Here is a 115343-nt window from a genome sequence, read left to right as displayed (position 1 = left end):
CAAGAGTTCATATCGACGGGGGAGTTTGGCACCTCGATGTCGGCTCATCACATCCTGGGGCTGTAGCCGGTCCCAAGGGTATGGCTGTTCGCCATTTAAAGTGGTACGTGAGCTGGGTTTAAAACGTCGTGAGACAGTTTGGTCCCTATCTGCCGTGGGCGTTGGAAGTTTGAGTGGACCTGCTCCTAGTACGAGAGGACCGGAGTGGACGCACCTCTGGTGTACCGGTTATGACGCCAGTCGTATCGCCGGGTAGCTAAGTGCGGAAGAGATAACCGCTGAAAGCATCTAAGCGGGAAACTCGCCTCAAGATGAGACTTCCCGGGGGTTAAACCTCCCTAAAGGTTCGTCGAAGACCACGACGTTGATAGGTCGGGTGTGGAAGCGCAGTAATGTGTTAAGCTAACCGATACTAATTGACCGTGCGGCTTGATCCTATAACCTTAAGAAAGACATATCAGGTGTTTGCCCTGATGCAATCTTCCCAATTTACTTCTTCCAGAATGTGGCTCGCGATGAGACAACAAGATTCATTGCTCTCCCGCTTGCCATAATAAAGTTACGCTTGGCGGTCATAGCGCTTTGGACCCACCCCTTCCCATCCCGAACAGGGCCGTGAAACGAGGTCGCGCCGATGATAGTGTGTATTCACATGCGAAAGTAGGTCACTGCCAGGCACCTATAATAAAAAAGCCCCAGCTCTTATGAGCTGGGGCTTTTTTATTGATGCATAACTTAAATCGGAAAATACGGAATTGAGTATGACGGCTATTCGGATTCAGCCTAAAATCCGGTAGTTGAAAGTGCGCAATCCGCGCCGTCGCGGGCTCGCTCAAGAGAGGTAAGAATTAAATAATAATGAGTTCTTCATGAATCATAACCCTAGACTGCAAATGAGCAATCAACCGCTGCACTTAGATTCAGTGCACTTGGTTGGGAAATAAATCAAAGCGGGAAGGTTTAATGAAGACTCGATCGCCCCGAACCAACTGTAATTCGCGAAAACGCTCCTTGCTGATCTCTACCTGGATCAGCTCCTTATCTTCGCTGTCATCCCGGATAAGTTCAAGACGGACCACCGGTCCCACTGAAAGGATATGGAAAACCCGCGCAGGAAGCGCGCCCCCATCGTGAATCACCCGGTCAACATGGATATCATGCGGACGTACATATGCGACAGCAGCCAGTTCCTCAGCTTCGGTATGCTCAGGCGCATCGACTTCGATACCCCCTATCCAGGCGCGTCCATGGTGCAGCCGACCATGAAATAGGTTTACCTTGCCAAGAAACTCGTAGACAAACGGACTCGCCGGCTGCTCGTAGACTTCGTCCGGCGTGCCGATCTGCTCAATGCGGCCTTCATTCATTACGACTACCCGGTCCGCCACTTCCAGCGCTTCTTCCTGATCATGGGTGACGAACACGCTGGTGATATGCATTTCGTCATGAAGCCTGCGTAACCAGGAACGCAGCTCTTTGCGCACCTTTGCATCAAGCGCCCCGAAGGGTTCGTCCAGTAGCAACACTTTGGGTTCCACCGCCAGCGCTCGCGCCAGTGCAACGCGCTGACGCTGGCCCCCGGAAAGTTGATGCGGATGCCGGTCAGCCAGCCAATCCAGTTGTACCAGTTTCAGCAAGTTGTGGACCCGATTGCGAATCTCCGCATCCGCAGGGCGGCTGTCCTTTGGACGTACACGCAACCCAAACGCGACGTTCTCGAATATTGTCATATTGCGGAACAGCGCATAGTGCTGAAATACAAAACCTACCTGCCGCTCCCGCACATGTTGCTGGGTCGCATCTTCACCTTGGAACAATATTTGGCCGGCATCCGCTGCCTCGAGACCCGCGATCACCCGCAGCAAGGTGGTTTTTCCGGAACCCGAAGGACCCAGCAACGCCAGCAGCTCACCCGAATGCACTTCCAGACTGACATCGCGCAGTGCGGCGAAAGTCCCGAATTGTTTGGAAAGACCACGTACCTCAATGCTCATTAGGATTCTCCCTGTCCCTATTCTGCCCATTTCTGGATTCAACGAACGTTTTCAGTGCAAGCGTTACCAGTGCAAGCAATGCCAGCAGCGATGCAACCGCAAATGCAGCGGCGAAGTTGTATTCGTTATAAAGGATTTCGACGTGAAGCGGCAAGGTATTGGTACTGCCGCGGATATGGCCCGAGACAACGGATACCGCTCCGAATTCGCCCATTGCCCGTGCATTGCAAAGAATGGTGCCGTACAATAGACCCCACTTGACGTTAGGGAGCGTGACGCGGAAAAAGGTCTGCCAGCCGCTGGCGCCCAGCACCACGGCGGCTTCCTCTTCCTCGGTACCCTGTGCCTGCATCAGCGGGATCAGCTCACGGGCGATAAACGGAACCGTCACGAAGATCGTGGCCAGAACGATGCCCGGCACTGCGAATATGATCTTGATATCGTTTTCCGCCAGCCACGGCCCAAACCAACCCTGCAAGCCGAAGATGAGCACGTAGATCAGCCCTGAAACCACGGGCGATACCGAGAATGGCAGATCAATCAACGTAATCAACAGGTTCTTGCCGCGGAATTCGAACTTTGCGATAGCCCATGCAGCCGCTAGGCCGAATATCAGATTGAGGGGGACCGCGATCGCCGCAGCGGTCAGGGTAAGCTTGATCGCCGCCACTGCGTCCGGCTCTGTAATGGCAGCAAAGTAGACATCCACGCCTTTCTTTAGCGCTTCGTAGAAGACCGAGATAAGAGGTACGAAGAGGAATAGTGTCAGAAACGTTAGCGCCAGTCCGATCAACGTCCTGCGTACCCACGCGGGTTCATCTGTCGCTGCTCTACGGTGTATCCCGGCGGGTGTCGGCAATGCAATAGTGCTCATCGATAGAATCTCATGCGGCCATACTCCGGCGGCTCCACCACTGCAGCAGATTGATGATCAGCAGCATCACAAACGAAATCACCAGCATGACTACCGCCAGCGCGGTGGCGCCCGCGTAATCATACTGCTCAAGCTTGGTGATGATCAGAAGCGGAGTAATCTCCGAAATCATGGGCATATTGCCGGCAATGAAAATGACCGAGCCGTACTCACCAATCGCGCGTGCAAACGCAAGCGCGAAACCTGTCATCAATGCCGGAAAAAGTGTGGGGAAAATAACCCGCGTGAAAGTCTGCAGCCGAGTCGCACCCAGCGTTGCCGCGGCTTCTTCCAATTCCGACTCGATATCCTCGAGCACCGGCTGAACCGTACGTACCACGAATGGCAAGCCAATAAAGGTCAACGCAACAAAAATGCCGATCGGTGTGAAAGCGATTTTGATGCCGAGAGGCTCGAAAAATTGACCAATCCAGCCGTTACCTGCGTAAAGCGCGGTCAGCGCAATACCGGCCACCGCTGTTGGCAGCGCAAAGGGAAGATCCACCAGCGCATCCACAATCTTCTTGCCTGGAAAGCGATAGCGTACCAATACCCACGCCACCAGAAGACCGAATATGGCGTTGACCACCGCAGCTGCAAATGAAGCCCCGAAAGTCAGCCGGTAGGAGGCCACCACACGGGGTGTCGTCACTACAGCCAGGAATTCCGGCCATGTGAACGCGGACGTGCGGATAAATGCCGCTGACAGCGGGATCAGTACGATAAGACTCAGATAAAGCAGGGTAAACCCGAGCGCCAGATTGAATCCTGGCAGAACGCTGTATTGCTTGAATGTGCCCAATTCAAAACTCCTATTGATCCATTTGCTTAACCGCTTACATTTCCTGCCCGCGCTGCATGACCCTCACCCCGCAGCTGCCCGAAGCTCCTTGCTTCAATCGTGCGGGCCGGTTCTCCCAGAAAACGGCCCTGCAAGAAATCGGCACCTGCTCGAATTGCAGCCGCTAGCTGCTGGCTGGTTTCGATATCTCGCACCAACAGAGCGGCCCCGAAACGATGAACGGTGTCCAGCAGCGAATCCGGGCCATTGTGCTGCAATAGGGTTGAAGCGTCCTGTCGGACGATATCGGGATATAGGCTTCCCAGTTCCGCCATCCAGTTGTTGCCTACACCGCTGTGATTCGCCGCGATCCGATAACCGCGTGAACGATAGTTGCCGATCACGTGCCTGAGCAGCCGCCAGTCCCGATTCACCTCGGCCGGAATTTCAATAACCACGCGAGAGGCAGCCACCCCGATGAGATCGAGGACCTCGGCGAACGCGCGGCCATGATCGTCCTTGACGCTTTCCAGCAGGCGTGGCTGCACGCTGACGAAAAGATCGCCCGGCCCCAAAGCGATACTGAAATAATTGATCGCATGCAATGTCCGGCACAGGCGATCCAGCTTGACCAGTAGCGTATCCTCCGCCGCCAACGCAAAAATGCCCCATGGAGGTACCACATTCTTATGGTCGGGTTCGCAACGCACGTAAGCGGCATGCCCAACAACCTGGCGGTTATGTGCATCAACAACCGGCTGAAAGACGCTTGACAAACGATTATTGGAGAAATGCCCGATTACCCAGCCATCATCTTCCGAGGGATGCAGCAGATAATCGGTGGTCGCCTGAACCCGCCTCAATTCATCATGCGCATTCCTTGTTTTCATACCGGTGCTCTTTCCTTCGTTCAGGCAATAAGATAATCGAAGCTGCCAGGCAGCCCCATTGTTCAACGATGAGTATTATCGATTGGATAGCGTCGCCGCGGCGACAGGGAACCTCGCTTAATTCCATACTTTCCAGCTTTCTCCGCAACTCATGCGTTGAGTTTCTGCAGAACACCAGGGGTACGCCACTTTTATTCGCCTGCTGCTTCAAAGCATTCGATACGCTGTGGCTGACATAATCGTACAGTATCACCACCAGTCTGGCGCTGCCGGGAATTGTACGCTTGGTAATTCTCGACTGTCGACCATCCCAGTGTTCGACATCGGTCAGGCCGTGCGCGAGGAGTTCCCGCTTCAAGGTTTGTATGTAGTCCCCACCCACGATCAATGCAGTCATGCTGACTCCTGAATTATATGGTGGCGCTTCCGCGCCGCAGGATGCTTATTTCTGATAAATTTGATCGAACGTCCCACCATCCGCAAAATGAACCTTGTATGCATTCTTCCAGCCGCCAAACGCATCATCGATCTTGAACAGTTTGATGGCAGGAAATCGATCAGCATATTTTGCGGCAACCTTGGTGTCGGTAGGACGGTAGAAATTCTTTGCGGCGATCTCCTGACCTTCCTCCGAGTATAAATACTGTAGATAGGCTTCGGCGAGATCGCGCGTACCCTTCTTGTCCACCACTTTGTCTACTATCGCGACCGGCGGTTCGGCGAGTATGCTGAGTGACGGCACCACGATTTCAAACTTGGTGGGACCGTACTCCTTGATCGCGAGGAAGGCTTCGTTCTCCCAGGAGATGAATACGTCGCCGACACCGCGCTCGACGAAAGTCGTGGTTGAGCCGCGCGCGCCGGAATCAAGCACTGGAACATTCTTGTAGATATCCGCGACAAATTCTTTTGCTCTGGCCTCACCAAAGTTTCGCTTCCCAAATTCCCATGCTGCCAGATAATTCCACTGCGCGCCGCCAGAGGTTTTTGGATTGGGTGTAATCACAGCCACACCAGGTCTGGCCAGATCGTTCCAGTCCTTAATCCCCTTGGGGTTGCCTTTGCGCACCAGAAAAATAATGGTCGAGGTATAAGGCGTGCTGTTGCGCAAAAGGCGCTTCTGCCAGTCTTCAGGCAGCAATTTGGCTTTTTCCGCGATGGCGTTGATGTCGTTGGCCAAGGCGAGCGTCACCACATCCGCCTCGAGACCGTCGATCACTGAGCGCGCTTGTTTGCCGGAACCGCCGTGGGATTGCTTCACGGCCACTTTCTCCTTGGTCTTTGCCTGCCACTGTTTTATGAATGACTCATTGAACTCCTGGTAAAGCTCACGCGTTGGATCATAGGAGACATTAAGTAAAGTCCTGTCCGCGAAAGCGTTGCCGTTGATTAACAAACTCGCTAGCAAGGCTGCTGTCAGCCATGTTTTAATTTTCATTTTTCCTCTGATGTGATAATTAAATAAATCTAATCAGGCTCCGATTAAAAAGCACTGATTACTACTTCAACATAAAAAAAGTCGGAGCCTCTCGGGCTTCTGCCCAACGCAGCCATTTGCCTGTTACGTGTGAAGTTGCCGCTGACGAAGTGCGAATAGCCCACCGTAGTGTCGATATTGGGTGTGAGTTTATAGCGCGCGCGAATATCCAAAGCATGTCCGATAAAATCACCACTCCTTCCAGTCGGATCACGATTGAAACCCGGATTCCGAATCGCACTGTTATTGCCATCGAGCAAGTTGTTAAAGCGGTCAGTGCTGCTGGCGAGCCAGAACCAGCTATAGCCGCCATCTATACGCAAATCTTTGGCTGGCTGGAGCTCAAGCTTGATTTTAGGCGCTTTAATATTTTCAAAAACAATGTAGTCGTCCGCGGACCATGGCCGCGCGAAACCGAAGAAGCGTTCAAACCGGTTATTGACGTTGTCATTAGGGTTGCGATCTCCGCTTGCGTAGCCATAAAAGGCGCTGATACGCGGTTTCCAGTCGTGTTTGAAGGTATATCCCGTCTCGAGCGTATAACCGTGTGCGTCATGCTGCTCCGACCCGTTTCTGCCGAATTGATAGATCAGGTTGAAATCATAATCCAGATTGGTATTGCCTATCTTCCCATAGCCACGCAGGGCGGGCGCGTGGATTTCACGGTCAATTTGCCCGGGCATTTTGCTGCCGTCCTGTGCAAGGCCCATATAATAGGGCTGGAGCGTAATAATATCCGACCATTTGCGCCAGTGACCGATAACCCCGTAAAACCACTGATTTTCGACACGCTGATCGAAAGCGGCCAGTACCCGCTTAACGGGTTGATAGGCCCATAAATCAACTTCCCAGTCATTCGCTTCCTGGCCCAGATTAATGCGAAAGCCTTCGAAAGTATTGGTGGTGTTGCGCCATTCGTTACGCCCGATCAAACGCCGGTCCAGCGCCTCATAAGCCATACGGCCTACCCGAAACCTGATTGGACGGTCCTGTTTCCGATCGTCTTGACCCAACGCGCGCTTGAAATACAGTTCGCCATACCCCTGAATCAGGTCGTAGTCGTTAAAATCACGGTCATCATGCGGGAATTTGCCGTTGTAGCGTCGGGAATCCTGAAATTCAATTGCGCCGCGAAACGGATCCAGAATTTCCCTTATTCCAACATAGGCGCGTGAACGTAGTAAAAAAGGCTGGTCAAGTGTAAGGTCGGTGCGTCGTATATCGTTACTCCGAAATTCGTACCGGGTACGGTGATCCAGGCCTACATCCAGCCAGGTGATATCTTTGAAGGCCTCGATACCGGTTTTGCTCAGATTCTTTACATATCTTGGCGGATCAGACTCCGGTTGTGTGGAATAGCTGCTGGCAGGTTTAAAATAGCTGGCGGACTTTTTGCTGGCTTCCGGTGTGGCAGCAAGCGGGGCAGCCGATTTATTCGATGCGGCGGGGTTGCCCGATGACGGTATCGCCCATTTGTAGTCGCCATCCGATAATGGGATTGCCCATTTATAATTATCATCCGATGATTTTATCAACTGTTTATCTGAATCAAATATCCCGGCCTGAGCCAGTTGCTGCGCCCCCTGCTGGGTTCTCACCGAAGATTCTCCCGCTGGCTTATGGCTTTCCCCCGCTTGTAGCAAGCTTACGGGTGATGTGCTGATTGCGGATGCAAGCGCGATTTGCCAATAGTATTTCACTGCTCTCTCCGTAAGTTTATCTGGCCGCTGCTCTGAATAATGAGAAGGCATCGCCGAAGGGCAGATGCCTTTTACTTAAAGCAGAAGATTGTCGACAGAGTAGAAGTTACCAGCCCCCCCTTATATGAGGAACTAATAAGATTAGATTTGTTTATCTCTTTTTATCATATAGAAAGTTGTGAACGCCTGATTTCGAAGGAAATGGCAAATAATGTATATGTGGGATGACTTAAAAGGCGCTCATTAACACTTCAACGTAGAAAAAGTCGGTGTTGCCTGAGCGCTGTACGATATCGTCAGGATGCGCCTCTATCCTGTTTTTTACGAACTCGCCGGCGGTGAAATGAGTGTAGCCGAACGTGGTGTTGATCCGCGATGCGAGTTGATAGCGCAAGCGCAGTTCCACTGCGCCTCCGACATAGTCGCCGCTCCTTCCGGTTCTATCCCGATTAAAACCGGGGTCTCTGACCACGCTGATGTTGCCGTCGAAGGTATCGAAAAGACGATCCGTGCTGCTGGCCAGCCAGAACCAGCTATAGCCGGCTTCTAATCCCAGCTTTTGGGTCGGCTGAAGGTCAAACCTGATCTTGGGCGCCTTGATATTCTCATAAATAACGTAATGATCCGCTGACCAGGGGCGCGCAAAACCAAAGAAACGGTCAAAACGATTATTCACATTGTCGTTGGGATTCCGGTCACCGGTGGCGTAACCATAAAAAGCACTCACACGCGGTTTCCATGCGTAATTGAAGTTATGCCCTACTTCGGCGGTGTAACCATACGCATCATGCCGCTCGGTTCCATGAGTACCGAACTGATAGCTGAAATTGACATCGTAATCCAGCCAATTTCCAATCTTGCCGTAGCCACGCAGCGACGGCATGTGAAGTTCCCGATCGAGCCGGTTTGTTGCGGTATGGCCATTGGGGTCAGCCGTTTGTTTCTGACCCATGTAATATGGTTGCAGCGTGATAATGTCGGACCACTTGCGCCAGTGGCCAATCACGCCATAAAACCACAGGTGATCGTTGCGCCGGTCAAAATCATTTTGCAGACGTTTGACCGGTTGATACCCCCACATATCGATTTCCCAGTCATTGGCTTCCCGGCCTAAATTTAGACGAAACCCCTCAAAGGTGTTGGTGGTATTGCGCCATTCGTTGCGGGCGATAAAACGCCGGTCCAGCGTTTCGTAGGCCATGCGCCCCACCCTGAACCTGAGTGGCCGGTTCTGTTTGCGATCATCTTCGCCCAGCGCATTCTTGAAATACAATTCGCCATACCCCTGGATCAGGTCATAAGGGTTGTACTCCTGGTCAGTGGTCGGAAACCTGTTATTGTAGACTCGCGAATCCTGAAACTCGATAGCGCCCCGGAACGGATCAAGAATTTCCCTGATGCCCAGGTAGGCGCGGGAACGCAGAAAGAATGGGTTATCGAATCCGCCTTCAACCCGGCGTACGTCGTTGTGCCGCATTTCGTAACGGGTGCGGAACTCAAAGCCGATATCCAGCCAAGTAATGTCCTTGAACGCCTCGATGCCGATGTCGCTCAACCGGCGCACATATCTGGGTGGATCGGTGTCGGGATTAGTGGCATAGCTGTTGGAGCGCCGGTGATAGCTTGTGGGTTTGGAGGTTGCTTCCGCTTTGGCGGCGGATTGCTCCCACCAGTCGTACTCGCGATCCGTATTCATGGCCGGTCTGGGAGGAGACGGTTCAGCAGGCCGATGCCCCGGTTTGATCGCCCATTTGAAATTTCCGTCTGTTGATTTGACTGCCTTTTTATCTGCGGCTGATGCTTCCGCCTGGCCTATTTGCTGCTGTGTTCTTTGTTGGATTACCGAGGATCTGCCCGGCGGTGTGCCGGGTTCCTCCGCCTGAATCGGACTTACAGGTAATGCACTGAGCGCGGATGCAAGCGCGATTTGACAATAGTATTTCATTGATTTTTTCCAAAATGACTCTCCCGCTATTCCGGGCAGGTCGCCTGCGCAGTTGTTGCGCGTGTGCTGCGCCATCGGCAGCAAGCCGACAACCCATATTAAAAACATGCTTTCTTGTAATCTTGCTGGCTACTACTCGGGATAAGAAAAGGCACTGTTTGGTGACAGGTCCTTGAACTAAACCGGAGAAGCATTGGAATGGAAGTTATCAGTGTCCCGTTATGCAAGGAACTAATAAGACTTGATTTGTTTATCTCTTTTTTTCATATGGGGGGTTTGCATAGCCATCGTGCTCTGCTATGCGGTTGACGCCGGTCGCTTTCACTGAGCGGTCTTCACGACCCGGATCGGCCGCCTAATAGGATTATCCGAAAGGATTATCCGAATTTAATACGGGGTTCCGCGAAGTACGCAAGCAAGCCCCACAGGATTCGCCGTGTTCGCCATGGTTACTTCACGTAATAGATTTGATCGAACAGGCCGCCGTCGTCGAAATGAGCAGCCTGGGCCGCTTTCCAGCTACCGAATATTTCGCCGATGGTAAATAGATTCAATTTCTGGAATGCCGCCTGATGACGTGCCAGGATCCTGGCATCACGCGGACGGAAGTAATGCCTGGCGGCAAGCTCCTGCCCCTCTTCTGAATAAAGATATTCCAGATATGCTACCGCGAGTTTGCGAGTGCCGCGCTTTTCGACCACTTTGTCTACGATGCTGACCGGGTTCTCTGCCAGAATACTTATCGATGGATAGACCACGTCAAATTTATCGTCACCGAGTTCTTTTCGGGTCAGGAATGCCTCGTTTTCAAAGGTCAGCAGGACGTCGCCGATGCCGCGTTGGACGAATGTCGTCGACGCTGCCCGGCCTCCACCGTCCAGCACGGGCACATTCCTGAATAACCTGGCAACGAAGTCTTTCGCACCCTGCTCGTTGCCGCCCCTCTTGATCACATACCCCCACGCAGCGAGATAGCTGTAACGGCCATTGCCGGAAAGCTTCGGGTTGGGAATCACCACGGCCACACCCGGCTTGACCAGATCATCCCAATCATGAATGTTCCCGGGATTACCCTTGCGAACAAGAAATACGGTAGTGGATGTATAAGGGGCGCTGTTGCGCGGGAAGCGCTTCTCCCAATCCCGTGGAATCAATCCTCCTCGTTCCGCAAGCAGATCGATGTCGTTGGCCTGGTTCATGGTGATGACGTCGGCCTCCAGACCATCCAGGACTGCGCGAGCCTGTTTGCTCGATCCACCATGGGATTGATTGATGGTCACCGTCTCGCCGGTCCTTTGCTTCCAGAAAGCGGCGAAGGCCGGATTGTAATCTTTGTAGAACTCGCGGGTAACGTCGTAGGAAACATTCAGCAGCGAGATTTCTCGAGATTCCGCTTGTGCGGCGCCGATTAGCAGCATTCCGGCAATCAGTATTCGAAACATGCTTCCTCCGTGGCCTTGCTTGGCTTACGCCCTGGGATTAATGGGCAGCACCGCCGGATGGCGGGTACCTTGAATTAGGGGAAAAGAGTATCGACGGAACAGAAGTTACCAGCCCCTCTTTATACGAGGAACCAATAAGATCCGATTTACTTATTTCTTTTTATCATGAGAGAGGGGTTGTGCTGACGGTAGCGTTACCGACCGCAGTCACCCACCGCGCCTAATTACGCAAGCAGGCCCGGTGAGCGTCGGATGCGGCGGCAAAGCAGGCATGGCAGCTCGGCCCGGTCAAATCTCCACAACTTTCCCGGCATTGCGCATTTTCGATGGTGAGCTGACTTCCGCACAATGCGAAGCGGTTGCTTGGTTTCGTCGGTGCGGCAGGGCCGGAAGGGCCGCCTGGGCTGGGTCGCGCAGTCCCTGACGGAGCCGTTCCAGGGTTCGCCGGCGGAGTTGCCGCTCCAGCGGATAAGGCTGCCGCATTTTGCGTGTAGATAAAACGCCAATCCGTATATTCTTCCGCGTTGGTAAAGTCGTTAAATTCACGGGGAAATCCGTCCCGCTTGAAGGGCTTGGCGGTGGATAGACTGTGTATCCCGGTAATGCGCCCCTGTTCCCTTACCAATCCCCATTGAACTGCTCCGGTAATCGGGTCACGGTAGATTCTGCGCAAATGGTGTCGCGTTTTGACAAAACGCTTATCCTCCAGCAGTTCTTGCAGCGTGAGCGGATAGTGCTTGACCCCTCCCGGGGTGTTTTCATAATAGCTTCCTATGGCTTTGCGAAACTGTTCGCCGATAAACAGGAGTTCCCGTTCTTTTTCCCGCTGCGCTTCGGCATGCCAGACTTGGCCGGTAGAGGCGAGGGCAATGCCGGAGATGATAATAAACATCAGTAGCCCGAGATAAGTGAATCCTTGCTGATGCCCGGCGAGTGTATGCCTACCAGTCACCATAGCTTGATCCATCCATTGCGAGACCGGCGGCGCCGCTATGCAGATCGTATACGCCGCCCGGGGTATCGTCCGACGGTGTAACGATAATCCAGGTTTTTGCGCTTTCAGTCATGGGATCCACCGGTATGCTGCGTATATATTTACGCTCCGCCAATTCTTCCAGGGTGTAGGGATAGCGTGCCTGATCACCATAAAACTTGTCCACGGCTTCACGCATCACAGTAAGATTCTGCTTCAGTGCGGCTTCTTTCGCACGATCCACTCCGCTGAAATAGCGGGGCGCGGCTACCGTCAGCAGGAGCATCAGAATGGCCAATACCACCAGCAATTCGATCAGAGTGAAACCGGGAGATGTGCGGCCCATGCCATTACCATTCGTTGTAGGGGATACCGTTCAGTCCGATTTCCCGGCTGAGGGAATAGACGTCGAACACGTCGTCTCCGGCCTGGGGAGAATCCTGGCCGCTTTCGTAGCTGCGCTTGCCCCATGTTTCCTGCGAACCGGCCTCCGTGTCAGGATTCATCGGGTCGCGGGGCACGCGGCGTAGAAAGCGTACAAGCCGCTTCTTCGGATCGCGTGCATCCGGTATGCCTTGCGCAAGCGCATTCAATGAAGCCGGATAGCCCGAAGTCTCCGCCGCCTTCTCTACGCGGCCTTCGTCAGCCGCTTTTTTGTAAGCATCCAGCGCGGTCCGGATGTCGCGCAGCGCGGCGCGCAATTCCGCTTCCTTCATGCGCTTGACGCTTAACTGGCCGAGGGGCAGCAACGCCATGGCAAGGATACCGACGATGGTCACCGTTACCACCAGCTCGATCAGGGTAAAGCCTTTCATCGGGCATTCACCGGAGTACCGAATGGATCGGTGAGAGGCTGAGATTGCCCCCCGCCGACGGGGCTTGAAGTATCCGTGGCCGGATTTGGGGCCGGGGAGGGCACCGGTGATGGAGTTTGCGGCTGGTCTTGAGTTTCATCCTGGGGCACAGGTTGTTCTAAGGGGAGGGGAAGTTGGCGTTGAGGCAGGTTGCGTCCGGTGCCGCCTCCCCCGATACCCGGAACAACGATCTGCGGCCGGTCGTTAATGCTCAATTCTGTCCCGGACCAATATTCCGAAAGTTCCGATTCCGGACGGCGAATGTTATTGAGAATGCGTGGCGTGATGGCGAGAACAATCTCCGTCTTGTCTTTTTTGTCCTCCTGATTGGCGAATAATCGTCCCAGTACTGGAAGATCGCCCAGTCCCGGTATCCTGCTCGCATTCATGCGTTCGTCATCCGAGATAAGACCGGCCAGTACCTGGGTTTCGCCATCTTTAAGGCGCAAGAGGGTGGTGGCGTTGCGGGTGCCAATCTGGAAAACCTGGGAACCGTTTCTTAAGGTTGTGGCTATCCCCAGCGAACTGACTTCCAGCGCCACCTTGATGTGGACATGATTATCCAGGGCGATGCGCGGCTCTACTTCAAGCTTGAGTCCCACATCGATATACTGAACGCTTTCGGAGGACGTGCCGGTAGTGCCTGCCACATTGGTAGTTATCAGCGGCACCTTGTTGCCCACCTGCACCCTGGCTTTCTCGTTGTTGCGCACGCGGACACGGGGGTTGGACAGCAGGTTGATATTGCCTATGGTTTTTTTGAAGTTTGCGACGGGGTTACTGTTGATATTCAGAAATTCGAGTGGAGCTGAACCGAGATTGGCGGTCAATGCGCTCAAGGTAAGTCCCGCGCTGCTGCTCAACGTAGTGGGATACTTGATTCCCAGTTCTTGCAGGCGGCTACGGCTTATTTCCAGCACGTCCATTTCCAGCATGACCTCAGGGTCGGCCATGTCGTTGGCAGCCACCAATTTTTCGGCAATGCGGATCACCTCCGGAGTATCGCGAATCACCAGCATGTTGAGGCGCTCGTCGATATGAACATCCTTGCTTTTGAGCATGGTCTTGAGCAGCACCGCTATCTGCTTGGCGCTGGCATTGGTGAGAAAGAAACTGCGAATCATCAAATCCTGATAATCCTTGAGTTTCTGCAGCGTATTGGGAAATACCAATGCGGTAGTTTCGGATAAGGCTTTTTTCTGCAAGCCATTGGTCGCCAGTACCATTTCTATGGCATCCTCAATGCGGGCATGCGAAACAAATACCGTTGCCTTGGCATCCTGCTTGATGTCCTTGTCCAGAATGAAGTTGATCCCCGTGGTACGTGAAAGCGCTTCGAATACCATCTTGATATTGGCGTCGCGCAGTTCCAGTGAAACGGGCTGGTCGAATGGCGACTTGAGCCGGGGGGGCTCATTACGTACAAACTCCTGTTTGCGGCGAATCTCACCCTGTAATTCAAGTGCCCCGGTATGGGATGGCATTTCAAGCAATACTGCTCGCACCTGTGCCTGCGCCGCATCCGGATTGTCCGCATTGAACAGGCGGCGGGCCTCTTCCACCTGAACGTCATATTTTCGTTCACTCGTTATCGCAAGCTGGCCTGCCAGGGCACGCGCATTGGCAGGGTCCACCAATAGCACGCGTGCAAACAACGCCTCCGCGTCAGCGGTTCGTCCTTCGTGCACTGCCCGGTCGGCCTCCTGCAGCAATTCATAGACAGCCCGTTCATGCGTGACATGAAGATCCTTGCGAGTGGGCATATCCTCCGGTTTTACCCGTTGGGCGGCTTCTGCATTGGCAATCCGTTCTTCCGGTGTGTCGCCCGGCACGCCATCTTTTTGCCAGGGTGCAAAGGCGCAGGCGGACATCATCAGCACCGATACGCAGGCGAGGCAGGCAGCCAGGCTGGGAACCCCGAAGGTGATGTTCATCAAAAAGCTCCTTGATGACCATCTTCGGCGGATACGGCGGGCCTGGCGGTTTTAAGAAGTGTCTGAGGCTGCCCCAAGGGGAGATAGGTAAGATTCAAGGAAGTGGCATCTTCCGTGTCAAGCCGCCAGACGTTGTCAATGTTCTGGCCGGCTACGACTGAATGTACCTTATTGTTTTCGGACAGGAAATATGTCGTTCCCGCCGGGCTGTCCGCCAGTTTTCCCAGATAGGAAAACGGGGGGTCCGGGACAACCGGCGTGGGGGGCGGCGCAGGCGCCTCAGATGGTTTGGACGCCACAACCCAGTCATGTGACTTGAATAAATCCGCAGACTGGCTGTCCTGTTCCGGTGTAAGGCGTGTCCGGCCGCTCAGCGCGCTCCAGTTCAATGCAGCGGATAACTCCGGGGATGCCGCTCCGTCCCCGGTATTGGAGGGACCAGGTGTCCGCTGGGTTGAATGCGCAAGCTGGATGACTCCTTCCTCTTCCCGGTCATCAACCTGAATGGCCAGCCATGCAGTGATGGCCAAGCCCGCCGCCATGGCTGTCCGGCGCCTGATGGACACCGACCTCATGCACGCTTTCTCACAAAAAATACAAACCGCAGAATGACTGCGGCCTGTCCTTCCCCCACCTTCCCCCGTTCGAGCGCAATATCGGCCAGCGCCGTTGAGGGGAGTTTTTCCAGCACTTCCAGAATAAGGCCGTGAATCTGTGAATAAGTCCCTGTTACCGGCAGCGTGACCTCGAAGCGTCGCAAGGCTCCCGCCGTCTTTTCCACCAGCGCGTATTCCCCCTTATTCAATTCCAGTCCGTTGTCCCGGGCCAATATAAATAGCGCATCCAAGCCATCGGAAAGCTCATCCACGGTAGGAAACCGCGCCTGAAAGAGCGCGAGTTCCTTCGCCAGAATCTGATCTGGCGGCAAGATAGGCACAACCGGGAGGGGTTGCAGGGGACGCTCGGCCAACTCCATGCGCAGGCTATCGATCTCGCCGCGTAGGGGAAGTACGCCAGCCAGCAGGAAAACCAATGTAGCCGCAAGGAGCACGATCCCGCTCAGTCCCGCCGGGCCGAGGCGGCGCGCCAGACGCCTTATCTTCGATGTCATCGCGTCCATATCAGCCCGCCCAGCGCGCGCTCAGGGCAAAACGGACGGGTCTTTGCTGATCCGAAGCGACCACTTCGTGTTCTTCGAGAACCACATCGGTCATTTGCCCGGTCGCCGCCAGTTTGCGCACATAGTCCAGCGCATCTGCGAGCTGGCGCGCTTCGCCCGCGATACGCAAACGTCCTTTGGCAGCGTCAGGGCGTATGGCCAGCAGCGCGATCTCCGGCCGAGCGATTTTTTCCAGCATCGAGAACAGCGCCGGCCATGGACGGCCCAATTCGCTCAGCACAGCGTTGGCCTGGCGGATCTGGTCCTGCATTGCTTTCTGAATTTCAGGAGAAGGCGGTGCATTCAAGGTGCGACTCGCGTGGGAATTGTTTCGCACCCGCGATTGCAGGTTTGCGCGTTCGCTTTCCAGCCGGAGGTATTCCCAACCGACGGCGGAAAAGAGCAGCAAGGCCGACAGCAATAGCCCCCACGCCCAGAATGGTGCGGCATGCGGAGTCCTGGCGTAATCAAGATGGATTTTCATGGAAACCATCTCAGGACAGCGCCAGCATGGCACCTGCAAAGATCCGGTCCTGGATGGGCGTCAATCCTGGAGGCCATGCGGGCACTGCCATTTCAACTTTCCAGTCATTCGCCGCGGATACGCAGTCAACGGATTCTCCACCGGCCAGTTCCGGTGCGCACAGCCGCAGCGAATAATGGTCATGCAGTCCGGCGGTAATAGTCAATCGATCCACTATGCCGTATAGGCTGCCGACCCAATCATCCGTCGCATGAACCTGTTGCACCCCGCACCAGCCCGCCTGCTTCCATGCCAGGAGACTTAGCCGTTCCGGCTCCGCCAGCACAAATATTCCATCCGGGGTCCGCAGGGCGCGATCCAGCCGGTTGAATGCCGCCATCAGGTAAGGTTGAATCGAAGTCAGCCGGGCTCCCGATGTGGCAACCGTATTGCGCAGGGCGACAATGAGTTCGCGATCTACGGCGCAGGCCAGAGCGGGATGGCCCGGTGCGGCGTCACTCAACCTGATATCCCAACCGGCGACTGCATCGCCGTGCGCACGCTCAAAGGCATGACGTGTGAGCTTATCCAGTTCTTCCCGGCTGCGTGCGCTATCCGGATTGGGAACAATCGCATACCGCAGCAGGCGATTGGAAAGCATTGCCGTAACCCGCATTCTGTCGGTCCGCACCGCATGCAAGATATCAGGTAGCAGGGAGAATGCGCCGCGCCAGGATGAGGCTTTGTCCACGGCGCACGAAACCATATCCTTGGCGATGACGCGCGGATGCAGGCTCCCGGTCGCATGCAGCCATGCCACGTGATCCGGATAGATCGCCAGAACGAGCCTGTCACGCCACAAACGTGACACGATTGATCTCCTCGAGAGTGGTTTTACCGCTGGCCACGGTTGCCAACGCTGCTTCGCGCAAATTTCTCATGCCGCGCGCGCGGCCCGCTTCCTTAAGTTTTCTTAGTGGTTCGCGAGCGATTATCATTTCCCTGAGTTCATCATCCAGCGCCAGCAATTCCGCCACCGCTTTGCGGCCTCGATACCCGCTGCCGCGGCAGTGTCCGCAACCGCGCCCCCGGCGGAAACGGAAGTTTTTTGCGGCTTCCGGCGATAAGCGGGACGCTGCCAGCAGCTGTGTGGAAGGCTCATAGTCTTCAATGCAGTGCGGGCAGACCAAACGTACCAGGCGCTGGGCCATGACGCCGTTGAGTGCCGCCACCAGGCTGTAGGGCTCCACATTCATATGCAGGAAGCGGCTGATCACGTCAAACACGTTGTTGGCATGGAGCGTGGTGAAGACCAGGTGTCCGGTCAGTGCCGACTGCACGGCGATCTGGGCGGTTTCAGCGTCACGGATTTCACCCACCATGATTTTGTCCGGGTCATGCCGCAGGATGGAGCGCAAGCCTCGCGCAAAGGTCAGCCCCTTCTTTTCGTTGACGGGGATTTGCAGCACGCCGGGCAACTGATATTCGACCGGGTCCTCGATGGTGATGATTTTGTCATGACCGTGATTGACCTCGCTGATCGCTGCATACAGTGAGGTAGTTTTACCGGAACCGGTGGGGCCGGTGACCAGCACCATGCCGTAGGGTTCGCTTACGAGTTGGCGGAAACCCTCGATAATGTAGTCATCAAAACCCAGTTGTGTCAGGGACAGGCCGGCGGCCTGGTCCGACAGCGATTTACGGTCGAGTACCCGCAATACGGCATCTTCCCCAAAAATACTGGGCATGACCGAAACCCGGAAATCCACGTCACGCCCCTGCATCATCACTTTGAAGCGGCCATCCTGGGGTACGCGGCGCTCGGCGATATCCAGTTCCGACAAGACTTTCACACGAGATACCGCCTGCTCGGCCATCTCCGTACCCTGAATGGCGCCAACCTGCGCGAGGACGCCATCAATACGGTATTTGATGACCAGTCCCAAGGCTGCGCTTTCCATATGAATATCACTTGCGCCGCTTTTTAGCGCATCATATAACGTTGAGTTGACCAGCCGGATGATCGGACTGGCATCCGCATTAATACTCTGCAACGAGAGATGTTCTATATCGCCGGCGGGAGCTTTCCCGGTTTCCGCAGAAGACAGCATTGCCCCGTCCATCGCGTGCAGGCTCTCTTCGTGACGCGCCAGATATGCCAGAATATCGGCGCGATGGGCCAGGTAGAGATCAAAAGGTTCGTGTACGCATTCCATTGCCCAGTCGAAAAATTCGATATGAAATGGATCGGCTACAACCAGGCGCAATCGTTTCTCCGGAGTGCGCAATGGAAGGCATTCATGCCGGCTTGCCAGCGTGAAACTCATGACGTCGAAAGCCGGACTTGACGCATACAGGGCCGCCATATCCATTGCCTGCAACCGCGCCACGCGCGCCAGTTCGGCGACAAAGTGGACGGTATCCAGCTCAGAGTTGGCTTCCAGCACATCTACCACGGAACGGCCGCTGCGCTGCGCCAGCAAACGGGCTTCGGCAATTCCCCGAGGGGAGAAAAGTGTCGTCGCGGCTGGCGTCGAGCTCATTGCAGGCTACCTGCCAATTCAAAAATAGGCATGTACAGCATGAGTACCACAATGCCTATCACAAGCCCGATAACGATCATCAGCAGCGGCTCGAACAAACGTGTAAACCATTCCAGCCAGCGTGCGATTGCTTCATCGTGCAGCGTGGCGATATGCTCCAGCATGGGGCCCATTTCACCACTTTTTTCTCCGACCCGGAGCATGCGCAATGACACTGGCGTGACCAGGCCGGCGGCTTCCATCGCCTCGGAAATGGCGCGGCCTTCACGGATGAGCGTACTGGCGCGCGTAAGGCTGAGGTGGAAGGAGACGGCCAGCAATCCACGTGCCATTTCCAATGCTTGCGATACCGTGATACCGCTCACCAGCAGCATGCTTAAGGTGCGGTAGAAACGTGCCAACTGGAAAATCCGCATTTGTTCACCAATCATGGGGAGACGCCATAGCAATCCCACGAGATAGCTGCGCACTTGCCGCACAGACAGTGCGTAGCCCAGGGCGATAATAAAGATAAGCGTGGTTATCAGAATGGCGTTTCCATGCCGGTCGATCAATCCCGCCCACGCGAGCACCACTTGCAACATCCAGGATTGCGAGGTTCCGGCATCTGTATAGATCTGAGAGAACCGTGGCACCACGTAGCCAAGCAGAAACAGGATCACCAGGCTGCCGACCGTTATCAGGAGAAATGGATAGATCGAGGCGGCAACCAGTTTTTTCTTGAGTACTTCCACCTGCTGCTCATAGCCGATATAGCGCATGAGTGCCTCCGGCAGATCGCCGGTTCTTTCGCTGGCACGTATCATGGCGGAATAGAGAAGCGGAAACTCTTTAGGATGGCTCGTCAGCGCGGCGGAGAATGTTTGTCCGGCATAAAGGGCATCGAGTATGCCTTGCAACGTGACGCGTACTTCCGGACGGTGCTCCTTTTCGGCAATACCTTCCAGTGATTCGATCAGGCCGAGCCCGGCCTTCATCAACGCAAACAGTTCCCGGCTGAACAGCAGCAATGGAAATCGCCCGCGCCTTCTCATGCGCAGCTTATCGGGCCGTGTTTCCATCGAGATGACTTCGTATCCCTGGCTTCGCGCTTGCCTGGCGGCATCTTCTTCATGCGGCGCGTCAAGGTCCAGCGATATCAACTGACCGGCGGATAGGGCGCGAACGATATATCGCATCTTACCAATTGACGATATCCACGTTATCTTCATCGCCCCCCGGCTGGCCATCCTTGCCTTGAGAAGACAAGTCGTACTCGCCGTGTTCGCCGGGCGCCTTATAGAGATAAGGCCGTCCCCATGGATCATTGGGGACGGCTTTCTGCAGATAGGGCCCCGACCATTTTGCTTCGGCCGCCGGTCGAACATTCAACGCCGCCAATCCCTGCTCACCGGTAGGGTAGCGTCCAACATCGAGGCGATACTGGTCCAGCGCCTTCTCCAAGGCATTGATCTGCGCACGGGCGGTCTTTACTTCCGATTTTCCCAGCTGGGCGAAATACTTGGGTGCGACATACCCGACGAGCATGCCAAGAATGACGAGAACGACCAGCAGTTCCAGCAGGGTAAATCCGGACTGGCTCCCGCGTTCCGAAGTATATCGGCGTTCAAACATATATTTTTTGTCTTAAAGTGGATTCAGTTAAATCCGGTGCCAATCTCTCAATGAAATCATAGGCAAATCCGCGCAGGTAGTGTCCACGGCGCACGGCGATGCGGGCAAAGTTGGATCCAAACAAATGCCCCGCGGGAATAAGGGCCAGTGACACATCTCGCTCGGCGCTGAACGCCAGAGATGAGACCACCCCTATTCCCAACCCAAGCCCTACATAGGTCTTGATAACATCGGCATCCATCGCCGTTATAACAATATCCGGTTCAAGATTTACTTTACGGAATGCGTGATCCACATGAGATCGGCCCGTAAATGAAGGATGATAGGTAATCACGGGGAATTTGCTTAAATCTTCAAGCGTCACCTTATCCAACGCCAACAGCGGATGATCTTTCGGAACGATCACCCCATGCTCCCATTCGTAGCAGGGGAAGCTGATCAAATCCGGGATCTGGGCGAGTGTTTCTGTGGCGATACCGATGTCGGCGTCACCGCTGAGCAGCAGTTCCGCGATTTCCTTGGGACTTCCCTGGTGCAAGGAGAGATGGACTTCGGGTACATCCAGCATGAAGCGTTTAATGACATCCGGGAGAACATAGCGAGCCTGCGTATGAGTGGTTGCCACCGTTAAATTTCCCTTCTTGCGCCCTGAGAACTGCGAGGCCACGCGCTTGATATTTTCGGCGTCGAGCAGTATGCGGTTCACGACTTTCAGAAGATCGCCGCCCGCCTCGGTTAATCCGACCAGTCGTTTACCAAAACGAGAAAAAATCTCGACACCAAGCTCGTCCTCCAATTCTTTCAACCCCTTGGAAATACCCGATTGAGAAGTAAACAGCGCCTTTCCCGTCTCGGTCAGATTGAAATTCTGCCGGACTGTTTCGCGGACAATTCTTAATTGCTGAAAATTCATAAGCGGGAATTTACGTGGTTATTGAAGAGATATAAAGTTATAAAAAAATGTTTCCATATGAATTTTTGTGCTAAGAAAGGCATGCAAAATCGTTGCCCATAAATTCGCCAATGGACCTTGCCGCCGAAGCTGCGGAGGTGGTGGTAAGTCCATCGGCGCGGGCTTTGATCACTATCATTTGGGGTTCACGGAATGCGCACTGAGGGGTTTCAAGCGGTTTTGATCGAGACTGTCGCGGTAATCCTGGAAAATGTTTTCGAGTTCCACGCGTTTAATCTGAGTGAAGGGCTCAGCGCGTAAAATACTGGTAAAGGCTTCCGGTCTCTCAACATGATTGATCAGCTCGCGTCCGAACTGATATAGCTGTTCGTTTTTACCGGAACAACTTGCCAGGGTATCGTCCAGCGCCGTTTTCTCCACAGTCATTGTCTTGAGGTGACGCTGCATTTCCAGCTGCGCTGCGCTGATGTCTGCCAGCTCGGCTCGCGCCTGCCCCAAATTATTTTCGGCCTCCTTCAGCCTGGCTTCCAGATCGATAGCTTTAGCTTGCTCCTTTGCGTAATCATCCGCCAGGCGCTTGTTTTTTCGTGAAAACCCATCCAGATTTTGTTGCGCTTCATTTGCACGCTGCTCCTGTTCCTTTAGCTTTCTGCCCAGATTGGCATTGGCCTGTTCCAGTTCCGCCGTTCTCGATTGCGCCTGCTTGATGGCTTGCTGCGTGCGGCGCTGAGCCTCCCGTTGCCGTGTTTCTTTTTTATCGGCGGACCATGCTGGCATCATCAGGCTCACCGGAAGTATGAATAAAGCCATTATCCATGTGATATTCAGGAGCAAAGGAAATCGCAATAGCGGGGTGAACACGTTAGAACCTCGCGGTGAGATCAATCTGAAGGACATCGATACCCAGTTTTGGTCCGATGATTTGATTGGCAGTGAGCCAGCGGCCGGTGAACCAGACATTATCGGCAACCGCGTAAGCAGCACCTCCGATCCAGCCTTGTGCGTTCGTGCCTCCCATATAAAATTCGGAATCGGTAAAACCATCGAGCAGCGAATCGGATTCCATGCGTTTGAATGCGCCGAACAGGAGCCAGTCATGACGTCTTGCCGCCAGCAGTTGGCCCATGTCCTGGAGCATGGTCGTGCCGATATCGAGACGCACCTGGTAGGCTGTGTTGCCTTCCCTTCCGTTCAGGTTCGCACCGCGCTGCCGCATCTTGGCGGGATCGAAAGCGAGATTCCGCGCGTAGTCCCCCATCAGGCGGATGCGCACGGGATTAAATGTGGCCAGATCTATCCCTCCTGTCAGGTTCAGCTCACGAAATTCGGATGCCAACCCATAGACACCTCCGCCATCCAGTCCGGCAACGGGTGGATTATTCAGTTGTATCAAGGAATTGCCTTTCTGACGCCACTGCACCGCACTGGTATTCAGTCTGATATCCCCATTCAAGTCGCTGATTCGTCCTGACATGTTTTCATAGTGATAATAGGCTGCTGCCAGCGTGATCTTGGACTGACTGGTTAAATTCCATTCCAAGCCAGCCTGTCCTCCAAATAACCATTTATCATTTTTTGCCAAGTCGACTTCCTGGATGGGAAAAACGCCCCCAGTCCCGAACACCAGCAAACGGTCATTGACCTTTGGCCTCGCTGAAAACATGATCCCGTCGAAGTTCAGATCGGGATCCCACACCATATCGGTACGGTAAAAAGGATTGGCGACCTTCCCGCCACTAAGAAGCAGCCAGTCGTTCGGCCTGTAATTGATATAAAGCCTGTCGAAAAAGGCGGCAAACGAGCGATTGCTATCGCCGAGCGTTTGATTAGCCGCAACCGGATTTTCACTTGCTCCATTCGTTGCCAAGCGAACTCCAGCCGTGAAGTGATCCGTAAGTTTCACATCCACTGCGATTCTGGCTCTTGCGCGCCAACGCAACCGATCCACGGTGGTATTTTCTACATCGACGCCAGCCAGCCGGAATACTCCTGGTGGCGCATTCGCTTCGGAAAATGAAGTGCTGTCATGGCGCAGTCGAACATCCCCGCTCCAGGTAAACCGATCCAGCCATGAGGGGAGGGGCTTGCGGTCTCCCCAATGTTCGTTTTTCGCGTGTGCCAGCACGTCCTGTTTGATTTCCTCGCGCATTTCCTGCTTCACAAACTCGGGCACGTATTGCATGCGGATGACTTTGCCTTTGCCATCGGTTTCAACTGCTTTGCCTTCGGCAGTGGTTTTTGGCTGGGCATCACTGGTTTTGGAAGAAACTTCCTCCGCTACCTGCTTAAGTAGAAGATCCGCTTTCTCTTTGGACAGAATCCCTTCCTGCACCAGGAGGTTCACAAGCTTGACCGTACTCGCGTCAGCCATCACCATGCCTGAAGACAGCAGACTGAATATGCCCAGGATTATGTGTGGTAAAAATCTGATTTTCATAGTATCTCTTGCATCGTCATCCATCAGCCCGCCGATCGGGAGGTGATTCTCAATTTCACGGGTTGTGGCATGCTCTCCGGAGGCGGCTCCGACAGCGATGCGATATTATTCAGCGCTGCCTTGATCAACCCGTCTATCTGCGTGTTTCCACTGCTTCCTTCCAATTCGAAGCGCTCGATCTTTCCATTCCCGGTAATCCAGACCTTGACTACAAGCCGATAATCCCCCTTGGCGAGATCCTTGTCTTTGGCCAGGGCGCTTTCGATCCGATCTTTGAGCAGCCCGGTAAACCAGGCAAACCGGTCTTTACCGCCGATCGTGGTGCCCCCCTGGTATTCGTTGGTGACCGTACCCGCCTGAAACGGACTTGGACCATCGCCTGCCGCGCCTTCCATCTTTAGAGATTCAGCCGGCGGTTGGGGTGCTTCCTGTGGCTTGGGTTGTTCCACCTTCATTTCCTTTGGTTGCTCCTTGGGCGGTTCTTTCGGCGGCGGCGGAGGGGGCGGAGGTGGCGTGTCAGGCAGGATCTTTATGGTGGTCGGTGTTTTCTTGGGACTGGTATTTCCCATCATCAGATTCTTCAAAACCAGACCGATACCTGCCAGAGCCAGTAACAATCCCAATCCGAGCGCAATGTGTTGCAGCCGGAACCTGCCGCCCGCTGTTCTTTTCGTCGTCCTTTTCGCTGTGGGCATCGATGTGCCTTGAAGCAAGCTGTCCATCAGCTTCCTATTTTCGCCGTCACCAAACCGACATTCTCAATTTCCAGGCGTGTCACCAGATCCACGACGGCAATCACTCCCGCGTAGGGCGCTTTGGCATCGCCCTTGATCATCACGGCAAACTTGGGGTCGCGCGCTTTGGTTGCACTGAGATGGGTTTCGAGTTCGGCGAGGCTCACTCCCACGCCGTTCATCAGCATGCCGCCGCTTTCCTGTATCTGCACGATCTTCACCTCGTGCTGCTCCGTGCTAGGCTTGCTGGAGGGCTTCGGCAGATTCATGGTGAGCCCCTGCACGCCCGCAGTTGTCATGAGAATGAAGATGACCAGCAACACATATGCCAAATCCAGCATGGGCGTGATGTTGATGGTGTCGTAGGGTTGCGATTCGTTCTGTATCTGCATAATCCTGAATCCGGTAGCTGACCGCTTCTTTAATAGAGCAGCGTTATGATTAAAAAATATTTCCTAATATTTGACTTCACCCCGTCCAACTACCGGATTCAGGATTATTCAGCGCTCTTCTTGGTGACCAGGCCAATCTCCGTAATGCCCAGCTTCTTGCAGATCTCCAGCACTCCGGAAATCTTGTCGTAGTGCGCCGCCGCATCGCCCTTGAGTACCACCGGCAGAGAAGGGTTGTTACCTTTGAATTCACTCAGGCGCTGTTCCAGCATCACCATATCCACAGGGTACGCATCCAGATAAACCGCTCCATCCAGCGTAACGGTGATTGCGCGAGTCTGCGGTTGAGCCAAGCTTGCGGTGTTACGCGTGTGCGGCAGTTCAACCTTGACTCCCTGCACTGAGGCCGTGGTCATAATGATGAATATCACCAGCAGCACATAGGCGAGATCCAGCATTGGCGTGATGTTGATCTCGTCGTAAGGCTGGTTGTCTTCCTTGACATCCCCTGACATGGCTCAATCCCTCTCAGCGTCCATACAACTCGGCGACCCGTGTCACGAATTCATCCACGAAAATCTGCATATCGGTAGTGATGTTTTTGATGCGGCTGGCCAGGTAGTTGTAGCCAAACAGTGCGGGGATCGCCACGGCCAATCCGGCGACGGTGGCTAGCAGGGCCGCGGCGATACCGGGAGCAATGGCGTTGACATTCACGTCGCCCGCCGCAGCGATCGCGGCAAAGGTAATCATCACGCCGACCACCGTACCCAGCAGGCCTAGGAATGGCCCGCCAGAAATGGCAATGGTGAGCAGCACCATGTTGGCGTTCAGTTTCTTGTTCTCGCGGATGAGATTGGCATCGATCGAGGCCTTGATGGCGTCAATCGATGCGCCCGTCAGCGCAAGCTCGTTGCCATTGGTGTAGCGTTTGCGGATTTCCTTCAATCCTGCCCCATAAAGATGGAACAGGGTGGAATCGGGGTAGCTTTCGTCTCTGTCGAGTGCCAGCAGGTCGTTGCTGCCAGCATTGCCGAAGCGTTCCAGAAACAGACGGTTGCCGCGGTCCGTGCGAGCAATCAGCTTGCCTTTCACAACCATCACGGCCAGGCTGATCGCGAACATGACGGCGAGAATAATGATCACCACCCATGCATCCACGGTGAGGTTCTGGAAGAGAATGCCGAAGTAAGAGACGCTTTCCTCTTCTTCCTCGCCGTCAGTGGAAGGCTTGCCTATTTTCAGCAGTTGGCTGTCCATTCCCTGACCTGCCGCCGCCAGTTTGATCCAGTCCTCGCTCCGCGCCATATTGGCGATTTGCACTTCATCCAGTTCGCCGGTATAGCCTGCGCCGATCTCCACGTTGCCTTGCGCATCGGGCAGCGCCAGATCGCCCGTGCCCACCGGTATGCCATTCACATATAGCGTGGCCTTGCCTGCGGCTGCCGTGACTGCCACATGCTGCCATGCGGCGGCCTTGATTTCCCCGCCAGAAATGGCACTCGCGCCGGACGCCAGTACCAGCTTCTGGCCATCGATCTTGATGGAAAGCGATTCCTGACGGTACAGCATGGCCTGCTGAGGCAGCGCACCCGGCTTGATCCAGACCGAGTACGAAAAATTATCTCCCGCACTCAGCTTGAGCGCGGCCGCTGGCCCGATGCGCAGCGGCTGGCCGTTAAATACGGCCGCCGCGCCGAGCAGGGCAGCTTTTTGCACGGTTATTTCACCCGTTGCCGCCCATCCATTCGCAGAGTCATCCTGCAACAGCGATTTTTCACTGAAATGGAAGACAGCCGCGGTCCCGGAGTCCCAACTACTCCTATTGTCAGCGGTACTGGCAGCCGCGCCGTTACCATAGTAAAGCCAGAAATGCGCCGATTTGTCCGCCGGATTAATCTGGGGAAGCAGTACCCAGATCACCGCCAATTCGTTGATGGAATCGAATTTCTCGATATGAAACTTGAGTTCGGTTTTGTCATCCGCCGAGATAAATCGTAGGTCGGCTCCATCCGCGTCCGCATCCAGAAAATTAAAGTTGCCCGAATGCAGACGTACCGCCACCGGCACTTGATCCACTGTCCCCACGCCCTGTGGGTTCAACGTGATTTTTGCTCTGGCGGTCCATGCCTCATCCCAGTAAGCTCCGGCAACCTGGGAAAATGAGATGAGATGCAAAGTCAGCAATAAAAAAAATACTTTATTCATCAGGCTATCTATCCTCGATAATTCAAGCTTTACCGGCATGCGCTACATTTCGAGCAGTAACTTGAAATGCATACGCATGTCGCCGGTTTGTATGTTGGTGGTGCTATTCCGGAAATTTCGTAGAGGCCAGGCAAAGTCAAGCGCGCCGCTAAAACCACTCAGGCCTCTCAGACTCCTCAAGCTCTCGGGTGACTTGATCCTCATGCCTATCCCCGTGCTCAGGATGCTGTATGACAAGTCGGTGTTCAGGCGCTGGTAGTTGTTGGTATACGCGCCGTCGACGAATACAAGCAGCCGCCAGTCGATCAGATCCCCCGGCAGACGGGGTGTTTGCAATCCCACCGAGCCTTGAAAGCCGTTGTCGCCCAGCAGCTGGGATTCCGGATAGCCGCGCACAGTCTCGACTCCTCCAGCGCTAAACTGCTCATTATTGACGAGCGGTTGATTGGCAATCTGTGCGGACACTCTTCCCGACAGGAGAAAATCCCGCGGTAAGGTTTGCTGACGTTGGAGATCGGATCGAAGATAGATGAAATCGGCTTGCGCGCCATGTCGTTTGCATTCGAATTGATCTTCAAAAAATCCTGGCAGGCACTCTATCTTGCGTTCACTCAAGGGACGCGCGGAGAAGTGCACACCCAATCCAAGCTGGGTGGTGCCGCTGGCATCCTGCTGGGTGCCGCTGTATTGAAGGCTGATGGGGAAATAACGTATCGGCGTTACGAGCCTGTTCGTCCCCAGCTGCACCGCCTGATCGAAGTTTTTATAGTCGAAGCCAAGTGCCAGGCTGTGATAATAGTTATCCAAACCGGTTAACGGCAGAACGAGCCGGGTGCCGATAATATCGCCCTTGCCGATCACGTTTGTGTTACCCAGTACCGCGACATTGCTATCCGCATGGACGCCATAAACGGCGAGCATGATGCCGCTGTTTCCCAAACCCATCAGGTAGGTTCCCGAAAAGACCTGAACCTGGTCAAGATTCTCGGGCGAAGTCTGGTATTGCATACTCAGGCTGTGCCGCCGCTGCCAGAGATTGTCATAGCGGAGGGTGCCAATCAGCCGTAATCGGCTGGTATTGGGGCTAAAGCGATCATTCAGCTCCACGCTCGCGTAAAGTGGCGATCGATCCTTGACATTCAGATCTACGTCCACGGTACCCGGTGTTACACCCGCGCGCAGTACCGGGGACACGCGCAGGCCTGCGGAGCGATTCAGCAAGGCCATTTCCTTCTGAACCACTGGAAAATTGGGAACGCTTCCTTCGGCCAGGGAAGGCACCGCTTCACGAATACGGCCCAGCGAGTAGTAACGCGAGTCTTTGATACGTAAGCGCCCCACCTTTCCTTCGGTGACGCTTAATCGAACGACACCATCCTTGACATCCTGCTCGGGAATATCCACAAAAACCGTGACGAAACCACTCTCCTTGTATTTCTGCTCCAATGCCTTGCGCGCGGCTTCCAGATCGTCAATCGTTTTGTGTTCTCCCATAAAAGGATAGATGATCCTTTCCACGACCATCTGGGGTAATACGGTGTTTCCTTCAATCTGAATATCGAGAATATCGAAAAGTAATTTCTTCTCGGCTTCCGCAATCTCGGTGTTTGCTTCGCGGGCAGGCTGAGGCGTTTCCGCTGATACGGAAACGCTTGGCCAGAACCCGAATTCGGCGATTAGTGCGAACAAGCAAAATATCCTGAAATTATGAAACACTCGGTGACCCAGTATTGTTTGCTGCCTCATCAAAACAGTAACGGACTGACGTGTAGACGCGCATGCTTCATGCTTTATGCATATAATCATGAATTGCGCGAGCATTACGCTCGAATCTCGAGCCAGAGCACCGTCCCTTCTTGCAAACCTCATTCGATTGTTGAATACGCTGTTAAAAAGAAGCGATCAAATCGTTCACATTCTCACCTGCTTCGCATATATCGCCATGGGCCGATAGTTCGTGGAGATACGAGAAAAACTCATTCTGCATGAGCATTCGTTAAATCAACCAAAAGTCATATCATGCGGATATTCGTTCATTAAGCATTCAGACGGGATAGAAATATACGATTGAAGCGGATTTAAATGAACCTATAAAAAATGGTTACCATATGAGTTTTTATGCTAAGGGAATCCATGCGTTCTTCGCCAAAGGAGGCCAAAACCTTTTGGGTGAGTTCCGCTAACAAATGCAGGATGATGGGAATGAGCGACGTGTGCCGAGCCGGATTCCGGGAGGTGGATGGGAATGATCGGGTGGCGGCGGCTACCCGCGAGAGATCAGGGTGGAGTTCAATTATATGAATATCATATAGCCGGCATCCGGGGAGACCGTATGCCATGCAAATGAATCCTGGACTATCTGCCTGCCGAACTTAAGGAGGAATATGAATTCTAGGTGTGGCGTCGACTACGGAATTATTCACCCAGGCCCAGCACTTCGACGCGAATAAATGAAGGCAGGAGCTGACGTGTGTTCGAGAAACCGGAATTATTGTTGCTTGCCGCACCACGTCCGAATTCATCGACGGTTCTTGTGACTGACGCGCCAACACTGGATCCGGCAGCCGCAGCGCCGGCCAGCGCGCCGCTATCCGAAACAGGGGTCCCCGTTGCCACGCCGCCAACGCGAATATTGTCCGCACCCACTACCTGCACCGCGGCAACATTCAGGTTACCGGCTACACGGATGCCCGCATCACCCGCATCGACGATACCCCTGGGGGCCAGCAGATCGACGGAACCAACGGTGGTCGTGGTGCCTGTCAGCAACTGACCGATACCGCTGCCAGAAACCGCGCCGCTGGGATTGACAAATATGTTGCCATTGGCATCCGTTTGTATCACCGGCGGCGGTGCTGCGGAAGCAGTTTTTGCACCCCTGCCGGCATCGATATTTCCGTCGGAAGACCACAACAGGATATCTCCACCTTGCAGGGTAAGGATACGTGAACGATTGACGGTGAAATGTTGCTTCGCAAAAGCGCGGATAGCCCCCTCGCCAAACGCCATGATGCCGAGATTGGCCGCCGCCGGAATATTGGGTCTGACAGACTCGTCGATTTTCAGCGCGGCCAGTTCAGCCGGGGGATTGGTCAGCCCCACCACTACCGAGCCGCCGGGCGCCAGCAGCGAGATATCGCCGCCCTGCTCGGTTTTGATCTGGCTGAAAAAGAGATTGATATCGCCGGCATAATCGACTGCCGGGAACAAGGTCTGGATGGCGTCGTAGCCGCGGTCATAAGTGGCGCCGCTGAGATTATGCTCCAGGCCGGTGATCCTCAATTCGCTGTATAGAACCTGAGAGACGAAAGGCAGCTTCTGTTGATCGGGCAGGGCGCGGAATGCTGCGAGCGCTTGCGTATCCGTCAGGTCGCCCTGGCTGGCAAGTTGCCTCATATAGGCGGTCAGCGCCGCCGAGTGCGTGCCTGACCGTTCGGCACCTGCTACCAGATACCGGTCTATGAAGGAGGTGTAGTTGGGGGTACGCAGCCCCCCGGTCGCTTCGCTACCCAGGCCCGCTGCTGCAACGATGCTGGCGCCCCCCGCTGGCAGGCGCGCGTCATCGGTGCTGCCGCGGGTGGTTACCCCCGCGCTGTTACCCAAGTCGAGGTTGCGGCCTGCCAGTATCTCCAGCAAACCCGGCCCTCCCACGCGGATACGGTCATAATTGCCAAGCAGCTTATTGCTGTTCGGATCCTGTCTGATATCGAAAATAATATCGCGTCCGGCTTGAAGCAGCGTTAAATCGTCCACATTTAAATTTTTGCTGTCCAGATTGAGATTACTGATATCTTTGCCGGCAATGAATTGCGCTTGCTTGGGCAGGATGATCAGTTGGCTGTCACCTAAAATACTACCCGTCTCGGCAATAACACGGACTGGCTGCGTATTATTTCTATACAAGGGAAGGATGGGCAAAGCAGCAGTATCCAAATGAATGTCTGCACTTAAACCCGGGATTGTGGAAGTGCCGACGGCATTCAAAAATGGAGCCGGCCTGAGCGGGTTGGCAACGCGACCGGGATCGGCTTCGTATATGCGTGTCATGCCACCAAAGGTGATGTTGCCATTGGCCAGCAGATTCAAACCACCACTGGGAGAAGGAAATAGGCGGGTCTCATTGACCTGCATATTGCCCGACAACGCTACGGCCTCAAGACCTGCAGGATAGACCTGCAAGTTTGGGTTTTTGAAGCCCGCCTTGGTTAACCCATTAGCGGGCAAGCTGTCCAGGATCGCGCCAACGTTGTTATTGAGCGTCAGATTGCCCGCAACACTGGCAAGCTCAAGCTTGCTTGTCGCGGAGTAGGTATAGAAAAACGTGGGCGTATTATTTAGATTGTTTCCGAGAGTATTAGCGCGAGCAGCAGGCAATGTCGTAGCGTTCAACACCCCTTCCAGTATGGCATCCTTGCGCACCCGAACATCGATTTTGCCGTCGCCCATCACCAGCAGCGTATAAACAGGGGAGGTATCAGAGGAAGATCCGTCAGCGGTATCCTGTACGGCACGTGCGGAGCCAAGGGATCCGCCGGCGCTGATCAGTGCATGGCCGCGATCAACCTGAAACATGCCGCTGTTGACATTCCCGCCGGCCAGCAGCGTCAGGTCGCCGCCGCCCTGTATCACCAGGTCGGCGGGATCAGGGACGGAACCGGCCGCGCCTGCGAGCCGCCCGTTGGTTGGAATCACGGCGGAGAGGTTATTGATATTGTTGCCGGCTTTTACCGCGATATCGCCGCCACCCAGTGCACCGACCCCTTGTTGGAAGCTGGCAAAATTGACCCACCAGGTCGTGTTCTGGTTTGCGGCTATGGTACCATCGGTGTTGACTTTGCCGCGGCGCCACAGCCAGTCGGCGACCAGTTGCTTGCTGGGCGCGCTGGTTATGTCCTGTCCCGCCTGGAGACTGATATCCCCGCCACCCACGGTGTAGTTTGCGCCCAGCGATACATTCAGGCGATTGACAGGCGCCTTGAACAGATCCGGATCGATTGCTATGCCCGCTGTTCCGGCCGTATAGATCACCGAAGCGGAAGCATTGGGTTGGGTAAAGCTGTCCGTGGCTTGGTCGTAGCCAATCCGTATATCACCCGCGGCTGCGACATCGATATCACCGGTGCCGGTGCGTATCAGCTTGCCGGGTGCAAGAATGAAATGGCCATCCGGCATGGCGGTAACACTCAATGAGTCCGCGCCGGATAAGTCTGCGCCCCCAACCAGCCGGTAGGACCACGAGGGGCCTATCCCCAATGCGGCGCCCGGCGCAGCCGTGGCAAAGCCATCGCTGATGCTGCCTTTGACGATGAGATCGCCCCCTGCGCGCAGGGTAAGCACGCCCGGTTCGTCTCCGGAACGGCTGGCTGAATAGAGATTCCAGTCGCTGTCGACCGTCAGGTTGCCGGAGGATAGAACTTCCACTCCGGGCCGGATGTGGAAGGCGCTGTCGCCGCCTCTGCCCAATGTAGTCAGGATCGTATTCTTGTGAGCCATGAAGCTCGCAATATCGGCATCGATCTGGTCGAAGCCCAGCGTGGCGCCGTTCGTGCCGCTCGCGGTCAACGTATCCACGTTACGGTAAACTTGGACTGCTTCCAGCACTGTGGTGGAAGTGCCCTGGATAGCCGAATTCAGGCCGCTCACTGCCACGCCATCGCCTGCGCCGCCGCCGGTACGCGGTGCGCGCAGCAGCACTTCGCCGCCCACACCCCCTGTCCCGGCACCGACATCGATCTGGCTGTCGGTTTGAAGGTCGAGCGAGCCCGCTGCCGTGCCCAGCACGACTTTTCCGCCTCGCTCACCGGTTGCCGTGGCATCGGCGCGCAAGGTCGCACTCTGGGTCAGCGTCACGTCGTTGTTTGCATGAAGCTCGATCCGCCCACCGGTGGCGCCGCCGGCGTCGATGGTGCCCGCTACGGTAATGGCACCCTGATCGGCGCTGAGCTTGTACTGGTGGGCATGAAGGGTATCGGAGGCCGTTATCAGAACGTTGCCGGTGCGAATACGGGCGTCGACCGATTGGGTAAAGCCGCCGGCGGCCAGCGACCGGTTCAATGCGGAGTAGTTGCCCAGGCCCAAATTTTTGACGTCGAGCTCGAACGCACCCTGGCGCTTACCGGCAGCAGTGGTGCCGGCCCGCAGGTCGCCTTCTAGAAACAGGGAGCCGAGCTCCGCCTTGATGGATAAAGTCCCGGCATCGCTGCCATTGCCACCCACGCTGCCGTCGGCCGCATCTGTCGCGCCAGCGAGATCAACCACGGCGGCGGATAGCGTCCCGGCCGCTGCTTTGATATCGACGTTACCGTGGGCGGACTGGAGGCTCACTTTGCCTGCGGGGGCATAAGCGCTTATTCCCCCCAGCTTCTTGTCGACGCCTGAAGCGTCGATACGCGAGCCCGCCTGCAAGATAACGTTATCCTCGGATTGAGCGCCGGTGGCTTGCAGCGTCAGTTCCCCGGCACGTACCGAGATCAAGCCGCCCTGGCTGATTTGCGTGCCGCTGATTGCAAGTTTTCCGCCTATGCCGGCTTCCGCCAGTGCACCGGCACCCAGCCCTACTGGATCGATATTTACCTTTCCGTCCGCGTTGGTGATACTTTGGTCCGCGCCGGTCGACGTGCCCAGCCTCGCAGATTGCAATTGCAGATCGCCCGCATTCGCCAGATCGAGCTTGCCATCACCGGCTGCTGCAATATCCTTCCGCGCCTGGAGATGTACGGAGGAGAAGCCATCGATGTGTTTTTCGCCTTCACCAATGAACAGACGGCCGGAGTTGGGCGCATCACTATTGAGCGCAAGAACGGTCAGGCTGCCTGTGCCGTCGCCCGCGCACGCCGTGGCACAAGCCGCCTGATTGAGGTTGGTCAGATTGATGGAAGCCGCCTGCAATAATTTGTTACCGGCGCCATGACCCACCAGCCCCCAGCCATCGAGATGAAGACTGTCGAGACGCGGCTTGCCATTCACATCGATATTTCCCAGGACCAGGGAGCCATGCAAATCAATGGTGCTGTAGCTGCGCACGGTCAATTCAGTGAGTTCGCTAAGGCTAGCCAGCAGTGAGGAGGTGAGGTTGAGACCAGTCACCGGCGTACCGGCGGGCGCATCGCCCATACTAACCCTGCTCGACGAGAGCGAGATGGCGTGGGCGTCGATGCGGGCGGAAGGCGCAATCCGGCTATCCGCCGCGGCATCCAGGATAACGCTGCCGGTACTCGCGATTCTTGCCTGATCCTCCATGATCAAAGTGCCCAGCAAGTTTGTTGAGGGATCTGCGATCGCACGGTTGAAGTTGGGCTGAGGCGCCTCCGCGACGCGGAGCAGGGCACCATCTCCGTTCACCTGTAGCGCGCTGGCGCTGTTATCCAGTGCTCCCTGGCTGCGAATGGAGCTGCCGGACCTTGCGACGACTTGCTGCTTTGCCGCCAGAATGATTTCCGGCGCAAGCAGGGTAGCCGCTGCGCTATTTCGCAGTTCGACCCGCTCGGCGCCCACTGTGAGCTGATCGCCTGAAGAAGAGGCTGTGCGTCTCCCGCCTATGAGCAGACTCTGGGCGCCCAGGCTGTTGAGTCCCGAAGTCTTCAACTGCAACGTGCCGTCGTCCGGACCCAGACTATCGACCAGACTGATGGAGGGGGCTTCCACCGATACTTCGCCACCCCGGCCATCGCGCACAATGGCGTTACCCTTTGCATCCTTGCCAACGACGAAGGTGGCCGCGTTGAAACCGATGGCGCCATTCAGTAATAGTGCATCGGTGGCCGCAAGCTGGAGCTGTCCGGCGTCTGCAGCGATTTTCGGAATGGCCGTTCCGCCGGAAACCGCCGTTTCAGAGAAAAACTGGTTCGAGAAACTGTCATTATATTGCGATTGAGTTCGTACCACGTTGCCGGGCGTGACGTGAAACAGGGAGGTGCGGCTGTCGGCAATATCCGTGCCCGCAACAGCGGTGCGCCCGGCCACGATGCTGGAACTATCTATCTGTGCGAATACGGTGCCCAGGGGAAGATCCTGATACCCGAGCGCGGCGGTAAGCGCAGGGAGCGGCATATCCCGTATCCCCTTGGCGGCGGAAATCGCGTACGCGCCCGGCAGCAGGGCGTAGCGGGCCGGAAGCAGCACATAATAGCCTGCTGCCAGGCCGGGCACGCCGCTCAGATAGACCGTGTCACCGACGTTCACCCCGGAGCCGATCTGATACTGATGGTCGAGCGGGGCAAATACCGATGGTGATTTGGTTGAACTGAAGGCGGGGAGAATGGCCGCGGTATAACGGCCATCCAGCACGTCCTGCGAACCGCCCGGTCCCGCCACGAATTCGTACGCATACAGGTCACCACCGCCGGAAAGATCAGCCCTTGCGCCACTTGCGATTGTCACGGCGGGCGCATTCAAGGATATTTGCTTCGCTAACGGTGATGAAATGAGGTTCGATGTGGCCGGATCGACCTGGTACACCCAGGATTTTCCATTCTGCACGCTGCCGAAAGGGATTAGCTTGCCATCGCCGGAGACCGAGGTGACGCTGCCGTCCTGCAGCGTGACGCCGCCGGTTGCATTGAAAGCGATCTGCCCCAGCGGTGCGCGCACTACCCCGGCCTGGTTGATGGTGGTGGCGTTGACCGTAAGCTTGCCGCCCGCTGACAGTGGCGTGTCTGCCAGGCTGCCACCGTTGGATAAGAAGGTTACCGCACCGGGCGCATAAGCGCCCTCCGGATTGAGGGTGAAGTCCGCGCGGGTTACGGGGTAAAGCTGAGCCGCCTGAAACATCAGGTCACCGGCGGTTTTGAGCGAACCTGTAAAATTGGTGGTTGCATCGGTCACACTGTAGGAAAACCGGATATCACCATTGCTGTGATAGCGTGCGGTGGAAAATCCGTCGAGTATGCTTTTGCCGCGGATATCCACCAGTTTGGCGCTGACCGTCAGGGTCGCATTGCCGATTGCCGGGTCGCGCACCGGCAATGTATCTGCCGCTCCAGGCTGGTTTTTACCATTGACATTTCCCAATGCCACATATGCCGCGTGCAGATTGGCGGATGCGCCCGGGTTACCCCTCAGCACAGGCGCATCCAGCACCAGGCCGCGCCTCGCACCGAGATCCACACTGCCATCCACTGCGATCACATCCGTGCTTCTAAGTTCGATCTGATCGAAGCCGCCGGCCTGGAGTTGCTGTGCACTGATCCGGGCGGTCCCATTGGCTGGGGAGGCCGGCAGGCTTGCGGCCGAATCCGAGGTAAGGGTCAGGATCCGGTCTTGCGTCGGATAAATTCCCGCCCCCCCGCCAAGCGATACATTCGGATTGACGGTTCGGTCATACGAATCCAGTCCGATGGACAATCTGCCTGCGGCAGCGCCCGGGACAGATGCTGCTCTACCAAGCAAACCACCGTTGATGGCTATGCCCTCTCGTGCCTGCAGGCTGATTTCGCCTCCCGTCCCGGCAATGGCGATGGTTTGCACGCCCGTGGTGGTGAACTGATCTATCTCGCCCCTGGCTCCGGAAACATCGATCAATGATCCGGACTCCAGAATCAGATCGCCTTTATTCGCGCTCAACACCACGCTGCCTGCATCCAGCATCCTGCCCTTGCGCAGGCCGTCCGCGCTATCCCTGCGGATCTGTGCCACGCTGCTTGCCTGCAATCTTGCGCTACTGCCTATCCGTAGATGCTGATTGCTTACGAAGCCTTCCGTATTGTCGTCATCGCTGCCGATAATCAGCCCACGTGCGACACTCAGGTCGATATGGCCCGCCGGCGCATCGATGGTGCCGAGAACCTGCAGGTTCTCGCGTGCGGAGAGCGATACCGACGCACCCGGGTCGGTGATAATGTAGGCTCCCGCCCCCATGGTCAGGTTGCCCAGTCCCAGTCGGCTCAGGGCGCTGGTCGATGCCAATGTCAGGCTTACCGGGCTGCGGAACAACTCGTCCAGCATACCAATGCGGCTGAAAGCTGAAATATCGGTTCCGGTGGGCCTGATCAGGTAGCTTGCGTCCGGTATCCAGTTCTGCATTTGCGGGCGGATCTGCGTGCCGGCTACAATCTCCAGGTGGTTGACTCCAGTCAGGCTGTACGACGCAAAGCCGCCTTGGCGGAAGGCGGCCGGATCGACCCAGTATTCCCCGCTATTGCCTGAAGGCGCTCCGCCTATCCTGACCGTGAGGGCAGTGACGGCGAGCGTGTCGCCATCGAACAATCCATAGCCCAGCAGTCTTCCCCGCATTTCAACCGTGCCCAGCATATTGCCGGCATTATCAACGCTTGTCGAATTCAACTGGATGCTTCCGCCCTTTCCTGCAGTCAGCTTGTTATTGCTATCCACCCATCCGCCGCCGGACACATCGATCTGGCTGTCGGCGCCGACCACTACATTCTTAAGGGCGGTCAAAGCCACCTTTCCGCCGTCGAGCAAGAGGGGCGCATTATCGGCGGTGGCATAGATAAGCGGAGAATTGTTGATCCAACCGCCGCGCACATCGATTTGCGTGCCGGCTGCGAGTTGAATGCTGCCTTCCCGGCTTTTCAGACTGACTTCGCCTGAAAGGATATTGATGTTGCCGGCTACATTAATGTCCGAGGTTGCCAGCGCAGAAAAGGCTCCGCCGGGCGAAAGCCGCAAATCCGTGGCAGCAGGGAGTGTGATCGTGTCGTTGCTGAACAAATGCAGGCTGGAGAAACCGCCCTGTTTTATCAAATCAGCCGATAGCTGCAGACTTTGCCGGGATTCCGGTGGCGCCGGGGTACCGGAATCGAATCCCTGCGGCAGGCCGGGAGCCGACTGGCTTAGTACAATGTTCCTGGCGCGGAAATCCGGGGTTTCCCCTCCGTTTACTTCCTGGCTGGCTTCGCCAATCACCAGCGTGCCACCCTTGGGCAGGTCGGCCTCCATTCGCTGCAACAGGCCTGGGGTTGCATGCGCCCGCAACGCTCCTTGCAGCGCCGCCCAGGGCGTGCTTACGGAGATCGTCCCCGCAGATTGTCCTTCCGCATATCCCTGCAATACCGGGCGGGGCGTCGCCACGATCGTGGTGGTGCCCCACTTGCCCGACGTGAGGGTATATCCGTCGGCAAAGCCGATGTAGTTGATGTCGAGGGGCGCGTCGGCGATATTGTAGATCCTCCCATCGCTACCCAGCAGGGTCGTGGTGCGATCAAGTCCCTGTTGATACTGGATGGTTCCGCCGGAGATATCGAGGATGGAGCCGCTTCTGGTGATCACGTCACCGCCCGAATCCAGCGAGATACTGCCGGCCTGCGTCAGTTTCTCGGAAATCCCGCGCCCCAGATTATTACGGAACGGAGTGATATCCGCCAGCGGGGTGCCTTTGCGCAGATCGACCGTGACCGTTTTGCCTTTCAGGAAGCCGTTGCGTTGCAAAGGGGCATCCTGCAACTCGTTCGAGCGCAACTCCACTTGAACCAGATTGCGTTCGGCGGAGAGCTGCACGCCTTGCAATCCGGAAGCATCAATGCGGCTGGCCGTGTCGAGGTAGATGCGGCTGCCGTCGGGCTCGATGGGCACCGGCTTGGCGTTATTGCGATCGCGTACTCGGTCGTAAGGATTATCTGCCGCCAATGCGCTTATATTGCCACCCGGCGCGATAATGGAGGCGTTCCCCTGCAAGGCTATCTTTTTGCCGACTAATGACACTGCTGAGGATAGGAAAACCTGAGTATCGTTGACGGTTTTTGTGTCAGTGGCATCGGCGATGATCTCGGTGACGCTGCCATGGGACAAGGTTAAAGTGCCACCCTGATTGGGCAATAGTTTGTTGCTGCCATTTTCCGCGACATTGACAAATCCGGCGGAAAGACTGTTATCTAGAGGATTTCGCCGCGAAACGTCTCCGGCGGACAGTTGGATGGACCCATTGGCATTCACTGAAGTCGTCGCGGTCAGGCGGCCGGATTGATTTACCAGCAGCCCCGCCAAGGTGATGTTGCCGCGTTCCGCCGTAATTGTTCCCTGGTTGCTGGCGGTTGAATGGGTGAGCCCGCCCGCATCTACCTCGATGAGCAGCCCACGCAGCGCCGGGTCGCTGCTGGCGGCCAGATAGACGGTTTTTCCAGCGCCTAATATGGCCTGCCCGTCCGGCGTCGTGATCTTTCCCTGATTGGTGACCGTGGGTGCCAGCAGCATGATGCGCCCGCCGTTGGCGGTAGCAAGAACGGCGCCCGGCTTGATTTCGACATTGCCGGTGAAACCGGTTCCGCTTTCAAATACCGCCGGGAATGTATTATCTATTACACCTGTGTTGCCCGTGAGCAATCCTCCAAGATAAGTTGCATCCTTGATATTGAGGGTTGACGCGACCAAACCGCCGACATCGACCTGCGCCCCGTCGGCAAAGAGAACGCCGTTCTGGTTGATCAGGTAAACCTGACCATTTGCTCTTAGTTGTCCGGCAATCGTACTTACATCTGGCCCCCACACGCGGTTAAGGGTAGACGCGGTGACGCCGGGCTGGTCAAAAACCACCGCCTTGCCGGCGCCAATATTAAAATCCTTCCAGTTGAGAATGGCCTGTTCGCTTAACTGGTGCACTGTCATGGTGTTGCCATTGATATCGGGCATGCCGCCATGCCCTATCTGCCCGTGGCCCACGAAAGGCAGATCACCGCCTGCGCCGCATGCACCACCCGCGCAGGGCGTCGGCAATGAAGCCGGATCGATGGCGTAAGCCACGTTCGACCATGCCTGCATCACCGCGCTGGCTGCCCACAGCAATCTGAAGCTGTTATTCAATCCCTGGCGCAAGCGCTTGGGACGGCAACGTTTGGCTGAATTATGTACCGATGGTTTCACGCTATGAAAGCCTTAATCTTTATTAGGATTCCAGTGCTGGACTATCACAAATAAAATAAAAAATTTCTCCAAAAGATCCTTCCTAAACCTGTTGCTCGTCAGGCAGGTGAATGTATTCGGCAGGAATCATCTACCTGATCAAAAACTAATGAGTCCCCACAGGATGTGGGGACTCAAACCAAGACCCCACAGGACGCAGGGCTCCAACCAGAACCCCGCAGGACACGGAGCCCGGTGGCGACCTCCTTACTCCACCAGTTGCAGTGGAGCAGTCGAGTTGCCGAAGCGGGTGCCTTTGGCGCGGAAGGCATCCAGTGCGGCATTCCCCGTTTCAGGGAACGTGATGGGATCAAGGATCGTGCCGGGAACGGTGGTGATCACGGTCGGATCCAGCGCCTTGTTGATGAAGGCGGTGATTACGCTGCCCCAGGGAGTGCCATTTTGGTGATAACGCTGACCATTCACCGCGTTCTTGCGCGTATTGACGGAAGCCTGGTAGAAGTAGTCGTACCGCCCGCTGATTGCCTGTGCCTTGTTGAAGGTGGTGGTGCCAACGCTTGCGCCATCAATGCTGGTGAATTGCCAATTACTGGCTCCGGTCGGAATATTTTCCAGGCCGAGGATGCCGATTGCGCGTTTGCCCTTGGCGAATACGCCGTCCAGAACGCTGGGTACGTTGCCCGCGCTGGGTTCGGTGCGCACGGTGTATTCGTTATAATTCACCGGATCGCCCAAGTCGCCCGACAGGTTGATGGGATCGACTGTTCCTCCAAATGCAAGGCCGCCGGGGTTATTCAGGAAATACTGGTTGGCGGCGGCTTTGGCACCGGAACCGAAGTTCCGGTCGATCACCACCACGGGACCCGCTGGCAGGTTCCCGGTATCCGCCGCATTCCTCAACTGGCTCCAATCCTGGATACCGCCCGAGAGAATAGCGGCGATTTCGGCCTTGCTGAAACCATTCGGGCGCTGCGCCGCCAGATTGTTGGTGACGGCAATGCCGTTTACCACGGCATAAAGCGGCTGGGACGTAACATGGCTCAATTCAGCTGCAGTCACCGGTGCGACACCCGAAGGCAGGTTCAATCCGGTGAAAAGCGCCAGCTCTTCGTTCGCCAGACCGATATCCGGCGCCTTGGGATCCGTCAGGCCGGTATTGGTAATCCGGTAGGAAGGATTGCCGCCCGCGCTGATAAGCGTGGCGTTGCCGATAACCCGGAAGTAAGGCAGGGTCTGGCCGCGAACCAGCGGGCCGATACCATTGGCAAACACGCCTCCCAGCGAGCGGTAGACGATCAGTACGTTCGAACCGGCCGGGAGGGAACCCGCGGCGGCGGCAAGCTTGCCGTATACTGCGCGGAACGACCTGCCCTTGGAGTTGTCCGCCTGATCAGTGTAGTAGTCTATGGTGCCCGGAGTGAACAACGACTTGGCGATGGTTTCAAACACATTGTTTTGTTCCGCGCCGCCGCCTGTGTAGAGAATTAGATCCGGCGTGACGGTGGGCCCCACCGCATATGCCTGACCGGCAAAAGCCAGTGCGAGCGAAGAAGCAAAAAGCTTCAGTTTCTGTTTCATTTCCAGTATCCTTTTAAAATAAGTTAATGCCGAATATTTTGTGGGTATTCAGGCAAAAAGCCGCTCCCAGCCCGGCAAAAGTGTGCCGGAGCTTTGTACAAAAAACCGGGAGTGAGTTTTTAAATACAGCAGCCCATCGGACTCGAAGAATTGAAGAGGCAGTGTTTCTTTAAGTCCGACAGGCCGCTACGATAGAGCGTTGGAACGGCGTCGGGCGACAGTGCCGACTAGAGCCAGACCGGCCAGAAGCATCGCCCAGGTTTCAGCTTCCGGGACTGGAGAAACGGTAAGTTCCCCGGCGCTGCTCAGTGTCACCGTACCCAGCAACGCTGCATTCACGATAGCGGTATTGGAGGTGCCGTTTTTTGTGATTTCATAAAAACTCAGGGTCTGTCCTAATCCCGCAGTCGTATCGAATGTAGCCTTGGTATTCCAATTGGGACCATGCGCAATCTCATAGGATGCATAGTCGGCGGAGCCGTCTTTCAGATGCAGGTAAGTATCTCCCCCCACAAACCCGGGAGCGTCTATGGCGCCTTGGCCTCCGTTCGCGCCTATCGCGCTTGCGGCGGTTATATACGAATTTACATTGCCAACCCAGGAATTCAGTTGGGCATTGCGCGTGCCGTTGGGAACGCCGTCAGCGGGTCCCGTCGTCAGGAAGCTGATGGGATCCCCGTCTATCGAACCGGAATTGGTATCCGCCGCTATCAGATTCCATTTGATATCCGCCACATGGGATGCGCCCACAACGGAGAGAAAGTTGTTCCAATTTGCGTCGGCGGCCAGGTTGTGAGAGATTCCCGCGAAGGATGAATTGATATCATCCTTGCGCAAACCGGTATCCCATGCAAAGGTATAGCCGCTCACGGATTCGTACGCATTGAACAATACCGAGCTATTCCCCGTTGTACCCGTATATGCGGCAAAAGCGGAACCTGAAGTGGCTAGCGCCACCACGGCCGCGAGATATTTGATCTTGTTGGATTTCATTAAAACACTCCTTGATTTTCAATTGACGAAGTAACCGAACTGCACTCGCATCCTAGGGGGAAATTTTTATAAATGAAAACAACATATTCGCATGAGGAAATGAGTTGATTTCATAACCTGAATATTTATTGGCGAAACGATTCGCATAATTCCTGTTCAGAGGATAAACACGAATAAAGAAATCCACAAAGAACAAAAAAATGTAACGTATCGACTTTTAGTCATGTCGTCGCCAGCACAGATATTTCACCGGCTCGAAAGTGATCATAAGCGGCATGAATAATGGCGTTTGATGAATAGCGCTGAACCCGGTTTGTACACCAGCCTTCGCGGGTGCCGGCGGGCTTTTGCGCCCTGCTCCGCGTCAATAGGCTCTGCTAACGGCTTGGCGCAGGATGAGCAAACAAACTGTTGCTATCCCGGGGATTTTCCTTAAAATCTAGCGGCGGGTGGGTTCAGAAAGTAGCGTGCCACTGGCTGTCCGGGCCTTACGGCATCTACTCTGTTCGGCAAATCACTGTTTTTAGAGCAATGGAAAAAAATGGAAATTGTGTCCAGAAAAGAACAACATAATATTAATAAGCTGCATAAGCGGCTGAGGCGCCTTGTCGGCGCGGCCATCGCCGATTTCAATATGATCGAGGCGGGAGACCGGGTGATGGTGTGCCTTTCGGGTGGCAAGGACAGCTACGCATTGCTCGATATCCTGCGCAGCTTACAAGCCCATGCGCCGTTGCCATTCGAATTGATTGCGGTGAATCTGGACCAGAAGCAGCCCGGTTTCCCCGAGCATGTATTGCCGGGATACCTTACCAGCATTGATATGCCTTTCCGGATCGTCGAACAGGATACCTATAGCGTGGTGAAACGTGTCATTGCCGAGGGTAAAACAACTTGCAGTCTGTGCTCGCGTTTGCGTCGGGGGGTGTTGTACCGCGTCGCCGGCGAACTGGGTGCGACGAAAATCGCACTGGGGCATCATCGCGACGATATTCTGGAGACCCTGTTTCTCAATCTCTTTTACGGTGGCAAGTTGAAGACCATGCCGCCGAAGCTGGTGAGTGACGATGGGCGGCATATCGTGATTCGTCCGCTCGCCTACTGCAAGGAGAAAGACCTGGAAGCCTACGCCGAGGTTGCGGATTTCCCGATCATTCCTTGTAATCTGTGCGGTTCTCAAAAAAATCTTCAGCGGCAGGCGGTGAAAGAAATGATGCAACAATGGGATAAGAAATTTCCTGGCAGGCTGGAGACGATGTTTACAGCGTTACAGAACGTGCAGCCTTCGCATCTGGCCGATCCGGCGCTCTATGACTTTCGCGGACTCAAAACGGGAAACGAACCTCTCGCCGATGGCGATAAGGCGTTCGACCCGGAAACATTCGAGCCAACGGTGGCAGAAATCCTGAGTTTGAATAAAGACCGAGGTTCCAACACTTCAACTTGACTGACCGAAATCTCCCGGCATATCGATGAAAATGTCGTTCAGATCTGTTTTCTTTCCAACGGTTTTCCTTGCCCTCCTAACGATGGCGTCGCCTGCCTGCCCGGCCCTGCCGTTCGACAACAAGAGCGGCATTCCTTCGCTCGCTCCACTGCTTCAGGACGTGACTCCGGCGGTGGTCAACATATCGGTCCAGACCCGTTCCGCCATTGAAGACAATCCATTGTTCCGCGATCCGTTTTTTCGCCGTTTTTTTGAACTTCCCGATCAGGCGGCCCGTCCTGAACGCAGCGCCGGATCGGGGGTGATCGTGGATGCGGCCAAAGGGTATGTCATTACCAATTTTCATGTGGTCAAGGACGCTCAGCACGTTCTTGTCACGCTCAAGGACAGGCGACAGTTTCAGGCGAAGCTGGTGGGAACGGATCCCGGCACCGATATTGCCTTACTTAAAATTGAAGCAAAGAATTTGCGGGCTTTGAGCCTCGGTGATTCCGATTTGCTTAATGTAGGGGATTTTGTAGTTGCTATCGGCAATCCGTTCGGTCTGGGGCAGACCGTCACCTCCGGCATCGTCAGCGCATTGGGCAGAAGCGGGCTTGATATCGAAGGGTACGAAGATTTTATACAAACCGATGCATCCATCAATCCGGGTAACTCCGGCGGTGCATTGGTAAATCTCAAAGGAGAGTTGATTGGTATCAACACCGCCATTATCGGCCCCTCCGGCGCCAATGTCGGCATCGGTTTCGCGGTGCCAAGCGCGATGGTCAAATCGGTGCTGGATCAGATCGTACGCTTTGGTGAAGTGCGCCGCGGCCGGCTGGGCGCGAACGGCGAAGATATCACCTACGATCTTGCATCATCTCTGGGATTGGCATCCACCGAAGGCGCCATCATCAGCTCGATTGACTCCGGCTCGCCTGCGGAAAAGGGAGGATTGAGGCCGCGTGACGTTGTAACGGCGATCAACGGGCGCGCGGTGCGCAATGCCATCGATTTGCGCAACAAAGTAGGAATGATGCCGATTGGAGAAACCGTAGACCTCAAGTTGATAAGAGATGGCAAGCCTCTGACCGCAAAGGTAAAGATCGCCAAGCCACTCGATGTTCCCGGTACCGAGGCGGAAACCGTGCCTCAGCTCGCAGGCGCAACGGTGGCGAATCTCAAGGGAGGGGCGTCACCTCGCGGGAAAATGGAAGGCGTGCTGGTGACCAAAGTGGACGCAAACAGTCCCGCATGGCTGCATGGGTTAAGGCCCGGCGACATCATCGTCGGCGTGAATCGCAGGAAAGTACGCTCGGTACAGGAATTTCTTGCGACTCTGCAGGCGAGCGAAGATGTCCTCGTTCTCAACCTGCTGCGAGGCGATTTCAGATTAACTATCGTAATTCGCTAAAGGCGGAACTGTTCCCGGTAAGCGAAGCATCGCGGATTCCGTTCGCGGTATAATCCGGGCTTTATGACAGGGAAGCCGGTTTATGCAGGAAAAATACCATCCCCAGGAAATCGAATCGGAAGCCCAGCGGCATTGGAGAGACAGCGCCGCGTTCAAGGCCGCTGAAATACCTGGCAAGCCGAAATATTATTGCCTGTCGATGTTTCCGTATCCGTCCGGCAAGCTGCACATGGGACACGTGCGCAACTACACTATTGGCGATGTGCTGTCGCGCTATCGCCGCATGCAAGGTTACAACGTCTTGCAGCCCATGGGATGGGATGCCTTCGGTCTGCCCGCGGAGAACGCGGCGATACAAAACAACGTGCCCCCCGCGCAGTGGACGTACGACAATATCGCTTACATGCGCAAGCAGTTGCAGAGTTTGGGGCTGGCTATAGACTGGAGCCGCGAACTTGCCACCTGCGCGCCTGAGTACTATCGCTGGAATCAGTGGCTTTTTCTGCGGATGCTGGAAAAGGGACTGGCTTATAGAACGACCGGTACTGTCAACTGGGACCCCATCGATCAGACGGTGCTTGCCAACGAGCAGGTGATAGACGGGCGCGGCTGGCGCACCGGGGCGCTGGTGGAAAAGCGCGAGATCCCGATGTATTACATGAAGATCACGGCCTATGCCGACGAACTGCTGGAAACATTGAATGTTTTGCCTGGCTGGCCCGAGCGGGTCAAGACCATGCAAGCCAACTGGATCGGAAAGAGTTTTGGGGTCGACGTTATCTTTCCCCCGGACCCCCTTTCCGGCATGCCGCAGGCGCTGAAAGTTTTTACTACCCGTGCCGATACGCTGCTTGGCGCAACTTACGTTGCCGTGGCGGCGGAGCATCCCGTTGCGCTATACGCGGCAAAATGCAATCCAAATCTTGCCGAATTCATCGAAGCATGCAAGCACGGCGCTACGATGGAAGCTGAAGTTGCCATTCAGGAAAAGAAAGGGATGAACACCGGATTATTTGTCGTTCACCCGTTAACCGAGGCAAAGCTGCCGGTATGGATCGCTAATTATGTGCTCATGGGTTACGGCGAAGGGGCGGTAATGGCTGTTCCGGCCCATGATGAACGCGACTTCGAGTTTGCAACAAAATATTCGCTGCCAATCAAGCCGGTAATCAAACCGAGAGACGCCAGTCTGGCAATCCCCCTCACACAGGCGTATGTGGAGCATGGTGTCACTTTTAATTCAGGTGAATTTTCCGGCCTTGAATTCCAGGCGGCGGTGGACGCACTAGCGGCAGCGTTGGAACAAAAGGGATTGGGCGAGAAGCGTGTGCACTATCGCCTGCGCGACTGGGGCATTTCACGCCAACGTTACTGGGGTTGCCCCATTCCTCTGATTTATTGTGACGTATGCGGCGTGATACCGGTTCCGGATGACCAGCTCCCTGTGGTACTTCCGGAGGATCTGGTGCCGGATGGCGCCGGCAATCCGCTGGCAAGAACACCGTCATTTTATGAGTGCTCCTGCCCTCAATGCGGCAAGCCCGCAAGGCGGGAAACGGATACCATGGATACTTTCGTGGATTCCTCCTGGTATTACATCCGCTACGCCTGTGCCGGCCAGGAGACCATGACTGATGCAAGCGTGAACTACTGGCTACCCGTGGATCAATATATCGGTGGCATCGAACACGCTATTTTGCATCTCCTCTACTCCCGCTTCTGGAGCAAAGTCATGCGTGATCTCGGCCTGATAAAGTTCGATGAGCCATTTGCCAACTTGCTGACACAAGGCATGGTACTGAATGAAATCATGTTTCGCAAAACAGAAACCGGACGCCTCACCTATTTCAATCCGGCGGACGTGGATATTCAGACCGATGAGCAAGGCAGGCGCATCGGTGCGCGGCTGCGTGTGGATGGCCAACCGGTTGAGTCGGGCGGTATCGGTACCATGTCGAAATCCAGGAACAATGGTGTTGATCCGCAAAAACTGGTGGAACAATATGGCGCCGATACCGCCCGGTTGTTCATGATGTTCGCCAGTCCCCCGGAACAGACGCTGGAATGGGCGGATACCGGGATGGATGGCGCATTCCGCTTTCTAAAACGATTATGGAAACAAGTGTATGAGCATCTGCGGCAAGATGCGCCGGCGGCCGATCCAATGCAAGCTGGCGAGGTTGACGGAGAACTCAAGGCCTTGCGTTTCCAGTTGCACCAGACCATCGCGAAGGTGGGCGACGACCTGGGCAGGCGCCACACTTTCAATACCGCCATCGCGGCGGTGATGGAATTAATGAACGCTCTCGGCAAGCTGGAAGATTCCAGCCCGGCGGCGCGCAATTTGATGCGGGAATCGCTGGAAAAAATCGTATTGTTGCTGTCGCCCATCGTTCCTCATATCTGTCATGCGCTGTGGCGAGAACTCAAACCCGGAACCGAACTCCTCGATCAACCATGGCCGCAAGCGGATAGCACGGCGCTTGTGCGAGATGAAGTTGAGCTAGTGGTGCAAGTCAACGGTAAACTGCGTGGCCAAATATGCATTAACAGAGATACAAAGCGTGAAGAGATAGAGCGTATCGTTCTGGAAAATAGTCAAGTGCAGAAGTTTATCGCCGGGAAGCCAGTAAAGAAAGTGATACTGGTGCCGGGCAGGCTTGTCAATATCGTTGTGTGAGAAGTCCCACACTTGGAGGTTCAGCCATGAAGAATATTTTGTTGGCCATATTATGTTTCATGCTTTCGGCATGTGGTTTTCAGCTACGCGGCCAAGCCTCTCTACCGTTTCAGACGATTTATATTTCCTTTCCTGTGGGGCATCCCATTGGCATCGATGTCAAGCGCCTTATCCAGGCCGGTACCACTACGCGTGTGGTTGAGAAGGCAAAAGACGCGCAAGCTACGCTGGATATTATCAGTGTAGTGAATGACAAACAAATCATGTCAGTATCGGGAGGCGGAAGGGTGCGCGAGTTCGAATTGCGTTACCGGGTTTCTTTTCGCCTCTACGACGCCAAAGGAGTAGACCTGATTCCCACCAATGAAATTGCCCTGCGTCGCATCATCCCCTTCACGGACGCGCAGGTCGTGGCGAAAGAGGGAGAGGAGGCGATGCTCGTAAGAGAAATGCAAAGTGACTCCGCGGAGCAAATCCTGCGGCGGCTGGAAGCGGTAAAAACGGTACCCGCCAAGTCATCTTGAATCGGGCGCCGCGGTTCAATCATCAGCCACGGATCTAGGATAATAGCTTAAGTCATGCGTATTGGTTCCGAGCAGCTTTCCCGGCATCTTCAGAAACAGCTTGCGCCGCTCTACACGGTATTCGGCGACGAGTTGCTGCTGGCCATCGAGGCGGCCGATTTAATTCGCGCCAGCGCGCGTCAGGCTGGCTATAGCCAGCGGGAGGTTTTCACGGTAGACCATCACTTCAATTGGGCTGAAGTGCGGCAGAGCAGCAGTAATCTTTCACTGTTCGGGGAACGACGTATAATAGAAATACGTATTCCATCCGGTAAACCAGGAATGCAGGGCGGCGGGGCGATAGAAGCGTATTGCCGGTTACTCCCGCCTGATACCATCACGCTTGTCACCTTACCCAAAATTGACAAGCAGGGTTCGGCGGCTAAATGGTTTCAGGCGCTCGAAAAAGCGAGCGTGATGATTCCGGTTTTTCCGGTGGAGCGTAGCCGTTTGCCCGCATGGATTGGTCAGCGGCTTGAAATGCAGGAGCAAAGTGCCGCACCCGAGACATTGCAATTTCTCGCAGACAAAGTGGAGGGCAACCTGCTTGCCGCCCACCAAGAGCTCAAGAAGCTTGCGCTGCTCTACCCGACTGGAATATTGTCTTTCGATCAGGTGAAGGATGCAGTGCTGGACGTGGCGCGTTACGACGTTTTCAAACTGTCAAATGCGATGATGGCGGCAGATACCGTCCGGTATACCCGGATATTGGAAGGCTTGCAGGGCGAGGGTACGGCATTGCCGTTTGTTGTCGCTACACTCGCCGGACAGATCCGCTCGCTGATAACCATTCGTAAAGGGCGGGATTCAGGCAAACCACTCATGCAACTGATGAATCAAGCCAGGGTATGGGGAGATCAACAGAGGGTGGTGGAAAGCGCGATCAACCGCATCAGTGCGGAGCAGTTGGTACAGGCCTTGTTGCATACCGCGAAAATAGACCGGATCAGTAAAGGCGTTGCGCAAGGCGATGCGTGGGATGAGTTGCTGCAACTGGGGTTACGTTTCTTGGCCGGCAAGCGGCACAGCGTTCATTAATTATGCCGGCCTAGATAAGTCACGACTGACTTAATTCATTGTCTAATGGGAAACGGGATATGGATATCATAGACATAAAAACTTATATGCAATCAATAGGGCGCGAAGCCCGTAGCGCATCGCGCCTGATTGCCAGGGCTGAGACAGCGACCAAAAACCGGGCGCTCACCATGATGGCGGGGGCCATCAAACGCGATGAACAACGATTGCTGGCCGCGAACGCCGAGGATGTGGAAAGCGCGAAAGTCAGAGGGCTGGATGCGGCCCTGATTGACCGCCTGACACTCACCCCGAAAGGTATTGCCGGCATGGCGGAAGGGTTGTTGCAAATCGCCGCCCTGGCCGACCCGATCGGGGAAATCAGCGATCTGAGTTTTCGCCCCGCCGGCATACAGGTAGGGAAAATGCGCGTACCCCTTGGGGTGGTTGGCATCATTTACGAAGCGCGTCCTAATGTGACGGCCGACGCCGCGGGCTTATGCCTCAAGGCGGGTAACGCGGCCATACTGCGCGGCGGATCGGAAGCGATTCATAGTAACCAGGCCATCGCGGCATGCGTAAGGGAAGGATTGGAAGCTGCCGGGCTGCCCCAGACCGCCATCCAGGTGATCGAAACCACCGACCGGGCCGCCGTGGGAGAACTCATCACCATGAAAGAGTTCGTCGACGTGATTGTGCCCCGTGGCGGCAAGGGGTTGATCGAGCGTATTTCGGATGAAGCGCGCGTTCCGGTCATCAAGCATCTGCACGGTGTATGCCACGTTTATATAGACGACGGAGCCGATCTGGATAAGGCGATTCGTGTTGCCGACAATGCCAAGACGCAGCGCTACGGCACCTGCAACACCATGGAGACGCTGCTGGTGCATGAAGCCATCGCCAGGGAGGTGCTTCCTCCTTTGTGCAAAATCTATCTGGACAAGGGTGTGGAGCTGCGCGGCGATGCGGCTGCGCGCGCCATCGTCGCGCAAATGAATGAAGCAGTGGAAGAAGATTGGCATACAGAGTATCTCGCGCCGATTCTGAGCGTGCGAGTGGTAAGCGGCCTGGATCAGGCCATGGAGCACATTGCCGTTTACGGCTCGCAGCATACCGATTCAATCATTACCGAGGATTACAGCCGTGCCCGCCGTTTCCTGCGTGAAGTGGATTCCAGTTCGGTGATGGTGAACGCATCCACCCGCTTCGCCGACGGGTTCGAGTATGGTCTCGGTGCGGAAATCGGTATCTCCACCGACAAGATTCATGCACGGGGTCCGGTGGGACTGGAAGGATTGACCAGTCAGAAGTTCATTGTGCTGGGTGACGGACACATCAGGCAATAAACAGATCAGGCATAAATATTTCCAACAAAGAGCGCTACGAGAGACTAAGAAAGCTCGGTTCCTTTTATAAAGTTTGTCATGACTCAGTTGATCGAAATCAAAATCCCCGATATCGGAGACTTCACGGATGTTCCCGTTATCGAACTGCTGGTGAAGCCGGGCGATACGGTGGAAAAGGAAATGTCGCTTATCACGCTGGAAACCGACAAGGCGACGATGGAAATTCCGGCACCTCAAGCGGGCGTTGTGAAGGAAATGAAGGTCAAGATCGGCGATAAGGTTTCGGAGGGGACGACCATAGTGGTGCTGGAAACGGCAACTGAATCGGCTAAAACGGCTGAGCCAGCTTCGCCGGCCAAGCCAATTGAAGCGCCCGTTTCGTCGTCTGCATCGGTTCATGATTCGCCTGCCGGGGTGGCTTCCGCACCTGTGCCCGCCAAGCCGTCTCCCGATATTCCACAGGGCGATATTCATGCCGATGTAGTGGTACTGGGCGCGGGGCCGGGCGGCTACACCGCTGCGTTCCGCGCCGCCGATCTCGGCAGGAAAGTTATTTTGATCGAGCGCTATCCCGCACTCGGCGGTGTATGCCTCAATGTCGGCTGCATTCCCTCCAAGGCACTCCTGCACGTGGCGAAGGTCATCACCGAGGCGGAAGAAACGGAGCGCCAGGGGATCGCTTTCGGCAAGCCCGCCATAGAACTCAATAAGCTGCGGACCTGGAAAGAATCTGTTGTTGGCAAACTTACCAAAGGGCTGACTGGATTGGCGAAGCAGCGCAAGGTGCGAGTAGTACAAGGAACGGGAAAGCTCATCTCGCCGAATATGATTGAGGTGGAGACATCCGATGGCCGGAAAACCGTATCTTTCGAGCATTGCATCATCGCTGCCGGCTCAAGCGTGGCACGCATTCAAGGCTTTCCCTATGATGACCTCCGCCTCATGGATTCGACCGGTGCGCTGAAACTGGAAGATATTCCCAAGCGCATGCTCATTATTGGCGGGGGTATCATCGGCCTGGAAATGGCGACAGTTTATGACGCGCTGGGTAGCAAAATCAGCGTGGTGGAGTTGATGGATCAATTGATCCCCGGCGCGGATGCGGATCTTGTCAAGCCGCTGCACCGGCGCATACAGAAGCGCTACGAAGCCATTTACCTGAAAACCCAGGTCACACGGATCGAGGCGCAAGAGAATGGTTTGAGAGTTACATTTGAAAGTGCATCGGATACCAACCCGGCACCCGAACCGCAAATCTACGATCGCATTCTGATGGCAGTGGGGCGCCGCCCCAACGGCCGCGATATTGGCGCGGGAAGTGCCGGGGTTACTGTGGATGAACGCGGCTATATCCCGGTAAACAAGCAGTTGCGCACCAACGTGCCGCATATTTTCGCTATCGGCGATATTTGCGGCGAGCCCATGCTGGCGCACAAAGCATCGCATGAGGGCAAGCTCGCAGCGGAAATCATTGCGGGCGGGGAACACACCAAGGAAGCGGTATTCGATGCTCGCGCGATTCCATCAGTCGCCTACACCGACCCGGAAATCGCCTGGATGGGCCTCACCGAAACCGAAGCCGGCAAGCAAGGCGTCGAATACGAAAGGGCGGTGTTTCCCTGGGCGGCGAGCGGCCGCGCGATCGCCATGGCGCGCGACGAAGGGTTGACTAAACTGCTGTTGGACAAAAAGACTCGCCGCATTCTCGGTGCGGGCATTGTTGGCGTGAATGCCGGCGAACTGATTGCCGAAACGGTGCTTGGCCTGGAAATGGGGACGGATATGGAAGATATTGGACTTACCATCCACCCGCATCCGACCTTATCCGAAACCGTGTTTTTTGCCGCAGAAATTGCGGAAGGGTCGATTACTGATCTGTATATGCCGAAGAAATGAGGCTAATCCCGAGCGATGGGCTCCCTGAGCCGTAAACCTTTATTCCCGGTTATTCGCTGGCCAAAGCCGGCTATCCTTGATTGCTTCTCGCAGCCTCGCCGTTAATTTCCCGTACTTTAGATTCCTCGCCGTACGGGAGGCACCTTCAGACTGACCTGATATTTGCGGTAGAGATCCAGTACTTTCGGTACATACATCCGGGTTTCTTGAAACGGCGGAATCTGATTTCCATATTTGACGACATTGTTCTCCCCCGCATTGTAAGCAGCCAGCGCCAAGCTTACATTGCCGTTGAACATTTTCAGCAAGTCGCTCAGATATCGGCTACCGGCGTGAAGATTCTGCACCGGATCAAAACTGTCGGTGGCGCCATATCGCCGCGCAGTATCCGGCATGAGTTGCATCAGACCTGCCGCACCTTTTTTCGACACTGCCGTGGCATTGTAAGCCGATTCCGCGGAAACCACGGCATGCACCAGCGCACTTTCCAATGCGTAAGTCCTGGCGATCTGCTCGATGATGGCGCCATATTGAACCCTGGCCAGCTTGCCGGACCGCCTGTCACGGGTGCCGGGAATTGTTTTCCTGGCCACGGCGTCGTGAGCCGCCGCAAATGGAACATAGCGTTTATCCGTGGGTACATTGCTGAAATGCGCGACCCCGTTCTCGTCGGTAAACCAGTAGATAGTGGCGTTGGCCGGCTGGGCGGCCAGACCATATGCCAGTAAGGCCGTCATTATGAATGAGCGTGGCGAAAAAAAATTCATGATCCTGCCTGGTGGAAAGAGGATTTCGTTCTCTTGCTTTTTCTCATTTGATTCAGGGAAATTATACCTATCGTCGCGGAGCGGCCAAACTGACTATTTATGAGATTGTATTGACTTAACGGCAGAAACTGCTGTTTGCTCAAGTGATCCGCAATTATCGTCCCGCGTCGCCAGTCGTTTTCCTGCCCGAAGGTTCCGCTCCATTGATACGAGCGCCAACGGCCCAGCCTTCGATGTTTGATGAAAATTTCTGCCGGATTCAAGTATGGGGTAATATTGTTTCAATTTGAGTATGAGACCCTATTATTTCAACGGTTAGTAAAAAATCCAGGCCGCGTCAGGAGGCCATTGCACATTCATTTACGGATAAGAGAGGCTAACATCATGCTGCACAGGGTACTGGTAACCTTTATTTATGCCTGGGCGCTGCTTATGATGTCGGGATGCTCTGTCTTTATGGCGGCTAACCAGCCAGCCAGCAAGAACCTGGAGCTGTTCTCGGTAGGAACACCCAGAGATATGCTCCTGGCCGAGTATGGTCTGCCATCCGTAAGCGAAACGAAGGACGGCAAAAGACGCGAGATCTTTACGTTCAAGCAAGGTTACAGTACGGCAGCAAAAACCGGCAGGGCTGTTTTTCATGGTGTTGCCGACTTTTTTACGCTTGGTTTGTGGGAAGTGGTGGGTACGCCTACCGAATTGGTTTTTCAAGGAGAGGAGATGGCATTCGACGTTAGTTATGACGAGAATGATCGAGTCGACAAGGTAACCGTATTGAAGAAAAAATGAGATACGGCTGCCCTCGGCTTTCCGTAAGCCGGAACCTGTATCATGGAGGAAGCTGCTGCTCACCTAAGTAATCCGCAATCGTGGCAAACTGCGCCACCGACAAGTTCTCCGCCCGCTTGCCCGGGTCGATTTCCAGCGCCGTATAGTCCTCCGGTTTGAGATACCCGTGCAATGTATTGCGCAGGGTCTTACGCCGTTGCGAGAATGCGGCGGAGACGATTCCGGCAAATACATTCTCCTTGTCTGCCTCAATTAACGGTTGCCTGCGCGGAATCATGCGCACAATCGCCGACTCCACTTTTGGCGCAGGCCGGAAACAATCCGGCGAGACCACGAAGAGCCGTTCCATTTCAAAGCGGTATTGCAGCATGACCGAAAGCCGCCCGTAATCCGAAGTGGAAGGTTGAGCTACCATACGTGCCACCACCTCCTTTTGCAGCATGAAATGCATATCCCGGATACTGTCCGCAAATTGAGCCAAATGGAACAGGATGGGTGTGGAAATATTGTAGGGCAGGTTACCTACCACCCGAAGATTTTTTCCTAGTGCCTGAAAATCGAATTCCAGGGCATCGGCCGAATGTATTGTCAGGTACCGTTCCGAAAATTCGCGATGCAAGCGTTCGACAATATTACGATCGATTTCCACCGCATGCAGGTGATCGAGCGATTGCAGCAAGGGTCGCGTCAGAGCCCCCAGACCGGGCCCGATTTCCACCAGAAGGTCGTCCCTGCCCGGATGAATGGCGTCAACGATATCCGCTACGATCTTGGAATCAATCAGAAAATTCTGGCCGAAACGCTTACGGGGAATGTGTTGCATGAGTCCAATCCGTCAACCGGTGTCGCGGAAATCCGGTGAGTTAATTTGTGGTAAGGCGCCAATCTTTTTTGAACTATTTCCGGTGGCAGGCCAGTGTCGCCGCTATGTCGATTGCCGCCAGCAAACTGCCGGGATCGGCTCGGCCGGTTGCCGCCAAATCCAGGGCGGTGCCATGATCCACCGATGTACGAATAATAGGCAATCCCAATGTAATGTTCACGCCTGCGCCAAAACTGGCATGTTTCAGCACAGGCAGTCCCTGATCATGATACATGGCAAAAATACAGTCGTAATGCTTCAGGCATGAGGGATTGAACAGGGTATCGGCGGGCAGCGGGCCAATTAGATCGATGCCTTCGCCGCGCAGTTTTTCCAGCGAAGGGATGATGATATCTATTTCTTCCCTGCCGAGATGGCCGGATTCTCCGGCATGGGGATTTAATCCCGCCACGGCGATGCGGGGACGCGCGATGGCGAAGCGCGCAATCAGGTCGTGATGAATAATCCGCAGCTTCTGCTCCAGCATTTCGCGGGTGATAGCCGCCGCAACATCTTTCAGCGGTAGATGGGTGGTGGCAAGCGTTACCCGCATTCCGCCGCCGACCAGCATCATGACTACCGGACTGTTTGTGAGTTGGGACAGGAATTCCGTATGACCGGTAAAGATGATGCCGGCGTCGTTAATGATGCCTTTATGAACCGGTGCGGTGACCATGGCATCGAATTCACGCTTCATGCATCCATCAACAGCGCGTTCCAGCGTGTGCAGAACATAGCGCGCATTGGCTGGATCAAGCTTCCCCGGAATAGCCGATTCGGCCAGCGGCACATGCAGTACATGCAAGCTGCCGGTATTATGTTCGATCTCAGCAACTGGGGAGTAGTCCGCTATTTCGAGCGGAAGCCGTAATAATCGCGCTCGTTCCCGCAGCAATTCACGGTCGGCGATGACAACCAGCCTCCATGGCAGATCCTGCTGAGCGATCTGCACGCACAAATCAGGGCCGATCCCGGCAGGTTCGCCTGCGGTGACGGCCAATATCGGGATTGCAGGGAATCCAGGAGAAGTCATGAGGCCACCGGAAGAAAGCCGCTTCTTGCATTCGCGATGTCGCGCGAGACCGATCGCAGCGTCTCGATACTAACCTTCCTCCAGCCGGTATTCGACGTAAGCCCGATCACGCAATCGTTGCACCCAGTCCTGGAAGGCCGCGTCAGCTTTACGTGCACGGATCGCCTGGCGGGCCGTTTGCCGTTGCCGTTCCTTGCTCATGTCCTGGGAACGGCGTTCCATTACCTGAATCAGGTGCCAGCCGAATGGGGACTGTATCGGTCCGCTGATTTCGCCATCCTTAAGTGCGCTCATGGCGTGCTCGAATTCCGGCACGGTATCGCCGGGCGAAACCCAGCCCAGATCACCTCCTGATGCGGCACTGGCATCTTCAGAGTGCAGTTTTGCCAGTTCGTCAAATTTGCCACCGTTGTCCAGACGTTCTTTCAAGTCGGTTATGCGGCGCCGGGCATCGCCTTCAGACGTAAGTTCATTGATTTTTATCAGAATATGGCGGGCATGAGTCTGATCCACCATTGTTACGGCTTCGTTTTGATTGCGCCGGCCGACCAGCTTGAGGATATGAAAGCCGTTGGGGCTTTGAATGATGGAAGATAACTCGCCGGGTTTCATTGGCGTGATGTATTCGGCGAACCTCTTTGTCAGCTGGCCGGCGGGACGCCAGTCCAGCAAGCCACCTTGCGCGGCGTCGGCGGCATCGGAGAATTCGGCCGCAACCTTGGCAAACTCGGCACCATTTTTTAATTGAGTCATGGCAGCATCTGCTCGCTGCCGCATGGCCTCGATTTTTATGGCATCCGGCTGTTCCGGCAATTGGATCAGAATGTGTGCAATCTGGTATTCGTAGTTGCCATCCCCCGAGTTTTCCTGCGTATGCAAGAAATTATCCACCTCGCCTTCAGTTACACTTATCCGGTTGTTTACCTCGCGTTCTTTCAGCCGTACCAAGATAATTTCGTCACGAATCTCGTCACGGAATTTGTTGAAGCTGATCCCATCCTGCTCGAGCGCGCTGTGGAACTCCGACAAAGACAATTTATTCTCCTGGGCGATGCGGCGGATAGTCTGGTCGAGTTCGGTATCGCTGACGGTCAGGCCCGTTTCTTTCGCAAGTTGTAGCTGTACGCGATTGACGATGATGCGCTCCAGCATCTGCTTCTCCATTACCGCTGGCGAGGGTGCCTGCATCCCCTGTTTTTGCATTTGTTTAACGGCGACTTTAAGCATCTCATCCAGTTCGTGACGTGTAATAACATTCTCGTTCACAACCGCGACGATATGGTCTATAGTTTGAATACCGCTGGAATGGGCGGGCTGTTGAGCAATAGCGATTCCGGCTGCGAGCATAGCCAGCAAAACAGGGGGACGTAACAAAAATTTCGTGCCCATGCGAATAAGCATATCAACCAAAATCTGGTGGTTGTAGCGTACTCACCATGAAGGTGAAGGTCAAGTGGCGCAAGAAGCCTTTGTAGATCATAGCGCTAAACTGGAGATAAGCAGCCCACTGCCGGATTTAGGTTCACTGATTGCAGAGCGGGGAAATCCTGGCGATCCCGCAAGCCTTCGCAATTTATAATACGGACCTATGGACCCTCCACTGTGCCGCTCCCCTGGCTGCCGGTCCTGGTGTATCCAGGGATACTACGCTGCAATACCTGTAGCGGGTTTGATCCGATCTGCATCAGGCCATTCAACTCAAGTTGCAAGAATGCCGCAGTGGTTGTTCTCTGTGTGGCAAGAGTCAGATGCTGGACCACGAACCGCAACGACCAGCAGCAGGCATTATACTCAAGTCCCGCCAGCCCTTCCAGAATCTTCTGATCTTCTAACGAGTAATTCAGCCGTGCCACAGTCTGCCATCTTTCCGACCATCGCCACTGCGACGACGCATCGACCTGGTGCAACACATCGCGAGTGAACCGGTAGCCAAAATTTATCACCCTGCCGGGCTCGGGGCGGTAGCTCAAACCTGAGCGCACCACATCAGCCATCAGTCGGGTGTGGTCAAATTGCACGCTGGTATCGGTGCTTATCGTGGGTGTGATAAATCCCGTGATCGCGGCGATAAAATCCGGTCTTCTGTTGATTGTCGAGGGCGCATCCAGAGTGATGCGGCGATCTATAAAGCTTACTTGATGACCCACGGCGAGCCGCAAACGCTCTTTACCGGTATCCGCCTCTATCAGACGGGATGTGAGCGCGAAGGTCAGCTGATTTGCGTCGTTGATACGGTCGCTGCCACTAAAGCGATTTTCGGTTAAGATCTGGGCAAAACTGAAATCCGTCTTGGCGGAGTCGAAGTTGGGCAGAAAATTTTGGTCACGGAACGGCACATAAACATAAAAGAGCCGTGGCTCAAGGGTCTGAGTGAACCGCTCTCCACGCAGCTCCGTTTTGCGATCAAACACAACGCTGCTATCCACGCTGAACAGGGGCAGGGTACGAGAGAGATTTGTATCCTGTGGTCCCGAGGGTGAGACAGGGGACTCCAGATTATACGTCGTGTGGTGGAGGCCAACCTTTGGCGTGATATAGCCAAATGCGCTGCGCATAGGGTAGCTTACGCTGGGAAAGAAGGTGGCACGTTGGCCGCTTACCAGAGTAGGATGCGAAAAATTCGTCCAGCTGCTGACAAGATTGAAATCCAAGCCGAGAACATCGGCTTTATTGGCGGTAAGCGTGACCTGCGGTAGTCGCTTGTAAGGAGCCACAACCGGATTCAACGGATCCTGGATAGTCTGAAATTGCTGTACGAGTGAAGTGACATTCAGGGTGCCGTTGTCTCCCAGATTGCGATTGTAGGCGACCAGACCCTGCTGCAACAGATTGGTTCGGGAAGTCAGGTTCATGGTATTACCGAGATCGCGGAAGTAAGTGTCGTCGGATACCCGGTTGTAGTCCAGGCGGCTGAACCAATGTTTACCAAAGGTCTGATTATGCCCAAACGCCACCCGATAGCGGGTTTCCTTGGTGTCCAGGTCGCTTGGCAATACCTCGGCAATCAGGTTGCCATTTAAATTGGTTCCCAGATAGCGGAACTCGCTGTTCAACGCGACACCACGCCGCGACATCGCACGTGTAGAAATCGTTGCATCAACGTTGGGTGCGATGTTCCAGTAAAACGGGACCGTAAGTTCTATACCAGTCCGGACATTGTAACCATACAGGGGGGCCAGAAGCCCCGTCTTGCGCTTGCCGCTGAATGAGAAGTTCATCCAGGGCGTATACAGGATTGGGGTATCCTTGAATGTCAGCTTCACTTTTCGGGCGGTGCCCTCTTTCTTTGCGTTGTCGATTTCAGCGTCGTCGACTTGCAGATACCAATCATCATCTCCAGCCGGACATGTTGTATAAGTCGCCTGCCGAAGCCGATATTGGTTCTCACCTTCAAACAGCAGCATATTGGCCTTGCCTCGGCTGCTCGCATCTTTTAAACGATAACTGGGTTCACTCAGTTGCCCGGTTTTGTCCGCCAGATTGAATTTGAGTTGCGAACCCTCCAATATATCTCCCCGTTGTTCCACACGCACACCGCCCTGCGCCTCCGCTATATCCGTATCCTGGTGGTATTTCATTCGATCCGCCGAGATAAACTGGTCTCCGTTAAACAGTTCGGCCCTTCCAATTGCATCCATCTCCTTTCCAGTGTGGCCCTCCAGGCGATCCGCCGAGACAAACACAGGCCGGGCTTTTTTCTGTTCCGGCTTGGTGGTTGGGACAGGTAATTTATCTCCATCTTTCAGCGTCACCAATCGCGGCTCATCGCCCGGCGCCACCGCGCCGCCGAGACGCAGCCGGGTATCGCCTTCCTGTTCAAGATGTCCCCAGATTTGCTCAGTTCCGATGATTATGGGTTTATTTTTACTTGGTTCCACTCCTATGCCCGGCATTGCCAGCCTGTTTTCATCCTTCAATGGAGGTGCCGGCGTGGATGGGAAGGTAGGTGCAGCTCCGGTTTGGCTGCCTTGGGCACCACTCCGCAGCTGGGCCTCGCCCTCCCGTTCAAGATGCCCCGGCAGGTGCTCGATTCCGGCCAATACAGGCGTGTCGTCCTTGTTTTCCGCTGCGGTGACAGGCAGTCCCGAAGTGGGCCCGTCCTTTGTAACCGGCGATAGTGTATAGTTCTGCTGCGGCTTCAATGGTGCGCTGTCTGGTGCACTGCCGGGCTGTTTGACGGGGACATTATTTTGATCGGCTGAGACGACAGGGCCGCGGCGCAACTCAGTCTCGCCCCTCGCTTCGATTTCATATTCATGATGACCTTGTATGCGCTCCGCATCGATGAATACGGGTTTGTTATCCTTCTCCGCCTGGGCGGCAGGGTCCGCTTGCTTGCTCTTGTCTTTCGATACGGATGACGGCGTGTCGGCAAGTGCATTGAATACAAGGCAGAATAAACAGGCAGACCAGCGGATGGAGCGGGAAAAACGCGATTTCATGTGTGAATGTTCATCCTGAAATGGCATCTTGACACGGATGAGTTACCATTTCCGGATTTATAAATCTCGCATCATAGTATGAGGGGCGCGACAACACGCTGCCTAGTGAGGTCGGGATCGGGTTATGAGAATCGAGGAAGCTTCGCATTAGGCCCCATTGCTTAGCTGGCCTTGATGATGCATGAACGCAGGGCGGCAAAAACCGTAAGTGTAACAAAAAATGGAGCACAACCTATCGCATGCTTGCGTATAGGCGCCAGGGAATCTCTGAGCAGGTTCGTTTCCCGCATCGCGCTCCAATTTGGCCCACTGGCCGGTTCCGGTGCAATAGTTGGTAAAAACCGCAATTTAGCTTGGCGCCATAGCTGCCATAATTCATTCATATTCGGGAGTTGAGCTTTGCATATCCATATTCTCGGCATCTGCGGCACGTTCATGGGCGGGATCGCGGCGATCGCACGCGAAGCGGGTCACAAGGTGAGCGGCTGCGACGAAGGCGTTTATCCACCCATGAGTACGCAATTGGAGTCTCAGGGGATAGCGCTGATAGAAGGATTCTCTCCGGAACAAACCAGGCTGAATCCCGATTTGTTCGTCATCGGTAATGTGGTAGCCCGCGGCAACCCACTCATTGAGGAAATCCTCAACCGCAGCCTTCCCTATATTTCCGGCCCCCAATGGTTATCTGAAAATATATTGCGCGACAAATGGGTTCTGGCAGTAGCAGGGACCCATGGCAAGACTACGACCAGTTCGATGCTGGCTTGGATACTCGAATATGCCGGGATGGAGCCAGGATTCCTGATTGGAGGCATACCGCGGAACTTTGGGTTGTCGGCCAGACTTGGCGGTTCGCCTTTCTTTGTCATCGAAGCGGATGAATATGACACCGCCTTTTTCGACAAGCGTTCCAAGTTTGTTCACTTCCGCCCCAGAACCGCGATTCTCAATAACTTGGAGTTCGATCACGCCGATATATTTGCGGACCTTGCAGCAATCGAGCAACAGTTTCACCATTTCGTACGCGTAATTCCCGGTAATGGCCTTATCGTCAGCAACGGGAAGGAGAACAGTCTGGAGCGTGTATTGACCAAGGGATGCTGGACGCCGGTAGAACGGTTAGGCGTGGCCGATGGCTGGCAGGCGGGGATGCTGGTCGACGGCGGGGTTGCGATTCATTTCATGGGTGAGGCTCAGGGGACATTGTATTGGGAGTTGCTGGGGGAACATAACCGCATGAATGCATTGGCTGCGCTGGCCGCAGCTCGTCATGCCGGCGTGCCGGTAAACATGGCTATCGCCGCACTGACACAGTTCAAAAATGTGAAACGCCGCATGGAAGTACGTGGTGAAATCAATGGCATTACGGTATATGACGATTTTGCCCATCATCCTACCGCCATCCGGACCACCCTTGAGGGCCTACGCGACACGGTACGTGGAACACGCATCATCGCCGTGCTTGAGCCCCGTTCCAACACCATGAAAATGGGCATATGGAAAGACAGCCTCGCGGATAGCCTTGCGGTGGCTGATCTGGTGTTTTGCTATACCGCCAACCTGGGATGGAACGCGCAAGCGGCACTGAGCGGCATGGGCAACCGGGCGGTAAGCCATGACAATCTGGAGCGGCTAATCGCAGCCGTCGCGGGTGCAGTTCATTCCGGCGACCATGTTCTCATCATGAGTAACGGCGGTTTCGGCGGTATCCATGAAAAGTTGCTCAAGGCGATAGGTGAAACCATCAAGAATCAACAGCGATGATGTCTTGGCGGTATGGCAAGGGGGCGCGAAGTGACAGTTACGGATAGAAATCATCGTGATGGCTTCACTGTTTCGCAGCTTGCATTGATCCATCGGCCGCTTGTATCCGCGTGCTCATTGACGGGACGATCTTGTACGGTACCCTTGAATATTGTCCATCCGGAGAAACTTTCGGGAGTCGTAAATGTGCCCTCGGCTCTCCCACTGCCTTTTAATTGAGGATTTGTGCAGACGAGATCCATCGTGTAGCTGTTTTCTGTCCGGATCGCGTTTTTAACACTGCATCCCATTTGATTTTGATGAAAGTAGGATGGAATTTTCTCATCCGCCATTTGTTGGGTGATGCAAACCCTGGACGTTGCGGCTCCATTTTGGACCTGGGGCATCTCCAATCCGTATTGCTTGGCCAGATTTGTCAATTGTTGCATTTGGTCAGGCGGAATCTGAGGCACCAGAGCCAGCAACATCGACGTTGTCGTGACCTCCCACAATCCCGGACGTATGTTGTTTTCGGCTGCGCCTCCCGTTGCGGGAGCTACGGACAGCAGGAATAGCGGTAAAAGCATTTTTCGCATCGAATCTCCTGAAAACGGCAGCAAATAACTTTCAAAGTGAATGGATCAGAGAAGTCTCGCGCGGGATTTCCCCGCTTTGGGCTCACAAAAAGCTGTAGCCAATGGAGCAACTACAACTATTGGTCTTTATCGTCGGAATTTGTCTTAACCAGTCAATTTCTCGCTTCGATTCGTCAAGTCCGGCAGACTTTTGCGTATTACCGCTTGAACTTAAGTTTTGATCAACGTAATCTGAGATGGTTCGCGTTAAAAGCGGCGTATTTACATATGTATACGTGCGGGAACCGCGACGAAATTAACGCAGTTGCCATTTTTATTAGAACCGGGATCGATTATGTTATGGAAAGGAGAATTGAAATGATCGCGTTGCGGAAATATAGGCATATTTTAAGCATGCTCTTATTCTGCACCTCAGCGAGCACATGGGCAAGCATGGGCGATAGCGAGCTCGTCACTGCCGCTGAAAAGGGTAATCTTTCCCGTGTCAAGGCGCTGCTTGCGGCTAAAGCCGATGTGAACGCCAAGGCGGATAATGGCGCTACCGCATTGATAGTAGCATCGCAGAATGGTTACGAAGAAGTGGTGCAAGTGTTGATAGAAGCCAGGGCGGACATAAACGCGAAGACAAGCAACGGCACCACCGCATTGATGCAGGCGGTGCAGAAAGGGCACAGGGAGGTCGCGCGGGAGTTGCTTGTTGCTAAAGCTGATGTGAATGTAAGGAGGGGCGATGGCGTCACGGTGTTGATGCAGGCTTCGCAGGAGGGACAGCGTCAGATAGTACAAATGCTGCTTGCCGCCGGGGCTGATGTGAATGCCCGGCTGGACAATGGCGCAACCGCGTTGATGCTGGCCTCGCAAATGGGCCATGCGGGAGTGATACAGGCACTGCTCGCCGCCAAGGCAGATGTGAATGCCAAAGCAGGAAATGGTGTTACAGCGCTGATGCTGGCGTCGAAGTATCGTCGCGAGGACGTAGTAAAACTTCTTCAGGAGGCGGGTGCCAAATAACAACGCACACAATACTCGGGGGGAGCCCTGAAGAGCTCTCCAATTTTTCCGATGAATTCCATGGAAAGCTTATTCAGGGAGTAACTTTATTGCAAACTCCAGGAAAGGTCGTACTGCTCCGGGAAAGGACCGGACTTGTAATCGATAGGGGCATTTGCCTTGATACTCTGCCGGGTCAAGACCTGGCGCACCATCTCTGGGATCATGACCATTCCGACATAGCGTCCCAGGCATTCATGGCTGCCGAAACCAAAATGGAAATAATTGTACCAATTGCGTTGAGGAATAAATTCATCCGGCGATTCGAACGCGCGTTCATCGAACATCGCCGATAAGGTAACCGGCAAAACATGAGTGCCCGCACGCAGAACAGTGGCATGACCGGTACCCTTCGCCGCGGTGTAGTCACTTGCGGTCGTACGAAACAAATAGGGGGTGATCGGCACAAAGCGCAGAGCCTCCCAAACGATGCCATCGAACTCGGTGGGAGTGTCCTTTAGCGCAGCGGTCTTGGCCTTCGCAAGCCATTCCGGCCGTTCCATCAGATACTGGATGATCTGGGCAACCGCTTGTGCGGTAGTTTCGATTGCGCCAATCAAAAGACCGCCGGCATTCAGTCCCAGCCGTTTGATGTCGAAATCCAGTTGTTTGGGGTAATCCGTGCGCAACATTCTGGTCACGATATCATCGTCCAGCCGCACGAGGGTTGAGAGGGTTATTTCCTCCGCTTTTACCTGCAGCAGGCGGCGGGCGATAAGTTCAACGATGAACATGCCGAGCGCTTTGGAAGTTTCATTATGGCGATCAATAATCTGCTGGGATTTTTCCGGAGGCAGCAGATCGAAAGGCTGATTGTGGAAGGTGTCCCATTGGTTCCAGTAAGACCACTCGATCAAATCACGCCTTTTCGCTCCGGTTAGCCCAAAATATTCCCGCACCAGCGTGGCTGGCACCATACGGCAATAATTGTTGACCAGCTCAATGTTGCCATTGGCGGTGTCGAGTATTTCCTTGGAAACATTCGCCACCATTTCGCGCACGGCGGGTAGATCGTCGCGATTCAACATGCATTGCATCAGCGATTTCTCGCGCGTATGCAGGGCATCATCGTCATGCATCATCAGGTAATCGGCCATTTTCGGGACATAGGGCTTAACCGTGAATACCTTCGGCATGCTCAGTACTTCCCTGACATCATCGAAACGTGTGACCAGGGTGAATTTGGGCGTTATCAGGATAGGTCGTTTTTCACGCAGCTCTTTGAAAAACGGCAACGGCTCGGTATCGATCCAGCGGCGCGCCAATGGGGCTTTGTCTGCATCGGCAGCTGCATCATACTGCTCCAGGTAGTTTGTACTCATCGGTAGCTCCCTTGCGGTTTGTAGGTGATGGATATCAAAAATTGTGCTGATCAGGAGTCGCGGAGTCGATCATAGCGTCTTCAGGTATTCGAGCAAATCGAGGCGCTCTTCTTTGGACATGGGATAAAGGCAATTACCTCTGATGGATTTATCCACAAGTTCATCTTTGATTGTCTCATCCATGCACTGGTCCTTGATCTTCTGATCCACAGGCCCATCAGACTCGTCCACCGTGCGTCTGACGCCGTAATCGTGTCCGGCGTTGCTATTTCCCCTGATGTCCGTCTTGAAAATGAAACCACCATATCCACTGCTTTTTAAGCCTACCTTAACGGGGTCGAATTCGCGTGAGCCGACTTCAAACTCGTCAGGCCGATATTCTCCGTCTTGCGGATCTCCAGGACGTCTTTTGGGTAACAATAAATCATAGAGTGTTGGCACGGAGCCATTATGCAGATAAGGCGCGGTTGCCCAGATACCGTTGAGCGGCCGCGCCTTATAGGATTTTAAAGATGCGACTGGATCGGCCGTGGTGTCTGGATCGTAATCACCGTGTTTGATCGATGGTTTGATCTCATTATGGCGGAATCCTGCTGCCAAATTGGAAATCCAGTCGATCCAGCGAGGTAAAAACCATTTGTCCTGATCGGGAGTGGCGACAACCCCAATAGTCGCTCGGGTCAGCAAGGCCGCAACCGGTGCCCGCCGATCCAGCAAGACATCACCCACACTCATGCCGACATACTGATTCCGCAGAATGCCTGAGAAGCCTTGGTAACTTACGCTATTTTTGGCCATCTGGGTGTCCGTACCCACATCGCTCGCCCTCGACATATGCGCCACCACGCGGCGATCAGGATCGTCGCGCTGGATTCTTGCATGGCAGCTCACGCAATGCTTATTGAACAGGGATCTCCCATTCGCAAGGCGGGTCTCGTCAATGGGTGGAAGGATATCCTCCGGCCATAGTGGAGATTGAAGACTCAATAGACGCGCTTCGATAAGGCGCAGATTCTGGACATTAACGGAAGAATAATAGCTGATATGACGACCATACAAACCTTGTCCATTGATGAAGGCGGATAGCGAGAATCCTTTATTTTCCGTCCAGTCAAGTGTGCCGAATACGCCTATCGCTTCCCCTGTATTGCGTGCAATTGCCTTAAGTCCTGCATTTTCCGTGAGGCCATTCCATTGAACATAGTCATGCTGAGGAGTGTCCCATAAGAATGGGTAGCTTACCGGTGCGTCAGGTGGGTTAAACAGTTTCTTGCGTAAACGCCCGAGTGCTTCCCAGCCATTGTTCTCGTTTAAAGTCCTCACGATATTTTCGACGATATTGTCTCTTTCAGCGCCGCTCAGGACATTCCCTGTATCATTTGTTATCGATCTTATCTGTTCGTCTGTCATCGCGTGGCTTCCCATTATCCTGGGGTCACGCAATAATTCCTGGAGCTCCTTGACATTGATGACATGCTCCAGAACTCTGTTGTAAATGCGCCCGAACGCATCCAGTCGCGCGTAGCCGTAATGGAGACTGCTGTAGTTGATCGTAATATAGCTGGCGAGCCGCTCGCGATATTTTTTTAGGTCTGCGAGTACCTCCGCCTCAGTCTTGTAATTACCGCGGGACAGTACATTTTTCACAAACCGGCTGCGAACTTCCTCCTTTTCGAGGGTTGCTATCAAGGCACGTACAATGTCGGCCATGAAAGTTTCCATATCGGCGCTTGCCGGGCCACCATCGATTCGTATCCCCTTACCCTTATAGTTTATCTGTCCGGTATGGCAGGCGGAGCAAGTCAAACCAAGATACTCTTTACCCTTATAGTCATCCTTGACAAATCCGACCGGCAACCCATCCGGGTTACTGGAAGTGGCTTTCTGCGGCAGATAGCGATAGCGATTCATGTTCTCGTTAGCGCGAAACGGCTCGGGTTTGCCAACCTGCTCCAGCGCCAGGAAGAAGTCGTAGGGCATCATGTCGGATCCCTGCGTAATGGTGTAGAACCAAAGACTATCGGCGGGCGCCCATCCTTGATCGAGATACTTTATCGCTGTAAAGCTGTCTCCAAAAACATCCTGTTTTACTGTTGTTGCGCCTCTGTCCGGATCAGTGTCAAGTGCCGCGCAGGCTGGCAGGAGGGCGATCACAAGAATTAATCCAGGAATAGAAAACGTACGTCGTTTTTCTAACGCGATGGAAAATTGGTCCACAGTGTTTCCCCTTTATGGCGAGAATGCAGTTACTTATGAAAATATTATAGTCGATTCCTGAAAAATATCTCTATGGATGAGCTTAACAGATAATTCGGGGCACCCCGAATCTACGCATACGGGTGGTCAGTTTACGGCCTTCTCGCCGCTTGCCTGGAGCTATAGACTAACTCGACCAAAACCGTCTCGCCACCCCCCTCGCCATCATCTCGCGCCCCAAGGATGATCTGGATTGAATTGAGTGCAACGCTTGGGTGAAAAGGTTTTTCTACGGATGCATCTACCTGGGCGCTAACATTAATGTGCGGGATCACCGTAAGAAAACCGCGCATAATGCCGTGTTCTGCGATAGTGGATTAAGCAATCAGAATTGGGGCGGACACGTCTGTTGGCTGGTCTCGTTGCAAGCGCGTTTCAGGTTATAATTCAATAATTAATCCTCCGCCAAGAACCATTTTATGAATGTTTTTTACGAAGAGGAAGGTACCTTTAAAGTAGGCACAGTCCTTGCTGATAATACGACTTCGCTTCAAGTGGAGGCGCCTCACGGCAAGCGTGCAAAAATAAAGGCGGCTTCGGTGTTGCTGCGATTTGACGTACCCTCTCTGTCTGAATTCATGGATCTCGCGCAAAAAACAGCGGAGGATCTCGATCCCAATTTTCTCTGGGAGTGCTGCGAGAGCGAGGCCGAGTTCGCCAGCGATGCCCTCGCCGCGGATTATTTCGGTCACTTAGCCAGCCCCGAGGAAGCAGCGGCGGTGCTGATCCGGCTGCACAGTGCACCGATGTATTTTTACAAAAAAGGCCGGGGACGCTATAAAGCGGCACCATCGAAAGCGCTTGAGGCCGCGCTTGCCAGCCAAGAAAAAAAGCGCCTGCAAGCGGAACAGCAGGCCCGTTATGTGCAGTTGCTGAATACATTTATCCTGCCGGAAGAATTTAGACCGTCGCTGTTCAATCTCCTCTACCGCCCTGATAAGAATACCGTTGAATGGAAAGCGCTTGATGTCGTTTGCGCCGAGACGAAGCTAAGCATTCCCAAGTTGCTGGAAAAATGTGGCGCGATACCCTCCACGCATGACTATCATGTTAACCGGTTCCTGCTGGAGCATTTTCCTGAAGGCACAGGCTTCGGTGGGCTTGGGGCAGGCGGCGAATTTCACGATCCGCAGGATTTACCCATAGCGGATGCGGCTGCTTTCAGCATAGATGATGCAGCCACTACAGAAATTGACGATGCCTTTTCGGTCACGCCGCTGACTCTGGGCAGCTTCCGCATCGGCATCCATATTGCCGCTCCCACATTGGGCATAGCGCCAGGCTCCCCGCTGGATACAGCGGCGGCACAGCGTCTTTCTACCGTTTATCTTCCGGGCAGCAAAATTACCATGTTGCCGGAAGCGGTGATTCACCACTATACATTGGGCGAAGAACGATTATGCCCAGCGCTTTCAATGTATATTGATGTGGCGGACGATTTCACCGTCATCGCCATAAACAGCCGCATCGAGCGCGTAAGGATTGCCGCCAATCTCAGACACGACGCGCTGGAAGAGCATTTTAACGAACACACGCTTGCGGCGGGAAGTCTTGATCATCCTTTTGGCGTGGCGTTGCTGACGCTATGGAAATTTGCCTGCAAGATGGAGGCGGTTCGGGGTAAGGCCAGCGACAGTAACAATGAGAAAATCGATTACAGCTTCAATGTTACGGATGATCGCATCACTATCAGCGAGCGCCGGCGGGGTTCGCCTATCGATAAGGTGGTGTCTGAGCTGATGATTTATGTTAATACGGAGTGGGGCAAACAACTCGCCGATAGCGGCGTCACTGGCATCTATCGCAGCCAGAGTGGCGGCAAGGTCAGGATAAGTACATCTCCTGCGCCACATCAGGGGTTAGGCGTTTCGCAGTATGCCTGGATCAGTTCGCCGATGCGCCGTTATGTGGATTTCATCAATCAACGGCAACTGGTGGCACTGCTGAGGAAGGAGACGCCGCCTTATACCCGGGACAATGAAAGTCTGCGGATATCCATGCGGGATTTCGAAGCCGCCTATGAAGTCTACGGAGATTTTCAGCGGAGAATGGAGCGCTACTGGTGTTTGCGCTGGCTATTGCAGGAGAATGTCAGTACAACGGGAGCGCAGGTACTTAAGGAGAATCTGGTGAAAATGGATCATCTCCCTTTGGTAGCACGGATACCCTCCTTACCGGAAGTGCCGCCGGAGACGGCTATTGAAGTGGAGGTTTCCCAGATTGATTTGCTCGAACTCACTTTCCACGCAAGATTCCTGCGTAAATTGGATGCATAGATCGAGCGTGAACGCATATGACGCGTATCTCATTGTTGTTTTACAATGGATACCGTCCCTTGAATATATATCGGTAATTTTTTACGCATTACTAAACTTAAATCCGGTAGCGGGTTTGCCCCAGAGGTGAGAATTAAGTGGCAAAAAATCTTTTATGAATCAGATTACTATACTGAAGAATGAGCGATCAATTACCGGGTTCTGGTTAAATTGAGCGTCACTCCAAATATATCGGATTTTAATTCAGCCTCATTCCACGGTTGGCTGTTAAGGTCTTCGTCACGCCTGAATGTGACGATATTGATCTCGGTGATTTTGCATGCGATTGTTTTATTCGGGATTAGCTTCAAGCTCCCTTATCCGGAGATCGGCAAGACCGCTGCGCCGCTGGAAGTGGTGTTGGTCAACGGCAAATCCGTATCGAAACCGCGTAATGAGAGTACTCTGGCGCGGGCTAACCTGAACAGTGGAGGTAACGCCGGCAACAGCCGCCACGCCAAATCGCCGCCTCCCTTATCGCCGGAACATAACGACGCTACGGATACCGCCACGGCTTCGGAAAACATGGAACAACTTGAACAGGAAACGGAAAAACCGACGGAGGGCAATCATGATCAGGACGCGTATCAAGCAGATCTTCCTTCGGAACAGTCTGAACAAAATCGCTCGGGGCTCGCCGGTCTGAAGGGTAGCGACCTGGTTCAACGTAGTCTCGAGATCGCGCGCCTGGAGGCCCAGACCGCCCGGGATTACGAAGCCTATCAGCGTCGCCCAAAACGCAGATTTGTCGGTGCTCGCACGCAGGAATACCGCTTTGCCCGTTACATCGAAGATTGGCGTCTCAAGGTGGAGCGGATTGGCAACATGAATTATCCTGAAGCGGCAAGGCGGGAAAAACTCTATGGAAACTTGCAACTCACTGTTGGTATCAAGTCGGACGGCAGTCTGGAGTCGCTTGAAATAAATCGCTCGTCGGGAGAGAAAATTCTGGACGAGGCGGCAATACGCATTGTCAAGCTGGCGGGTCAGAATGGATTTGCCCCTTTCCCGCCCGACGTCAGCCGGGATACGGATATCCTGCATATTACCCGTATCTGGTCATTTACCCGTTCGGATGGATTGACAAGTCAATAAGATCCGAAGCCGTTCCACTGTTCGGCATCGTTGCGCTATCTCTTAAATCCAGCAGGCGAATAAAGTGCAATTTGCCCCCTGGCGGTCTCATAAATGTGAGATTGCGTAATAATAAATATTTATTATTAATCATGGCATTGATCTATTAAGGCAACCCCGATTCAGGACTCATGACTGATTCTTATGCCGTCATCGGCAGTCCCATTGCTCATAGCAAATCGCCCTGGATTCATGCCGAATTTGCACGGCAGACGGGGCAGGACATGCGATATGAAGCGATACTTGCACCCGTGGATGCGTTCGCCGCAACGGTTGCGGCTTTCCGGGAACGCGGCGGTAAAGGCATGAACGTGACGGTTCCATTTAAACTGGAGGCCTGCGAGATTTCCAGCCGTTTGACTGAACGGGCGGGTGCCGCACAGGCAGTAAACACCTTCGTATTCAGCTCGGACGAGATTCTTGGCGACAACACTGACGGCGCTGGGTTGGTACGCGACATCAGAACCAATCTGGGGTTTTCCCTTACCGGTAAGCGCATGCTGCTGATGGGCGCCGGCGGCGCGGCCCGGGGTGTAATGCTGCCGCTACTGGAACACAAACCAAGCATTCTGACAATCATCAATCGGACTAAACAAAAAGCGCATGCGTTACAGCAACAATTTTCTCGGTACGAAAATATCGTATCCGGCGACTATGCGGATATTCGCGGAGAAAAATTTGATCTCGTCATTAATGCCACTTCCGCCAGCCTGCAGGGCAACCTGCCGCCGCTGCCTCCTGGCATCTTCGCTGCCGAATCGCTGGCCTATGACATGATGTATGGCGATGGATGCATTCCTTTTCTGCAATTTGCGAAGCAACAAGGCGCATCAAGTCTGGCGGATGGTATCGGTATGCTGGTGGAGCAAGCGGCAGAATCATTTTTCCTATGGCGTGGGGTAAGGCCAAAAACAGATCAGGTAATTAGAGGGCTAAGGAATCTCTAAATAATTTCTTCATTGAGCCTATTGCTGGCAAGGCGGGGGAATCATTCGGCTTTCCCCCAAGATCATATGCCTGAAAATTTAACAGTATCATAGCCAGCGCATGCGAAAATTTATCAAGCGTTGTTTCTGGCGTGCTTTCCTGCTGCTTGTCGGCGTGGTGCTTGCCTATCAATTATGGATTCTCGGCCATGTTGTTTATTGGAACTCCTACAATCCTTCCACCAGCGCGTTCATGCGGAATCAATTGGATGCATTGCGTCATAAGGGTGTCACACCGGCATTACACACTCAATGGATGCCTTACGAGCGAATTTCCCCTCATCTCAAGCGTGCGATTATCGCCGCCGAGGATGGCAAATTCCTGGAGCATGAGGGTTTTGATTTTGAAGCCATCCAGAAGGCTTATGAAAAGAACCTGAAGACCGGCAGGTGGGCTGCGGGTGGCTCTACTATTAGTCAGCAGCTTGCGAAAAATCTATTTCTTTCCAGCGAAAAAACGCCATGGCGCAAGCTTCAGGAAGCTGTCATTACGCTGATGCTGGAAAACGTGATGTCCAAGCGGCGTATCCTCGAGATTTACTTGAATGTCATTGAATGGGGAAATGGCGTATTCGGTGCGGAGGCCGCGATCCGTTACTATTACGGTATTTCAGCTTCCTCTGTCACCGCGGAACAAGCCGCTCGCCTCGCCGCCATGATTCCTAATCCACGTTTCTACGATCGGAATCGCAATACGCCGTGGTTGTCGAGAAAAACGGATATCATCCTTAGCCGTATGGCATCCACGCAAATTCCCTGATGATTTCTTACCCCGAGATGAGCCATCCTACATCCGGCGGAGGTAAGGTATGCGGTTTTTTAGAGGCAAGGCAAGGCGCAATGGTGCGGAATGGTTGTTCCGCTCCTCATCCGGAGGGTAAGCGTCAAATAATATGAAATATTGTTATTAAGCATAACACTGATCTATTAAATGAACGCTCCACCACCGGATTTAGGATCATACTTTGCGTTCACTCTCCTCCCTGTCATAATATCCGCCCCGCGTCTTCTGATTTTTCCTACAAACAGATCATCCCGTCATGCCAATCGTGTAGCGTGTCAGAAAAACGGGTAGATGATAGCTTCAACCTGAATTCAGTCTTCCGTGAACCTCAGCATAAAAGGGAAGAGTTGTTTTTATAAATAGAATCATAGTGTTAAACTGAAGAATGGTCAGTTTTATCGCCGGATTCGGATTTAGAGCAGGATAAGAACGTTAAATTGCAGCGATGTTCCCATCGCGCCACCAGAGTGACCACCCATGTCCAAGGCAAACAATCTCAGGGAGACCGAAGATCTGCAAGAGAACTTGCGGCGCCTGACGCATTTATTGCGCAAACATAAGCTGGTGGAAGGTCTCGTACATACACAGCAAATGCCGCGTCAGGAACTGGTCGAAGCCCTGGTGCATAAACAGAATCTGGCGGAACTGCAAAACCTGCTTGACAGGCTCCACCCCGCGGACGTCGCGCATATTCTGGAAGCCATGCCGCTTGAAGATCGTTTGATGATCTGGGAGCTGGTCAAGGCGGAGCGCGATGGCGAAATTCTTCTGGAAGTTTCGGACGCGGTTCGCGAAACGCTCATTGCCACGATGGACAGCGATGAAATGCTGGCGGCGACAGGACAGCTGGATGCCGACGAGATCGCCGACCTTGCCCCGGATTTGCCCCGCGATGTTTTGGAAGATGTGTTTCAGTCGTTGCCGATGGAGGAACGTGAGCAGTTACGCGCTGCCATGTCCTATCCGGAAGATGCGGTGGGCGCACTGATGGATTTCGACGTGGTGACTATCCGGGAGGATGTCACCATGGAAGTCGTGCTGCGCTATCTGCGCCGTTTGGACGAGCTGCCTGATCATACCGACCAATTGTTCGTGGTGGACCGGAACGAACATCTTAAAGGCGTATTGCCGGTCAACCGGTTGCTGGTCAGTGATCCCGATACCACGGTGGGGGCGGTGATGACCACAGAGATGGTGAAGCTCCACCCTAACGACGATGCACATCACGCGGCACAAGCCTTCGAGCGCTATGATCTTGTTTCCGCTTCGGTGGTCAATGCGGAAAACAAGCTGGTGGGGCGTGTTACCGTTAACGCAGTGATGGATTTTATTCGTGAACAGGCGGAAAGCGAAGCGCTGAATGTGGCGGGTTTGCGGGAAGAAGAGGATTTGTTCGCACCCGTATGGAAAAGCGTGAAGAATCGCTGGACTTGGCTGGCTGTCAATCTGATTACCGCATTTGTTGCATCGCGCGTGATTGGCGTGTTTGAAGATTCAATCGAGAAATTGGTGGCACTGGCTGCTCTGATGCCAATTATTGCCGGTGTTGGCGGTAATTCCGGCAATCAGACAATTACGATGATCGTGCGCGCACTCGCTTTGGGCCAACTCAATGCCGGTAGTGCACGTAACCTGTTTGTCAAGGAAATTGGCGTGAGTGCGGTGAACGGCCTGGTATGGGGTAGCGTAGTCGGATTATTCGCATTTTTTATCTACGGCAGCGTCTCTCTGGGTCTGGTGATGACGCTGGCGATGATGTTGAATCTGCTGTTGGCGGCGCTACTGGGTGTGCTGATTCCATTGACTCTACATAGAATGGGCCGTGACCCGGCAGCGGGCTCCAGCGTGATGATTACCGCCGTCACCGACAGCGGGGGTTTTTTTATTTTCCTCGGTCTCGCAACTCTTTTTCTGGTTTAGCCGGAATCCACCGCAGAAGTTTCACTCAGGGCAGAATTTTCTCGCCAGCGATCAGCTGTTCCAAGGATTCGCGTTGGCGGATAAGATGAATACGGCCGCCGTCCACCATGACCTCGGCGGCGCGGGGACGGGTATTGTAATTTGAACTCATGCTCATGCCATAAGCGCCGGCGGACATGATGGCGAGCAGGTCGCCCTGCGTCAATGCCAGCTTCCGGTCATGCCCCAGAAAATCGCCAGTTTCACAAACGGGGCCGACCACCTGATAAATCTTGTCGCCGCCGCCATTTGCAATAACCGGCAGGATCTCATGGTAGGCGTCGTACAGTGCCGGGCGCATCAGATCATTCATGGCCGCATCCACGATCGCGAAATCCCGGTGGGGGGTATGCTTGAGATACTCGACACGTGTAAGCAATACACCCGCATTTCCTACCAGCGCGCGGCCGGGCTCAATCAGGATACGCTGGCTGCGCCGGCCGATTGCGCTGCATAATGCAGTGATATAATCCTGCGCCGCTGGCGGATTTTCTCCCGAATAACGAATTCCCAAACCACCGCCCAAGTCCAGATGATCGATAGTCAGTCCCTGGGTTTCGAGGCGAGTCAACAAGTCAAGTATTTTCCCGCACGCTTCGACAAAGGGATCGAGTTCGGTCAATTGTGAGCCGATATGGCAGTCCAGTCCGCTGATGCGCAAGTGGGCAAATTTTCTTGCGGAGGCATAAAGCTTTTCCGCTTCGTCGAAGGGCACGCCAAACTTGTTTTCCTTGAGGCCGGTGGAAATATAAGGGTGGGTCCTGGCGTCCACATCGGGGTTGACCCGCAGGCTTACCGGCGCGGTTTTATTCAATGTACCCGCCACCTGGTTCAGTACGGTCAACTCCGCTTCCGACTCCACGTTGAAACAGAGTATTCCGGCGGTAAGCGCCGCACGCATTTCGTCCGGCTGTTTACCCACTCCCGAAAACACCACTTTTTGCGGATCACCGCCCGCTTTCAGCACCCGCTGGAGTTCGCCCCCGGAGACAATATCGAAGCCGCTGCCGAGACGGGCAAATAAATTGAGAATGGCCAGATTGGAATTGGCCTTGACCGCGTAGCACACCAAGTGGTCGCGTCCCGCAAAAGCGGCGTCGAATTTCTTGTAAGCGGCAACGAGCGCCGCGCGCGAATACACATAACAGGGTGTACCGAATTCCTGGGCAATGTGACTCAGTTGAACCGATTCGCCGTACAGCTCGCCATCGCGATAATCAAATGAAGGGAAACCACTCACTTCTTTTTCACTTCGTCCTGGGATTGCTGCGATGATCGCGGAGGTTGTTCTTGCGGAAGATAGAGATCCCCCTTCAGGCCGCAGCCATTGAGCAGCAGGAGCAGCAGTGAAGCGATGCAGAATTTATGCATGGAACGATACCGGAATGATGGATACGAAATACTAACATAAAGGTTAAGAATCTCTGAATAAGTCTCCATAAGTCAGCCGGCCATCACAGAGAGAATTTTATTCAAATGATTGACAGCGTCATTGCGCGCCGCAATGGCTTCATTTACCTTGCACTGAGAAGTGTTTTCCTCCATGGCATGCGCTTAATAGCTCATGCATATAAATCGTGGCAAAGTATTTTCTGTCATTTGCCCACGTTAAGCTTCCGACGTACCGTAAAGCCACACCCGCTGTGAGCCGGGGCCGGAAAATCCAGGATCTGCCAAAGCCGCAAGGCCTGAAGCCCATCTGCACGCAGATAGCCGGAATGCCAGTACATCATTTATTAAAAAAATGGAAAATTAACTTATTTTATTAGAGGATTTATTAAAATGAATCATATGAAAGTATCATTATTGGGACTCATGCTGGCGGGGTATATAAGCTCTGCATCCGCCGTGGGGCCGGGTTACTTGGGAAATTTGAGCGGTCAAACGTACACCATCGGTAACACCTTCTCGGCGATAGCCTACGGCTCGTCATTTGTTGACACGTATGTTTTTGATATAGCGCCTCAGTCTGTTACGGTCGGTACGGCTGTCACGATCAATCTGGATATCCCGCTCTTTCCCGGACCCGAGTTTGAACTATCAAATATGTCAATCAAGTTTACCGATGCAACCGGTGTTACGACTTTTGATATTGATAACCAGACTAACCCTGCGGACAACACGCTTTCTGTTTTCGCCACCTTGCCTGCCGCCCTGGGTTACAAATTTATCGTGGCAGGCGATGTTACGGGTAGCTTTGGCGGCAGCTACGGCGGTGTTCTCCAGGCTATGCCGGTACCTGAACCTGAAACCTACACCATGTTCATGGCCGGCTTGGGGCTGATGGGCTTCATGGCGCGTCGTCGCAAGATTTCTTAAACGGGCCTTACCTTAAGCTACAGAGAGGCGGATGCTCCTCTGTAGCTTTTCGTTTTTGTGCTCGAGAGTTTTTTCCTGGCACTTGGTTACCCACTGGATTGAGATCAGCCGCTTCTATCGGGCAGCACCAACTTCTGTTTTCGATACAAAGCAGTCTAGCGATACCGCTTACGTTTGTATGGTCAAGAGCATAGGTCTTGTTTATTTACTGCGTCTCCAATACCTCCTCTCTCAAGCCTGCCGGATCGACCCCAAAAATATTTCGTCCTGTACTCGGTAGAATCCAGGCATGCACCTAAAAGCTCATGCTTATGAATTCTAAAGAAGTACCTGCTGTCATTTTCCCCCGTTAAGCTTTTGACGTACCGTAAAGCCACACCTGTCATGAGCCGGGGCCGGAAAATCCAGGATCTGTTGCAGCGCAAGGACTGCTGAAGCCCGTGTGTGCGCAGATAGCCAGAATGCTGGTACGCATTTCTTTACAACATAAATCTTCGAATCCAAATTCTTGGGAGGGTCATTCATGAGTTACTTAAGACCATTGCCGGGCTTGCTGTTTGCCCTCGCAATATCGGTTTATCAGCCACTCGGATACGCGGCGGCATCGACATCTTATAGTTTTGCAAATATCACCCATAACAACACGGGAGCCGAGGTGGATGGGGAAGCAAACCTGAAGGTTGAAGTGATAGATCTTGGCAGCAGTCAGGTAAGATTCAATTTTACCAATAATTCCACTTCTTCCCTGACCGATGTCTACTTCGACGACGGTACGCTTCTAGGGATTGCATCCATTACATATTCATCGGGAGTGAATTTCTCGCAAGGGGCCAGTCCGCCTAATCTTCCCGGCGGCGACTCCATCAGCCCCGCATTTGTGACAACCGCCGGCTTTCTGGCGGATTCCAATGCACCCGTCTCGCACAACGGTGTTAGCCAGGATGAATGGCTTGCCATTGATTTCAACTTAATGGGCGGTCAGACATACAGCGATGTTATCAGCGCGCTCGCACTTCCAAACAATGGCGAAACCGGCGACTTGCGCATCGGTTTGCATGTACAACAGTTCGCGACTGGTGGCGGCAGTGAGAGTTTTATCAATATATCTTCTCCTGTCCCCGAACCTGGAACCTATGCCATGCTCATGGCTGGCTTGGGTTTGATGGGCTTTATGGCACGCCGTCGCAAGGTCCTTGTATAGAACCGGTCCTGAGACACAGAGGGGCGAGCTGCCCCTCTGTATTTTTTAGTGCCTGGAAGTCTGCGTCGCCAAACTCCTTGAACAGTTGAACCTAACGAAGCGAACCTAATGAAGTAGTTTCTGGATCTTGTTGTCCGTCACTTTTTTTTATCGAGCGGTATCCACGAATCATACCTGTACAAGATGAGCAGCATATCGGATGCTGCTCATCCAAGCCTCTTCAATTCCTTTCGCGCCGCGCCATAATCCGGATAGATACGTCCCACCGTTTGCCAGAAGGCGGACGAGTGATTCATTTCGATGAGGTGCGACAATTCATGTGCAACCACATAATCCACCAGCTTGAGCGGCATTTGTATCAATCGCCAGTTGAGATGGATAACTCCACGTGCGTTGCAACTGCCCCACTGGGTTCGGGCGCGAGACAGGCGCAGCTGCGGTAGCGCAACACCGAGCTTATCCGCATATAGCGCGATTCGTTCGCTGAAGCAGGTCAGTGCGTTATGGTGATACCAGTCCATCACAATTTTTTCAATTTGACGGGAGGTCAGTACGGATGGCAGCGGCAATTGCATCTGCCTATCTTCGACTCCAGTCCTTACCTTTGCCCGAGTCATTTGTGCAATTCCGGTAGTTGTCGTCGACAACTGCCAGGGTTCGCCCAGCAACGGGAAAATGGCCCCTTCCTCCCATACCGGTTCGCTCGACTCTCTTGTTTTCCATTCGTCGAGTTTCTCCACTACCCAGTCAGCCTTGTTTTGCAATACCGATTCGATCCAATGCAATGACTCTCTCGACGGAGCACGAACAGTTAGACCCCGGCTATCTATTTTCATACCGATCGTTCTACGTTTGCAGCGCTTGAGCGTATAAGCGACTTCCTTGCCGTTCAGGCTGACACGGCGGATTTCTCCCGCGAACGCCGCTTGCTTATCCTTCGGAGACCGGGATAACTTTGCTTTCGTCATATACTTCCTGATTCCGGTCGCCGATATGAATCATCTCCGCTTCGATCCAGGTTTCCACTATGGCATTGAGATCGCCGGGTTCCATGCCTGTGGGATCTATCGGCACGCCGATGCTCACTGTAATCATGCCAGGATGCTTGATAAAAGCATTCCTGCCCCAGAATTCTCCCGCATTGTGCGCGACTGGAACGACCGGTGCGCTGGTATGGGTGGCGAGCCATGCGCCGCCAATGTGGTATTTGCCTTTTTTCCCCGGCGCAATGCGCGTGCCCTCAGGGAAAACCACGATCCAGAAACCTTGCTTCAACCGGTCCTTCCCTTGCTCGACGATTTGTTTCAGCGCCGCCTTTCCCGAACTGCGATCGATTGCGATGGGACTGTTCATTGCCAATCCCCACCCGAAAAATGGAACGCGCAGCAGTTCTTTTTTAAGGACCCACACCTGGGGCGGAAAGATCTGCTGAAACGCGAGGGTTTCCCATGCCGATTGATGTTTGGACAGGATGATGCTGGGTGTTTGCGGAATATGCTCCGCACCGATAACGCGATACCGTATGCCACAGACGATGCGCAGCAGAAACAGCATCAGATGCGCCCAGCCGGAAGTGATGCGATAGCGGCTGATGGGCGATAGCGGAAAGGCGGCGAATACAATCAGGAAATAAAATGGAGTAATGACGATCTGCAATAGACTATATAGCATTGAACGCAGCATCGGCAGGATCATATTCATTCCGTCAGCGCGTCGACAGCTGCCGCGAGGTCAGGAAATATCCGCGTGTTTTTCGGCAGTCCGCCTCCCGCTTTCGTTTTCTTTCCTTTACCGGTCAGCACCAGAACCGGAATCGCACCGATCGCCGCCGCAGCTTGCAAATCACGCAATGAATCACCTATGGCGGGCACATCATTCAACTCCAGACCGAAACGCTGCGAAATTTCCTTGAACATTCCGGTCGCGGGCTTGCGGCAATCGCAATTATCCGCGGTAGCATGGGGGCAGAAGAACATCGCATCAATGCGTCCGCCCGCTTGGTTTGCAGCTTTCCACATTTTGTCATTGATCGCGTTGAGTGCCGCCATGTCCAGCAGCCCCCGGCCGATGCCGGCCTGGTTGGTGGCGACCACGACCCGATAGCCTGCCTGGGTGAGGCGTGCAATCGCTTCCAGGCTGCCGGGAATCGGCTTCCATTCGTCCGGCGTTTTGATGAAGGCGTCGCTGTCATAATTGATGACGCCGTCGCGATCGAGAATGACCAGTTTCACGATAGGTGGCCCATATCAAGTCGCCAGCCTGGAAATATCGGCTACACGATTCATTTCCTGTTGCAACCGGGCCAGCAGGGCAAGACGATTGGCGCGCAAGACGGTATCCTCCGTATTGACCATCACGTTGTCGAAGAAGGTATCCACCGGTGTTCTCAACACCGCAAGCTCTTGCAAAGCCAGGCTGAATTCTCCCAGCCTGAAAGCACTATCCGCTTTTGGCATTACCGCATTGAGTACGGCATGCAATGCCTGCTCGGCAGGCTCTCGCAACAGATCGACATTTATCGTATCGCTCACTTCGCCTTCTACTTTCTTCAAAATATTGCTCACCCGTTTATTCGCAGCCGCGAGGCTTCCAGCTTCGGGCAAAGCGGAAAAAGCACGCACGGCGGCAAGGCGCTGGTGAATATCGTTCAAAAACTGTGGCCGTTTGGCCATAACCGCTTCAATCTGTTGCGATGAATACCCGTGTTCGCGCAGTTGGCCGGACATTCTTTCATAAATGAAATTATGCAGCTGATAAGATTCGGCATCGCCGAAATTAATCCGGTTAGAGAACACTTCGCTTGAAATGTCTATTATTTCTTCCAGAGAGATTTCGAGCTTCTTTTCCATCAGCATGCGAGTCACGCCCAAGGCGTGACGGCGTAACGCAAAGGGGTCCTTTTCCCCGGTCGGAATCTGTCCAATGCCAAACATGCCAACCAGCGTTTCCAGCTTATCCGCCAATGCCACGCAGAGTCCGGTCATATTACGTGGCAATTCATCGCCTGCAAATCGTGGCTTGTAATGGTCTTCGATAGCGAATGCGATATCATCCGCCAACCCGTCGTGCTGGGCATAATAGCGGCCCATGATACCTTGCAGCTCGGGAAACTCGCCTACCATATCCGTGAGCAAGTCCGCCTTGGACAAATTCGCTGCCTCGCCCGCTTGCGCCGCCAGCTCGTTACCGCCCAATCGCAGACCAATCGCCTGTGCGATTGCCCAAATCCGCTCCACGCGTTCCGCCTGCGTACCGAGCTTGTTGTGATAAACCACTTTGCTTAACCCAGCAACACGCGAATACAATGTCTTTTTTTTATCCTGGTCGAAAAAGAATTTTGCATCGGCCAGTCGTGAGCGCAGCACGCGCTCGTTGCCGGCGACTACCTGACTGGTGTCAACAGGACGGATGTTCGAAACGATCAGGAATTGGTGGGAGAGCCTTCCGTTTGCATTCAGAAGCGGGAAATATTTCTGATTCGCTTTCATGGTCAGAATCAGGCACTCTTGCGGTATTTCCAGGAATGCCGGGTCAAATTTTCCCGCCAGAACATTTGGCCATTCGACCAGCGCAGTTACTTCATCCAGGAGGGCCTCGTCTTCGACTGGTTGCAGGCCTGTCTCAGCCGAGATGGCCTTAAGCTGCCTAATGATTTCGTCACGCCGCACCGGAAAACTGGCGATAACCGCACCTTCGTTTGTCAGTTGCACCTCATAATTATCGGCATCCTTCAGGATTATCGTCTTGACCTTCGCTTCAAAGCGATGTCCCTGTGTCTCTCGTCCTGCGGTTAAACCAAGAACGCTGACGGGTATGATATCCGTGCCGTGCAGAGCGACCAAACCGTGCGCGGGGCGCACAAAATTCACGCTGCTCCAGCCGTCGGCCAGTTGATAGGTCATCATTTTGGTAATTGGCAACTTGAGGAGGGTTTCATCAAGTGCCTGCTGTAAGCCCTCCACCAGCGTCACGCCCTTTACTATGCTGTCGAAGAACAGGCTTTCCACCTTGCCGTCCAACGCTCGTTTAAGCTGGGGTATCGGCGTATGCGCCGCATCGCCGCAGAGACCCCTTATTTTCTTGAGTAGTGCGGGTGTGGCCTGCCCGTTAACGTCCAGGCCCACTGAGACCGGCATCAATTTTAGTGAAGCGGATTTGTCAGGCGCCTGCGCAGCCACGTTTTTAATGTGTACCGCGAATCGACGCGGCGAGGCGAAAGCCGTAATGGCAATATCATTCCCCGCTAAGCCCCGGGCTTTAAGGCTTGCAGTCATCGCCTCCGCAAAGCTGTCACCCAGTCTCTTGAGTGATTTGGGTGGTAGTTCCTCAACGAGCAACTCAATCAGCAGATTTCTGGTTGCGTTACTCAAGCGGTCTTCTCCGTCATATGCTCGACCCACTCGCGGGGCGCCATGGGAAAACCCAACCGTTTGCGGCTCTCGTAATAGGCTTGCGCGACGCTACGCGCGAGATCGCGAATTCGCCCGATATAGGCTGCACGTTCCGTAACGGAAATGGTACCGCGTGCATCCAGGAGATTGAAGGTATGCGCGGTTTTCAGCACCTGTTCATACGCTGGCAGCGCCAGCCCATGTTCCACCAGATACCGGGCTTGCGTTTCGTGGCAGGCAAAGGCATTCAGCAAAAAATCTATATTGCTATGCTCGAAATTGTAGGTCGATTGCTCGACTTCATTCTGATGGTATACGTCGCGGTAGGACAGACCCGTCGTCCATGTCAGATCGAACACGTTTTCCACACCTTGCAAGTACATGGCGAGCCGTTCCAGGCCATACGTGATCTCGCCCGTAATCGGCTTGCAGTTCAATCCGCCGACTTGCTGAAAATAGGTAAACTGCGTTACCTCCATTCCGTTCAACCATACTTCCCATCCCAAACCCCATGCACCGAGCGTTGGATTTTCCCAATCATCCTCGACAAAGCGAATGTCATTTTGCTTCAAATCAAAACCGAGTTCTTCCAGCGAACCAAGGTATAGTTCCAGAATATCAGGGGGTGCGGGTTTCAACACGGCCTGGAACTGGTAGTAATGCTGCAGACGATTTGGATTTTCGCCATAACGCCCATCCTTGGGCCGGCGTGCAGGTTGCACATAGGCGGCTTTCCAGGGTTCCGGGCCGAGGGCGCGCAGAAAGGTGGCGGTGTGCGAAGTGCCGGCGCCGACCTCCATGTCATAGGGCTGGAGCAGGGCGCAACCCTGTTTGTCCCAATAATGCTGCAGAGTGAGAATGATTTCCTGGAATGTGAGCATGAGGACGCTTGAGCAAATTGCGGCGATGACTAATGTCTATCAACGCCGGGATTTTACAGGTTTTTGTGTCCGCCGCGAAAAATCGGCAACAAACTGGCAGTCAGCAACACACCGGCGAGGACGAATAACAGATGATTGCCGAACCGGATATAAGGCGTCGCACCCGTGTATCCTTGCGCCATGCCGTGCAGAGCGGTTGTGGTGAATACTTCCGCTTCCTGCAATACGATGCCGCGTTCGTTGATAATGGCGGTAACGCCGGTATTGGTGGCGCGCAGCATGTAACGTCCCGTTTCCATTGCACGCATTTGCGAAATCTGAAGGTGTTGCCGCGGGCCGATGGACCGGCCAAACCAGGCGTCATTGCTGACGTTGGCGAGGAGGGTGGCTTGAGGCAATTGCTTGATTATTTCCTCCCCAAAGACATCTTCGTAGCAAATATTCACGGCAACCCGCTGCCCGGCTAGATTCATGGGCTGCTGGTCAAGCCCTCCGCGCGAAAAATCTGATAACGGGATTTTCAGCACATCGATGACCCAGCCAAATACAGATTTCAATGGAATGAATTCGCCAAACGGTACCAGATGGTATTTGCGGTAGCTCTGATCGGGGGATGTGCCAAAGCTGAACATGGTGTTGTAGTATTCGCTGCGTCCGCCGGGGGCCTCGACCATGCCGACAAGAACATCGCCATTATTCTGTTTGGCATGGGTAGCGAGTTGCGCCAGATAACTCGACGGTACCTCGTCGCGGTATAGCGGTACCGAAATTTCAGGCGTGATAATCAAGCGGCTGCTGCTTTCCAGCACGAGTCTGGCGTAGGTGTCCATCGAAGTAATGAGTTGGTCCTCTCGCCATTTCAAATCTTGCGAGATATTTCCCTGCAGCAGACTCACTGTGACCGGTTCGCCTTGCGGTTCAGTCCAGCGGATCTGCTGCAAGCCGGCACCGATGATCCAGATTGCCAGAAGAGGCAGCAGATAACGCCATTCCCGGAATCGCTTTTCAAGAAATAGACATGCCAGCGCCGCGCTTAGAACGAGTATCAGCGATACGCCGTAGACGCCTATCACCGGGGCATAGCCTCCCAACGGGCTGGCCGGTGCTTGCGAATAGCCCAGCGTCAGCCATGGAAAACCCGTGAACAATACGCTGCGCAGCCAGTCGGAGAGTCCCCATAACGCACCTGCGCTCAACGACCAGACGATGGGCGCGCTAATGCGTAACTTCCTCAATATCCAGCCTGTCAATGCCGGGAATAAGGCGAGATAGGCGCACAGAACGACCAGCGCAAGCACCGCGGCCGGCATTGGCATTGCACCGAAATCATGCAGGCTGACATAAATCCAGGTTACACCCGCGCTGAACAAGCCCATACCGAAGGTGAAGCCCAGCAAGGCCGAGCGCAGGGGTGTTGTGCTTAAGCGCCAGAAATGGCATAGCAGTGCGAGCGTGAAAACCGGAACTGGAAAAAGATAAAACGGCGCAAAACCGAGAACAGTCATTGCGCCGAGTAGAAAAGAGAGGGCTAATTGCGAGCGGAGCGTATTTTTTGACACTTCAATCAATCATGTTGTCAGATTCTATGGGAACGAAGGGGCGCAATTCACTCAAGGTGGGCAGGAGAACCCATTTTGGGCCTTAATTGTTGATTCTTGTCAGGGTAAGCTTATGGCTTAACGATGGTCAAACAAGAGCGAAACGAGCGAACCAGCTGCGTGGGGTGGTCGAAATGGTAAGACAACGTTGGCTTCACGGTTTATTGACCTGACTCACGCTTTGATGCTGATCCTTCCTTCTTGGGGAGCATTAACCGGAACGTGGAACCAGCCCCGAGCTCGGATTCGATTTCCAGTTTCCCGCCCAAAAGCCGGGTCGCTTCCGAGGCGATGGCGAGTCCCAAGCCTATGCCTGGCTGACCATACGTGTCACCCCGGCGGAAGGCATCAAACAAATGACTCAGGTTTTCCGGTGCAATTCCCGGCCCCTGATCACTAACGCTCAGTACCCAATCGATGTCTTCCTTATCCGAGTTATTTCGGGCCAACACTTTTACTCTGCCTCCTGAACTATATTTCACCGCATTACCCAGCAGATTCTGCAATACAAGCGTCAGCAGCCCCTCGTCACTGATGACCTGCGCTCCATCGGGCACGTCCAAATCCAGCTCTATTCCTTTGGATTTGGTTTCATACGCAAACTGGCTGGCAACTTCAGAGAGCAGCGAATTCAAATCCACGGTTTCCGCCGTATGATGGACAGGTTCTCTCCGCAACTGCTCCGACTGTAGAAGCCGATCCATCCCGGCGGTCGTCTGGAGTATCGCGCGCTTGACGGATTCCAGATCCGCGACGCTATCCGCGAGCTCCGGCACTTGAGTAAGCCTGCCAGCGAGCAACTGCACATGAAGCATCGCGTGGTGAAGGTGGTTCCGGAGATCATGCGAAAGAAATGAAAGATACTTGGCCTGAACCTCGGTGGTGGTTCTATTTTGCTGTTGCAGGTGCTCGATAAACCTGACGACTCCGCTTTGCAGTGCAGTGTCCACGGCCATGTTCAGCGCAATATTACTGCGCATATCCAGCAATTCATCCATTGCTTCGGTGACTTGCTCGATGATGATCCGGCGCAGCAGCCGGTACTCGACGACCAGCTCATGCATATTGTAATTTCCTTGAAAACGGGACTCACCATGCATTTTGCTGCCTTCTATGAGCTCACGCGTGGTGAGCGGCTCTTCCGAAGCGAATGCGTCTGCAATCTCTTGCAGAATCAAAGGTACCGAGTTGCGAAGGTTCTGAAGAGTGAGCGCATCGGCGGCAGGAAGTGTCTGGACCACGGCGGCTTCCCATGCCTGAAGGACGGCATCCTTCCGCGACCTTAGGGCGGATGCCAGAAGCGGGAAGGCGTGGTACGCCAAAAGATCAAGCGTCAAGTCTTCCGTGGACATCAAGCGCTCTCCTTGAGGGCAATAAAACGTTCAGAGAGACTAAATGGTTTGTATTGCTGAACCAGCGAGACAGAGTCCGAAGAGTCTGATTTATGCCGAAAGGGCGAATATTCGCGACGTATTCCCGCCTTTCGGCACCCATGCTCGGCCCGGCTGCAAGCAAGCAGATCATCTTCTCTCCCGTATGTGACATATTGACCCTACCGTCGATATAGGAAGCAATTTTTATGTTAAACTTCACACTCTCAAAAGTGAGGCAAGCATGCCGGGCAACGAAACCAACATTTTAGCGCATAAACCGCTTACTCTGACAAAAAAACGACTACGCTGGCTAATTCTGTTATCCAGTTTTCCGTTATTTGGAATGGTGGCTGCCTTTGGTATTGCGCCAGATACCTCGCCGGAGGATCTCCCGGTCGAGGAAGTAATCCGTGGTCTCGAGCTCCCCGAAATCCCCGAAATCCTTCCGCCTGCCGATGTAAATATGACGTTCTGGCGTCAGGAACGGATCCAGGCCGGCGACACAATCGCGACCCTGCTGTCTCGACTCGAAGTGAATAATCAGGATGCAGCCGGCTTCCTTCGCGATTCGAGGAATATCAAAGCCACGCATCAATTGGTACCCGGCAAAATCATCCATGTGCAGACTACTGCGGCGGGTGAATTGCTGCTACTGCGCTATTTTCCCGGTGGCAGCGAGCAATTGGTAATGGAAAAGATTGATGGCGCTTTCAAGGTAAGTGAACAGCCGGTTAAACTGGAGACACACATTCAGATGAAATCCGGTGTGATAAACAGTTCATTGTTCGCAGCCGTCGATGGCGCGGGTGTGCCTGAAAGCGTTGCTACGCAGATTGTCGATATTCTGGCATCTGACATTGATTTTCATCGGGATTTGCGTAAGGGCGATCGCTTTACAGTAGTTTACGACTCCCTTTATGGTAATGGCGAACCCGCCAGGCCCGGGCGGGTACTGTCGGTGGAGTTCATTAATCAGGGGACGCCTCATCGGGCAGTCTATTTCCAGGCGGATAACGGTGAAAGTGGTTATTACACACCCGATGGAAAAAATCTGCGAAAAGCCTTCTTGCGTTCGCCACTGGAGTTTTCCCGCATCAGCTCGGGATTTTCCAGCGCACGTTTCCACCCTATCCTGAAGACATGGCGCGCTCATAGCGGCATTGACTACGCCGCACCCACCGGAACGAGAGTGAAGGCTGCCGCGGATGGGACGGTGCTGTTTGCCGGCTGGCAGGGCGGTTATGGTAATGTCGTTATCCTGCAACACCATGGGCAGTACTCGACCGTTTACGGTCATCTATCGACCTTTGCCAAAGGCTTGCGCTCGGGACAGCGTGTCACCCAGGGTGATGTCATTGGTCATGTGGGTGCAACCGGGATGGCTACCGGCCCTCATTTGCATTATGAATTTCGCTTCAACGGCGTTCAACGTGATCCCACACGAATAGCCATGCCCACCGCTAATCCCGTCTCACCCAGGCATATGCCGGCATTCTATGAATACACGAAGCCGCTGATGGCTCGATTGGATATGCTGCGCGGCACCAGCCTGGCCTTTCTGGACTAGCCAACCCTTTATTTCTCACCTACTTCTACCCTCTCCCTGAGGCAGAAGATAACAGGGTGCGCAGGCGAACGGATTTGGAAACCACTTACTATATCGGCATTATGTCCGGCACCAGTCTGGACGGCGTTGATGCGGTGCTCGCTGATTTTGGTCCCTCCCCCCCCTCTCTGCTATATACGTTTTATCTCGCTTACGGCGAAGATCTTCGCAGCCGTTTGCTGGATCTGAATCATTCGGATTATGATGAGCTGCATCGCGCGGCCATGCTTGGCAATGAACTGGCCCGTCATTATGCAGGGGCTGTGGCCGGCTTGCTGGATAAATGCGGCATAAAGCCTCAGGAGGTAGCTGCCATCGGCTGCCATGGCCAGACCGTGCGTCACAGTCCTGAATCGGGCAGGGGCTACACCATTCAGCTATGCAACGCCGCCTTGCTGGTTGAACTCACGGGTATCACTGTAGTGGCCGATTTCAGGAGTCGTGACATCGCGGCGGGGGGGCAGGGCGCTCCTCTGGTTCCGGCATTTCACCAAGTCTTGTTCAAAGATCCACGAGTTCACCGTGTCATTGCCAATATCGGTGGAATATCCAATTTGACCAGCCTTGTGCCGACCGGCGAGGTTGCCGGATTCGATTGCGGTCCCGGCAATATAATGATGGATGCGTGGTGCTTGCGTCATACCGGCCGATCATATGATGAAAACGGAGCATGGGCTGGATCCGGCAAAATAATCCCGCAGTTGCTTGAGAAGCTCCTGGCACTTCCGTTTTTCTCCATTCCCCCGCCAAAAAGCACCGGTAGGGAAGTATTCAATCTAGACTGGCTGGAAAGCTGCTTATCGGGAGCTGAGGAGCCGGTGGACGTACAGTCAACTTTACTACAACTGACTGTGGCTGGAATTGCCGACGCGGTGCTTACTCACTTTCCAAAGGCTGAGGAAATCTATTTATGTGGCGGTGGCGCGCGTAATGCCCAGCTTGTTGCACGATTACGAACAGCGTTGCCAGGCAGGAAGGTGGAATTGACGGACAGGTTTGGCATTGATGCCGACTGGCTGGAAGCCTTTGCTTTTGCCTGGCTGGCGCGGCAAGTTCTCCTGGGCGTTCCCGCCAGCCTTCCCTCAGTTACCGGCGCTCGGGGCGCCCGGTTGCTGGGTGCGATCTATCCATGTTGAACGCATGTTTTATTTCCGCGACGTCATCGGTATTTTTCCTGCAAATAAAAAGCGGAAGCCATGGCTCCCGCTTTTTAAATAAAACCATACAACCCATCCAAACTGCCGGATTCGGGTTAGACGGAAAATGAAGATCCGCAACCGCATGTGCTCGAAGCGCCGGGATTCTTGATGACAAATTGGGCGCCCTCGGCATTTTCCTGATAGTCGATTTCCGACCCGGCCAGGTACTGAAAGCTCATAGCGTCAACCAGCAGCTTTACGCCGTTCTTTTCCATTACCGTATCGTCTTCACTTATCAGTTCGTCAAAAGTGAAGCCGTATTTAAAACCGGAGCAACCTCCACCCGCAACAAATACCCTGAGGTTGAGATCATTATTCCCTTCTTCTTCAATCAACTCTCTGACTTTTCTTGCCGCGCTATCGGTAAAGATCAATGAGGCTTGCATTTCAGAGGCTAAATTTTCCGCGGTTGCAGCATTCATATTGAATTTCCCGCATATAAATTTATTAGGGGGACAAAATTATGCTCTGCTGTCGAATAAACGTCAATCAGCATGGGCAGCGGGTATCAACGCCACTACGTTATTGTCGGGTTGCGTTTTATCCAGATGATGAAGCATGCCGTCAACCGCTGCGCCAAGCTGTATCTCCATGCTTTTATAGTGTACATCGCCAAAGATCCTGGCTTTAGGCTGCAATTCCACATACTCGCTTCCGTATATGGCACCAGTTACGGTGCCATTAATAACCGCGTGAGAAACCTGAATTTTCCCCTCAATGATCGCCTGATCGCTCAGCACGAGAGTGCTGGGCCTGTCGCCAGTCGCGGTAATGTTGCCCGTTATATGACCGTCTACGCGCAGCCCTCCGCTGAAATTGACATTGCCCTCGATATGGGTTCCTGCACCAATAAGCGAGTCAATCTGATTTTGGGGCGCGGATGTTTTCTTTCCAAACATTTTTTCTCCTTTACAAGGATAGGTTAACGGTCTGCGTTAGCCTCGCCTGCGTCACGCCTTTTTCAAATACCTTTACCTGCATGCTCTCCACTAAGGCATCTGGCGGCAGGCGGAAGCTTCTCTCCACTCGCTGGTAGAACTTGAAGTTAACGTCAAATGTATTTGATGGACTTTCGCTGGCAAGAGGTGTGACCATTTTTTCACCATTCTGCCGGAAATTGACAACAAATTCCAGACTACCCTGAAAATCTTTGGAGCGCTGCCCGCCCTGGACCAGTAGTAGGCTGTAACGATATTCTCCGGGCAACTGGCCGCGCGCCAGCTTTAAATGACTAATCGAAACGCGTTGTTCGGTTTTTCCGGTGACCGACCCAAGATTCTGGAAAAATGCGACATCTTCCTTCAAGCGAATATTTTCATCTTCCAGGGCTTTAACATGCTTGGTAATGTCTTCACGCGCGGCGGTGTCCATCTGCAATTGGTGCTCAAGTCCGGCCACCTTCATGCGTAGCTCGTCATTATCCTGTTGCAAGCGATTGTTTAACCGAGATAACCGATCCAACTCATGGCCTGGCTCATTTTTATCAGAGCCCGTAAACTGATGCCCCGCCTCGTACATACCCCAGGCTAGAGCCAATGCGAGCGCGGTAAGGAGTCCGATAGCCAGCCAGCGCAGGTATTCCGGCCTTTGCGGACGTATCGCTACGCGCGGCGCAAAAATGCCAGACCTTCTTTTAGGCGTTTTGATCATGGCCTTCAGTTTACGCTGTTATGATAGCGAGACACTGAGGTTTGGAAGAATATCGGCAGCCTGCGGGTCTTGAAGGAAATGGATTGCGAAAGCATCCAGCCTGCCAATATTTCGTCAATTTCTCGATCAATAGAATAACGATTGCTGGCCTTAAGAAACGTCAGAACTTGCTTTCCCCCGGCCATTTTTCTGCTCCGGCCCTGCAAGCCGATGAGGCGGCTAAGGCAGCAACGGGGCATAATCGATACCAAGGGTTTCCGGAAAACCGAGCATCAGGTTCATGTTCTGTACAGCCTGTCCCGCAGCGCCCTTGACGAGATTATCCGTTACCGAGAGTATCACCGCGGTATTACCCCCCTGTGGACGATGGACGGCGATACGACAGTAATTGGAGCCGCGCACTGAACGGGTTTCGGGATGCGCGCCTGCCGGAAGCACATCGACAAATGGTTCATCGGCATAGCGTTTTTCGTATATAGCCTGTAAATCGGCATCCTTGTTAAGTCTGCCATATAGCGTAGCGTGAATGCCCCGGATCATGGGAGTGAGGTGCGGGACGAATGTCAATCCTACCGGTCTTCCCGCCACATGAGACAATCCTTGTTTGATTTCAGGCAGGTGCCGGTGTCCGGGCACACCATAGGCTTTGAAATTGTCAGAGGCTTCGGCAAATAATGTGTGTATTTCCGCATTGCGTCCCGCGCCGGAGACGCCGGACTTGGCATCGGCAACAAGGTGCTCCAAGTCTACAATACCAGCCTCGATCAAGGGCAGAAATCCGAGCTGCACCGCAGTGGGATAACAGCCAGGATTTGCTATGAGCCGCGCGCTTCTGATTCGCTCACGATTGATTTCGGGTAGGCCATAAACCGCTTCCTCCACCAGATCAGGACAAGCATGCGTCATCCCATACCATTTTTCCCATACCGTTATGTCCTTGATACGAAAATCAGCGGCGAGATCTATCACCCGTACCCCCGCATCAAGTAGCGACCTGACCTGTTGCATGGCAATGCCGTTTGGCGTCGCAAAGAACACAACCGCGCATTTATCCAGCTCCGCTTCGGCAGGATCACAAAATTTTAGCGGTATCCGTCCACGCAGGCTTGTAAACAACTCGGCGACGGCCATCCCGGCCTCTTTGCGCGAGGTGATGGCCTGTATGCTTACCTCGGGGTGTTGCGACAAAATTCGCAGCAACTCCACGCCGGTATAACCGGTCCCGCCTACAATACCAACTTTAAGCATAAAATCTCCAGGTTTTTATGCGTAGAACAGGACTCTCCATCCGAGTCTCCACAAATGCCAATGCGATGTTGCATATCCAGCTTTCCATATCAACAATCCTGCCCATGCCCCCGGTTATGGATTGAACAAGAGGACTTGTCCCAGATCTTGCATTTTTTAGAGGTGTCATTGTTTAATTGGTTCGATTAGCCGAGTACTTAGAAACACAACCGGTAGATCAACGATCCTATCTGTTCCTTGGCGACCTGCCAATCCAACTACGGATTTAGGCTGGCCCGGAAATGCACATTGGGTGCCCTCCGAGCCTACGTGGGTGCTGGCGGTCAGTTTGCAACCCACGGATTCAGAATTATAAGCAACAAGTAAAAAAGCCGCCAGAAACAAGGCGGCTTTTTAGGATGGGATATGTAAAAAAACTTATCGTTTGGAAAATTGTTTACGCCGACGCGCTTTACGCAGCCCCACTTTCTTCCGTTCCACTTCACGCGCGTCGCGCGTTACCAGACCAGCATTGCTCAATATGGGCTTGAGTGTGGCGTCAAAGTCAATCAAGGCGCGGGTAATGCCATGACGCACCGCGCCAGCCTGCCCTGATTCGCCGCCCCCATGGATGTTGACCACGATGTCGAAGCTCGTAAGATTCCCGGTTAACTCGAGCGGCTGACGAACCACCATGCGGCCCGTTTCACGGGAAAAGAATTCATCGACCGGTCTGTCATTGACCGTGATCAATCCCCTGCCAGGTTTGATGAATACCCGCGCCACCGCACTTTTGCGACGACCGGTCCCATAGTTATACGTTGTGCCCATAATCTCAAGCCCTGATTTCGAGTTGTCGCGGTTGCTGCGCCGCGTGCGGATGCGTGGCACCGGCATAGATTTTAAGTTTCTTTAACATGGCATAACCGAGCGGACCCTTTGGCAGCATACCTTTGACCGCTTTTTCCAGAGGCCGTCCGGGGAATCGCGCATGCATTTTAGCGAAACTGGTTTCGTAAATACCGCCGGGGTAGCCGGTATGACGATAATAAGTTTTGTCTTCCATCTTGTTTCCGGTGATGCGCAGCTTATCGACATTGATCACTACGATAAAATCGCCGGTATCCACATGAGGCGTGAAGATGGGCTTATGCTTGCCCCGCAGACGACGGGCAATTTCTGCAGCGAGGCGGCCCAGCACCTTGTCCGCCGCGTCGATCACGAACCAGTCGTGGATTACTTCATGGGGTTTGGCCGAAAAGGTTTTCACAACATCCGCCTTTGCTTATTTCAATAAAGCCGCGAATTCTATGTCAGACCAGGTCGAATGTCAAACCGGCCTTCGGCAAGCGGGTTCAGAAATAAAATAAGCTATGCCGGATCGAGTCTGGTCGCGCGGCGATTCGATCTTGTATCCGCAGTACTCATTGCGGAACGTGGCACATTTTATCTGGAATCCCGAGTCATCAGCCCAGACACTTTTTCTGTGAGCGTATACATCAGTGCCCACCATTACAGCGATTCGAAGGCGCGAATCTTTATCTATTCCCACCAAAATTTTTAGGAAAACAGGTATCATGTTAACCCGAATATTTCATAAATCCACGCGTCCTCACCGATCTTTTGTTTCGTATGGAAATTGTGTTCAGCCGGACGTTGAATAACTACGCCGCTCTTTCACAAAACTCCCCTATAAAACAAAATCCTGTGCAATCATCGCGCGAATTTATGAAACCTCCGGGGTTAAAAGAACAATGCCGTAAAAACGTTTGCTGATGTCCGCAAATTACCGGCGTGAAGAATACCGTAACATCCTATTATCTTATTGTCTGAGGAGAGCGTTTGTATGTCACAAAAACACCCTGTTATCGCTGTTACGGGATCGTCAGGTGCCGGTACATCGACAGTCAAGAATAGTTTCGAGCATATTTTTCGCCGCGAGAAACTGACTGCTGCGGTGGTAGAGGGCGACAGTTTTCATCGTTATGATCGTGATGCGATGAGGGAAGCCGTCGCGGAATCGGAGAAAGACGGTGGTCATCCCATCAGTCATTTCGGTCCCGAGGCCAATGAGTTCGAGAAACTGGAAGCGCTATTCAAGGAATATGGCGAGAGCGGAGGTGGCAAGACACGCCTGTATTTGCACAATGACGAAGAGGCCGCGCCCTATCAGCAGAAGGCCGGCACATTTACCCCCTGGAAGGCGATACAGCCTGGTTCCGATATGCTGTTTTATGAAGGCTTGCATGGGGGAGTCAAGAGCGATACCGCCGATGCGGCAAAGTATGTGGATTTACTGGTGGGTGTCGTGCCTATCGTCAATCTGGAATGGATCCAGAAAATCCATCGTGACATGAACGCGCGTGGCTATTCGGCGGAGGCGGTGACCCATACCATTCTCCGCCGCATGCACGATTATGTGCATTACATCACGCCGCAGTTTTCGCGTACCCATATCAATTTTCAGCGAGTACCGACGGTTGATACGTCCAACCCTTTTATCGCACGTGATATTCCGACCCTGGATGAAAGCTTTGTCGTGATTCGCTTCCGTGATCCCAAGCACGTCGACTTTCCTTACCTTCTTGCCATGATCAATAACTCGTTCATGTCGCGTCCCAATACCATCGTCGTGCCGGGAGGAAAAATGGGACTGTCCATAGAATTGATATTAACGCCACTGATTCTGGATCTCGTCGCGAAAAGCCGGAGCATATAGCCGGATAGGCGCTGCCAAAAGGTACTTTTTGAATTTGAATTAGCGGGTAATCTGCAATGCGGATTGCCCGTTCAACTATTTTCTCCTCGTCCAAATAATTCCGGCGATACTTCCCGGAAACAGTTTTCTCCTCATGTCTTCCCTACTGTCGGAACTGAATCCCGAACAACTTGAAGCCGTTACCCTGCCACATCAGTCAGCGCTAGTGCTGGCAGGCGCGGGCAGTGGCAAGACGCGGGTACTCACCACACGTATTGCGTATTTGATCCAGTCCGGTCTAGTCAGTCCCCATGGCCTGTTGGCTGTTACCTTCACAAATAAGGCAGCCAAGGAAATGCTTTCCCGGATCTCCTCCATGCTGCCGGTCAATACGCGTGGCATGTGGGTGGGTACCTTTCACGGTCTATGCAACCGCATGCTGCGTGCCCACCATCAGGATGCGGGGTTGCCGCAGGCCTTCCAGATTCTGGATTCCGCCGATCAGTTGGCGGTGATCAAACGTATGTTGAAGGCTCTCGGCGCGGACGACGAAAAATTCCCGTCACGCCAGGTGCAATGGTTCATCAATAACGCGAAGGAAGAAGGGATTCGAGCATCACAGGTCGAAATCCGTGACGATTTCACGCGCAAGATGACTGAGTTTTACCTGTATTACGAGCAGCAGTGCAACAAGGAAGGCGTGGTGGATTTTGCTGAGCTACTGTTTCGAAGTTATGAGTTGCTGACTCGCAGCGAACATCTGCGCGAGCACTATCGTGGCCGCTTTACCCATATCCTGGTGGATGAATTTCAGGATACCAATCGCTTGCAGTATCGATGGCTAAAACTGCTCGCCGGCAACCGGGCCGCGGTGTTTGCGGTTGGCGACGATGATCAGAGCATTTATGCGTTCCGTGGTGCGAACACCGGCAATATGAAGGATTTCGAGAGAGATTTTCACATCTCTAAAATCATCAAGCTGGAGCAGAACTATCGCTCTCACGGCAATATTCTAAATGCGGCCAATACGCTGATACGCAACAATAGCAGTCGTCTTGGCAAGAATCTGTGGACTTCGGAAGGCCATGGCGAACCGCTGCGCGTGTATAACGCCCCGACCGATTTCGATGAGGCTTCTTTCATCGTGGACGAAGTAAAATCGCTTCGTGCCGAGGGCGTGGCACTGTCCCAAATAGCATTGCTTTATCGTTCCAACGCACAATCGCGCGTACTGGAGCACGCCTTGTTCAATGCTTCATTGGCTTACCGGGTATATGGCGGCATGCGTTTCTTCGAACGTCAGGAAATCAAGCATGCCTTGGCATATTTGCGCCTGATAGCAAATCCCGAAGACGACAACGCGTTGCTCAGGGTCATCAACTTCCCCGTGCGAGGTATTGGTATGCGCAGCCTGGAGCAGTTGCAGGACGAGGCCAAGCGGCAGGGAGGAAGTTTATGGGCGGCAATGCTGTCAAAATACAGAAGTGGAGCAGTTTCCGTCCCAGCCACGGGCAGGCTTGACGGCAATCCATGGTTGGATAAGCCAAAGAAGGGGGTCGAGGGGTTTGCCGTATTGATCGAATCGATGCATCAAGTTTGCGAAAAATTGCCGTTACCGGAAGTCGTCGAACATATGCTGGAGCGTAGCGGACTAGTGGCGCATTATCGTGCTGAACGCGAGGGGGCGGATCGCCTGGAAAACCTGAATGAATTGATCAATGCCGCCACCAGCTTTGTGCATGAAGCCGAAGATGATAGTCTCACGGCATTTCTAAGCCATGCATCGCTGGAAGCGGGTGAGCATCAGGCCGGTGGCGGCCAGGATGCGCTGCAGTTGATGACGGTGCATTCAGCCAAGGGATTGGAATTTCACAGCGTTTTTCTGAGCGGACTGGAGGAGGGTTTATTTCCCCACGACAACAGTCGCAACGAAGCAGGAGGCGTGGAAGAGGAAAGACGTTTAATGTATGTAGCGTTGACCCGGGCCCGACGGCGGTTGTATCTGAGTTTTGCTCAAAGCCGCATGTTGCATGGCCAGACCCGCTACAATATTCCCTCACGTTTCCTGCACGAAGTTCCGGATAGCTTGCTCAAGTGGCTTCAGCCAGTGCAGAAGACATCGCTCATGAACGAGGAATGGGGGACAAGGAGGCAAGGTCCAGGCCGGGTTATCCAGGAAACTGATTATGGTGCTCAAGCTCGCGCATCGAATATTCGGGATACCGCGGCATCCCAATGGCGCATAGGACAGAACGTGATTCACGCCAAGTTCGGCACGGGGGTGATAGTCAATTGTGAAGGTCACGGAGCGGACGCCCGCGTTGAGGTCAGATTCGGCCGTACCGGCACGAAGTGGTTATTGCTGGAATATGCCAAGCTGACCCCTGCGTAATTCACCGCTCAAGCTGATTCGGCTGATTCGGCTGTATCCACGAAGATATCCCTGTAGCTTGCGTAAATCGAGGCAAACAGGGTCGGCACCAATACGAATAATCCCAGACCATAGGGTATCGAGGCGAGTATCGTCAGCGCCACTAGCGTAATGCCATAAATCTGGAACGCTATAATGTTTTTCAGGCAAGCAAAAAAGCTTAGCCGCATCGCATCCACCGCGGGCATGCCATTGAATATCACCAGCAGAGGCGCAAACCAGGTAGCCATCATCAGCGGGATGGAAAGCGATAGCCCGACCAGCGAGGCGGACAACATATCGCCGGAGACATTTTTCAATTCATTCTCGTCGACCCGCTTTCCTTCTATCAACAGGTCCATCAGTACGTCACCCCCGACAAGCATGAATATGCCAAGGATTAATACTTGTCCTACCAGATAAATTCCTCCTATCGTGATCAGAGGTCCAGAGGTGTTCCTGAAACCTGCAAGCAAGTGAGCGATCTCCAGTTTTTCGCCTTGTTCGAGCGCCCTGCATCCTATCATCAGTCCCGCTAAAAATACCGGTGAAAGAAGCGTAAAAATGAATTGCCCTGCCATTGGGATAAGCGACAACGTGGCAGCGATGAGAAGCAAGGTGGTGCACAGTAATATCCACATCACCGGAATCTGACGGAATATGAAGAAGCCCGTCATAATCCATTGCCACCCTTGTTTTGCATCGACTTGCCTGACTTCCATTTTTTGTATCTCCGATAGAGTAGCGCCTGCTATCCAATCTTGGCGTGCGGTTACAGCTCATACCCAAACTTGTGCCAGCCTTGTGTGGAAAGCCGCATGGTTTTTTAAGGTGCGCATAAAGTGAGCAGGATTCTTGGCATGGGTAAGTTCTCCCATGCGCGGCAAGTGATAATCATGCAACCGCGACAACCAGAAACGCAAAGCCCCGGCTCGCAGCAGCACTGGCCAGGCACCGTGTTCGACAGGGGTGAGCGGTCGGATGCGGTGATAGGCTTCGAGTAACGACAGCACACGGTTTACATCCAGTTCGCCATTTTCATTCAGACACCAGTCATTGGCCGTAATGGCGAGATCGTACAGCAACACATCGTTGCAGGCGAAATAGAAATCGATGACCCCTCCTATCGTGTCGTCGATGAACAGTACGTTGTCGCGAAACAAGTCCGCATGGATCACGCCACGCGGCAGATCTTCGAAACGATACAACGACTGGAAATGCAACTCTTCTTCGAGAATCGCTCTTTCCTCCCTGGTAAGAAATGGTATGACGAAGGGTGCCGTGGCTTTACACCATTCGGGACCCCGCGGGTTTTCCATTTTTTCAGGATAGGCAAGGCCCGCCAAGTGCATATTCGCCAGGAGCGCACCCACTTCGGCACAATGTGCGAGGGTAGGATGTTCCTGTGATTTGCCGGGCAAACAGGTAACGATGCTTGCCGGCTTACCGTTTAGTTCACCAAGAAGTCTCTGGTTGAGATTGGCGACCGGACAAGGACAAGGGATGCCGCAGCGCGACAAATATGCCATCAGATTCAGGTAGTAAGGCAGCTCGGACGAGGTTAGTTTCTCAAACAAGGTGAGAACATACCTACCTTGACTGGTGGTAACAAAATAATTCGTATTTTCGATGCCGGAGGAGATGCCCTGCAGATCAATCAGTGTGCCCAGCGAATAGTTTTTCAGCCATGCGGAAAGCTGAGGCTGAGTAACGGTAGTGAAGACAGACATGAGCGAGAGAAAAAGAAGGGGGAGGAGAAGATGGATAAGATGCGCGATCTTCTTATTCTTTACGGATATTTTAACCTAAATCCGGAGGTCGACTGCTCATTTTTCAATTCATTTGTCAATTGGCCGCCATGAGCCGCACAGATTCTCCGCAAACCTTCATCCTGTCCAACCACAGGAATCAAGTTAAACATGGATAATCCCATTAGGCGGCGCCGCGAGCGTGCCCGAGTGCCAGTGGTCGGTTTGCGGCCATTCTCGCTGCTTGCCCGGTGTCCATAGACCCGCTATGGACTTTCTTTCAACCGGCAAACTGTCTCGCAACCCGCCTCGCCATCACACGCGTCCCGACGGATTAGCTGGTTAAAACTGGCGTAATATCCACATGGGTGGTCGGATATTCTGATCGAGGCCGCCAGAGCCGCCAGCGGAAAACGTCCCGTCTCCCTGGTTGTCAATCAGATAATACGGCAGACCAATGCGGGGAGTTACTTTAATCATATAGAGACGTCCATTGATACGGTATTCTTCGATCTTATCCTCTCCGCGTTTGGTGATGGTAACCTGTGGTTCAAGCGCGGCATCATCCTGGTCACTGCCCGGCGATGGCAAGGCGATTTCTGGTGGTTCTGGTACTTCCGGTATGGGCTGCAGGTCTTTGGGCCTACTGGGCTTGGATTGCGCCGCTGCTGGCAGTGCGGCGCTCAATAACAAAATCAGAATTATTAGACGCATGACTGCTCCTGGCAGGGTCAACGCACCCATTCTATCTGAAAGAACCCGGATTTTATAGATTGAGTTGAACTTCCCGTTCCGCCGCGGAGGGTTCGAAACCGCTCGTTTCATAATACTGGAAGATTGCCTTGACTACCTCACGGGGTTCATCGATCACCTGAATCAAATCCATATCCTCTGGCGCGATCATGCCCTCGGTTACGAGGGTATGCTGCAACCAGTCGAGCATGCCGCGCCAGAAGTCCGAGCAAACCAGAATAATCGGCATTTTCCGGGTCTTGCCGGTTTGAACCAGCGTGAGTGCTTCCATCAGTTCGTCCAGCGTGCCGAATCCGCCCGGTAACACGACATAAGCGGTGGCGAATTTCACGAACATGTATTTGCGCGCAAAGAAATGACGAAATGTCTGGCTGACGTCCTGGTAAATATTGCGATGTTGTTCGTGTGGAAGCTGAATATTCAGGCCGATACTCGGCGACGTGCCAAAATAGGCGCCTTTATTAGCCGCTTCCATGATACCTGGACCGCCTCCCGAAATTACCGAAAAGCCGGCATCGGACAATTGCCGGGCGATCTGTTCGGTTAATATATAGTTGGGATGATCAGGAAGCGTACGTGCACTGCCGAAAATACTCACTGCTGGCCGAATCGAATTCAAGCGTTCCGTAGCTTCCACAAATTCTGCCATAATGCCGAACACGCGCCACGATTCCCTCGCCGACCAGGTTTTTTCCCGGAAATCATTCGTCATGGTACGCGCCAATTTGTCTTGCGTGCTCATTGGAAACCTTTGGAAGTTAAATGAAAACATTGCTGCTGGTTGATGGTTCGTCCTATCTGTATCGTGCTTTCCACGCGCTGCCGGATTTGCGCAATCGCAATAATGAACCGACCGGTGCGATCTATGGCGTCCTCAACATGCTGCGCCGTTTGCACAAGGATTACCAGGCTCATTATAGCGCGTGCGTATTTGATGCAAAAGGCAAGACTTTTCGCGACGACCTCTATGCGGAATATAAATCGCATCGTCCTCCCATGCCTGACGATCTGGCGGCGCAGATCGCGCCGCTGCATGAGTGCATAAACGCGCTGGGTTGGCCCATGCTGATCGTGGAAGGCGTAGAGGCGGATGATGTGATTGGTACACTGGTTAAACAGGCCGTGCGCGAAAACATGCGTTGCATTATTTCCACCGGTGACAAGGACATCGCGCAACTGGTGGATCCGCAAGTGACGCTGATCAATACCATGAGCAACGAGATGCTCGATGAAGCGGCGGTGCTTGCCAAATTTGGCGTGCCACCCGCACGCATGCTTGATTATCTGGCATTGGTGGGCGACACGGTGGACAACATTCCGGGCGTGGAAAAGGTCGGTCCCAAAACCGCGGTGAAATGGCTCACCCAATATGGCACGTTGGATAATCTTGTTATTCATGCCAGTGAGATTGGCGGGGTGGTGGGGGAAAATTTGCGCGCGGCGCTCGATTGGCTAAGCCGGTCGCGCGAATTACTGGCTATCAAGTGTGACGTGGTGTTACCTGTCGGTCTACACGATCTTGGGCTGCAGCCGCGGAATACCATAAAACTGGCCGAGCTGTATGAGCGGCTGGATTTTAAAACCTGGTTGCGGGAATTGCGGGAGACCGGTCCAGGGGCGATTGACAATACGTCCTCAGCCATCATATCTCAGAAAGCGGATGCGGATACGATGCCGGCGGCGGACTACCAGACTATTCTCACGCAAGGCCAACTGGATGAATGGATCGCACGCATCCATGCCGCTCCTTTGGTTTCGTTGGATACGGAAACCACCGGGCTGGATCCGATGCAGGCGCAACTCGTCGGAATTTCGTTTTCCGTTGAACCTCATCAGGCGGCTTACCTGCCGCTGACGCACCGGTATGCAGGCGCTCCCCAGCAACTGCCGGTCGATCGCGTGATCGATAAACTCAAACCCTGGCTGGAAGATGCGGGCAAAGCCAAAGCAGGCCAGAATCTCAAGTATGATAAACACATTTTTGCCAACCATGGCATTACCTTGAACGGTATTGCCCACGATACGCTATTGCAATCCTACGTACTGGAGTCGCACCGTCCGCATGACATGGATAATCTTGCGCTGAGGCACCTTGGAGCCAAGACCATTGCCTATGACGAAATCACCGGCAAGGGGGCGGGGCGTATAAGTTTTGATCAGGTGGATATCGAACGCGCGGCGCAATATGCGGCAGAGGATGCCGATATCACGCTGCAACTGCATCAACACCTCTATCCCGAAATAGCGAAGGAGGTAAAGCTCGATTATATCTATCGCGCACTTGAAATGCCTGTATTGAATATACTATTTGAAATGGAGCGTAACGGTGTATTGCTGGACTTGAAGTTGCTGGAAATCCAAAGCCGTGAACTGGGGGAGAAAATGCTGGCGCTGGAAAACCAGGCACACGCAATCGCCGGGCAACCATTCAATCTGAATTCACCCAGGCAAATTCAGGAGATACTGTTCAATCAGCTCAAGCTCCCGGTTATCAAGAAAACACCGGGCGGCACACCGTCCACCGATGAAGACGTGCTGCAACAACTTGCGCGGGATTATCCCTTGGCAAAAATCCTGCTCGATTACCGGGGGCTTGCCAAGCTCAAGTCGACTTACACGGACAAGCTGCCGCGCATGGTAGATGCCGCCACCGGACGCGTGCACACCAATTACGCGCAGGCGGTAGCAGTGACCGGGCGGCTCGCCAGCAACGAGCCCAACCTGCAAAACATCCCGGTGCGCACTGCCGAAGGGCGCCGTATCCGCGAAGCGTTTATCGCATCGCCGGGGCATCACATTATCTCCGCCGACTATTCGCAGATCGAGCTACGCATCATGGCGCACATATCACAGGACGCGGGATTACTCAAAGCATTCGCCGCAGGCGAGGACATCCATCGCGCCACTGCAGCGGAGGTGTTTGGCGCCGCACTGGAGGCGGTAAACAATGAGCAGCGCCGCTACGCCAAAATCATCAACTTCGGGCTGATTTACGGCATGTCTGAATTTGGTCTCGCCTCGCAGCTCGGTATTGAACGCTCTGCTGCCCGTGCGTACATGGAGCGGTACTTCACCCGCTATCCGGGAGTCGCGAATTACATGCAACGCACCCGGGAAAACGCCAGAAAAACCGGCTATGTCGAAACCGTATTCGGACGCAGACTATGGTTGCCGGAGATCAATAGTTCCAATGGCAATCGCAGGCAGGGTGCGGAACGCGCTGCAATCAACGCGCCCATGCAAGGCACCGCCGCCGATATCATCAAGCTCGCCATGATCGCGGTGCATGGCTGGTTAGCGAGGGTGAATTTGCGTAGCAAGCTTATCATGCAGGTCCATGACGAGTTGGTACTGGAAGTACCGGATGATGAAATCGAAACGATAAAAGCTGAGTTGCCGCTGCTGATGGGTGGCGCAGCGAAACTCGATGTGCCACTGTTGGTGGAGGTGGGCGTGGGGCCGAATTGGGAACAGGCACACTAACAGCTTGCCGGACTTGGAGGAAACCGGTTGCAAAAGTGACTGGCCGATCCATATGAAGCAACTGTTGGCCCTTGAGATCGTCAAATCTGTCTCGTCCAGTTTTTTCCGCCTGCGATTCTTCAAGTCCAGCAGGCTGCCGGAAATCGCGCGACAAATCTTCCGTGGAGCGTGCCTTCTTCCGGCGGCAGTTTTTTATACTGCCAGCAACATGATATAACTTGCTAACAGGGTAAAAATTACCGTAAAATCACACCCTTTTCGGTTTCGGACCCATACAGGCATATATATGGTCATTATTCGATTGGCGCGCAGCGGTGCCAAGAAACGCCCGTTTTTCAATATGGTAGTAGCGGATTCCCGCGATGCCCGTGATGGCAAATTCATTGAGCGCATTGGTTTTTATAACCCCAGGGGGGTTGAAAGCGAAGAAACATTGCGTGTTCAATTGGATCGCGTCACTCATTGGCAGTCACAAGGCGCACGGTTATCCGACACCGTCACAAGACTGATCAGACAGTTTGGTGCAAAACAAAAAGCCGCGGGAAGCAGTTAATTCGGGCATAGAAATCGAGCCAATGGTAGTGATGGGGCGCGTTGCCGGCCCCTTTGGTGTATTAGGCTGGATCAAGGTTTTTCCCTATACTGAATCTGTGGATGGATTGCTTGACTACCCCATCTGGTGGCTGGGCAGAGGCAATGGGGAATGGCGTGAGGTAAAAGTTACCGGCTGCGAAGTTCACGGGAGCTTATTGACGGCCGCACTTGAACCATATGCCGATCGTACTGCGGCAATGCGGTTGAAAGGTATGCAGATTGCGGTGCCTCGCAGCCAGTTACCGGATTTGTCAAAAAGTGGTAAAGATGGCTACTACTGGTCGGATCTGATCGGCCTTGACGTCATCAATCTGCGGAATGAAGAATTGGGGAAAGTAACCGGATTATTGGAAACCGGCGCCAACGATGTGCTTCAAGTACAAAGCCCGATAGAAGGAGAAAGGGAACGCTTGATCCCCTTTGTCAGTCAGGTGATCGTTAAGGTGGACTTAAAGGCTTATCGGATAACGGTGGACTGGGGTATGGACTACTAGTCGTGACTTTTGAGTTCGACGTCATTACGCTGTTCCCCGAAATGTTCGACGCCATCACCCGATACGGGATAACCGGCCGGGCGAAGGAAAACGGGATTTACCGGTTGCATACCTGGAATCCGCGCGATTTTACTGAGGATAATCATCGTACGGTGGATGATCGTCCTTATGGCGGCGGCCCTGGAATGTTGATGCTGGCGCAGCCGCTGGAAAAAGCCGTCAACGCAGCCAGGATCCGGCAGACGGGCAATGGCGTTGATGGGGCAAAAGTAATCTATCTTTCCCCACAGGGACGCTTGCTAGACCATGATCTGGTAATGAAACTGTGTGAACTGCCATCATTGGTGCTGCTTGCCGGTCGTTATGAAGGTGTGGATGAGCGCTTGATTGGGCGTATGGTGGATGACGAAATTTCCATCGGCGATTATGTGCTCTCGGGCGGAGAGCTGGCGGCAATGGTGTTGATAGATAGTATGGTGCGGCAGATGCCAGGGGTGTTGGGAGATGCGGATTCAGCCAGCCAGGATTCGTTTGTGAGCGGGCTGCTTGATTTTCCCCAATATACACGACCGGAAGTCTATGAGGGTGAGCCCGTGCCGGAAGTTCTCATGTCCGGCAATCACGCCAGAATCAGGCGCTGGCGTCTGCAGCAATCGCTGGGCAGGACATGGCTGAGGAGGCCGGATTTACTGGCGTTGAAAATCGAACGTGGCCTGACCGGAGAAGAAAGGGAGTTGCTCGAAGCGTTCAAGCACGCTTATGAATCGAATTGAAGCAATAGAAACCAAGCGAAATAAAAGTAAGGAGTAGCAAATGAATCTGATCGAACAACTTGAAAACGAAGAAATCAGCCGTCTGAGCAAAACAATTCCGGATTTCGCCCCGGGCGATACCGTCATCGTTAACGTCAAAGTGGTTGAAGGCGACCGTAAACGCGTACAAGCTTATGAAGGCGTTGTTATCGCCAAGCGTAATCGTGGTCTCAATTCGGCCTTTACCGTGCGTAAGGTGTCCAGCGGCGAGGGCGTGGAACGGACTTTTCAGACCTATTCACCGCTCATTGCCAGCGTAGAGATCAAACGTCGTGGCGATGTCCGCCGCGCCAAGCTTTATTATCTGCGGGATCGTTCCGGTAAATCGGCGCGCATTCGCGAGAAGCTTCCCGCCCGTGCCGCGGTAAAGAAAGCAGCGCCGAAGGTAGAGCCGGCCTAAGTTTTCATTGTGATGCCCGCGATCCGGAACGGAATTAATGGGACAAAGTCAGTGATGGCTATTTAGCAGTAGATAGCCAATTGATTGGCTTGATATCCCAACCCTTGGGGCACTTACCCGCTTTAAGCCGATATCGCAGTCTTTCTTATTAAGCTAATTATCGCCCGTGGGATAATATGCTTATGGAATCGCAGATCCCACCTGGGTGGATTCCACTCCATTCAACTTTAGCAACATCTTCTCGGTTTTGGGGACGAGTACCTTTCTGCCCATGTTGCCGGTGCAACTTCTGGTACAGCGGCTGCTCTACGAGTGGATCAGCCGACCGCCGGATAGAAGCCGGAAGCAGATTTCCGCTTAATTCCGCTTAATAGTAATAAAAATTTAACTTTACTCGTGTATTTTTTAAGTATGGTGCGCCCATACTTATTTTATGGAGTCCACTTGTGGGCACTAGTTCTGGTAGTTGTAGTTACCAAAATAATGTTTTGGCCCTGTCGCGGTAAGATCACGCAAGATTCCCTTGCCATCATCTTGCCGTAGGCGGATGGTGGTATCTCAATGTTAGTGGCCCCTGTCGTTAACATTCTGGTTACCCCAAAAATATACCTATTGATTGTTGAATCTTCGGTTTAGTACGCGAGGCTTCTGCATGATTTCGGTCTGATGCCATGTGGGTATTGCCTGCGCGGAAGTGATGCGTATTCGCCACCGTCACTGTGCCGGGCTATCCAAGCATATACCTACGAATGGTTTTAATAAATCTCAATCAGTCTGCGCATTCGGGCTCCACCACTGATGCCGTTTGATAGCTACATCGAGCAGAATGATTAAAATTCAAAACTCCCCGTCTGGAGTGATAAGCCAGTGGCATCCTTTCAAAAAATTGTCCACGCCAATTGCCGGTCAAATTCCAAATTGCTTGGGACAAAACGCCGGGGTTCAGAAAATATCAGAGCAATGGCGCTTGTAAGGATACTTTTTCTTTGTTCCATGTTGCTTACCGTAGTGTCGGTTCAGGCACAGACCGAGCCGGATCCACGCGCTACAGATGCATTCGATTTCATGAATTTGTTGGCAAAAAAGGGGTGGCATGATCTGAAGGACGAACGTTGGAACGCCTATGGCCAGTTCACCTATATTTCCAGTTGGAAAGGCGCATTCCCGGCCTTGTATACCAATCTGAATGGAAGCCCCAACTCTCTGTTGCCGGAAAGCGAAAGAAGCTTTAGCGGAACCGCTACGCTGTATCTGGGATTCAAGACCTGGAACGGTGGTGAAATTTATTATGCGCCGGACATGATTTCCACGCGGCCTTTATCCGATTTGAAGGGTCTGGGGGGAGCGATACATAACTTCGAGCTGCAAAAGGGCGGCTCTGAAGTTCCTGTCTATTTTACATCCAGATTATTTTTCAAGCAGACTTGGGGGTTTGGTGGAGACCGCATACAACTTGACTCCGATCCAATGCAACTTGGCACAACCGTGGACAGCAGGCGCCTCGTTGTCAGGGTTGGCAAATTCAGTGTCCTCGATTTCTTCGACAAGAATTCGTACTCCGGCGATTTGCGCCGGCAATTTTTTAACATGGGCTTCATGACGTATGCTGCCTTCGATTTTGCCGCAGATGCGAAGGGATATACCTGGGGTGCTGTAGGCGAATACATTCATGACAATTGGGCGGTGCGCTTCGGTCATGCAGCCGTTCCCATCGATCCCAACCAACTTGCCATCGACACGAGAATATTTACCTATTATGGACAGCAAGTTGAGTTTGAGCATAAGCATCTGTTGAATGGCCAGCCTGGCGCCGTAAGGGTGCTGGCTTACAGGAATCATGAAAACATGGGTAAATTCAGTGATGCCATTGCCGCCTTCCAATCCGACCCTAATAGAAATGCCACAACCTGCACGAGTTTCAATTATGGATCCGCAAACGCGGGAGCCCCAGATTTATGCTGGGCACGTAGACCCAACGAGAAAATGGGCATAGGGATCAATCTCGAGCAGCAGGTGTTGGGCGATATCGGATTGTTCTTCCGGGGAATGTACAGCGACGGCAAAACCGAAGTGTATACCTATACGTCAACTGACAGATCAATCTCCTTAGGTGCTCTGGCCCGCGGTTCCCGGTGGGGGCGTAAAAGGGATTCGCTTGGAATCGGATTTGCCGCAGGCTGGATTTCGGACGAGCATGCCAGGTATCTGGGTATGGGCGGTATTGATGGATTCGTCGGCGACGGCCGGATTAAAAGGGGTCCTGAAAACGTCGTGGATATTTTTTATAGCCTCAGTCTACTGAGCTCGCTATGGGTGACGGCCGATTATCAGCATATTACCAACCCGGGCTTCAACGCTGATCGTGGCCCCATAAATGTTTTCGGGATGAGAGTCCATGCCGAGTTTTAGTTTCCAGCCCGATTCCGCAAGGGAATTCTTGATGTTTTCCGGGATATAAAACCACAGAGCAGAAAGACAAGTGCGTTTGGCTTTGCGATAGCGTATTGTCTTAAGATGGAGCCCGCATGTTATGTTTGCCCATGCCGACGCCTATCTTTAGTCCGGTTCCCGATAACTTGAGGCCAAGCACTCGATTCTCCCGCCATTACGGCGGGCAGCGAGGTACATTATGGAAGCAATCGAAAATATCAACTTGCTCTCTCTGGCCGACACCTCGTTGAGTCTCGCCACCGCATTTATCATGGGAGGGCTCATCGGCCTGGAGCGTCAATTCCGGCAACGCACGGCAGGGCTCAGAACCAACGTGCTAGTAGCCGTCGGTGCAGCGTTATTTGTGGACATGGCGAATCGTCTGCAGGGTCACGAAGGGGGCTGTTCATGTTATCGCCTACGTAGTCTCCGGCATTGGCTTCCTCGGTGCCGGGGTGATCATGCGCGAGGAAGGTAATGTCCGGGGAATCAACACCGCTGTTACACTGTGAGGTTCGGCGGCGGTGGGGGCCGCGGCCGGGGCCGATCTGATCCTGGAAGCGCTACTCGGCACGATCTTCGTGCTCACGGCCAACACACTTTTGCGGCCGGTGGTGAATCGCATCAACCGCCAGCCCAACTACACGCCAGGCGTGGAGATGACCAACACAGTCTATGTGATTGCCAAACGTGAGTATCAGAAGGATGCGCTCGCATTGTTGGAGCAGAGCCTTGAAGAGGCCAACTACCCGACAAGCGATCTTGTAGTGCATCCCTTCGGGGCGAACGAAGTGGAGATCGAGGCCGTACTGCTGGCTGCCTCGGTCGACGGTGAGGAACTTGACCGTCTTATCGCGCGGCTGGCGCTCGAAGCTTACATCAGCCAAGCCTTCTGGAGTCCCAGCAGTTCAGAATGAGCCGCTGTTTCACCTGGCGAAATCTACAGGAAACTATAGTAGGCGCTCAATTTTTCTTCGGTTCCGGCTTATTCTCTATTTCCTTATACCAGATATCGTAAACTTCATCTGGCCATAGTGATTTGATCCAGACAATCACGTCATCGATTTGCTGGTTTGTCAACTTGCCATCCCACGCTGGCATGCCTCCGATATCAGCCGGACTGCCTACCCGGATCATTCTTTCCAGTGTCTCGGTTGAGTGATGCCAGGCGTGGGCGCTGCCGTCCAGTGGCGGCGGCGGGTACCTGCCGTCAGCGCCGGGAGTGCGCCAGCCTGGCGTGGCTTCCCCATTGGGTCCATGACAATTGGCACAATTTGCGCGATAAACCGCTTCGCCCCGCTTGATTTTCTCTGGATCCAGCTTACGCGCCGCTAGGTTTTTTGGTTCCGCCGCCGGCGGGGCAGAGGGTGCCGGTTTGGCAACGGAAGGGGCTGAGTCGATAGAGGGCGCGGCCGGCGCGGCAGCGGTAGGCGCGGGCGCAACAACGGGTGGTGCCGGCGCAGCGGCAGGAGGCTTCGATTCACCGCAACCGGCGACAAAGACAGCTACGCTTGCCAGAAAGAAGTAATGCAGGTTCATGATACCTTTTGTATTCATCCGCACGAATGCGGCGGTTAAAGATTTTCTTTTCTGGTTCCCAGGGACAGTGACAGTAAGAGGAGATTTCATGCCCCTCACTTCAGTCTCATCAGGGATTCTTTTGAATCAGAGGGAAGATGGCGGCTGTACACGGTAGTATCGCCTTGCTTGTTGATTAGAAGGACATCGTAAGGATCGCTGCGCGCGCCTTCCATACCGGGAGAGCCGTGGGGCATTCCCGGAGCGGTCAAGCCGATAGCGCGGGGACGTTCTTTGAGAAACCGCTTGATATCCTGGGCAGGCACGTGACCTTCAATCGCGTAACCGTCAACCAGGGCGGTATGGCATGAACCAAGCGTGGTGGAGATTCCCGCACGCTCGCGTACTTCCTTGTTGCCCACATCGTGGGTGTTGACGGTAAAGCCATTTGCGCGCATATGGTCGACCCATTTTGCGCAGCATTTACAGGTTGGGCTCTTGTAGACGTCGACCGTTGTCGCACCGGCGCCCATAGCGACACCCCATAAGGCCCCGGCCAGAATAGATCCAGCTAAAAATTTGTGAGTCAGTTTGTTCATTTGGTCTCCACTTCGATTATTCCTTTCATACCTTTGAAGTTCATGCCTTTGAAGTGGCCTGGCAACGGGCAGGCGAAGTCGACCACGCCCGCTTCAGTGAAATGCCACACCAATTCTCCAGTCTTGCCCGGGTTGACCGAGATCATATTCGGTTCATCGGGATGTTCCTTGCCGGGGAATTTTTTCATCATCTTGCCATGCTGATCAATTTCCTCCGGGGTACCTATCATTATCTCATGCTTTTTCTTGCCAGCGTTCTGGAGTACAAACTTTACCGTTTCCCCCTGCTTCACCTTTATTTCAGAAGGCTTGAAACGGTTTTCGACCATTGTTATTTCAATGGTACGCGACACGTTGGCCGGGTCGCCCGGGCTGCCGACGGATGCAGCTCTCTCTTTGTTGTCGTAATCCTGAGTAAGGGCGCTGGTCGAGATCAAGCCCAAGGTTAACGCAGATGCGATCAATATCTTTTTCATTTGATCCTCCGTTATATAGAAATCCCGAATCACAGTCTTTCGAGCGTTGCTCTTGTCATCATGATTGCCTCCATGTCAATATAGCAAAGAACATGTCCAGCCGCCCAATTTAACCCAAAATGTCAGATGCGATCAGCGCATCCTAGTTGCTAACCTCATGCGGCAATAGACCGAAAAAGCGGCGTTGGAGTTCCTGTTCTTTAATGCCGGCAACATTTTCAGCGGATTTCAGGGTTTATACCTGCGACTCCGGCTATCAGGCAAAGATCATGGGACAGCTTAATTTCTTTGGGGGGAGATTTACCGTAGTGACCCAAGGACCCGGGGGTGAGGTTATGGCGGGTCTCAAGTAGCGTTCAGCAGGTTTCAGCTCTATATCTTCAGTTCCAGTTTAACTGGATGGGACTGTCGGCTCGACGAAGGTCATTCACGACAGTGGTTTTCAATGGGTGTTCGTATCGTGACTCTCGAACTTTGGTAGGGGTTCTGGCAGGCCCATTGAATAACTCGTCATCATAATTCTTCATGCCGGGGCGATAGACACTCCGTAACGGCCAAAGTACAATATCCGCGCTATTGGCTCATGAATCATTACGCTACGTCGGCCTAAAGCCCTGAGTTAGCCACTTGGACTGTCATTATGGCGGTGGCAATCCGAAGCTCATTCCTGATCAGTTTCGATGAAGCCGAAACCCGTATTGCTCACCTGGGGCCAGTGAACGTTTTGAGTTCGAAGAACTGCCCAAAACGTTTTTGACCAATACTCCGATGAAAATAGGCACATGAAAGCCCTTCAGCTTCGATCCGTATTAGGCACGCTGGTATGTCTTGCGTCCTTTCTCGCGCTCTCCGGCTGTGTATCGCCTATTGCTCTACACCGCGCCGTGGGGGCCTATGATGAAGCCATTACTAATGCTGCGTCCAAACAACTGCTGATGAATATCGCCCGCGCACATCATCATCAACCGATTCATTTTACTGGCGTTTCGAACGTTGCTGCCACTTTTGATTTTCGTTTCAGCGCAGGGGCTACCCCCGCACTGGGGGGGCTTGCCGGGCAAGTTCTGATGCCGATATTCGGCGGCAGCGTTGCTGAAAATCCCACTATCAGCATTGTTCCGGTTGAAGGGGAGGAGTTCACAAAGCGGCTCCTTACACCGTTTCAGCAAGGTAAGTTCACTCTGTTGCTCCGCCAGCGCTTCGATATTGATCTGTTGCTGAGGCTGATGGCGCAGGAGGTACGCATTCAGGGCCCCGCAAAACAGATGTCATATCGCAATAGACCCTCCGATGCATCGGGTTATGAAATGTTCCGTCGCGTGGTACTTCATCTTTCAGCCATTCAAGACCAGAACCAGCTTCATGCCGAACCGTTAAATCTGGAACGCACCTGGATCATTCCCGCCGGTTCAGTTTCAGCAGAAGGCTTCCAGGCTCTGGAGAAAGAGTTTTTTGTGCAGTATAACAAGCAGGACAATACCTATACGCTTCGTAAACACGTCCCGGGACCGATTCTCATCACCAACTACGATCCCGAAACGCTATCCCCGGAGGAACGCGCGCAGCTGAACGACGAGGCGGGGGTCTGGAACGCCAACGATGTTGCCTTTGACATCCGTCCTAATCATTTGGGTGGAGACTGGCCTATGAGGGGAGTTTTCCGGCTTCGAAGTTTCCATGCAGTTATCAGTTTTCTGGGCCGCTCTATTGGCGACGAGCCGGAGCATCATGTTGAGAAGGACCCAAGAACTCCACCCATCAAGGATGATGAAAATCCCATCACCACAATGGAACTCGTCGTATCGGACTCGGTCCTTCCGGAAGAGGATTTATCGATTCGTTCATATAACCGGTACTATGCGGTGAATACAAAGGGACCTCTTGCCCGTTGGAACCGGAGTGCCTTCCAGATGGTGTACCTTCTGTTTCAAATGACTGTAACCGATTTGCCCCGTACCGGTGTGCCGAGCATTACCATTGCCAAATAAGCCGTATCCTCGAAAGTCTCAAGAGGTGCTGAGGATGTTTCGTTGTGGGAAAGTGAAGGGATTAAGCACGCAACTGCCGGGCCCGCTGTGGCGCTGCTGAATGCTGCAATCAACGGGATTGTTTTATTGGGGGCCTGCGTATTTTGAGAAGCGCCATTCTCCCGGCGCAAGGCCATGCAGGGAATATGCGCCGATAGCATGGCGGATCAATCGCAGCGTAGGGAAAGATACAGCCGCCGTCATGCGCCTCACCTGGCGGTTTTTGCCTTCCGTGAGCGTCAATTCAATCCATGAAGCAGGAATATTTTTCCGGAAGCGAATAGGCGGTATGCGCGGCCAGAGATTTGCCGGATCATCCATCAGGCGTGCTTGCGCGGGCATTGTCTTGAAATACCCCAACACCACACCCCGGCGTAGCGTGTCCAGTGCAACTTCCCCGGGGATACCCTCTACCTGCACCCAGTAAGTTTTCGATAGCTTGTGCTCGGGACTGCTGATTCTGTTTTGCAATTTGCCATCATCGGTGAGAAGCACCAGGCCTTCGCTATCGACATCGAGTCGCCCGGCGGGATAAAAACCCGGCAATGGTATAAAGTCCTTAAGAGATTTGTGCCCCGCCTCAGGCGTGAACTGGCAAATGACTCCGTAGGGCTTATTGAAGAGAATCAGACGAGACATGGTTCTTTATCTATACGGCTAATGAAACTTCAGTGATGGACCGCGCGGCTCTCGCCGAAGAAATGAAACAGACCTTAGTCCGTGTCGAAATCGGGTGCTTTACATAATACGTCCGGCCCCAGCACTGTTCGCCGGATTTCAACCACCTTGCGCCGGGATTTGATTCCGTGTTTAAGCGTCACCTGACGTAGCGGTACATCAAAAGTCGCAGCGAGAAACTCCAGCAGTGCGGTGTTGGCTGCCCCCTCCACGGGTGGCGCGGCCAGTCTGACTTTCAGTGCGTCGCCATGCAGCCCAACGGCCTCGGTGCGTTTTGCGCCAGGTTGTATGTGAAGCGTAAGGACAAGCCGCTGGCCTCCATCATCGCTGCGGTACCAAGTCTGATCGGGCATCATAGGCGGCGGCACATGAATCTCCCGTGACGTATCAATCAATCACTAAGCATTAGAACAGAAGAGAGATTTCCTTTGCTGTTCCCGCCACAACGAACAGCAATAATTGAATGATCACCAGCACAAACAAGGGCGACAAGTCGACATTGCCGATCGGCGGAATACGCCGGCGGATAATTCCCAGGAATGGCCGTGTGAAGCTGTCGAGCGTCGGGGCCAGCGGAGTATGAGGGTTGAACCAAGAGAGCACTGCCTGCATGATTACTGCCACCAAGATGATATAGAGCGTCATTTTGATGATTTCCATCAACCCCAGCAGCGCCAGCCCCGTGATCGCGATACCGATATTCGATCTGAATTCGTACCCTTGAAGCATAAGCATGCCGGTCAGCAGCATGCATTGCGCAAGCCACGCCAGTAATAGCGTGGAAAGATCTATTCCGCTGTATCCGGGAATTATCCGGCGTGCGGGCCGTACGATAAAATCGGTGAGTGCCACGAGAAATTGTGAGAGTGGGTTACGGTAGGGCGCGCGTAGCAGTTGCATATAGAAGCGTAGCAGCAGCGCCAGAGAAAACAAACCCAGCAGAGTATCCAGCAGAAATATCAGTATCTGGTTGAGCATATACGTCCTGGAAAACAGTGGCCCATGCGGTAAATTTTAAGTCCGGCCAAACTCGTCGCCCAATTCATGCGAGCGCTGATTCGCCATATGGATCGCATGTACGACCGCATGCTTGACGTTGTCATTCTCGAGGGCTTGGATCGCACGCTCCGTGGTGCCGCCTTGGGAAGTTACGCGGGCACGTAGCGTGGCGACGTTTTCATTACTTTGAATTGCAAGCCGGGCAGCGCCGATAAAGGTTTCCAGGCTTAATTGCCGTGCCTGGCTTGCATCCAATCCCAGTTCCTGTGCTGCCTTCTGCATGGCCTCGATGAAATAAAATACGTAAGCCGGACCGCTGCCCGATATGGCCGTAACCGCATCCAGCAGTTCTTCGCGATCGCACCATAGCACGGAACCCACCGCCGCAAGTATGGCCTCTGCGTTGCGCTTATCCTCCGCACTAACGCCAGCCAGGGCATATAGTCCCGTGACGGCTGCGCGAATCAACGCGGGTGTGTTGGGCATGGCCCGTACCACACGTGCATAACCTTCCATCCAGCGGCTTATATCCGTTGCGCGTATACCGGCCGCGATAGATATAATCAAATGATTGTTGAGCAATGCCGCAAGCTCCCGCGCCACGGCTGAAAGCTGTTGCGGCTTTACGGCCAGCACAATGATGTCG

The 115343-nt window shown here is 53.8% G+C and carries 96 protein-coding genes, 2 rRNA genes and 1 pseudogene (2 of these 99 only partly in view); 34 read left to right on the top strand and 65 right to left on the bottom strand.

Going from position 1 to position 115343, the window contains the following annotated elements:
- Both SQ11_RS01460 and rrf read left to right on the top strand, forming a co-directional pair.
- Nucleotides 1–437, top strand: a 23S ribosomal RNA gene (locus SQ11_RS01460); it begins 2453 nt to the left of the window's first position.
- A 127-nt stretch (nt 438–564) separates the two neighbouring features.
- Nucleotides 565–677 (top strand): 5S ribosomal RNA (gene rrf, locus SQ11_RS01455).
- Between the two features lie 243 nt (nt 678–920).
- On the opposite strand, the gene SQ11_RS01450 is transcribed toward rrf, so the two are convergent.
- The 31 genes from SQ11_RS01450 to SQ11_RS16275 form a co-directional block, all read right to left on the bottom strand.
- A complete protein-coding gene (locus tag SQ11_RS01450; RefSeq protein WP_041512322.1) occupies nt 921–1994 on the bottom strand; it encodes a sulfate/molybdate ABC transporter ATP-binding protein in 1074 nt (357 codons plus the stop codon).
- The gene (gene cysW, locus SQ11_RS01445; RefSeq protein WP_041512321.1) at nt 1984–2868 is read right to left on the bottom strand and encodes a sulfate ABC transporter permease subunit CysW; all 885 of its coding nucleotides are present in this window, start codon (nt 2866–2868) and stop codon (nt 1984–1986) included. Before cysW ends, SQ11_RS01450 begins: the two co-directional genes overlap by 11 nt.
- A gap of 10 nt (nt 2869–2878) precedes the next feature.
- Nucleotides 2879–3709 (bottom strand): sulfate ABC transporter permease subunit CysT, encoded by an 831-nt coding sequence (cysT, locus tag SQ11_RS01440; protein WP_041512320.1) that lies wholly within the window; start codon nt 3707–3709, stop codon nt 2879–2881.
- A gap of 26 nt (nt 3710–3735) precedes the next feature.
- On the bottom strand, nt 3736–4578 hold the full coding sequence (locus tag SQ11_RS01435; protein WP_084226676.1) for an EAL domain-containing protein: 843 nt from the start codon (nt 4576–4578) through the stop codon (nt 3736–3738).
- Complete coding sequence (locus tag SQ11_RS01430) at nt 4556–4975, bottom strand: DUF2325 domain-containing protein (protein ID WP_041512319.1); 420 nt, start codon at nt 4973–4975, stop codon at nt 4556–4558. Before SQ11_RS01430 ends, SQ11_RS01435 begins: the two co-directional genes overlap by 23 nt.
- A 45-nt stretch (nt 4976–5020) precedes the next feature.
- Nucleotides 5021–6016: a sulfate ABC transporter substrate-binding protein gene (locus SQ11_RS01425; protein WP_041512318.1), complete on the bottom strand. Its 996-nt coding sequence runs from the start codon at nt 6014–6016 to the stop codon at nt 5021–5023.
- A 44-nt stretch (nt 6017–6060) separates the two neighbouring features.
- Nucleotides 6061–7755 (bottom strand): alginate export family protein, encoded by a 1695-nt coding sequence (locus SQ11_RS01420; protein ID WP_041512317.1) that lies wholly within the window; start codon nt 7753–7755, stop codon nt 6061–6063.
- Nucleotides 7756–7984: 229 nt separating this feature from the next.
- Entirely contained in the window at nt 7985–9808 is a 1824-nt protein-coding gene (locus SQ11_RS01415; RefSeq protein WP_306463957.1) for an alginate export family protein, read from the bottom strand.
- A 341-nt stretch (nt 9809–10149) separates the two neighbouring features.
- Nucleotides 10150–11142, bottom strand: coding sequence for a sulfate ABC transporter substrate-binding protein (locus tag SQ11_RS01410; RefSeq protein WP_041512316.1), 993 nt, complete (start codon nt 11140–11142; stop codon nt 10150–10152).
- A gap of 220 nt (nt 11143–11362) precedes the next feature.
- Entirely contained in the window at nt 11363–12097 is a 735-nt protein-coding gene (locus SQ11_RS17455; RefSeq protein ID WP_198140768.1) for a type II secretion system protein, read from the bottom strand.
- Nucleotides 12084–12461, bottom strand: coding sequence for a type II secretion system protein (locus SQ11_RS01400; protein WP_041512315.1), 378 nt, complete (start codon nt 12459–12461; stop codon nt 12084–12086). Before SQ11_RS01400 ends, SQ11_RS17455 begins: the two co-directional genes overlap by 14 nt.
- Nucleotides 12462–12465: 4 nt before the next feature.
- Nucleotides 12466–12930, bottom strand: a complete 465-nt coding sequence (locus SQ11_RS01395) for a type II secretion system protein (protein ID WP_041512314.1) — start codon at nt 12928–12930, stop codon at nt 12466–12468.
- Nucleotides 12927–14903: a secretin N-terminal domain-containing protein gene (locus SQ11_RS01390; protein ID WP_041512313.1), complete on the bottom strand. Its 1977-nt coding sequence runs from the start codon at nt 14901–14903 to the stop codon at nt 12927–12929. Before SQ11_RS01390 ends, SQ11_RS01395 begins: the two co-directional genes overlap by 4 nt.
- A complete protein-coding gene (locus SQ11_RS16290) occupies nt 14903–15469 on the bottom strand; it encodes a hypothetical protein (RefSeq protein WP_156972380.1) in 567 nt (188 codons plus the stop codon). The genes SQ11_RS01390 and SQ11_RS16290 overlap by 1 nt, the downstream gene beginning before the upstream one ends.
- A gap of 5 nt (nt 15470–15474) precedes the next feature.
- Nucleotides 15475–16023 (bottom strand): hypothetical protein, encoded by a 549-nt coding sequence (locus SQ11_RS01380; protein WP_041512312.1) that lies wholly within the window; start codon nt 16021–16023, stop codon nt 15475–15477.
- 1 nt (nt 16024) lies between these two features.
- Nucleotides 16025–16546: a PilN domain-containing protein gene (locus tag SQ11_RS16285; RefSeq protein WP_198140767.1), complete on the bottom strand. Its 522-nt coding sequence runs from the start codon at nt 16544–16546 to the stop codon at nt 16025–16027.
- A gap of 10 nt (nt 16547–16556) precedes the next feature.
- Entirely contained in the window at nt 16557–17396 is an 840-nt protein-coding gene (locus tag SQ11_RS16280) for a hypothetical protein (protein WP_052493917.1), read from the bottom strand.
- Nucleotides 17377–19068 carry a GspE/PulE family protein gene (locus SQ11_RS01365; protein WP_041512311.1) on the bottom strand — a complete coding sequence of 564 codons (1692 nt, stop codon included), beginning with the start codon at nt 19066–19068 and terminating at the stop codon, nt 17377–17379. Before SQ11_RS01365 ends, SQ11_RS16280 begins: the two co-directional genes overlap by 20 nt.
- Nucleotides 19065–20246, bottom strand: a complete 1182-nt coding sequence (locus SQ11_RS01360) for a type II secretion system F family protein (protein WP_041512310.1) — start codon at nt 20244–20246, stop codon at nt 19065–19067. Before SQ11_RS01360 ends, SQ11_RS01365 begins: the two co-directional genes overlap by 4 nt.
- 1 nt (nt 20247) lies before the next feature.
- The gene (gene gspG / locus SQ11_RS01355; RefSeq protein WP_041512309.1) at nt 20248–20682 is read right to left on the bottom strand and encodes a type II secretion system major pseudopilin GspG; all 435 of its coding nucleotides are present in this window, start codon (nt 20680–20682) and stop codon (nt 20248–20250) included.
- Nucleotides 20675–21595 (bottom strand): CysB family HTH-type transcriptional regulator, encoded by a 921-nt coding sequence (locus SQ11_RS01350; protein WP_041512308.1) that lies wholly within the window; start codon nt 21593–21595, stop codon nt 20675–20677. Before SQ11_RS01350 ends, gspG begins: the two co-directional genes overlap by 8 nt.
- 174 nt (nt 21596–21769) lie before the next feature.
- Nucleotides 21770–22405 (bottom strand): hypothetical protein, encoded by a 636-nt coding sequence (locus SQ11_RS01345; protein ID WP_156972379.1) that lies wholly within the window; start codon nt 22403–22405, stop codon nt 21770–21772.
- 52 nt (nt 22406–22457) lie between these two features.
- Entirely contained in the window at nt 22458–24032 is a 1575-nt protein-coding gene (locus SQ11_RS01340; protein WP_198140766.1) for a putative porin, read from the bottom strand.
- Nucleotides 24033–24055: 23 nt separating this feature from the next.
- Nucleotides 24056–24754, bottom strand: a complete 699-nt coding sequence (locus SQ11_RS01335; protein ID WP_084226675.1) for a TonB C-terminal domain-containing protein — start codon at nt 24752–24754, stop codon at nt 24056–24058.
- On the bottom strand, nt 24754–25158 hold the full coding sequence (locus SQ11_RS01330) for a biopolymer transporter ExbD (RefSeq protein WP_040851261.1): 405 nt from the start codon (nt 25156–25158) through the stop codon (nt 24754–24756). Before SQ11_RS01330 ends, SQ11_RS01335 begins: the two co-directional genes overlap by 1 nt.
- 104 nt (nt 25159–25262) lie before the next feature.
- On the bottom strand, nt 25263–25673 hold the full coding sequence (locus SQ11_RS01325; RefSeq protein WP_041512306.1) for a biopolymer transporter ExbD: 411 nt from the start codon (nt 25671–25673) through the stop codon (nt 25263–25265).
- A gap of 13 nt (nt 25674–25686) precedes the next feature.
- Nucleotides 25687–27366 carry a DUF2341 domain-containing protein gene (locus tag SQ11_RS01320; protein ID WP_041512305.1) on the bottom strand — a complete coding sequence of 560 codons (1680 nt, stop codon included), beginning with the start codon at nt 27364–27366 and terminating at the stop codon, nt 25687–25689.
- A gap of 42 nt (nt 27367–27408) precedes the next feature.
- Entirely contained in the window at nt 27409–29055 is a 1647-nt protein-coding gene (locus tag SQ11_RS01315; protein ID WP_052493915.1) for a ShlB/FhaC/HecB family hemolysin secretion/activation protein, read from the bottom strand.
- Between the two features lie 726 nt (nt 29056–29781).
- Nucleotides 29782–40179 (bottom strand): filamentous haemagglutinin family protein, encoded by a 10398-nt coding sequence (locus SQ11_RS01305; protein ID WP_041512303.1) that lies wholly within the window; start codon nt 40177–40179, stop codon nt 29782–29784.
- Between the two features lie 246 nt (nt 40180–40425).
- The gene (locus SQ11_RS01300) at nt 40426–41757 is read right to left on the bottom strand and encodes a substrate-binding domain-containing protein (RefSeq protein ID WP_041512302.1); all 1332 of its coding nucleotides are present in this window, start codon (nt 41755–41757) and stop codon (nt 40426–40428) included.
- Nucleotides 41758–41943: 186 nt separating this feature from the next.
- Nucleotides 41944–42750 (bottom strand): FxDxF family PEP-CTERM protein, encoded by an 807-nt coding sequence (locus SQ11_RS16275; protein ID WP_052493914.1) that lies wholly within the window; start codon nt 42748–42750, stop codon nt 41944–41946.
- Nucleotides 42751–43291: 541 nt separating this feature from the next.
- Between SQ11_RS16275 and ttcA the strand changes: the two genes are divergently transcribed.
- From ttcA to lpdA, 7 genes are all read left to right on the top strand, one after another.
- Complete coding sequence (gene ttcA, locus SQ11_RS01290) at nt 43292–44197, top strand: tRNA 2-thiocytidine(32) synthetase TtcA (RefSeq protein WP_041512301.1); 906 nt, start codon at nt 43292–43294, stop codon at nt 44195–44197.
- 31 nt (nt 44198–44228) lie between these two features.
- Nucleotides 44229–45593: a DegQ family serine endoprotease gene (locus tag SQ11_RS01285; protein WP_041512488.1), complete on the top strand. Its 1365-nt coding sequence runs from the start codon at nt 44229–44231 to the stop codon at nt 45591–45593.
- A gap of 82 nt (nt 45594–45675) precedes the next feature.
- A complete protein-coding gene (gene leuS, locus SQ11_RS01280; RefSeq protein WP_041512300.1) occupies nt 45676–48273 on the top strand; it encodes a leucine--tRNA ligase in 2598 nt (865 codons plus the stop codon).
- A 26-nt stretch (nt 48274–48299) separates the two neighbouring features.
- Nucleotides 48300–48797: an LPS assembly lipoprotein LptE gene (lptE, locus tag SQ11_RS01275; protein WP_041512299.1), complete on the top strand. Its 498-nt coding sequence runs from the start codon at nt 48300–48302 to the stop codon at nt 48795–48797.
- 54 nt (nt 48798–48851) lie between these two features.
- A complete protein-coding gene (gene holA, locus SQ11_RS01270) occupies nt 48852–49874 on the top strand; it encodes a DNA polymerase III subunit delta (RefSeq protein ID WP_041512298.1) in 1023 nt (340 codons plus the stop codon).
- Nucleotides 49875–49933: 59 nt separating this feature from the next.
- Entirely contained in the window at nt 49934–51199 is a 1266-nt protein-coding gene (locus SQ11_RS01265) for a glutamate-5-semialdehyde dehydrogenase (protein WP_041512297.1), read from the top strand.
- Nucleotides 51200–51277: 78 nt separating this feature from the next.
- A complete protein-coding gene (gene lpdA / locus SQ11_RS01260; protein WP_041512296.1) occupies nt 51278–53095 on the top strand; it encodes a dihydrolipoyl dehydrogenase in 1818 nt (605 codons plus the stop codon).
- A 116-nt stretch (nt 53096–53211) separates the two neighbouring features.
- Here lpdA and SQ11_RS01255 read toward each other — a convergent pair whose 3' ends face one another.
- The gene (locus SQ11_RS01255; protein ID WP_052493912.1) at nt 53212–53862 is read right to left on the bottom strand and encodes a lytic transglycosylase domain-containing protein; all 651 of its coding nucleotides are present in this window, start codon (nt 53860–53862) and stop codon (nt 53212–53214) included.
- Nucleotides 53863–54246: 384 nt separating this feature from the next.
- Between SQ11_RS01255 and SQ11_RS01250 the strand changes: the two genes are divergently transcribed.
- Entirely contained in the window at nt 54247–54651 is a 405-nt protein-coding gene (locus SQ11_RS01250) for a hypothetical protein (RefSeq protein WP_198140765.1), read from the top strand.
- A gap of 40 nt (nt 54652–54691) precedes the next feature.
- Here SQ11_RS01250 and rsmA read toward each other — a convergent pair whose 3' ends face one another.
- The 4 genes from rsmA to SQ11_RS01230 all read right to left on the bottom strand — a co-directional run bounded on the left by rsmA (nt 54692) and on the right by SQ11_RS01230 (nt 60988).
- On the bottom strand, nt 54692–55474 hold the full coding sequence (gene rsmA, locus SQ11_RS01245; RefSeq protein WP_041512294.1) for a 16S rRNA (adenine(1518)-N(6)/adenine(1519)-N(6))-dimethyltransferase RsmA: 783 nt from the start codon (nt 55472–55474) through the stop codon (nt 54692–54694).
- 73 nt (nt 55475–55547) lie between these two features.
- Nucleotides 55548–56546: a 4-hydroxythreonine-4-phosphate dehydrogenase PdxA gene (gene pdxA, locus SQ11_RS01240; RefSeq protein ID WP_041512293.1), complete on the bottom strand. Its 999-nt coding sequence runs from the start codon at nt 56544–56546 to the stop codon at nt 55548–55550.
- A 69-nt stretch (nt 56547–56615) separates the two neighbouring features.
- On the bottom strand, nt 56616–57935 hold the full coding sequence (locus SQ11_RS01235) for a peptidylprolyl isomerase (RefSeq protein WP_041512486.1): 1320 nt from the start codon (nt 57933–57935) through the stop codon (nt 56616–56618).
- A gap of 197 nt (nt 57936–58132) precedes the next feature.
- Nucleotides 58133–60988, bottom strand: coding sequence for an LPS-assembly protein LptD (locus tag SQ11_RS01230; protein WP_041512485.1), 2856 nt, complete (start codon nt 60986–60988; stop codon nt 58133–58135).
- 399 nt (nt 60989–61387) lie between these two features.
- On the opposite strand from SQ11_RS01230, the gene mpl reads away from it, so the two are divergent.
- Nucleotides 61388–62752: a UDP-N-acetylmuramate:L-alanyl-gamma-D-glutamyl-meso-diaminopimelate ligase gene (mpl, locus tag SQ11_RS01220; protein ID WP_041512291.1), complete on the top strand. Its 1365-nt coding sequence runs from the start codon at nt 61388–61390 to the stop codon at nt 62750–62752.
- Between the two features lie 50 nt (nt 62753–62802).
- Here mpl and SQ11_RS01215 read toward each other — a convergent pair whose 3' ends face one another.
- A complete protein-coding gene (locus tag SQ11_RS01215; protein ID WP_041512290.1) occupies nt 62803–63327 on the bottom strand; it encodes a DUF3617 domain-containing protein in 525 nt (174 codons plus the stop codon).
- 357 nt (nt 63328–63684) lie between these two features.
- Between SQ11_RS01215 and SQ11_RS01210 the strand changes: the two genes are divergently transcribed.
- Nucleotides 63685–64338, top strand: a complete 654-nt coding sequence (locus SQ11_RS01210) for an ankyrin repeat domain-containing protein (protein WP_198140764.1) — start codon at nt 63685–63687, stop codon at nt 64336–64338.
- An 86-nt stretch (nt 64339–64424) separates the two neighbouring features.
- Here SQ11_RS01210 and SQ11_RS01205 read toward each other — a convergent pair whose 3' ends face one another.
- Both SQ11_RS01205 and SQ11_RS01200 read right to left on the bottom strand, forming a co-directional pair.
- Nucleotides 64425–65699 (bottom strand): cytochrome P450, encoded by a 1275-nt coding sequence (locus SQ11_RS01205; RefSeq protein ID WP_041512289.1) that lies wholly within the window; start codon nt 65697–65699, stop codon nt 64425–64427.
- A 69-nt stretch (nt 65700–65768) separates the two neighbouring features.
- The gene (locus SQ11_RS01200; protein WP_052493910.1) at nt 65769–67853 is read right to left on the bottom strand and encodes a di-heme-cytochrome C peroxidase; all 2085 of its coding nucleotides are present in this window, start codon (nt 67851–67853) and stop codon (nt 65769–65771) included.
- Nucleotides 67854–68374: 521 nt separating this feature from the next.
- Between SQ11_RS01200 and SQ11_RS01190 the strand changes: the two genes are divergently transcribed.
- The 5 genes from SQ11_RS01190 (at nt 68375) to mgtE (ending at nt 75094) form a co-directional block, all read left to right on the top strand.
- Nucleotides 68375–70231, top strand: a complete 1857-nt coding sequence (locus SQ11_RS01190) for a ribonuclease catalytic domain-containing protein (RefSeq protein WP_041512286.1) — start codon at nt 68375–68377, stop codon at nt 70229–70231.
- A gap of 291 nt (nt 70232–70522) precedes the next feature.
- Nucleotides 70523–71365 (top strand): energy transducer TonB, encoded by an 843-nt coding sequence (locus SQ11_RS01185; RefSeq protein WP_232297846.1) that lies wholly within the window; start codon nt 70523–70525, stop codon nt 71363–71365.
- Nucleotides 71366–71535: 170 nt separating this feature from the next.
- Nucleotides 71536–72351: a shikimate dehydrogenase gene (aroE, locus tag SQ11_RS01180; protein ID WP_041512285.1), complete on the top strand. Its 816-nt coding sequence runs from the start codon at nt 71536–71538 to the stop codon at nt 72349–72351.
- A 100-nt stretch (nt 72352–72451) separates the two neighbouring features.
- Entirely contained in the window at nt 72452–73150 is a 699-nt protein-coding gene (mtgA, locus tag SQ11_RS01175) for a monofunctional biosynthetic peptidoglycan transglycosylase (RefSeq protein ID WP_041512284.1), read from the top strand.
- 501 nt (nt 73151–73651) lie between these two features.
- Nucleotides 73652–75094 (top strand): magnesium transporter, encoded by a 1443-nt coding sequence (gene mgtE, locus SQ11_RS01170; RefSeq protein WP_041512283.1) that lies wholly within the window; start codon nt 73652–73654, stop codon nt 75092–75094.
- Between the two features lie 25 nt (nt 75095–75119).
- Here mgtE and lysA read toward each other — a convergent pair whose 3' ends face one another.
- Together lysA and SQ11_RS01160 are read right to left on the bottom strand one after the other, a co-directional pair.
- Nucleotides 75120–76373 (bottom strand): diaminopimelate decarboxylase, encoded by a 1254-nt coding sequence (gene lysA, locus SQ11_RS01165; protein WP_041512282.1) that lies wholly within the window; start codon nt 76371–76373, stop codon nt 75120–75122.
- Nucleotides 76370–76504 (bottom strand): lipoprotein, encoded by a 135-nt coding sequence (locus tag SQ11_RS01160; RefSeq protein ID WP_084226688.1) that lies wholly within the window; start codon nt 76502–76504, stop codon nt 76370–76372. The genes lysA and SQ11_RS01160 overlap by 4 nt, the downstream gene beginning before the upstream one ends.
- Nucleotides 76505–76915: 411 nt before the next feature.
- Here SQ11_RS01160 and SQ11_RS16270 point away from each other — a divergent pair, with 411 nt between their 5' ends.
- A complete protein-coding gene (locus SQ11_RS16270; RefSeq protein WP_052493908.1) occupies nt 76916–77452 on the top strand; it encodes an FxDxF family PEP-CTERM protein in 537 nt (178 codons plus the stop codon).
- Between the two features lie 523 nt (nt 77453–77975).
- Entirely contained in the window at nt 77976–78653 is a 678-nt protein-coding gene (locus SQ11_RS17765) for a PEP-CTERM sorting domain-containing protein (RefSeq protein ID WP_041512280.1), read from the top strand.
- A 206-nt stretch (nt 78654–78859) separates the two neighbouring features.
- Here SQ11_RS17765 and SQ11_RS01145 read toward each other — a convergent pair whose 3' ends face one another.
- The 7 genes from SQ11_RS01145 to SQ11_RS01115 form a co-directional block, all read right to left on the bottom strand.
- The gene (locus tag SQ11_RS01145; protein ID WP_052493907.1) at nt 78860–79621 is read right to left on the bottom strand and encodes a M48 family metallopeptidase; all 762 of its coding nucleotides are present in this window, start codon (nt 79619–79621) and stop codon (nt 78860–78862) included.
- The gene (locus SQ11_RS01140) at nt 79584–80354 is read right to left on the bottom strand and encodes a 1-acyl-sn-glycerol-3-phosphate acyltransferase (RefSeq protein WP_198140763.1); all 771 of its coding nucleotides are present in this window, start codon (nt 80352–80354) and stop codon (nt 79584–79586) included. The genes SQ11_RS01145 and SQ11_RS01140 overlap by 38 nt, the downstream gene beginning before the upstream one ends.
- Nucleotides 80351–80884, bottom strand: coding sequence for a D-glycero-beta-D-manno-heptose 1,7-bisphosphate 7-phosphatase (gmhB, locus tag SQ11_RS01135; RefSeq protein WP_041512279.1), 534 nt, complete (start codon nt 80882–80884; stop codon nt 80351–80353). Before gmhB ends, SQ11_RS01140 begins: the two co-directional genes overlap by 4 nt.
- A gap of 15 nt (nt 80885–80899) precedes the next feature.
- Complete coding sequence (gene glyS / locus SQ11_RS01130) at nt 80900–83023, bottom strand: glycine--tRNA ligase subunit beta (protein WP_041512278.1); 2124 nt, start codon at nt 83021–83023, stop codon at nt 80900–80902.
- Nucleotides 83020–83925: a glycine--tRNA ligase subunit alpha gene (gene glyQ, locus SQ11_RS01125; RefSeq protein WP_041512277.1), complete on the bottom strand. Its 906-nt coding sequence runs from the start codon at nt 83923–83925 to the stop codon at nt 83020–83022. The genes glyS and glyQ overlap by 4 nt, the downstream gene beginning before the upstream one ends.
- Nucleotides 83926–83978: 53 nt before the next feature.
- Nucleotides 83979–85430, bottom strand: coding sequence for an apolipoprotein N-acyltransferase (gene lnt, locus SQ11_RS01120; RefSeq protein WP_052493905.1), 1452 nt, complete (start codon nt 85428–85430; stop codon nt 83979–83981).
- Between the two features lie 254 nt (nt 85431–85684).
- Nucleotides 85685–86875, bottom strand: a complete 1191-nt coding sequence (locus SQ11_RS01115) for a HAMP domain-containing sensor histidine kinase (RefSeq protein WP_052493904.1) — start codon at nt 86873–86875, stop codon at nt 85685–85687.
- 262 nt (nt 86876–87137) lie between these two features.
- Here SQ11_RS01115 and SQ11_RS01110 point away from each other — a divergent pair, with 262 nt between their 5' ends.
- Together SQ11_RS01110 and SQ11_RS01105 are read left to right on the top strand one after the other, a co-directional pair.
- Nucleotides 87138–88463, top strand: a complete 1326-nt coding sequence (locus SQ11_RS01110) for a M23 family metallopeptidase (RefSeq protein ID WP_041512275.1) — start codon at nt 87138–87140, stop codon at nt 88461–88463.
- 74 nt (nt 88464–88537) lie between these two features.
- A complete protein-coding gene (locus SQ11_RS01105) occupies nt 88538–89638 on the top strand; it encodes an anhydro-N-acetylmuramic acid kinase (protein WP_084226673.1) in 1101 nt (366 codons plus the stop codon).
- Nucleotides 89639–89754: 116 nt separating this feature from the next.
- On the opposite strand, the gene erpA is transcribed toward SQ11_RS01105, so the two are convergent.
- From erpA to rplM, 6 genes are all read right to left on the bottom strand, one after another.
- Entirely contained in the window at nt 89755–90123 is a 369-nt protein-coding gene (gene erpA, locus SQ11_RS01100) for an iron-sulfur cluster insertion protein ErpA (protein WP_041512274.1), read from the bottom strand.
- A gap of 63 nt (nt 90124–90186) precedes the next feature.
- Entirely contained in the window at nt 90187–90600 is a 414-nt protein-coding gene (locus SQ11_RS01095) for a polymer-forming cytoskeletal protein (protein ID WP_041512273.1), read from the bottom strand.
- Nucleotides 90601–90610: 10 nt separating this feature from the next.
- The gene (locus SQ11_RS01090) at nt 90611–91351 is read right to left on the bottom strand and encodes a DUF6776 family protein (RefSeq protein WP_041512272.1); all 741 of its coding nucleotides are present in this window, start codon (nt 91349–91351) and stop codon (nt 90611–90613) included.
- Nucleotides 91352–91570: 219 nt separating this feature from the next.
- The gene (gene argC, locus SQ11_RS01080) at nt 91571–92599 is read right to left on the bottom strand and encodes an N-acetyl-gamma-glutamyl-phosphate reductase (RefSeq protein ID WP_041512270.1); all 1029 of its coding nucleotides are present in this window, start codon (nt 92597–92599) and stop codon (nt 91571–91573) included.
- A gap of 417 nt (nt 92600–93016) precedes the next feature.
- Entirely contained in the window at nt 93017–93409 is a 393-nt protein-coding gene (gene rpsI / locus SQ11_RS01075; protein ID WP_041512269.1) for a 30S ribosomal protein S9, read from the bottom strand.
- A gap of 4 nt (nt 93410–93413) precedes the next feature.
- Complete coding sequence (rplM, locus tag SQ11_RS01070; protein WP_041512268.1) at nt 93414–93848, bottom strand: 50S ribosomal protein L13; 435 nt, start codon at nt 93846–93848, stop codon at nt 93414–93416.
- Between the two features lie 576 nt (nt 93849–94424).
- Between rplM and SQ11_RS01060 the strand changes: the two genes are divergently transcribed.
- Together SQ11_RS01060 and SQ11_RS01055 are read left to right on the top strand one after the other, a co-directional pair.
- Nucleotides 94425–95297, top strand: coding sequence for a phosphoribulokinase (locus SQ11_RS01060; protein ID WP_041512266.1), 873 nt, complete (start codon nt 94425–94427; stop codon nt 95295–95297).
- 133 nt (nt 95298–95430) lie between these two features.
- Nucleotides 95431–97668 carry a UvrD-helicase domain-containing protein gene (locus SQ11_RS01055; RefSeq protein ID WP_041512265.1) on the top strand — a complete coding sequence of 746 codons (2238 nt, stop codon included), beginning with the start codon at nt 95431–95433 and terminating at the stop codon, nt 97666–97668.
- An 8-nt stretch (nt 97669–97676) separates the two neighbouring features.
- Here SQ11_RS01055 and SQ11_RS01050 read toward each other — a convergent pair whose 3' ends face one another.
- The 4 genes from SQ11_RS01050 to SQ11_RS01035 all read right to left on the bottom strand — a co-directional run bounded on the left by SQ11_RS01050 (nt 97677) and on the right by SQ11_RS01035 (nt 100929).
- Nucleotides 97677–98408 (bottom strand): BPSS1780 family membrane protein, encoded by a 732-nt coding sequence (locus SQ11_RS01050; RefSeq protein ID WP_041512264.1) that lies wholly within the window; start codon nt 98406–98408, stop codon nt 97677–97679.
- A 57-nt stretch (nt 98409–98465) separates the two neighbouring features.
- Nucleotides 98466–99416: a homoserine kinase gene (locus SQ11_RS01045; protein ID WP_041512263.1), complete on the bottom strand. Its 951-nt coding sequence runs from the start codon at nt 99414–99416 to the stop codon at nt 98466–98468.
- Nucleotides 99417–99776: 360 nt separating this feature from the next.
- The gene (locus tag SQ11_RS01040) at nt 99777–100148 is read right to left on the bottom strand and encodes a DUF2782 domain-containing protein (protein ID WP_041512262.1); all 372 of its coding nucleotides are present in this window, start codon (nt 100146–100148) and stop codon (nt 99777–99779) included.
- A gap of 52 nt (nt 100149–100200) precedes the next feature.
- On the bottom strand, nt 100201–100929 hold the full coding sequence (locus tag SQ11_RS01035; protein ID WP_041512261.1) for a TIGR00730 family Rossman fold protein: 729 nt from the start codon (nt 100927–100929) through the stop codon (nt 100201–100203).
- Between the two features lie 20 nt (nt 100930–100949).
- Here SQ11_RS01035 and polA point away from each other — a divergent pair, with 20 nt between their 5' ends.
- The 9 genes and pseudogenes from polA (at nt 100950) to SQ11_RS17755 (ending at nt 109317) form a co-directional block, all read left to right on the top strand.
- Entirely contained in the window at nt 100950–103670 is a 2721-nt protein-coding gene (gene polA, locus SQ11_RS01030) for a DNA polymerase I (RefSeq protein WP_041512260.1), read from the top strand.
- 286 nt (nt 103671–103956) lie between these two features.
- Nucleotides 103957–104223 (top strand): 30S ribosomal protein S16, encoded by a 267-nt coding sequence (gene rpsP / locus SQ11_RS01025; RefSeq protein ID WP_041512259.1) that lies wholly within the window; start codon nt 103957–103959, stop codon nt 104221–104223.
- Nucleotides 104224–104245: 22 nt separating this feature from the next.
- Complete coding sequence (gene rimM / locus SQ11_RS01020; RefSeq protein ID WP_041512258.1) at nt 104246–104758, top strand: ribosome maturation factor RimM; 513 nt, start codon at nt 104246–104248, stop codon at nt 104756–104758.
- Between the two features lie 2 nt (nt 104759–104760).
- On the top strand, nt 104761–105531 hold the full coding sequence (gene trmD / locus SQ11_RS01015) for a tRNA (guanosine(37)-N1)-methyltransferase TrmD (RefSeq protein ID WP_041512257.1): 771 nt from the start codon (nt 104761–104763) through the stop codon (nt 105529–105531).
- 40 nt (nt 105532–105571) lie between these two features.
- The gene (gene rplS / locus SQ11_RS01010; protein ID WP_041512256.1) at nt 105572–105970 is read left to right on the top strand and encodes a 50S ribosomal protein L19; all 399 of its coding nucleotides are present in this window, start codon (nt 105572–105574) and stop codon (nt 105968–105970) included.
- Nucleotides 105971–106930: 960 nt separating this feature from the next.
- Nucleotides 106931–108379: a carbohydrate porin gene (locus SQ11_RS01005; protein ID WP_041512477.1), complete on the top strand. Its 1449-nt coding sequence runs from the start codon at nt 106931–106933 to the stop codon at nt 108377–108379.
- Nucleotides 108380–108599: 220 nt separating this feature from the next.
- Nucleotides 108600–108725, top strand: a pseudogene (locus SQ11_RS18135) (MgtC/SapB family protein); the annotation flags it as partial.
- 25 nt (nt 108726–108750) lie between these two features.
- Nucleotides 108751–108912 carry an MgtC/SapB family protein gene (locus SQ11_RS17760; protein WP_269746019.1) on the top strand — a complete coding sequence of 54 codons (162 nt, stop codon included), beginning with the start codon at nt 108751–108753 and terminating at the stop codon, nt 108910–108912.
- Nucleotides 108913–108981: 69 nt separating this feature from the next.
- The gene (locus SQ11_RS17755; RefSeq protein ID WP_232297845.1) at nt 108982–109317 is read left to right on the top strand and encodes a hypothetical protein; all 336 of its coding nucleotides are present in this window, start codon (nt 108982–108984) and stop codon (nt 109315–109317) included.
- Between the two features lie 46 nt (nt 109318–109363).
- Here SQ11_RS17755 and SQ11_RS00995 read toward each other — a convergent pair whose 3' ends face one another.
- The 3 genes from SQ11_RS00995 to SQ11_RS00985 form a co-directional block, all read right to left on the bottom strand.
- A complete protein-coding gene (locus SQ11_RS00995) occupies nt 109364–109957 on the bottom strand; it encodes a cytochrome c (protein WP_156972378.1) in 594 nt (197 codons plus the stop codon).
- A gap of 77 nt (nt 109958–110034) precedes the next feature.
- A complete protein-coding gene (locus tag SQ11_RS00990) occupies nt 110035–110517 on the bottom strand; it encodes a DUF411 domain-containing protein (RefSeq protein WP_041512255.1) in 483 nt (160 codons plus the stop codon).
- Nucleotides 110514–110993: a cupredoxin domain-containing protein gene (locus SQ11_RS00985; protein WP_041512254.1), complete on the bottom strand. Its 480-nt coding sequence runs from the start codon at nt 110991–110993 to the stop codon at nt 110514–110516. Before SQ11_RS00985 ends, SQ11_RS00990 begins: the two co-directional genes overlap by 4 nt.
- Nucleotides 110994–111196: 203 nt before the next feature.
- On the opposite strand from SQ11_RS00985, the gene SQ11_RS17120 reads away from it, so the two are divergent.
- A complete protein-coding gene (locus SQ11_RS17120) occupies nt 111197–111346 on the top strand; it encodes a hypothetical protein (RefSeq protein ID WP_156972377.1) in 150 nt (49 codons plus the stop codon).
- Between the two features lie 429 nt (nt 111347–111775).
- The gene (locus SQ11_RS00980) at nt 111776–112981 is read left to right on the top strand and encodes a hypothetical protein (RefSeq protein WP_041512253.1); all 1206 of its coding nucleotides are present in this window, start codon (nt 111776–111778) and stop codon (nt 112979–112981) included.
- 123 nt (nt 112982–113104) lie between these two features.
- On the opposite strand, the gene SQ11_RS00975 is transcribed toward SQ11_RS00980, so the two are convergent.
- The 4 genes from SQ11_RS00975 to proC all read right to left on the bottom strand — a co-directional run.
- Complete coding sequence (locus SQ11_RS00975; protein ID WP_041512252.1) at nt 113105–113659, bottom strand: pseudouridine synthase; 555 nt, start codon at nt 113657–113659, stop codon at nt 113105–113107.
- Between the two features lie 74 nt (nt 113660–113733).
- A complete protein-coding gene (locus SQ11_RS00970) occupies nt 113734–114051 on the bottom strand; it encodes a DUF167 domain-containing protein (RefSeq protein ID WP_041512475.1) in 318 nt (105 codons plus the stop codon).
- A gap of 52 nt (nt 114052–114103) precedes the next feature.
- Nucleotides 114104–114676 carry a YggT family protein gene (locus SQ11_RS00965; protein WP_041512251.1) on the bottom strand — a complete coding sequence of 191 codons (573 nt, stop codon included), beginning with the start codon at nt 114674–114676 and terminating at the stop codon, nt 114104–114106.
- A 36-nt stretch (nt 114677–114712) separates the two neighbouring features.
- Nucleotides 114713–115343, bottom strand: the 3' portion of a protein-coding gene (gene proC, locus SQ11_RS00960) for a pyrroline-5-carboxylate reductase (protein ID WP_041512250.1). It continues 182 nt past the right edge of the window; only the last 631 of its 813 coding nucleotides appear in the window; its start codon lies off the right edge, out of view; it ends in the stop codon at nt 114713–114715.

Origin of the sequence: Nitrosospira sp. NpAV, assembly GCF_000832065.1 — a bacterium.
Taxonomy (GTDB): Bacteria; Pseudomonadota; Gammaproteobacteria; order Burkholderiales; family Nitrosomonadaceae; genus Nitrosospira.
This window is presented reverse-complemented; position numbering and strand designations above follow the sequence as displayed.

What these genes read in the sequence shown, in the direction of transcription:
- SQ11_RS01450 (WP_041512322.1), bottom strand. Translation starts at nt 1,994, where the DNA reads ATGAGCATTGAGGTACGTGGTCTTTCCAAACAATTCGGGACTTTCGCC.
- cysW (WP_041512321.1), bottom strand. Translation starts at nt 2,868, where the DNA reads ATGAGCACTATTGCATTGCCGACACCCGCCGGGATACACCGTAGAGCA.
- SQ11_RS01435 (WP_084226676.1), bottom strand. Translation starts at nt 4,578, where the DNA reads ATGAAAACAAGGAATGCGCATGATGAATTGAGGCGGGTTCAGGCGACC.
- SQ11_RS01430 (WP_041512319.1), bottom strand. Translation starts at nt 4,975, where the DNA reads ATGACTGCATTGATCGTGGGTGGGGACTACATACAAACCTTGAAGCGG.
- SQ11_RS01425 (WP_041512318.1), bottom strand. Translation starts at nt 6,016, where the DNA reads ATGAAAATTAAAACATGGCTGACAGCAGCCTTGCTAGCGAGTTTGTTA.
- SQ11_RS01415 (WP_306463957.1), bottom strand. Translation starts at nt 9,808, where the DNA reads ATGTTTTTAATATGGGTTGTCGGCTTGCTGCCGATGGCGCAGCACACG.
- SQ11_RS01410 (WP_041512316.1), bottom strand. Translation starts at nt 11,142, where the DNA reads ATGTTTCGAATACTGATTGCCGGAATGCTGCTAATCGGCGCCGCACAA.
- SQ11_RS17455 (WP_198140768.1), bottom strand. Translation starts at nt 12,097, where the DNA reads ATGGTGACTGGTAGGCATACACTCGCCGGGCATCAGCAAGGATTCACT.
- SQ11_RS01400 (WP_041512315.1), bottom strand. Translation starts at nt 12,461, where the DNA reads ATGGGCCGCACATCTCCCGGTTTCACTCTGATCGAATTGCTGGTGGTA.
- SQ11_RS01395 (WP_041512314.1), bottom strand. Translation starts at nt 12,930, where the DNA reads ATGAAAGGCTTTACCCTGATCGAGCTGGTGGTAACGGTGACCATCGTC.
- SQ11_RS01390 (WP_041512313.1), bottom strand. Translation starts at nt 14,903, where the DNA reads ATGAACATCACCTTCGGGGTTCCCAGCCTGGCTGCCTGCCTCGCCTGC.
- SQ11_RS01380 (WP_041512312.1), bottom strand. Translation starts at nt 16,023, where the DNA reads ATGGACGCGATGACATCGAAGATAAGGCGTCTGGCGCGCCGCCTCGGC.
- SQ11_RS16285 (WP_198140767.1), bottom strand. Translation starts at nt 16,546, where the DNA reads ATGAAAATCCATCTTGATTACGCCAGGACTCCGCATGCCGCACCATTC.
- SQ11_RS01365 (WP_041512311.1), bottom strand. Translation starts at nt 19,068, where the DNA reads ATGAGCTCGACGCCAGCCGCGACGACACTTTTCTCCCCTCGGGGAATT.
- SQ11_RS01360 (WP_041512310.1), bottom strand. Translation starts at nt 20,246, where the DNA reads ATGCGATATATCGTTCGCGCCCTATCCGCCGGTCAGTTGATATCGCTG.
- gspG (WP_041512309.1), bottom strand. Translation starts at nt 20,682, where the DNA reads ATGTTTGAACGCCGATATACTTCGGAACGCGGGAGCCAGTCCGGATTT.
- SQ11_RS01350 (WP_041512308.1), bottom strand. Translation starts at nt 21,595, where the DNA reads ATGAATTTTCAGCAATTAAGAATTGTCCGCGAAACAGTCCGGCAGAAT.
- SQ11_RS01345 (WP_156972379.1), bottom strand. Translation starts at nt 22,405, where the DNA reads ATGGCTTTATTCATACTTCCGGTGAGCCTGATGATGCCAGCATGGTCC.
- SQ11_RS01340 (WP_198140766.1), bottom strand. Translation starts at nt 24,032, where the DNA reads ATGAAAATCAGATTTTTACCACACATAATCCTGGGCATATTCAGTCTG.
- SQ11_RS01335 (WP_084226675.1), bottom strand. Translation starts at nt 24,754, where the DNA reads ATGGACAGCTTGCTTCAAGGCACATCGATGCCCACAGCGAAAAGGACG.
- SQ11_RS01330 (WP_040851261.1), bottom strand. Translation starts at nt 25,158, where the DNA reads ATGCAGATACAGAACGAATCGCAACCCTACGACACCATCAACATCACG.
- SQ11_RS01325 (WP_041512306.1), bottom strand. Translation starts at nt 25,673, where the DNA reads ATGTCAGGGGATGTCAAGGAAGACAACCAGCCTTACGACGAGATCAAC.
- SQ11_RS01320 (WP_041512305.1), bottom strand. Translation starts at nt 27,366, where the DNA reads ATGAATAAAGTATTTTTTTTATTGCTGACTTTGCATCTCATCTCATTT.
- SQ11_RS01300 (WP_041512302.1), bottom strand. Translation starts at nt 41,757, where the DNA reads ATGAAACAGAAACTGAAGCTTTTTGCTTCTTCGCTCGCACTGGCTTTT.
- SQ11_RS16275 (WP_052493914.1), bottom strand. Translation starts at nt 42,750, where the DNA reads ATGAAATCCAACAAGATCAAATATCTCGCGGCCGTGGTGGCGCTAGCC.
- ttcA (WP_041512301.1), top strand. Translation starts at nt 43,292, where the DNA reads ATGGAAATTGTGTCCAGAAAAGAACAACATAATATTAATAAGCTGCAT.
- SQ11_RS01285 (WP_041512488.1), top strand. Translation starts at nt 44,229, where the DNA reads ATGTCGTTCAGATCTGTTTTCTTTCCAACGGTTTTCCTTGCCCTCCTA.
- leuS (WP_041512300.1), top strand. Translation starts at nt 45,676, where the DNA reads ATGCAGGAAAAATACCATCCCCAGGAAATCGAATCGGAAGCCCAGCGG.
- lptE (WP_041512299.1), top strand. Translation starts at nt 48,300, where the DNA reads ATGAAGAATATTTTGTTGGCCATATTATGTTTCATGCTTTCGGCATGT.
- holA (WP_041512298.1), top strand. Translation starts at nt 48,852, where the DNA reads ATGCGTATTGGTTCCGAGCAGCTTTCCCGGCATCTTCAGAAACAGCTT.
- SQ11_RS01265 (WP_041512297.1), top strand. Translation starts at nt 49,934, where the DNA reads ATGGATATCATAGACATAAAAACTTATATGCAATCAATAGGGCGCGAA.
- lpdA (WP_041512296.1), top strand. Translation starts at nt 51,278, where the DNA reads ATGACTCAGTTGATCGAAATCAAAATCCCCGATATCGGAGACTTCACG.
- SQ11_RS01255 (WP_052493912.1), bottom strand. Translation starts at nt 53,862, where the DNA reads ATGAATTTTTTTTCGCCACGCTCATTCATAATGACGGCCTTACTGGCA.
- SQ11_RS01250 (WP_198140765.1), top strand. Translation starts at nt 54,247, where the DNA reads ATGCTGCACAGGGTACTGGTAACCTTTATTTATGCCTGGGCGCTGCTT.
- rsmA (WP_041512294.1), bottom strand. Translation starts at nt 55,474, where the DNA reads ATGCAACACATTCCCCGTAAGCGTTTCGGCCAGAATTTTCTGATTGAT.
- pdxA (WP_041512293.1), bottom strand. Translation starts at nt 56,546, where the DNA reads ATGACTTCTCCTGGATTCCCTGCAATCCCGATATTGGCCGTCACCGCA.
- SQ11_RS01235 (WP_041512486.1), bottom strand. Translation starts at nt 57,935, where the DNA reads ATGGGCACGAAATTTTTGTTACGTCCCCCTGTTTTGCTGGCTATGCTC.
- SQ11_RS01230 (WP_041512485.1), bottom strand. Translation starts at nt 60,988, where the DNA reads ATGAAATCGCGTTTTTCCCGCTCCATCCGCTGGTCTGCCTGTTTATTC.
- SQ11_RS01215 (WP_041512290.1), bottom strand. Translation starts at nt 63,327, where the DNA reads ATGCGAAAAATGCTTTTACCGCTATTCCTGCTGTCCGTAGCTCCCGCA.
- SQ11_RS01210 (WP_198140764.1), top strand. Translation starts at nt 63,685, where the DNA reads ATGATCGCGTTGCGGAAATATAGGCATATTTTAAGCATGCTCTTATTC.
- SQ11_RS01205 (WP_041512289.1), bottom strand. Translation starts at nt 65,699, where the DNA reads ATGAGTACAAACTACCTGGAGCAGTATGATGCAGCTGCCGATGCAGAC.
- SQ11_RS01190 (WP_041512286.1), top strand. Translation starts at nt 68,375, where the DNA reads ATGAATGTTTTTTACGAAGAGGAAGGTACCTTTAAAGTAGGCACAGTC.
- aroE (WP_041512285.1), top strand. Translation starts at nt 71,536, where the DNA reads ATGACTGATTCTTATGCCGTCATCGGCAGTCCCATTGCTCATAGCAAA.
- mtgA (WP_041512284.1), top strand. Translation starts at nt 72,452, where the DNA reads ATGCGAAAATTTATCAAGCGTTGTTTCTGGCGTGCTTTCCTGCTGCTT.
- mgtE (WP_041512283.1), top strand. Translation starts at nt 73,652, where the DNA reads ATGTCCAAGGCAAACAATCTCAGGGAGACCGAAGATCTGCAAGAGAAC.
- SQ11_RS01160 (WP_084226688.1), bottom strand. Translation starts at nt 76,504, where the DNA reads ATGCATAAATTCTGCATCGCTTCACTGCTGCTCCTGCTGCTCAATGGC.
- SQ11_RS16270 (WP_052493908.1), top strand. Translation starts at nt 76,916, where the DNA reads ATGAATCATATGAAAGTATCATTATTGGGACTCATGCTGGCGGGGTAT.
- SQ11_RS17765 (WP_041512280.1), top strand. Translation starts at nt 77,976, where the DNA reads ATGAGTTACTTAAGACCATTGCCGGGCTTGCTGTTTGCCCTCGCAATA.
- SQ11_RS01145 (WP_052493907.1), bottom strand. Translation starts at nt 79,621, where the DNA reads ATGACGAAAGCAAAGTTATCCCGGTCTCCGAAGGATAAGCAAGCGGCG.
- SQ11_RS01140 (WP_198140763.1), bottom strand. Translation starts at nt 80,354, where the DNA reads ATGAATATGATCCTGCCGATGCTGCGTTCAATGCTATATAGTCTATTG.
- glyQ (WP_041512277.1), bottom strand. Translation starts at nt 83,925, where the DNA reads ATGCTCACATTCCAGGAAATCATTCTCACTCTGCAGCATTATTGGGAC.
- lnt (WP_052493905.1), bottom strand. Translation starts at nt 85,430, where the DNA reads ATGACTGTTCTCGGTTTTGCGCCGTTTTATCTTTTTCCAGTTCCGGTT.
- SQ11_RS01115 (WP_052493904.1), bottom strand. Translation starts at nt 86,875, where the DNA reads ATGTCCACGGAAGACTTGACGCTTGATCTTTTGGCGTACCACGCCTTC.
- SQ11_RS01110 (WP_041512275.1), top strand. Translation starts at nt 87,138, where the DNA reads ATGCCGGGCAACGAAACCAACATTTTAGCGCATAAACCGCTTACTCTG.
- erpA (WP_041512274.1), bottom strand. Translation starts at nt 90,123, where the DNA reads ATGAATGCTGCAACCGCGGAAAATTTAGCCTCTGAAATGCAAGCCTCA.
- SQ11_RS01095 (WP_041512273.1), bottom strand. Translation starts at nt 90,600, where the DNA reads ATGTTTGGAAAGAAAACATCCGCGCCCCAAAATCAGATTGACTCGCTT.
- SQ11_RS01090 (WP_041512272.1), bottom strand. Translation starts at nt 91,351, where the DNA reads ATGATCAAAACGCCTAAAAGAAGGTCTGGCATTTTTGCGCCGCGCGTA.
- argC (WP_041512270.1), bottom strand. Translation starts at nt 92,599, where the DNA reads ATGCTTAAAGTTGGTATTGTAGGCGGGACCGGTTATACCGGCGTGGAG.
- rpsI (WP_041512269.1), bottom strand. Translation starts at nt 93,409, where the DNA reads ATGGGCACAACGTATAACTATGGGACCGGTCGTCGCAAAAGTGCGGTG.
- SQ11_RS01060 (WP_041512266.1), top strand. Translation starts at nt 94,425, where the DNA reads ATGTCACAAAAACACCCTGTTATCGCTGTTACGGGATCGTCAGGTGCC.
- SQ11_RS01055 (WP_041512265.1), top strand. Translation starts at nt 95,431, where the DNA reads ATGTCTTCCCTACTGTCGGAACTGAATCCCGAACAACTTGAAGCCGTT.
- SQ11_RS01050 (WP_041512264.1), bottom strand. Translation starts at nt 98,408, where the DNA reads ATGGAAGTCAGGCAAGTCGATGCAAAACAAGGGTGGCAATGGATTATG.
- SQ11_RS01045 (WP_041512263.1), bottom strand. Translation starts at nt 99,416, where the DNA reads ATGTCTGTCTTCACTACCGTTACTCAGCCTCAGCTTTCCGCATGGCTG.
- SQ11_RS01040 (WP_041512262.1), bottom strand. Translation starts at nt 100,148, where the DNA reads ATGCGTCTAATAATTCTGATTTTGTTATTGAGCGCCGCACTGCCAGCA.
- SQ11_RS01035 (WP_041512261.1), bottom strand. Translation starts at nt 100,929, where the DNA reads ATGAGCACGCAAGACAAATTGGCGCGTACCATGACGAATGATTTCCGG.
- polA (WP_041512260.1), top strand. Translation starts at nt 100,950, where the DNA reads ATGAAAACATTGCTGCTGGTTGATGGTTCGTCCTATCTGTATCGTGCT.
- rpsP (WP_041512259.1), top strand. Translation starts at nt 103,957, where the DNA reads ATGGTCATTATTCGATTGGCGCGCAGCGGTGCCAAGAAACGCCCGTTT.
- rimM (WP_041512258.1), top strand. Translation starts at nt 104,246, where the DNA reads ATGGTAGTGATGGGGCGCGTTGCCGGCCCCTTTGGTGTATTAGGCTGG.
- rplS (WP_041512256.1), top strand. Translation starts at nt 105,572, where the DNA reads ATGAATCTGATCGAACAACTTGAAAACGAAGAAATCAGCCGTCTGAGC.
- SQ11_RS01005 (WP_041512477.1), top strand. Translation starts at nt 106,931, where the DNA reads ATGGCGCTTGTAAGGATACTTTTTCTTTGTTCCATGTTGCTTACCGTA.
- SQ11_RS00995 (WP_156972378.1), bottom strand. Translation starts at nt 109,957, where the DNA reads ATGAATACAAAAGGTATCATGAACCTGCATTACTTCTTTCTGGCAAGC.
- SQ11_RS00990 (WP_041512255.1), bottom strand. Translation starts at nt 110,517, where the DNA reads ATGAACAAACTGACTCACAAATTTTTAGCTGGATCTATTCTGGCCGGG.
- SQ11_RS00985 (WP_041512254.1), bottom strand. Translation starts at nt 110,993, where the DNA reads ATGAAAAAGATATTGATCGCATCTGCGTTAACCTTGGGCTTGATCTCG.
- SQ11_RS17120 (WP_156972377.1), top strand. Translation starts at nt 111,197, where the DNA reads ATGCCGGCAACATTTTCAGCGGATTTCAGGGTTTATACCTGCGACTCC.
- SQ11_RS00980 (WP_041512253.1), top strand. Translation starts at nt 111,776, where the DNA reads ATGAAAGCCCTTCAGCTTCGATCCGTATTAGGCACGCTGGTATGTCTT.
- SQ11_RS00975 (WP_041512252.1), bottom strand. Translation starts at nt 113,659, where the DNA reads ATGTCTCGTCTGATTCTCTTCAATAAGCCCTACGGAGTCATTTGCCAG.
- SQ11_RS00970 (WP_041512475.1), bottom strand. Translation starts at nt 114,051, where the DNA reads ATGCCCGATCAGACTTGGTACCGCAGCGATGATGGAGGCCAGCGGCTT.
- SQ11_RS00965 (WP_041512251.1), bottom strand. Translation starts at nt 114,676, where the DNA reads ATGCTCAACCAGATACTGATATTTCTGCTGGATACTCTGCTGGGTTTG.